The sequence below is a fragment of the Tenacibaculum larymnensis genome, from assembly GCF_028829235.1.
Classification (GTDB): domain Bacteria; phylum Bacteroidota; class Bacteroidia; order Flavobacteriales; family Flavobacteriaceae; genus Polaribacter; species Polaribacter larymnensis.
In genome coordinates this window covers 519,045-625,012 of record NZ_JAIWJY010000001.1, presented here as the reverse complement: position 1 = coordinate 625,012, position 105,968 = coordinate 519,045, and the positions used below count along the sequence as shown (strand labels likewise).

The window sequence follows — 105,968 nt, the reverse complement described above, 5'->3', positions numbered from 1 at the left end:
CATTCTTCTAGCATGATATCGTCTTGGTCGGCAATTACTGGGGCTTCATCATCTGCTGTAACTGTAAATGTTCTTTCACAAGAAACTACTTGTTCACATTCATCAGAGACTTCATATCTTAAAACAACACTTCCTCCACAAGCATCTGGCGCTTCAAGAGTATTTACATCAACTTCATTTTCTCCTATATAATATTTCTCTACTACTGTTCCATTTCCTCCTGAAGTTGAAAATCCAGATAACCAAGTAGTAAAAGCACTATTAATATCTTCTTGTGAAGTACATTCTAGTATTGTTTGGTTTTCTGGACAAACTTGATTCAAAGGAATTAAAGGCTCTCCATTCACCTCAAAATCATCTTCTGCCGTACAACCAAAAACTCCTGGAGCAAACTCTAAGGTTGCTGCTACACTATACGTCCCTGCTTCAGTTACTTCTAAAGTGTTTCCTGTTTCTCCTTCTAATTCTTCTCCGTTTTTATACCACACATACGTAAAGGTATTTCCTTCTGGAGTTGCAGTTGCTGTTAATGTAATACTGTCTTCTGTACATCCTAAATCTTCACCTTCAATTTCTACTGTTACTTCAGGTGTGTCTGCTAAACTAAATGGCCCCGCTAAATCTTTTAACTCTGCGGTAAATGAATCTGAAGACCTTGTTTTTACAATTACACTTCCTAACGGACTTATACAATCTATTCCAGGAGTACTACTTGAATCAAAACCTAATGCTGATGCATTAATTGCTATTTCTGCAAAAGTAGTTTGAGAGTAGTCAGACACTATATTTCCTCCTTTATTAATTGTTCCCCAAGGCCCTGCTGGCACAGGACCAGCGTCATTTACCTGAGAGAATACTGCATCTGGTGCTCCTTGTCTTAATTGTATTTCTGCATACCCATAATTTCCTGCTCCATCACCACCATCATATTGCACATACCCATTATTATCTTGCTTAAACTCAAATGGTCTAAAGGGTAACGTGTTATGTGTATCAAAATAAGAATCTGGAACCCCTACTAATTCAACCCAAACAAATAGTTTGATTATTGCATTAGCTCCTCCATTAGCATAATTAACAGAAAGGATGATATCTCCATGTTGTAGTACTGAACCATCTGGGTTAAATACATATGGGGTTCTTCCTCCTGTAGCTGATAAGTCCACCTCTGATTGAATAGTTCCACCTACTAAGTTTACTTTTTCTCTAAAATATTCGAAGTCTAAATAGCTATCTCCACTATCATTTCTTGTTGAAGCTCCTAAAAAAGCCCATTCATCTGTTCCCACAGTAGCTCCTTCTCTTCTTAAGTGTCCAAAAACATCTATAATATCATTTTTTTGAGGTACTGAGGCATCAGTAATTGTCCAAGTATTTGGATTATCATTGTTTTTATCTGACCCTCCTGTAAATACATTTGAATCTGTATTATTACCCTGAGCATTCTGATCCCTGATAAATACAGCATCTATCCACAATCTTCCATCTACAACTGTGTAAATAGGAACACTCATTCTTATTTCAGCAGAAGCATTATCGTCTACTAATAGATTTGCTGTAACTGCTGTTGGCGTTTCGTCTATCACCCCTTTTCCTGAGTCTCCTAAAAACCAATCGTCTGTTCCAAATGGGAAGACTGCTCCATTTGGAAAGGATACTATTCCTGAATACACATCAGCATCAACACCAAAGTTGGCCTGAACCGTTGTTTCTGTATTTACTAATTGTGCATTCACTGCATTTGTTGAAAACAAAAAAAGCACGACAAGAAAACCCGTCATACTATATAGGCACCTTTTAAAACCTTCATCAATGCAGTTTTTTAACGTTTTTAACCCTCTCCTTTTACAGGCAGGTTCTGTATCATTAAGCAACATATTGTAATATTTTACATGGTATTATTCTTTAATTTTATGTTATTAAAGGGGTTACACATCTAGCTGACATAAGAAGTAAATCAGCTGTAAAACATCTATTAAAAAGGTTGTTAAATAACTAAAAGTATTAATCTTTCGTTTTAAGAGAGGTTACAATATAAAGAGGTTAAAAGGGATTTTTTGTTGAGAGGTTACAAAAACTCATGTAAGAAATATGAGTTAGGAGAGCAAAGTTAATCAATTAACACTTATTTAACAACCTAACTTACAGACACTAAAAAGAAAAAGGGGTTTTCCCCCTATATCTAAAAGCACTCCTTTAAAGTCATTTAATAACTACGGAGCTATTGTTTATTGAATTAAAAAGTTTGATCTTTTTTCAGGTAAAATACTTAATTGCTAAGGTTTTTTATTGATTTCTTTGTACACTTCAACCAAACCTTCAGCTTCTTTTCGAGCACTCCAATTTTCTTCAATTTCTTTTCTAGCACTACTTCCTAAACTAGGAAGCTTATCATTTATTAGGTTTGTAATTATTTCTTGAAGTTCTGCTGTATTTCCTGAAGTAAACAAGTATCCTGACTTTAAATTTGCTATTAGTTCAGAATGTACTCCAACATTTTTTGTTGCTACTACTGTATTTCCGCATGCCATTGCTTCAGCACAAACTAAAGAAAACCCTTCTGTAAAAGATGGTACTACCGAAATTTTAGCTGCTTGATAATAAGAAACAATATCTAGAGTTTCATCAATAAAATAAACCTGATTTTCTACTTTATTTTTTTTTGCTATAGCTTTTAATTCTTCTAAAAATGGTGGTTTATCTACTTTCCCTACAACAACCAATGCCCAGTCTTTATTTTTTTGTAATTCAGGTGCTACGGCTTCTAATAATACTATTTGTCCTTTCGCTTTTCTTACTCTTCCTGCACAAAGGATAATATTCTTTTGAGCAATGTTACTTAACTTTTTTTCTGGATTAGGAATAAAAAGGTTTGTATCTACACCATGCGGTACCTTTACGTTAGATATCCCTAAACTCTTATGCATTGAATTTGTTAACGTAACAACCTCATCTGATTTCTTCAATAAAAACTTAGTAAAACCAGACGGTTCTGTTTCAGCATGTCTTGTAGCTACTAGTTTGAATTTTGCTCCTAAAGTTCTATACCGTAGCATTTTTAAAATTTCATTGTTACGATGACAATGAACGACTATATTTTCTTTGGAAAACAGTAACTTTTTTAACTGAGAAACTGTAATTTTTTCTCCTTCTATGCCATACCCATACAAATAAGTCGTACACAACCTCTTTAATTCAGGAAGTATGTTTTCAATACTTCTTGTAACACCTGTTCTTCGTTTATGAAAGTGAGTATGTATAACTATAAGATTAGAATTCATCTAAGCAAACCTTCTTTCAATGATTTCCAACAACCTATTTTCATATTCTTCTTTTTCCGACCAGTCATAATCTGGTTTTATCATTTTATTGATAAACTTTTTCGCTTCTTTTTCTGTTTTAATAGTATTTAGTTGAGATACTACTCTGTTAAAATCGTTTTGATCTCCATTAAACAAATGTTTAACAAAAGCAATCCTGTCATTCAAATCAATTTGAATTGTAGTTTGAAAGTGGTCATTTAATGATTTCTTAGGTGTTGCTTTAGTGAATAAGTCTGTCATAACATCAACCGAAATGGTATCTTGTAACTCATCTTCTAAAGTTGGAGTTTTTCTTTCTCCAACATCTTTTACATCATTTTTTACATCGTCAGCATCTCCATGTAATAGTTCTTCTAACTCATCAAAAGGCTGCTCAATAATTTCATTAGTAATTATTTCTTCACTAATTCCTTCTATTACTTTTTCAGCTATTTCATCTGCTTCTTGCTCAAACTTTTCTTTTAAGTCTTCTTCTAAGTGATGTACTTTTCTATCTTCTAAAGGTTCTTCCTTTTGTACCTTTTCTTCTACAGACTTTTCTACTTTTTCTTCTTCTTGAATTGATTGAATTGGTTGTTCCGTCTTTTCTATATCAGCACCTAAATCACCTATAACCTCTTCCTCTACACTTACCTCTTCTACTTTAGACAAAATTTCTTCCATCGTTTCTGCCTGCTTTTTTTCTTCAGCAAGTAAAACTTCTTTTAACAGCTCTTCTTTGGTTTTTGTTGGATTTGGAGTGTTATTTATATATTCTTCTACATACGCTAAAACCGAAAGTTTTTCGTAAACCTCATATGCTTTTTGTTTTAACTCAAACACATCTTCTCTATTTTTCATCTGTAAGATACTGTGTGCTAAACTGGTTAAATCCGATGCTAGTTTTTTGTGCATAAGTTGTTGTTTGAATTTAATTTTTGCTGTTAAATTTTAATAAATTTGTTCCTCATTCGAAAGTAATACAAAAATCAATAATTAGAGCTTAAAATTACAAAATGTTTCTTGAAAATACAGTAAATCATACAGAACAATTTGGTTGGATTGAGGTAATTTGTGGCTCAATGTTTTCGGGGAAAACCGAAGAATTAATTCGTAGACTTAAACGTGCGCAGTTTGCTAAACAACGTGTTGAGATTTTTAAACCTTCTGTTGACACAAGGTACGATGATGAGGAAGTAGTATCTCATAATGAAAATAGAATTCGTTCTACACCAGTTCCTGCATCTTCAAATATTAGACTATTAGCTAATGATGTTGATGTTATTGGAATAGACGAAGCACAGTTTTTTGACGACGAAATCGTAGCTGTCTGTAACGATTTAGCCAATAGAGGAATTCGTGTTATAGTAGCTGGTTTAGATATGGATTTTAAAGGAAAGCCATTTGGACCTATGCCTGCATTAATGGCTACCGCAGAATATGTTACTAAAGTTCATGCTGTATGTACACGTACAGGAAATTTAGCCCACTATAGTTATAGAAAAGCTCAAAGTGATGACTTAGTCCTTTTAGGCGAAACTCAAGAATACGAACCACTAAGTAGAGCTGCTTATTATAAGGCTATGAAGGAACACGAAATGCATAATAAAAAAGAACGTAATAATGAACAGTAATCACGTAACCGTATTAGAAATTGATGCTAAAGCTGTACTACACAACTTAGCCTATTTTAAACAGAAACTACAGCCTACAACAAAAATATTAGTTGTTGTTAAAGCTTTTGGTTACGGAAGTGAGTCTACAGAGATTGCCAAAATCGTACAAGACCATGTTGATTATTTTGCTGTTGCTTATTCAAGTGAAGGAATAGCTTTGCGCGAAGCTGGAATTTCAACTCCTATTTTAGTTCTAAATCCACAAATTCAAAACTTAAAAGATATTGTAAAATATCGACTTGAACCTAGTTTGTATAGTTTCAAAATATTTGATGCTTTTTTAAAACTTGCTGATGAAGAACCTTTAATGAACTACCCTATACATTTAAAATTTAATACAGGGTTAAATCGATTAGGGTTTTGGCACACTGATGTTCCCACCATTGTAGCAGAGCTAAAAAAATCAAATAACGTAAAAGTTGAGTCTATATTTTCTCATTTAGCTGCTAGTGAAGACCCTCGTGAGCAAGAATTTACTATTGGACAAATTAACAACTTTGCTTATATAATAAAACAAGTTTATGAGCACTTAGGATATCAACCCATGATACATATCTTGAATACATCAGGAATTATCAATTACCCACAAGCTCAATTTGATATGGTACGCCTAGGAATAGGTTTATATGGTTTTGGAAATAATGAACAAGAAACCGCTCAACTTAAAAACACACACTCGCTTAAGTCTATAATTTCTCAAATCAATATAGTTCAACCAGGTGAAACAGTTGGATACAATAGAGCTTTTGTAGCTAGTCAACCTACACGAAGTGCAACCATTCCTATAGGACATGCTGATGGCATTTCAAGAAAGCTAGGAAATAAAAATGGATTCGTTTTCATTAACAATCAACCAGTACCTATCATTGGAAATGTGTGTATGGATATGATTATGGTAGATGTTACTAAGATTGATTGTAAAGAAGGTGACGAAGTTATTATTTTCAATCATCAACAACATGTAGAATATATGGCTCATAAATGTGAAACTATTTCATACGAAATACTTACTGCCTTATCTCAACGTATAAAAAGATTGGTGAAAAGTTAATTTTTTTATACTTTTCAATTCAATTAACTATTTAAAATTCAAAAATATGGGAATGCTCAAAGAGTTTAAAGACTTTGCAATGAAAGGAAATTTAGTAGACATTGCAGTAGGTTTTGTAATGGGTGCTGCTTTTAAACAAGTAGTAACTTCTTTTACTGGAGGAATTGTTTCTCCTTTAATTGGACTTATTTTCAAGGCTGATTTTAAAGACGTAAAATACATTCTTAAAGAAGGTGTAGCTGATGAGGCTGGTAAAATAACAGGAGAAGTTGCTATAATGTATGGTGAGTTTTTAACCAATGTTATCGACTTTATTATTGTAGCTTTTGTAATGTTTATGGTTGTAAAAGCTGTAAATGCTATGAAGAAAAAAGAAGAACCTGCACCAGAAGCTCCAAAGGGACCTAGCCAAGAAGAGTTATTGGCAGAAATTAGAGATTTATTAAAAAAATAATCAATTAAATACTTAATAAAAAAGCTCGCAATTGCGAGCTTTTTTATTTTTGATAATTTCATTTATACATGCTTTCCTTTATTCCAACCATGTTTTCCTAAATATTGTTCTCCACTTTCCACTGCACCATCTTCTATACTTGTTCCCATAGAATCATTCCATCTATTTAAATATCCAAAGAGAGAAATTACTCCTAACATTTCAACAATTTCACCTTCTTCCCAGAATTTATATAATTCTTCTTTAATTTTTTCATCCACCATATTCGGAACCATAGAAGCTGCTAATGAAAAATCTAATGCTGCACGTTCCGCATCAGAAAAGGCTGGATGTGTTTTATATTCCCAAATATTATCTAGTTGTTCTTGTTCTGCACCATAACGTTCTGCGGCACGAATTGCATGAGCTTGACAATAACGACAACCCGTAGCATTACTACTTACCCAAGCAATCATTCTTTTTAATGCTGAAGTTACACGGCCATGGTTTGCCATAACTGCTTTATTTAAATTGATAAAAGCTTTGGAAATTTCTGGTCTACGTTGCATAGTTAACACTGAATTAGGGCAAAAGCCTAATGTTTCATTATAAAAATCGGATAGTTGTTTGGTTTCAACATCGTGGTTTGGATCTAAAGGAGTTACTAAAGGCATAGATTTATTTTTTAAGTTTTTAATACTAACTTTTTACTGTAAGTTTGTGTTACTATTTAAATGTATTAAGTCGAAATGTACATTGACTTACTTACGCAATAAACAAAAAATTATCAAGATATGGCAACAAACACAGTTACAACCGTTTGGAAAGAAAACATGCAATTTGAAAGTGATAATCCTAGTGGACATCCAATAGTTATTGATACTTCTGAAGAGCATGGAGGAAATAATACTGGTTTACGACCTAAAGCTATGATGCTTTCTTCTTTAGCTGGTTGTTCAGGTTTAGACATTGTTCCTATGTTAGAAAAAATGCGTGTTAAAATTGATGATTTTAAAATTGTTGTTACTGGTGAATTAACCGAAGAACACCCAAAATATTATCATAAAGTATTAGTAGATTATCATTTTTACGGAAGTGATTTAGATGAGAAAAAAATTAATAAAGCAGTAGATTTATCTATAGAGAAATATTGTGGTGTTATGGAAATGTTTAGAAAATTTGCTGATGTAACTACAGCTATTCATTTACATAACAACTAATTTATTTTTGATAAAATTGCTATGCGCTGGACATTAAAACCGCAACCAGACACCATTAAAGTAAAACAATTAGCTAAAGAATTATCTATCGATACAACCTTGGCTAAAATTTTGGTACAACGTGGTATTGAAACATTTGATGAAGCTAAACATTTCTTTCGCCCTTCGTTGAGTGATTTACACAATCCTTTTTTAATGAAGGATATGGAAATTGCAGTACAACGCATTGAAACAGCTATTGCAAACAACGAAAACATTTTAGTTTTTGGTGATTACGATGTTGACGGAACTACAGCTGTTTCTTTGATGTCATCATACCTAAAAACAATTCATCCTAATATTGCAACCTATATTCCTGATCGTTATGAAGAAGGATATGGTGTTTCTTTTCAAGGAATTGATTTTGCTGAAGACAATGGGTTTTCTCTCATCATAGCTTTAGACTGCGGTATTAAAGCCATTGATAAAATTGCCTACGCTACTGAAAAAAAAATCGATTTTATTATTTGTGACCATCACAAACCTGGAAGTGAAGTTCCAAAAGCGATAGCTGTTTTAAACCCTAAGCAAACAGATTGTAACTATCCGTATGATGAATTGTGTGGTTGTGGAGTTGGCTTCAAGTTAATTCAAGCTTTAGCTTCAAAAAGAAATCAAACGATTGAAGATTTAATTCCATATTTAGACTTAGTAGCTACTGCAATTGCCGCAGATATTGTTCCAATGACTGGTGAAAATAGAACATTGGCTTACTACGGATTGCAAGTTATCAATTCTCAACCTCGAAATGGTATCAAAGCCATTATTCATCAATTACAAAAAAAAGAACTCACCATTACCGATGTAGTTTTTATAATCGCTCCGCGGATAAATGCTGCTGGACGTATGAAACATGGAAATTATGCTGTTGAATTGCTAACCGAAATGGATTTTGACTCGGCAATTGAATTTGCTTCAGCAATAGAAAAATTTAATTCAGATAGAAAAGAATTGGATAGAGCTATCACCCAAGAAGCTTTACTTCAAATTGAAAACAACAACGAACAAGAGAAATACACTACAGTAGTTTTTGATGAAAACTGGCACAAAGGTGTTATTGGTATTGTAGCCTCTCGTTTAACAGAAACCTACTACAGACCTACTTTGGTCTTTACTAAAAGCGGTGATAAATTAGCTGCTTCTGCTCGTTCAGTAAAAGGATTTGATGTATATAATGCTTTAGAAGCATGTTCTGAGTTTATAGAACAATATGGAGGACATAAATATGCTGCAGGTTTAACGCTCTTACCCGAACAATATGAAAATTTTAAAAATAAGTTCGAAGAAGTTGTTTCCGCTACTATCGAAAAAAGCTTATTAACACCTGAAATTACTATTGATGCTGAGATAGACCTGTCAGAAATTACCCCAAAATTCTTCCGTATTATTCAACAAATGGCTCCATTTGGTCCACTAAATATGAAGCCTGTTTTTACCACTACAGCTGTGAGAGACAATGGTTACGGAAAACAAGTTGGTACTGATTCTAGTCATTTAAAGTTAAATCTTATCTATGGTTCAGATCAAAAAACATACAATGCTATTGGATTTGGTTTGGGTGATAAAATAACTTCAACACAGAATGATTTTGATATTGCCTACACGTTAGATGAAAACACATGGAATGGTTATACTTCAATTCAACTAATGTTAAAAGATTTAAAGTAGCAAAAGCCTCTGTTTTTTTATTTAGAATAATTCCAAATAAACTCATATATTTGTTATCGAAATAAATATAGTTATGGACGGAATTACTAAAATATACGACAACAACATAGGTATTTCTTTTCATTGGAAAGAAAACGATTCAAACTTAGTTCAATTAATATTTAGAGACACAGGCTTTCATTTAACTGAGCAAGAAATAGAGTTATTTTTAGACAAAGTAACTGATTCTAAGCTTCAAAAAAATTGCGCTACCTGTAGTAAAGGTAAAGATTGTAGATCCATCCTACTTCAAACCCCCTCAAATAAAGTTAGCATGGCAGTATCATCAGTTGAATTGTGGCAAATAGACGACCTTTTAAAAGGGACTTTGTTTCAACTAAGAATGAATAATTATTTAAATGATATATGTAAAAATTAAAGAGGCTTGCAAAATTTGCAAGCCTCTTTAATTTTTTATTTATCTTCTTTAATTAAGTACATATATACTGGGTAATGATCGCTATATCCTCCTGTATATCTCCCATAAGAAAAACTTCTGAAAGGATACCCTTTATAACGTCCACTCTTTTGAGTTAAAAAGCGCTTATTAAAGATTCCTGACTTAAACATTTTGTATGTTGAAAAGTCTTTTTTTCCATTGTCTAATAAAGGAGAGGTGAACATAATTTGATCGAACAGGTTGATATTATCTCTGTATCCAAGTGTATTAAATCCACGACGAAACATATCTTCATACGGATTATAAATATCACCTTCTTTTACATTCTTCTTCTTACTTTTAGTTTGCAAAACAGTTTTAAAGCTAGAGTTGATAGGATCATCGTTAAAGTCACCCATAATTAACACTTTCGGATTCGGATCGTTCAGCTTAATTTTTTCTATAATTTGCTTCACTTTATAAGCTGCTTTTTCACGCAATGGTCTACTTTTTGCTTCCCCCCCTCTTCGAGATGGCCAGTGATTTACAATAACATGTATCAATTCATCATCTAAATAACCTGAGACTAATAAAATATCACGTGTATAAACTTTTCTGTTTTCATCATAAATATTAGGGTTGAACGCCTCAAAATGAATTGGTTTGAAATAACGTGGTTGGTACAGCAACCCTACATCAATTCCTCTTTTATCTGGAGAATCAAAATGGATAATACTATATCGCTTCTTTTTTAACCTTTCTGACGCTACTAAATCTTCTAAAACTTTTTTATTCTCAACTTCTGCTACACCTAAAATTGCAGGACTGGTCTTAGCCTTTTCTGCTCCTAATTGTAGGATAACCTCTCCCAGTTTATCAATTTTATCTATATAAACCTCTTCTTTATCTCCTTTCATCTCCATAATTGGACTTGCTTCATCATTCTTTTCAGGATCATTCTTAGTATCAAAAAGGTTTTCTAAATTATAAAAACCAACAGTTCTTATTTTATATTTTTTTGCTCCTTGTTGTGCATATGAAGAAAAAACAACAAGAGTTAAGACTAAAAATAAAGCTATATTTCTCATTTAATAAATTTTACGCGACAAAAGTAAAAACAATTTTCAAGCCAAAACCTATAATTTACACAAAACTAGCTTTCATAACTTTAACTTAATATTAACATAACCATAATTTTCGTAATTTTGCCTCCCTTTTGCTGAATTTTACGGCTCTGGGAATTAATATATTCAAATATTTTATAAACAATCATTTATGAGAAATTTTACGATAACAATGTTATTGCTTTTTTCAGGTTTATTTGGCTTGAATGCGCAAAATGTTGTGAAGGGGATCGTAATAAACGGCGATTCTGAAAATCCTATGCAAGGTGTTTCTGTAAGTGTAAAAGAAGCTAACATCTCTAGTACTACAGATGCTAGTGGGGCTTTTGCACTAAATGGTTTACCAAACGGAAGACAAATTGTAACGGTATCATTAAGTGGGTATGAAACCCAAAACTTTCCAGTTGAACTATCTGGAAAAACAGTAGATTTAGGTACAATCTTTATGTATGAAGATTTATCTGAAGATCAAGATTTAAGCACCATCACTATTACAGATGATGAGTTAAATGATGATACAAGTGCTGCTGATAACATTTCTGGTTTACTACAAGCTTCCAGAGATGTGTATTTACGTACTGCTGCTTTTGAGTGGAGTGGTTCATTCTACAGAGTACGTGGTTTAGATTCTGAAAACGGTAAAGTTTTAATTAATGGAATTGAAATGAACAAACTATACAACGGTAGACCTCAATGGAGTAACTGGGGAGGTTTAAACGATGTATTACGTAATCAAGAATTTAGTAATGGACTAACTCCTTCAAACTATGCTTTTGGTGGTGTTTTAGGTTCTACAAATATTAACACAAGAGCTTCTGAATATAGTGAAGGAGGGCGTATTTCTTACGCTTCTTCTAACAGAAGTTACAACCACCGTCTAATGGCAACATATTCTTCAGGTTTATTAGCTAATGGATGGGCTATAACTGTTTCTGGTAGTAGAAGAGCTGGTAATGAAGGGTATGTTGATGGTACTTTTTACGATGCTAACTCTATCTTTTTGTCACTTGAAAAACAAATTAACGATGCTCACAGCTTAAACTTAACAGTGATTGCTGCAGAAAACGAAAGAGGTAAGTCTTCACCAAATACTCAAGAGGTTTTTGATATTAAAGGAATTCGTTATAACTCTTACTGGGGAAATCAAAAAGGAAAAATGAGAAACTCAAGAGTTAAGAGGTTATACGAACCAATTGTTATGTTGAACCACTATTGGAACCTTTCTGAAAACACTACATTAAATACCAATATTGGCTTTCAGTTTGGAGAAATAGGTAACAGTCGTTTAGATTATAATGGAGCCAACAATCCTGATCCAACATACTATAGGAAATTACCTAGCTGGTATTTATCAGATCCTAATGGACCAGATTATGAAAGTGCATACAAATCATTAACTGGTTTCCAAAATGACGGACAAATTGATTGGGATGAATTATATATTGGAAACGAAGGAAACCCAGAAAATGCTCGTGTAATTTTATATGAAGATAGAAATGATGATCAGCAATTAACAGCTAATATGATTTTATCATCAGAGTTAAATGAAAATATTACACTAACTGCTAGTGGTGAATATAGAAAGTTAAAATCTGAGAACTTTGCTTCTCCAATAGATATGCTTGGAGCTACAGGTTATTTGGATGTGAATACTTTTGGTGATACTTTTTACCAACAACAAAGTAATCTTTTAACTCCTAATAGAACAATTGGATTAGGAGATCGCTTTAAGTATAACTACATATTTAATTCTGAAGTATATGGTGGTTTTGCTCAATTACAATTCAAATACAACAAAGTTGATTTTTATATAGCAGGACAAGCAAATAATACAACACACCAAAGAGAAGGTTTATTCCAAAACGGATACTTTCCAACTAACTCTTATGGCAAATCAGATAAGTTAGATTTCTTTAACTACGGAGCTAAAGGAGGGTTAACCTATAAAATTTCTGGTCGTCACTTAATTGATATAAACGGAGGTTATATTACAAAAGCCCCATCTTTACGTAACTCTTTTGCTAATGCTCGAATTAACAACAATACCATTGCAGATATTTCTGTTCTAGATAATGAGAAAGTTTTATCTGGTGATGTTAGTTATATTTTTAGAAATCCAATAATTACTTCAAAAATTACAGGGTACTATACAGATATTAAAGACGCAACGGAAATTTCATTTTATTATGCAGAAGGTCTAGGTAAAAATGACAACAGTTTCGTTCAAGAAATCTTAGCTGGTGTTGATAAAAGACATTTTGGAATTGAGTTGGGTATTGAAGCACAAGTTACCTCAACTATAAAGTTAAAAGGAGCAGCAAATATTGGTCAGTACACATATACCAACAATCCGTTTATTACACTAACTTCTGATAATTTAGCTGCAAAACAAAATGACAATGGTGTAATATACTCAGGTGTATCATCATTAAAGAACTACAAATTAGCTGCGGGTCCTCATAAAGCATACTCAGCAGGTTTTGAGTATAGAGATCCTGATTATTGGTTTGTTAGTGTTACAGCAAACTATTTAGACGAGGCTTATGTAGATGTAGCCCCAATTACAAGATCTTCTAACTTTATTGAAGATGTAGATGGTGCTGCCTTTGCCGACTACGACCCTGTAGTAGCAAGACAATTATTACAACAAGAGCAATTTGATGATTATATCGTTGTAAATGCAATCGGTGGAAAATCTTGGAAAGTAGGTGATGGTAAATATATTGGCTTATTTGCCAGTGTAAATAACTTATTCAATCAAGAATATAAAACAGGAGGTTTCGAACAAGCAAGAAATGCTAATTTCAGACAATTAAGAGATGATAAAGCTCTTGAAAAACCACTTTTTGGAAATAAATATTGGTACGGTAGAGGTACTACTTATTTCTTAAACTTAAATTATAGATTCTAAAAAACACTCAAAATGAAAAAAATAAATTTATACAAGATTTTTGCAATACTTTTTATTGCAATTTCTGCTTCATGTGTTGACAATAACGATTTTGAATTACCAACTATTGGACCAGACAAACAGTACGAGAACTTAAAGTCTTTAGACGAAATTATTGCACAATACAATGGTGATCCTATAGAGTTTGCAGAGGACGTTACTGTATATGGTTATGTAGTTTCTGATGATAGAGAAGGGAACTTTTTTAAATCAATCATTATTCAAGATAAACCAGAAAACCCAACTGTTGGTTTAGAAGTAAGAATAGATGACACTAATTTAGGTGCTCGCTACAATGTAGGTAGAAAAGTATATATCAAACTAAAAGGGCTTGCTTTAAGTAAATACTTTGCTTCTTTCCAAATAGGTGTTTTAAACGGAAATAGTACGGATAGAATTGACGCAAACGATTATATCGACTTTATTGATAGATCTTCTGAAATTGCTGAAATAGTACCAACCAACTTAACAATTGGAGAGTTAACTGATGCTCACATCAATACATTAGTTAAAATTGAAGGGTTACAATCTGAAGAAAAAGGTTTAACCTATGCTGACCCAGATCCTGATAATACTTTTTCAGTAAACAGGTACTTTACAAGTTGTGAAACTTTTGAATCTATTATCATGAGAACAAGTGGTTTTTCAACTTTTAAATCTTATCCTATTCCTGACAAAAAAGGAAGTGTTACTGCTATTTTAGGAAAGTTTAGTAGCGACTATCAATTATACATTAGAGATACAAATGACGTTAACTTTACTGAAGAGTATGGTTGCAATAACAATCCTACTGATGCTTCTTTAGCTGAAGTAAAGGCATTATATACTGGTAGTGAAACTACTGTTACTCAAAACTTAAAGTTAAAGCTTGTAATTACTTCAGATCTTTCTACAGATAATATTTCAAATCAAAATGCATTTGCTCAAGATGCAACAGCTGGTATTGCTTTACGTTTTAGTGATGCTTACGATTTAAAATTAGGAGACGAAATAGAAATTACAGTTGGCGGAGCTAAATTAAGTGAGTATAATGGCTTATTACAATTAAATGTTTCTCCATCTAATATTCTTAGTACAACAGCTGGAACATTACCTACTCCTGAAGTAATTACTATAGCACAGGCTTTAACTGGTGATTACCAAGGAAAGTTAGTACAAATTGAAGGTGTGCAGTTCAAAGACAACACTAAAAATTATGACGGTAGTAATCTGCTAATTTCTGAATGTGACGGAGATGAATTAACAACTTTTGTTAGAGGTCAAGCTACTTTTGCTAACAACCCTGTGAGTGACAAAAGAGGAACTATTACAGGAGTAATGTCTGATTTTAATGGAGTTCAAATCTATTTAAGAAATGAAAGTGATGTAAACTTTACAGAAGACTATACTACTTGTGGTGGAGGTGGTAGTAGTACTACCAATACTGTTTTCTTTTCAGAATTAGCAGATCCTAACAATAATGCTAATGCTAGATTTATAGAATTATATAATTCTGGAACTGATGCCATAGATTTAACAGGATGGGTAATTAGAAGATACACTAATGGTAATCCTGAATCTACTTCATCAATAGATTTAACCGGTAGTACAATTAACGCTGGACAAGCATTTGTTATTGCTGCACAAAAAACTGCGTTTGAAACTGCGTTTGGTTTTGCTCCTGATTTAGCTGCTGACACTGGTGGTCCTGCTGATTCAAATGGTGACGACAACATAGAACTAGTTGACCCAAGCGGTAATGTAGTAGATGTTTTTGGTGTACCTGGTGAAGATGGTTCAGATACAAATCACGAATTTGAAGATGGTAGAGCTAATCGTAAAGCTTCAGTAACACAAGGAAACCCAACATATACATTCTCAGAATGGGATATATGGAATGACACTGGTGCAGCTGGTACAACTAACGCTCCTCAAGACGCTCCTGGTAATTTTACACCTGGAGTAAGATAATCTCTTTATCATAAAAAACAAAAAGCCCAAGTTTTAAAAACTTGGGCTTTTTTATTCTATGTTTAAAATTACTTTTTAACTAATTGTTTAGTATACGTTTTTCCTGTATTATCTAAAGACACAAAATAGATTCCTGCTGATAATTTTGAAACATCTACATTATTACTTCTAGAGCTCATTTTTATTTTTTTCAACAACCTTCCATTTACATTATAAATAGCAACTTCTTTATTTTTCCACAACTCATTATTCACTTGTAAAACTATAGCACTTCCTTCTATAGGGTTCGGAGAAAAAACAATTACATCTTTATCATTTACTAAAACTTGCCTTACATTTAAATTATCGGTTTTAGCACCACCACAGTTTCCAATATTATTCCATCCACTTGAAGTTCTCTCATACAAAACATTAAAATAAACAACTCTATCACCAACCTGATAGTTTTGAGAAGAATCATATTGAGGTACACCATCACAAATATCTGTGCTAGTTCCTCCATCTCCTTCAATAATATTTAGAGTATAATCTTCAACCTCTCCATAATCAAATGAACCACAAGAAGAAGGAGTATTATTGTATCTCATAGACACTCTCATTCTTGTTACTCCTAATTTTGCAGTATTAGGTACAGTAAAGCTACCATTAACTGAATTATCAGTAGATGCACTTTTAACCCACACTTGCTCTCCGTTATCTTCAAAATCAGAATCCTGATTATAATCTATCCAAACAGCATATCCTTCTTTATAAACCGTTCCTGTCCATTTAGGTGTAACAGTTATTGTATTGGAACTTCCTTGCTCTATATCAGTTGAAATATTAGTAAAATCTTCATATCCATTTGTCGCTCCTGAATTATTATTAATTGACCCAAGTGTTACATTCTGAATATATTCATCATTTACATTATTTCCTTTTGAATCGCAATAAGTTGGTACACTTACACTTCCTTTACTTTTAGCTACCTCAATTAAATACTCTAAACCAAGTTTAGCAAATTTTGCCGCATGCGTAGCATTAGCAGTCGGAAATCTGTCAGATGTATCATTTACAGTATGAATATAAGGGCTTGAACCATTAAATGATGCTTCAAAAGGGAAAGCTGCATCATATCCTTGTTGTGCCCAACTATAATGATCAGAACAACCGTAGTTACATCGTGTATAATCGTAAGTAAATTGATGACTTCCTGAAGTATTATAATAATCCATAAGACTAGCTAAAAAAGCATTAAGGGTACTACTGTTATAACTATCATCAGAAATGTAGACATCTTTAGGTGATCCTTTATAATTTGTCATATCAAATTGTACGTACGATAACACATTAACATTTCTATTTTTATAATCCTGTGCAATCTCTTTTGAACCTCTTAAACCAACTTCTTCAGCAGCAAATGCCATAAACTCAATAGTTCGTTTTGGCTGAAAGTCCATTTGGAAGAGCACTCTAGCCATCTCTGTAATTGTAGCAATACCAGAAGCATTGTCATCAGCACCAGGTGCATTTGTTTCTCTTTCTGGACTAACAGAATCGATATGACCACCTATTATTACGTATTCATTTGGAAGATCACTTCCTTGAATTGTCATAACTACAGAAGGCATTGTAGTACTACTATGGTTAACTATTCTAACACTAACGTCAGACCTACCACTAGCCATTGTTTCCCATTTTTGTTTTAAATCTTGAACAGCTTGTGTAGCTTTTTGGGTTGTGTGATATCTAGTTCCATAATTTTCAAGTTCTACTATATGATTAGCAATATTTGTATTATTCACCAAACCTATGCTTTGATTTACAAGTTGATCTTCACTAATAGTATACGATGCTCTCTGCTGATGAGTTTTTTTACTTTGAAGTTTCTGAATGGTTTGTAAAGCTTCTTTTTCAGAAGATTCATAAATAAACCCGGGACCATGAGTTAAAATCATATGATGTAATTTTTCAGCTGCATGATGACTTAACTTTACAGCACTAAAACCATTTGTGGAGGAAAGAATCTTAATATCGGTAGGAGCAACTTTTTGTAGTTTTAAGGCATCTTTGGTTTCAATAGTACCATAAAACATTTTTTCTTGGCCGTGAACAATAGAAAAACTAAGGCACAGCAATAGTAACGAAAGTAGTAAATACTTTTTTTTCATTTTTGAAGGGTATTAATGTTAATTATAAATTTTCTTGTAAGTTATTAAAAATTAACATTATAGAACTAAAATATTTTTCACCTTCTTATTTAATCATAAACTTAACTTAATAGCTTACCTATTTTAACACTCAATAAATTTTGTTGTATATTTCATTTTTTTGCACCTTTATATGCGCATAAACTTCTACTACCAATGTCTTCAAATCATAGAATAAACAGAGCTTTTAAAAGAGCAAAGGAGCTACCTTTAAATGAGAGTTCTAAATATATTTTATTTTCTGATTGCCATAGAGGTGACAACAGTTTTGCTGATGACTTTGCTCGTAATAGAAAAATATATCATTATGCTTTATCTCAATATTTACAAAAAGAATTCACTTATATAGAGTTGGGGGATGGTGATGAACTTTGGGAAAATAAATTTGTAAATATTTTCAATGCCAATAAATACATCTACCTATTACTCCAAAAGTTTCACCAACAAAACAGGTTATATTTTATCTGGGGAAACCATGATATGAATTATCGAAAGCCTAAAAATGTTGCTAAAAACTTTAATTCTTATTACGACACTATTGACGGAAAGAAAAAAGAGTTAATGCCAAATGCTTCTTTTTCTGAAGCAATTAAACTGGTACAAGAAGATGGTAAATCTATCTTCTTACTCCACGGTCATCAAGCAGATTGGTTTAATTATACTTTTTGGAAATTCAGCAGGTTTTTGGTTCGTGTTTTATGGCGACCTTTACAAATACATGGAATTAAAGACCCCACAAGTCCTGCTCAAAACTTTAAAGGATTAATAAAGGTAGAACGCCGTTTAGAAGAATGGATTAAGAGTAATAATAATCAAATGATTATTACAGGACATACACATCGCCCCAGATTTCCATCAAAAAACAAACTTCCACATTTTAATGATGGTAGCTGTGTACACCCTAGATGCATAACTGGTTTAGAAATTGAGAATAATGAAATAACTCTTATTAAGTGGCATGTAGTAACTAAAGAAGATGGTACTATGCAAATTACAAGATCTGTTCTTGAGGGGCCTAAAAAAATAACCGACTACATTTAACTTCGTAACTTTTTATTAACTTAAACCCTCACATCACATAACAGTTTATTAAATTGTACTTAATATTTATATTAAAAAAAGAGAATACTTTTGATTCACCTCTAAAAGAGGAGTAGTCATTATAAATTTATTAGTTTTTGTCGACTATTTATTTGACTCACTATATACTGCCTTGAAAACAAGGCAGTTTTTTAATATTAGATTAACACTAAGTTAACATAAGGGTTAGTTATTTGCCGCGACAAAAACTAATAAACAACATCTAATGAACTATAAAACAGTACTTACGTCTGTAAGTATGTTTGTGTTACTCTACACACATGCACAACAAACAAACGCACCAAAATTTGGAAAGGGTATATTTAATCTAGTAGGAAAAGACAGTACTTGGTCTATGAATATGGGTGCTAGAATGCAATTTTTAGCAACAGCAGAATGGGATTCCAACAAAGATGGTTTATATAACCCAACATCTTCAATGTTAGTAAGAAGAGCTCGATTAAAATTTAAAGGATTTGCTTTTTCTCCTAAATTAAAATATAAAATGGAACTTGGATTATCTAATAGAGATATTAGTGGCGCTTCAGAACATACAGGAAACGCCCCAAGATACATTTTAGATGCAGTTCTAAAGTGGAACTTCCATCAAAATTTTGAATTATGGTTTGGACAAACCAAACTACCTGGAAACCGTGAACGTGTTATTTCTTCTGCTAATATGCAATTAGTAGATCGTTCTTTATTAAACAAACGTTTTAATATTGATAGAGATATGGGAATACAGTTAAGACATCATTTTAATTTATCTGATAAGTTTATTGTTAGAGAAGCTTTAGCTTTTTCTCAAGGTGAAGGAAGAAATGTTACTGTAGGAAACCTAGGCGGACATCAATATACTGCTCATCTAGAATTTTTACCTTTTGGAAAGTTTGAAGGCAAAGGAGATTATATAGGTGGAGACTTAAAAAGAGAGCAAGCACCTAAACTTGCTATTGGTATGAGTTATGACTTTAATAACAATGCCGTAAAAACTAGAAGTAACCAAGGTACATATATGGTTAATGATGAAGGTTACTATCAAACAAACATATCAACCTTTTTTATGGATGCTATGTTTAAATATAAAGGATTCTCTTTTATGGGAGAATATTCATACCGAGACGCCGAAGATCCTTTCGCAAAAAACTCAGATGGAACTCTTACAGGAGAAATTGTACAAGTAGGAAGTGGTTTAAACCTTCAATCAGGGTATTTATTTGCTAAAGACTGGGAAGTATCTGGTCGTTTTACTAACATTTCTTTAGACGAAAACATTACAGGAAAAGGAACTGAAAATCAATACACAATAGGATTATCAAAGTACATTGTTGGTCATAAATTAAAAGTACAAACCGATATTAGTTACTTAGATATAGCAACAGCTACAAATCAATTGATGTATAGATTACAGGTAGACATACACCTTTAAATGATAACATAAACATAACATGAGAGCGTTCTTGTGTAACTAAATTTGCAAAACTTAATTAAAAACTAAAAAATGGGAGATCCATATATTTTGATGCTAGTCGCTTTGGCTGTTTTAGCTATTGTAGACTTGGTTGTGGGAGTTAGTAACGATGCTGTTAACTTTTTAAATTCAGCAATTGGTTCTAAAGCAATTAAAGTAAGAAATATTATGATAATTGCGAGCGTTGGGGTGTTTTTTGGAGCAGTTACCTCAAGCGGTATGATGGAAGTAGCACGTAAGGGTATTTTTAACCCTAGCATGTTTATGTTCCAAGACATCATGTTTATTTTTATGGCTGTTATGATTACTGATATCTTACTATTAGATATCTTTAACTCATTAGGAATGCCTACCTCAACAACAGTTTCTATTGTATTTGAATTATTAGGGGCAGCTGTTTGTGTGTCATTAATTAAAATTGCAGCTAACGAAGCTCAATCAATTTCAGACATTTGGAACTACATTAATCATAAAAAAGCTATTCAGATTATAAATGGTATTCTACTCTCCGTAGTAGTTGCTTTTTCTGTTGGTGCAATTGTACAGTTCTTTTCTCGTTTAATTTATTCGTTTAATTTTGAAAAAAGAGCTAGTTACATCAATGCTTTATTTGGTGGTTTCGCAATTACGGCTATTACATATTTTATCTTTGTTAAAGGAATGAAAGGAACTCCTTTTTATAAAGATATAAAACATTTAGTTGAAGGAAACACACTTGTTATAATTGCTGGAGGCTTTGTTTTTTGGAGTGCTATATCTCAAGTATTAATCCATTTTTTCAAAGTCAATATCTTAAAATTGATTATTGGTGTAGGTACCTTCTCTTTAGCAATGGCCTTTTCTGGTAACGATTTAGTAAACTTTATTGGTGTACCAATTGCTGCTTGGAACTCATACCAAGCTTGGGAAGTATCTGGTGTTGCACCTGATGCATTCTCTATGGGAATTTTAGCTAAGAAAGTACCTTCTAACGTATGGTTATTATTATTAGCAGGAGCAGTAATGGTTGTCACTTTATGGACTTCTAGCAAAGCTAGAAATGTAATTAAAACTGGTATTGATTTATCTCGCCAAGGAGACGGACATGAAAAATTTCAACCGAACCCATTATCTAGAGTTGTAGTTAGAGCAGCTATGGGAGTAAACCTAGGTATTAGTGCTATTATACCTAAAAAGACTTTAAACTTTATCGATTCAAAGTTTCAAAAACCTGTAATTGAATTACCTAAAGACAAAACTTACGAAATGCCTGCTTTCGATTTAGTAAGAGCATCTGTAAACTTAATTGTTGCTGGTATTTTAATTTCTATTGCAACTTCAATGAAATTACCATTATCTACCACTTATGTAACATTTATGGTTGCAATGGGTACCTCTTTAGCTGATAGAGCTTGGGGACGTGAAAGTGCTGTTTATAGAGTTGCTGGTGTAATTAATGTTATTGGTGGATGGTTCTTAACAGCGATTACAGCTTTCTTAACTGCAGCTTTAGTAGCTTACTTAATTAGCTGGGATATGGTAATGATTCCTGTATTGTTATTAGTGGTTGCTCTTTTAATTGCAAGAAACACTTTACAACACAGAAAAAAATCTAAAGAAGAGAAGAAACAAGTACATATGGAGAGAGCAGAATTAATCACCATTAACGGTGTGATTGAAGAAAGCTCAGATCATATTGCTGGTGTTGCTCATCGTATTAATAAATTATACTCAAGCGTTGTAAAAGACCTTGCCACACACGATTTAGTTAAATTACGTAAAACTGATAAACACGTTACAAAACTAAATGATGAAATTGATAACTTAAAAGACGGTGTATTCTACTTTATTAAGTCTTTAGACGATACTTCGGTACAAGCAAGTAGATTCTATATTTTAATTTTAGGGTATTTACAAGACGTTGCTCAGTCTATTAGCTACATCTCTAGAGCTACTTACAAGCACGTTAATAACAACCATAAAAACCTTAAAAAAGGACAAATTAAAGATCTTAAAAGTATTGACAATACACTTTCTAAGCTATTAGCTGATATTGGTGATACTTTTGAAAATAGAAGTTTTGATAATTTAGGACATATTATTAACGAAAAGAAAGAGTTGTTAAAAGATGTATCTAAATCTATAGAAAAACAAGTAGAACGTATTAGAACAGATGAAACAAGTCCAAAGAATACTACATTATACTTTAGTATTTTAATTGAGACACAAGATTTAGTATCTGGATTAATGAGTTTACTAGAAACATATGAAGAGTTTCATATCAGTACAAAAACAGCTGAAATAGAAGCTTAATCAAACAAAAAAAGCCGAGTTAATTAACTCGGCTTTTTTTATTTCTTATCTATATTAACTATTACTTCTTCTTCATAGGACGCATCAAACCTTCTTGCGCAACTGAAGCTATTAATTTACCATCTCTAGTATAAATATTTCCACAAGCAAAACCTCTTGCTCCATTAGTATTAGGACTTTCAACAGAGAACAACATCCAATCATTAAAATCAAAATCACGGTAAAACCACATGGAGTGATCTAAACTTGCCATTTGTGTATTTCCAAAATTGGCTACACTTGCATTTGGATTTAAACAAGCTGTTAAAATATTATAGTCCGATATATAAGTTAATATTTGTTGTTTAATTCCTAGTGGTAAATCAGATGCTTCTCCTTTTAATTTAAACCAAACATCAACTACGGGTGGTAAATCCTTTCGGTCTAACGGATTTACAATTTGTACTGGTTTAAAATTAATAGGACGCTCAATACTTAAAAAGTCTTTCATTTTCTTTGGTAAAAAAGCTCCAAACTGATCCAGCATATCTGTCCAACTTAATAACTCTTCTGGTTGTTTTAAGTCTTTTTTTATTGGCTTTTGATGCTCGTAACCATCTTCTTTTTTATGGAATGAACAAGACAAAATAAAAATTGTTTTATCTTTTTGATGCGCTGTTACTCTACGCGTAGAAAAACTACCTCCATCACGGATAGTTTGTACATTATATGTTATAGGTAACTCTAAATTCCCTGCTTCTAAAAAATATGAATGTAACGAGTGTAAAATACGTTCCTTTGGTGTTGTTCTATAAGCTGCATTTAAAGCTTGTGCTAATACTTGACCACCAAAAACATTTGGGCTTCCTATATCTCTACTTACTCCGTTAAAGTTCCCTTCACCTAAATCGTCAAGGGTAAGTATATTTAATAATTCTTGTGTGTTTTTCATTTGTTAATACAATAAAGAGGATCTAATTCTTTATACTTTTTTTATTTTAAAAGGTTTTATTAACCTAAATTCTGTTGGCTGAATTCTATTCAAAAATAAACTTAAAATACGGTTTGGAATACTTTTTCTATGTCGTAAATAAATTGTTAAGTCTTGAGGCACTGCTCCTACAGAACTTTTTATTTCACTAGCTGTTCTTCCAAAGTTTATGGCTTTTATATTTCTATCAATAGCCAATGAAATATAATCATACAACATTCTTTGATAAATTGCATAGGTTCTATTAACTGTATAATCAATCCCTACAAAATGCGCATCTAACGAGTTTTGATTTATCATTCCTGATAAAAACCCAACTAACTTATCTTCTAACCAATATACTTTAATAACATAATCATCTTTTAAGTTCTTTTTTAAACACATGTACGTTTCAATATTAAAGTACCCTAAATTAAAACTCGCCTTATTTGATACGTTCTTATATAGTAACGCCATTTCGGGCAATAATTGTTTTAAAGATTCAATTGTTATCTCTTCCGTTTGTATACCTGTACTCATTTTCAAAGCCTTTCTAGCTTTTACTCTATACTTTGTTTTTAATGCCGCTAAATAATCTTCAAAAGTATTCCAATTACTTTCTAATGTTAATACCATATTAGGGTCCACATTAAAAGAATTATAACCAACATTATGTAGTGCATCAGTAATAAAAAGAGATTCGTTCACAAAATCTTTCAACATAAAAGCATCTATTGTTTCTTTTGAAATCTCTTTTTCAAAGGCTATAATAGCTTTAGCTAATTGTATTACTACTTCTTTCTTATCTTGATTAGGTTTTATAAAAATTCCATGTTCACCACTTACAAAAGTATTACCACATGTAAGTATTTTAAAGGGTTTTTGAGAAGACAATAAGTGTAATTTCCTCCCCATACAACGCATCCATTCTACAATCGATTGTAAATCGTTTTGAACACTGTCTAAATAAAAATCAACTAACTTAATGGTAGCAAAAGCTATCGCTTCTTGCTTTTCATCAAACAATAAAATATAAGAAAACTGTATTTGTTTATTGTTCTTTTCTAGAGCCTCCAAATATTCTGGCTGGAGGTATAAGCTATTTGTACACTGAAGCTCTTTCCAAACATTTTCAGGTATCTCCCTTACTGAAGAAAAGTAACATGTATTGGATGATTTTTTTTTACAGGATAAAATAATGTCAGCTTTTACGATTTGTATTTGTGTAAATTAGTAAAAGTTTATCAAATACCTATAAATTACTTTAAGCTACTCCATTATTCCAAACAGGTACTTTTAAAAATCTACTTATTTTTACCATATCGCTTAACAAGTATTCTTTATCACCGTGATTTAGTAAGTTATGACGCTCTCCATTTTGAGTAACCAAATTAACTTCATAACAATAATAACCTCCTGACTTATTTCCTTCAACAAATTTTGACAATACTTGTAATGCATACACTTGTTGAAAAGGTATTATTTCACCATCAACTAATACTTTCCTTTTTTGTGAGTATAAAAATGCTTTGGCTCCAAAAGAAAATAATAAGAAAACACCTACTAATAAAAAAGGACCGCCTGAAGTAAAAAACATCTTTCCTCCATGCATAAATGTTAAAGGTTCTTTTGAAAATTCAAAAAATTCTATAAAAGACCAAACCACATAGTTTAACCCCATTAAAAGGAAACTCCAAGCTGCAAATTTCAAATAAGAGCTAGAGGTTATTTTATAACCAAAAGCTGTTTTTTGTAAGCGTTCACTTAAAAAATTACTTCCTGAGCCTTTAACAGCACTCCAAGAAATGTTTTGCCCAATAGCATCGGTTGTAAAGTCACCAAAAGAAAACTCTATTTGTTTATTGGTTGGTGAGTTTTTCTTTCTTTTTGCCCAATAACTAGAACCAAACATACCTATAAGCATAAAAGCTAATACCGCTAACATCCCACCAGTTTTATAGTAAGTATATCGTTGTTTACTTATACTTAACTTATGAACTGGAACAGTAATTTCAAGACGTTTTATATCATTTAAATCTTTTCTTGTGGGGTTTGTAAGCTGTTGTAATGAGTCTAGTTCTCGTACACTTTGCTGTACTTCAATTTCTCTTTTATGAAACGCTTCATACACGTTTTGTAACTGTGGAAATGCTACAAAAATGAAAATACCAATTGGAATTATTGCAAAAATCCATGAATTGTTAAGGGATACTTTTTTCATATTTTATTTTTTTAGAAAGCAAATTTGAGAAAAGTTTTTGACTTTATCACATAAAATAAGAAAGCCTTTACATGCATGTAAAGGCTTTCTTATAAACAATATTTTTAACTATTATTCACAAAAAGGAACTGTAAAAAATCCTTCTATTGAATTATCAGCACTTGAATTTGCTTTTATTTTTATGGTTAGTTCATTATTTGTAAATCTTACTACCTCCGCAACTCCTTGAAAAAAGTTTAAAGGGTTAGATCCTTTCTTACTAAAAACTACATTCACATTATCATAAGTTCCTAACTCTGCTTTCACATAAGTTGAAATCTCTAATTCGTAATCAAAAATATCTGAACTACAATCTGCTTGTATATTGGTAATATGTACTGAAAGTTCATTATTTCCAGACATAAATGCTTTACCACCTTCTGCCGTAAAACTTGTTCCAAATACGTTTCCTGATAATTTTGTGTTTGCAATTCCAGCTGGATCATTATCGCTATCAGAACAGCTACTCATTACTAAAGTTAGGCACATCAAAACCACATAACTAATTTTAAAAATCTTTTTCATTCGTTGAAATTTTAATTTGTTTTTACAAGGCGCGAATTTAGTTTAAAAATAAAAACCCACAAACAAATTAATTGCTTGTGGGCTTTTTATATTAATAAGGTTAGCTTACCCTACAATATTTATAATTTTTCCTGGGACAATAATTACTTTTTTAGGCTCTCTTCCTTGTAATTGTTGTTGCGTTTTTTCATGTGCCATGACCGTTTTTTCAATTTCGTCTTTGCTCATATCTAACGGTAACTCTAAGGTAAAACGCATTTTACCATTGAAAGAAACTGGATAGTTCTTAGAACTTTCAACTAAATGCTTCTCTTCAAATTTTGGAAAAGCTACGGTTGCAATAGACTCATCATGTCCTAACTGACTCCATAATTCTTCTGCAATATGTGGTGCATACGGAGAAATTAATACTAACAATGGTTCTAAAATAGCTCGTTTGTTACATTTTAACGCTGTTAACTCATTTACCGCAATCATGAAAGTAGAAACGGATGTGTTGAACGAGAAGTTCTCAATATCTTCTTCTACTTTTTTAATTGTTTTGTGTAAGGTTTTTAATTCGTCTTTGGTTGGTTCAGCATCAGAAACATTGATTCCGTTTTCATCTGTGAATAATTTCCATAATTTCTTTAGGAAAGAATACACTCCTGAAATCCCTGAAGTTTTCCAAGGTTTTGTTTGTTCTAACGGCCCTAAGAACATTTCGAATAAACGTAAACTGTCTGCTCCGTATTCTTCACAAATTAAATCTGGATTTACAACATTGTATTTCGATTTTGACATTTTTTCAACCTCGCGTCCTACAATGTATTTACCATCTTCTAAAATGAATTCTGCACCTTTAAAATCAACATTTAATGGATGCTTTTTAAACGCTTCAATATCTAACTCATCAGAAGAATTTACTAAAGAAACATCGGCATGAATAGGTTGTACTATTTTGTCTCCTATTAACCCTTTAGAAACAAATGTATTTGTGCCTTCTACTCTATAAACAAAAGCAGAAGTTCCTAAAATCATTCCTTGGTTGATTAGTTTTTTAGCAAACTCATCTACTGGTAACAATCCTCTATCAAATAAGAATTTTTGCCAAAAACGCGCATATAATAAGTGTCCTGTAGCGTGTTCTGAACCTCCAATATATAAATCTATTTGTTTCCAATAGTCAACCGCTTCTTTACTTACAAACTCTCCTTCGTTATTCGAATCCATATAACGGTTAAAATACCAAGAACTTCCTGCCCACCCTGGCATTGTATTTAACTCTAGTGGGAAAACAGTTTCGTTATCAATCTTGCTATTTTCAACAACAGTGTTTGTTGTTGTGTCCCATGCCCAAACCTCAGCATTCCCTAACGGTGGTTTTCCATCTTCAGTTGGTAGGTATTTCTCAACTTCTGGCAATACAATTGGTAAATGCTTCGCATTAATCATTTGTGGCATTCCGTCTTTGTAATATACAGGGAAAGGTTCTCCCCAATAACGTTGACGACTAAATACTGCATCGCGTAAACGATAGTTTATTTTTCCGTAACCAAATCCACGTTTTTCTAATTCGTAGATTACAGTTTTCATTCCTTTTTTATAATTTAAACCATCTAAGAAATCAGAGTTTGCTAATTTAATTCCATCTTTAGCATCGTTTGCTTTTTCAGAAATATCAACATCTGCAAAAATATTTGGAATCTCTAATCCGAAGTGTTTTGCAAAATCATAATCACGTTGGTCACCACATGGTACCGCCATTACCGCTCCTGTACCATAGCTTGCTAATACATAATCACCAATCCAAATAGGTACTTGTTTTCCTGTAAACGGATGCAATGCATACGCACCAGTAAACACACCTGAAATGGTTTTTACATCTGCCATACGATCGCGCTCAGAACGTTTTGCTGTAGCCTCTATGTATTCTTCAACAGCCTTTCTTTGCTCATCAGTCACGATTCGTGACACTAAATCGTGCTCTGGAGCTAAGGTCATAAAAGACACTCCAAAAATAGTATCAGGACGTGTTGTGAATACGTCTATTTTAGCATCGTGTCCATCCACATCAAAAGAAACCATCGCTCCTTGCGAACGACCGATCCAGTTAGTTTGGCTATCTTTTAATGGCTGTGGCCAATCAATATTTTGTAATCCGTCTAATAAACGTTGTGCATACGCAGAAATTCGCATAGACCATTGGGTCATTTTTTTACGAACTACAGGATGCCCTCCACGTTCTGAAACTCCGTTTACAATTTCATCGTTTGCTAATACTGTTCCTAGTGCCGGACACCAGTTTACTTCAGTATCAGATAAAAATGTTAAACGGTATTGTAATAGTATTTCTTGTTGTTCTTTGTCAGAGAAGTTTTTCCATTCTTCGGCAGAAAAAATAGTTATATCTTCATCAGAAACTGCATTTACATTCGTATTTCCTTCTGCTTCAAACTTTGCTACTAAGGTTGCAATATCTTCTGCTTTATCTGTGTCTTTATTGTACCAAGAATTGAACAGTTGAATAAAAATCCACTGTGTCCATTTATAATATTCTGGATTTGAAGTACGTACTTCACGAGACCAATCGAACGAAAACCCAATATTATCTAACTGACGACGGTAAGTTTTAATATTCGTTTCTGTAGTAATTGCTGGATGCTGCCCTGTTTGAATCGCATATTGTTCAGCAGGCAGCCCGAAAGAGTCATATCCTTGTGGATGCAATACATTAAACCCTTTATGACGCTTGTAACGTGCATAAATATCTGAGGCGATATACCCTAATGGATGCCCAACATGTAACCCTGCTCCTGATGGATAAGGAAACATATCTAACACATAATATTTTGGTTTATCAGAATTATTTTCAGCTTTAAATGTACCTTGATCTGCCCAGTACTTTTGCCACTTTTTTTCTATCTCTTGATGATTGTATTGCATTTGTAATCGCTTGTTTTAAAGGATGCAAATTTACAGTTATTGTTGATAAGTAAAAAGTTTAGTTCTTTTAATACTTTATAAAGACTTAAATAAACAAAAAACCTCACAAGCATTTAAGCTTTGTAAGGTTTAAAATTGAAATAAGAGAGTTTTTATATTGTACTAATGTGCTATGTACATCAAAATTACTTTTAACGTTACTACATACACATCATGATTATTAAACGCTATGTGCTTTTACTAATTCTTTTATTTGGTGTTATTCGCAAAATATTAATTGAGTTATTATAAAAACTGAAAAATATCCTTACTGCCTATTTTTGAGTAATAAATGATTTAATTTCAGTCTCTAAAACTGTTAACATAACTTCATTAGCTTCTTTTTTAACTAATTCTATTTTTCTAATTTAGGGAGCTCAACAACTAACCTACTTATGAGCGAAAATATAACGACTTTAGATATTAAAGGAAAAGTATCTACCTTACTTAAAAACTCTATTGAACAATCTGAAATTGAAAATTTAATAAACGAAATACACGCTTACTTTAAAGAATTAACTCAGCTCACTGGATTCGATAATCATATAGAGCACTTAGCCTCCATAACAACTGCAAAAGGAAAAGCTTTAGGATTAAATCATGCTGCACAATGTTTGCTAGATTACAAACGAACTGTAAAGTTTTTAAAAGCTATGGTAATGGCGATTAAAGAAAAGCAACAAAATTACCCTAATGAAACGATCCGTGTTTTTTATGCTGGTTGTGGACCCTATGCTCCGTTTATTACTCTAATTGCTCCACTTTTTAGCCCTGAAGAAATACAATTTTCTTTACTAGAAATTAATGATAAATCTTTAGAGTATGCTAAAAACCTTATAAAAAAACTGGAGCTTACTAATTATGTAACAAACTACTATACTGCTGATGCTGTTACTTTCAAAATACCTGAACCTGAAAAGTATCATATACTCTTTAGTGAAACGTTGGATGCTTTGTTATATAGAGAGTGCTATGTTCCTATTTTATTCAACTTGCTTCCTCAACTACCAAAAGATACTGCTGTAATTCCAGAAAATGTATTGATAAAAATGAGTTTAGCTACCGATCTTATTGCTGACACTAAGCATACACCTGTTGAAGTTGATACCGTTATTGACGTTAGAGAAGCTATTTCATTAAATACAGTAAACACAATAGTTCCTACTCAACTACCTGATAAAAAAGTAGCTGTAAAATCATTAAACATAGAACAGTACAATTACTTACTATTGGACACATTGGTGCATGTTTATGGTAATATTTGGCTGACAAGAAATGAGTCTTCTCTAACAATTCCTCTTGAAATGGGAATTGAGCATCCTTTTCACTTTAATTCAATTATTTACACTTACCAAATGGATCCAGACATTGAGCTAAAGTACTCTTTAGAAAAGTAAAGTACTACTTAATAAAAAACCTCTCAAAAGAGAGGTTTTTATATTGTTAAAACTGATATCCAACAGAAATTTGAAAAGACCCGTTTTTAATATCAGGATTTTCTTGAATTGCTGTTAGTCCTAAATTATATCGTGTTTGCACAAATAAGCCTTGTTTAAATTGGTAACCTAAACCAAGGTTTGCACTCAAATCATAGTTTTCTACATCTGGATCTAAGCTTGTACCATCATTTGTTTTTAAAACATCATCTACTAAAAATGATATTTGAGGACCTAACTCAAGGGAAAAACCATCAACAATATAGTATTTAGCCATGACTGGTAACGAAATGTAATCTATTTTTAATTTATTAACATCGTTTTCTGTCCCCATTTGTGAGTACAAAACTTCTGGTTGAATAGAAAATGAATCTGATAACTTCAATTCTACTAATCCCCCTGCATGAAGCCCCAATCTAGAATCGGTATTTAAGTTATCTCCATGGATTGTAGCAACATTTAACCCTGCTTTAACTCCAAATTTAACTTGTTGAGCTTTAACTCCTGAAAATGCGATTATACATAAAATTACAAGTACTGTTTTTTTCATCATAATAGTTTTTAGTTTATACAGAGAAGTTTTGAAACAATCACCATGCCAATTTTCTTAATATTTTGTTGAAACTTTTGTTATCTTTCTTTGTAAACTTCAATATAACCCACAAAAAAACAGGCATCTAAAATGCCTGTTCTTTTTTATATTTAATTATAATTATCCTTTTATAGGAACAGTAACAATAACGTTATCCCAACCAATGTACATGTTAAATGTATCGTCTTCCCCTTCAAAAACAATAGAAAAAGCTTCGATTGTTTCATCTGACTTAGTAGTAGGTGCAATAATTCTAGCTACATCTTCACTTTCACTATAAAAGTAAGACCCCCAAACATTCTTGGCTGTATTTAAAATAAGAGTCCATTCTTTTTCTCCAGGAATTGTAAATAGTGTATATGTTCCTGCTTTTACTTTTTTATCTCCAAAAGTTACATCTTTATAAAATGTGATTTCTGCAGCTTCGTTTGCTCCTGTTCTCCAAACTTTTCCCATAGGAGCTAGTTTTGCTAAAGATCTTCCTTTTAATTGTGGACGACTATAAACAACTTTTACTTTCTTATCTGAAATTCTGTAACTACTTGGATAAGCAGCTGCATCCATTGGACTTTTATCTAAGCTTGCAAATTTTTGAGCCGCTACATCGTTTGTAAACACAAGTGCTACAGCAAATACGATAATTGATAAAATTGATTTTTTCATGTTCTTCTTTTTAATTGTTAATTGAGGATTTGTCTTCAAAATTAAACATCCTTACACAAAAACTAAAACTTATACTGCAAAAATGCTGTAAAATTTCTTCCTGATTCGTTAATTCTTGTCATTGACAAACCTGCTTGATTTTTATATGAGAAATTTAAATGGTTCGTATAATTCTCATCAAAAACATTTAAACAAGCAAGTCCTAATGTAAACTTTTTAAAAGGTTTAACCCCTAATTTAACATCTAAAGTTTGATACCCTTCTGTCACTGTTTCACCAAAAGAAGGCGCAATTTTTTCTTGCCTCGATACAATATTGTATTGTGCTTTTGCCCAATATTTTTCTTTGTCTAAACCAACAGAAATTTTTGACGTAAAAGGAGGATTTAATGGCAACGATTCATCAAAATCTTCATTTTCTGTCTTTACATAAGCTACTTCCGCTTGAAAATAGTAATCGTTAAACATTTGTAATTTAGTTGCTACTTCAAACCCTATTTTACTAGCATCTTCAATATTGGTAAACACTTTTGTAAATTCTGGTTGTTGATTCGGCATAAATTTCCTTGGAATGGTTGGATCGACTACTGCAGAAATATAATCTTCAAAAATTGAATAAAATGCTGATGTTTGATAATGTAATTGCAAGCTGTTATTCAACCCCAGTTTTCCTTTCAACCCTAACTCAAATTGATTATTTACTTCTGGTCGTAACATAGGGTTCCCCAAATATTCATACGAATCTGATCCTATTGTAAAATGATTAATATAACGCTCAGCCATATTTGCTGTACGCACTCCTCTACCAAAAGCAGCTTCTAAAATTGCTTTTTTAGAAAATGCATGCTTTACAGAAATATTACCACTCACATTGGTTTCATTTGTTTTTACCACAGGATATATTGCGGCAAAATCAGCTTCTAAATCTTTGGCATTTGCATTTACAACATCTATACGAATACCTGTAGTTAGTACGGTTTTAGCCGCTAAATTGAATTTTGCTTCAGAAAACACTCCAAAATCATTTATATAAGCATCTTGCCAAATCTTATCTACTTTAATCATAGGCATTGGCAACATCATACCGTTCATCATTTTTATAGTACGTGTACGATTTCCTTCTCTTTTAATGTGATTGATATCACTTCCTACAAACAAATCAAAGTTTTTATGTAAATCTAACTCAAACTCTACTTTACCTCCTATAGTAATTGACTCCACTGGTGATGAAGCAAAAACCATGTTGAAATTTGGGCGATTTCTATTTGTCATTAAATGATCTACATAACTGTAAAAACCTTTAGTGGTAATTGCTTTTAATGTGTTCCCTAAGTTTATTGCTTTGTAATCTAACGATACAATTGTACTGTTGTCATAATCGGTATCCATTGGTAACGCCGCATGCTTTATATCTCTACCAAAAGATTGACGCCAATGTGCTTGTAAGCGTTGATTTTGGGTAAGGTTGTAACCTAATTTAACCCCGTAATCGGTACTGGTAAATGATGATGGTATCTCTGTACCGTTTCCGTCTTTATAATCACCAAAATTTCGGTACCCTACATTTCCTATTACATCGAACTTGTTTGTAACATGTTGTAACTGTAACATATTTACAAATGAGTTTCCATTTGTTTCATATCCTGATGAGAATTTTCCATGAAACCCACTATCTAATAATCTATGGTTTTCAGTTACCATGTTTACAATACCTCCAAAAGTTGCACCATATCTCACTGTAAAAGGCCCTTTGATAATTTCAATTTTTGAAATTTCTTCTGGAATGATGTGTGTGGTAATCGGATCCATTCTATTCGGACAAGCATTCACAGCTTTTGTACCTCCATCGTACATAACATTTAATTGTTCATAAGCAGCACCTCTAAATGTAGGATCCATGGCATAATTTCCTCTTTTTATTACTGAAAATCCGTTGATTTCAGAAAATAAGTCTGCTACGTTTTTAGGTTGAATTACTTTTTTTTGATAATCATTTTTAACTGTAGCATGAACAGGATTTGTTTTTATTTTTCCGTCTACAATTACTTCGTTTAATTGTATAGTTTCTTGTTTAACCGTGTCTTTTTTTTGTTCTTGAGCAGACACAGCTATTGTGCAGATGCTAAAAAGCATCCATCCTAAATTTTTCATTAAAATTGGATTTAATTTTTTACATAATTGTATAATAGCACCTTCCAATTCAAAACATTTGAATTGTTAATAGCGCAAAAAACTGTATGAAAAAATTAAACTATTGGTGGATGAAACACTTTCTTGTTAAGTAAGTAGTGGTAATTTTTCTTAAATGAAAACAATGCTTTCCTTTCAGTAAATTTCTTTTCTTCTAATTCTATAGCTAAGATATTTACAAACCCTATCGGATATTCTTCCATTGAAATTCGCAACGAATTAAAATCATCATCTTGTTGTTGTTCAAGCTCCATCATTAACTGACATTTACCATTACAGTTTAACTCTGGTTTATCTTTGTTGATACACAAAACTTTTGATATATAATCATAATTTATTGCATACTCAACAAAAGGAGCTATTGGGCGCAACATGGCTATCATGTATAATGCAACAAAAAAATATATGCTTAGTTTCTTCAACAACAAAGAGGGCTTTTACTAGCACAAAGATACTACTATCCCTACTGATAACCAACAATAAAATTTCACGTTTTTTGTTTTATTTTAATTTATTCTAAATAAAAAACTTATATTTGCACGGATTTTACGAAAAGATAATGATTGTTTTTTATACTGAAACCAAGAACGTTAGCTCTAAAACTTCTGTTAAGACATTACAGAAAACTACTACTTGTAGTTCTTCATGTGCAAGTAATTGTATTAAACCTAAAAGTAAATGCTGCAATAAGTATCAAAAGAAAGGAATTAATTGTAAAAGATGTCCTTTAACGTTTGATTTAAAAGCTGTCTCATAATTATAACGATTTCCCCCGTTTGTTTATATATCACAAACAAAAAGCCCTTAAAAGAAATTTCTTTTAAGGGCTTTTAATTTTATATACTATATTCTTTATGCTACTTTTAACAAAAAGTAATTTTTCTTACCTCTTTGTAATAACACATATTTATCAGCAATAAGGTCTTTTGAAGTGATAACAAAGTCTTCACCCACTTTTTCCTTATTTACTGATATTGAGTTCTCTTTTAATGCTCTTCTTGCATCTCCATTTGATTTTAAGAAACCTGTTTTAGCGGCTAAAGCTGCAATCATGTCTAAGCCTTCAGCTATGTCTTCCGACGTTACCTCAGCTTGCGGAACCCCATCAAACACATCTAAAAAAGTTTGCTCATCTAAGTTTTTTAAATCCTCAGCTGTTGACTTTCCAAATAAAATATTTGAGGCAGCTATTGCTTTATCTAACTCTTCTTTTGAATGTACAAAAATTGTTACTTCCTCAGCTAATTTCTTTTGTAAAACTCTTTGATGCGGAGCTTCTTTATGCTCAGCAATTAAAGCATCAATAGTATTTTTATCTAAAAATGTAAATATTTTAATATACTTTTCAGCGTCTTCATCCGAAGTATTTAACCAAAACTGGTAAAATTTGTAAACTGATGTTTTATCTGCATCTAACCAAACATTTCCTCCTTCTGATTTTCCAAATTTTGAACCATCAGCTTTTGTAATTAATGGGCACGTAGCTGCAAATGCTTTTGCATCTTCACCAGGTGTCATTCTACGAACTAGTTCTGTACCTGTGGTAATGTTTCCCCATTGGTCAGAACCTCCCATTTGTAATTTACAGTTTAAGGTCTTATATAAGTGATAGAAGTCATACCCTTGAATTAATTGATACGTAAACTCTGTAAAGCTCATTCCGTTACCTGCTTCTCCTGTAATACGTTTTTTTACAGAATCTTTTGCCATCATGTAGTTTACAGTAATTCTCTTACCAACATCTCGTACAAATTCAATAAATGAAAAATCTTTCATCCAATCGTAATTGTTTACTAATAAAGGAGAGTTTTTAGCTCCGTTATCAAAATCTAAAAAGCGACCTAACGTTCTTTTTAAACCCGCAACATTTTTTGCTAAAGCTTCTTCATTTAATAAATTACGTTCATCTGATTTTCCTGTTGGATCACCGATCATACCAGTTGCACCTCCTACTAAAGCTATTGGTTGATGCCCTGCTTTTTCAATGTGAACTAGTAAAATAATTGGAACTAAACTACCAATGTGTAACGAATCTGCAGTTGGATCAAAACCAATATAAACCGATGTCATTTCTTTTTGAAGTTGTTCTTCGGTTCCTGGCATAATGTCGTGAATCATTCCACGCCATTGTAATTCTTCTACTAAATTCTTGGTCATTTTATTCTATTTTTAAAGAAGCAAAGATAAGTTTATCAACCAAAATAAACTAAATTCGCTTTATGATTTTAGTTACAGGAGGAACAGGTTTAGTAGGCTCACATTTATTATATCATTTAAGCCAAAAAAACGACAAGATTCGAGCTATTTTTAGAACTGAAAAAAAGCGCGAACATGTTAAAAAAATCTTTTCTTTTTATACCGATAATGTACAACAGTATTTTTCAAAAATTGAATGGGTACAAGCTGACATTACCGATACCCCTTCACTAGAACCTGTATTTAATAACGTTACACAAGTTTATCATTGTGCTGCATTAGTTTCTTTTAACCCAAAAGATTATAGAAAAATGCGCCAAGTGAATATTGAAGGAACTGCTAACCTAATTAATTTTGCTATTGATGCGAATGTTGATAAGTTTTGTTTTGTAAGCTCTATCGCTGCGGTTGGTAATGCTATTAATAGTAAACCAATTAATGAAGAAAATGAGTGGGTAGATAGTGATGAAAATCATGGCTATGCAATTACCAAGTATGGTGCTGAAATGGAAGTTTGGAGAGGTAGCCAAGAAAATTTAAATGTAGTAATTGTGAATCCTGGAGTGATTCTGGGTGGTGGCTTTTGGAATGAAGGTTCTGGGAAAATGTTTACCCAAATAAATAATGGCTTAACATTTTACACAGAAGGTGTTACTGGTTTTGTTGGAGTATATGATGTCGTAAAAGCAATGATAAACCTAATGGGTTCTGATATAAAAAATGAACGTTTTATTCTTGTTTCGGAAAACAAATCGTTTAAAGATCTTCTATTAAATATTGCTGATAATCTGAATAAAAAAAGACCTTCAAAGAAAGTTGGAAAGCTAATTACTTCAATATTTTGGAGAGTGGATTGGCTTTTAACAAAACTTACAGGTAAAGAACCTTTGTTAACTAAAAACTCGGCTAAATCCGCTCACAATACATCATTCTATACTTCAAAAAAGATTATAGAGCAACTTAACTTTGAGTTTGAACCTCTTAATGAGGTAATTGCTAGAGTTTCTAAAGAGTTTAAAAAGGAAGTTACTTAATCTTCTTTAAGTCCTTTTTTTCAAACTCTCTATCTTCTCTTTTTATTAACTCTTTAGGAGTATCATCCAATAATATTTCCTTATCTAAAACTATATCTCTTTTTAGTTTACCTCCCTTTTTAATTCCTTTTATAGAGTCTTGAATTTCCTGCTTTTCTCTGTATAAACTGTCTAATAAATCAATATTTTTTTTTACTTTTTTTAAGATTTCTGCATACTCATCAACCTTAGAAGTATAATATGTATTACTAGCATCAAAACGAGTACTATCAATTCTATACTTTTCGTATACCAAAAACATATAGTTCTTTTCTCGTTTTAAAAATTTGTTTTTTTGATTTTTAGCAGAAGAAGCTATATACATATCGGTTAATAACGAAACCATAGAATCTTTCGGAATTAAGTTCTCAGGCTTTTTGTATATCGTATTACTAGTACACGACACCAAAAGCAAACCAATACATATGTAAAAAAAAGACTTCATTTATCTGTTAAATAATAATCGTTTTCCTTTAATTTCTTCATTAAAAACTCCCTCGTTATACATTAAATTTCCGTTTACAAATGTATGTGTTATTTGATTTGAAAACTCAACTCCTTCAAACGGTGACCATCCACATTTATACAGTAAACTTTCTTTATCTACTGTCCATTTTTTATCAGCGTCAACTAAAACTAAATCAGCATAAAAACCTTCTTTTATGAAACCTCTTTTTTCAATTTTGAAGATTTTTGCTGGGTTATGACTCATCTTCTCTACCGCTTTTTCAATTGGCAACACTCCTTCTTTCACCTTTTCTAAAACAGCTGTAACTGCATGTTGTACTAACGGTCCTCCACTAGGTGCTTTTGTATATACGTTATCTTTTTCTTCTAAAGTATGTGGTGCATGGTCGGTTGCAATGATATCAATTCTATCATCTAACAAGGCTTTCCATAAACCATCTTTATCTTTTTGTGTTTTCACGGCAGGATTCCACTTAATGTGTGTTCCTTTTTTATCATAATCAGCATCTGTAAACCATAAATGATGTACACAAACCTCAGCAGTAATTTGCTTTTCTTCTAATGGAATATCATTTCTAAATAAATGCGTTTCTTTTTCTGTAGATAAGTGAAAAATATGTAAACGTGCTCCTGTTTTCTTTGCTAATTCAATTGCTCTTGAAGACGATAAATAACATGCTTCTTCACTACGAATCAATGGATGAAATTTTACAGGAATATCATCACCATATTTTGCTTTGTATTCTTCTGTATTTTTTCTAATGGTTGCTTCATCTTCACAGTGCACAGAGATTAACATCTTAGTTGATGAAAATATTTTTTCTAATACTTCTTCATTATCAACTAACATATTTCCTGTTGAAGAGCCTAAGAATAGTTTAATCCCAGCAACATCTTTAGGGTTTGTTTTTAATAACTCTTCTAAGTTATCATTAGTTCCACCAAACATAAACGAATAGTTTGCGTATGATGTTTTACTTGCAATATCAAACTTATCAGCTAACAATTCTTGAGTTGTTGCTTGAGGTACTGTATTTGGCATTTCTATAAACGACGTAATTCCTCCAGCAATTGCTGCCTTACTTTCTGTAGCAATATTAGCTTTATGTGTTAAACCTGGTTCACGAAAATGTACTTGGTCATCAATCATACCAGGAATTAAGAACTTTCCTTCCGCATCAACCATTAATACATCATCGGTAGGAATTATGTTTTCTCCTATCTCCTTAATAAATTCTCCTTCTATTAAAACATCGCCTTTAAAAACCTTGTTTTCATTAACGATTTGTGCGTTTTTAATTAAATATGATTGCATGTTGTTATTTTGGTAATCCGTTAATTCTCATTTTTATCACACCAAAGACAGCTTCTTTAATGATTCCTTTGCTTAGCTTTGACTTCCCTAAGACTCTATCAGTAAAAATAACTGAAACCTCTTTAATGTTAAATTTATGCTTCCATGCCTTGTATTTCATTTCTATTTGAAATGCATAGCCTACAAACTTAACTTTATCTAACTTGATTGTTTCTAGCACTTTTCTTTTATAGCATACAAACCCTGCAGTAGTATCATGAATAGGCATTCTGGTAATTAGTCGTACATACTTCGATGCAAAATATGATAAAAGGACCCTACTCATTGGCCAGTTAACTACATTAACTCCCACCGAATACCTTGACCCAATAGCTACATCTGCTCCTTCATTAGCGCATTCATTATACAATCGAATTAGATCGTTAGGGTTATGTGAAAAATCGGCATCCATTTCTATGATATAATCATATTTATTAGAAATTGCCCATTTAAATCCATGAATATATGCAGTACCTAAACCGCTTTTTCCTTCTCTTTTTTCAATAAAAAGCTGACTTGGAAATTCTTCTTGTAAGTTTTCTACGATTGTTGCTGTTCCGTCCGGAGAATTATCATCAACGACCAATACATGAAATACCTTTTCTTGACTAAAAGTTGCTCGAATAATAGCTTCGATATTTTCTTTCTCGTTATACGTAGGAATTATGACTAAAGCGTCTGACTTCATGTAATTTTCATATAAATCTGGGCAAAGATACACTTATTTATTACTAATTTTGTGTTAATTAAAAAGTATAAAAGCAATTGCAAGCAATAGAACGAATTACAAACCATGATAGTTGGATTACTTTAGTTATTGTATTGGCTATTGTTTTATTGGCTATGATGAAAGCGTTAAAACCTACTAAGTTATACGGGTATACTATTGCCTTTATAACTCCTGGTTTTTTTCACAAAAGAACCGAAGAAGGAGCTTCTTTTTTCACCCCTTTTAAATTGCTCTTATTTTCTTTTTCATCAATTGTTATTTCTCTGTTTCTATTCTTAATTTTAGTATCAGAGATATACTCTCATAGCTTTTTAGCTTTTTTAGGGTTACTACTATTTGTTATTCTGTATTTTTTACTACGTTTTTTAATAGATTATGCTTTAGCAAACACATTAGGCTTATCATCAATTGTTAGCTATTTTTTACATACAAAATCAGGCTATTTATATGTTCTTAGCATATGGTTACTTCCATTTATTATACTGTACCAATACACTTTTACAAACAAACTTTTTTTAGTTTATTCTTTCGGTATCTTGCTTATTTTTAGGGCTTTTTTAATTTTAACAAATAATAAAAAGCTTGTAATTAGCAAGTTGTTTTATTTTATTTTGTACTTTTGCACCCTTGAAATAGCACCGCTATTAATTCTTTATAAAACAACAACTACGTAATAAAGAGAAAGTTTATGAAAGTTAAAACTATTTTAGTCTCTCAACCTAAACCGAAAACAGAAACATCGCCATATTTTGATTTGGCGGAAAAGCAAAAGGTTAAGGTTGACTTTCGATCGTTTATTCATGTCGAGGGAATTCCTGTTAAAGAGGTTAGAGCTCAAAAGGTTGATTTAAACAATTACACAGCAATCATACTTACAAGTAGAAATGCTGTTGATCATTTTTTTAGAATTGCTGAAGAAATGCGCTTTACAGTTCCTGATGATATGAAGTATTTCTGCCAGTCTGAAGCTGTCGCTTATTATTTGCAGAAATACGTTGTGTACCGTAAACGTAAAATTTATGTTGGTAACAGAACGTTTCCTGAATTAACTAAATTAATTAAGAAACATAAAGATGAAAAGTTTTTACTTCCTTCTTCGGATAAGTTAAAACCTTTAATTCCTGATGAACTAGATAAACTAGGTGTAGATTGGAAGCGAGCAGATTTATATCGTACTGTTGTAAGTGATTTATCTGACTTAGAAGATGTTTTTTATGATATTTTAGTATTCTTTAGCCCGTCTGGAATTGATAGTTTATTTAAAAACTTTCCTGACTTCAAACAAAATAATACTCGAATAGCCGTGTTTGGTAACACTACCATTAAAGCCGTTGAAGATAGAGGGTTACGTGTAGATATTGCTGCACCAACACCTGAAACACCTTCAATGACAATGGCTTTAGAAAAATATATTAAAGAAGCTAACAAGAAGTAATTTATTTGTTTTTAGCAACTTAAACAGCCATCAAAGTATTTTTTGATGGCTGTTTAAGTTTACACATGTAAGTTTAATTTAACTCTACCGTCAAAGGAGTCATACTTAAATTAAACTTATGATTTTTTTACTACTTTTTTTAGCTGCTAGTTTTCTTGCATATAGTAATGGAGCAAATGACAATTTTAAAGGTGTTGCTACGCTATTTGGATCAGGGACAACCAATTACAAGAAAGCTATTAATTGGGCTACCTTAACTACCTTTTCTGGTTCTGTAGCAGCAATTTTTTTGGCAGATGAATTAGTAAAAAACTTCTCAGGAAAGGGTTTAGTTCCAAATGATTTGATTCAAACACCAATATTTGCCATAGCCATCGCTATGGGAGCAGCTATCACCGTGTTTTTAGCGACAAAAATAGGAATGCCTATTTCTACTACACATAGTTTAGTTGGAGCTTTATTTGGCACAGGAATTATAGCTGTAGGTAACATTTTTAATTTTAAATTACTGATTAGTACTTTTCTTTTTCCTTTAATTGTTAGTCCTTTAATTGCTACCTTTTTAAGCCTAATCGTTTATCTTATTTTTAAGTTTATACGAAAACAAATTCCAAGCTTAAATAAAAATAACCCAACTTTATTTAGCTTTTCTTCTGTAAGGATTTTAAATAGTTTACATTATTTGAGTTCGGGTGTTGTTAGTTTTGCTAGAGGATTAAATGATACTCCGAAGATTGTAGGTTTGTTAATTATTGCCAATAGCATTGACTTAAAGTGGAGTATGATATTAATTGCAGTAACTATGGCTTTGGGCGGATTGTTAAACGCAAAAAGTGTGGGTGAAACTATGAGTAAAAAAATTACTAAAATGAATTCTGGCCAAGGGTTTACTGCTAATATTGTTACTGGGCTACTTGTAACTACTGCCAGCGTACATGGCTTACCTGTTTCCACTACACATGTATCCGTTGGCTCTTTATTTGGTATAGGAACTGTTACCAAAAAAGCTAATTATAAAGTGATTACTAACATTTTACTATCGTGGATACTTACTTTACCTATAGCCGCTATTATAAGCGCAGGAATTTTTAAAATCTTAGAAATAATTTAACTAATTTATATTTTGTAATTGCTACTTTTAGGTTCTTTATGGATAAGTACATAGACATTATAAAAAACTCATATGCTGGTTACTGGAATTACATTAAGCAATCAGTACTTATGGAGTTAAACTGGGAGAATTACTTTTATGGTTTAATCATAATTTCTCTTGTTGTTTGGGCATTAGAAATTATATTTCCTTGGCGTAAAAACCAACCTTTATTTCGTAAAGATTTTTGGCTGGATACTTTTTACATGTTTTTCAATTTCTTTTTATTAAATCTTATAGTCCTTATTGCTTTATCAAACACAGCAGAGCAATTATTTAATGATATACTTGGTCTAGTTGGTTTATCAGTTGCTAGTTTTCAATTGTTTGATATTAATACATTTCCCTATTGGGCAAGAATCACCGTGTTTTTTATCATTATTGATTTTGTACAGTGGTTCACACATACTTTACTCCACAGGTATGAATTTTTATGGAACTTTCACAAAGTACATCATTCCGTAAAACAAATGGGGTTTGCTGCACATCTTCGTTATCATTGGATGGAGCCCGTAGTATACAACTCAATGAAATACATTCCGCTAGCTATTATGGGCGGATTCACAGCACAAGATGTAGCTATTGTGCACTTTTTCAATATTACTATTGGACACTTAAATCATGCCAATATTAATTGGGATTATGGTTGGTTAAAGTATATTTTAAATAACCCTAGAATGCATATTTGGCATCATGCTAAAGAGCTTCCACCAGAAAGAAGAATGGGTGTTAACTTTGGTATTACACTAAGTATATGGGACTACATTTTTAAAACCAACTACATTCCTTACAATGGACGTGATATTGAGTTAGGTTTTGACGGGGATGAAAAATTCCCAAAAGACTTCATCCACCAAGAACTCTATCCTATAGGAAAGAAATAATGTTTTAAGTCTTTTTTAACCTATTACTTCACACTTTCAATAAGCTATTTTAGTACCAATTTGTATCTTTAGCTTTTTAAAAATAAACAAATGAAGTACATAAAAATTCTATTCTTATTTATTGTCGTTCAAGTTACTGCTCAACAAGGTGGCATGTGGATTCCTTCGCTTTTAGAAGGAATGAACGAACAAGAAATGACTTCTTTAGGAAGTAAACTTACCGCAAAAGACATTTACGATGTAAACAACTCAAGTTTAAAAGATGCTATTGGGCACTTTAATGGAGGTTGTACTAGTGAAGTAATTTCTCCTGAAGGATTAATTTTAACCAATCACCACTGTGGTTTCGGACAAATTCAATCACACTCATCTTTAGAAAACGATTATTTAAAAGATGGTTTTTGGGCAATGAGTAAAAAAGAAGAATTGCCTAACAAAGGTTTATATGTTGAGTTTATTGTTCGTATTGATGATGTAACTACCAAAGCTTTAAATGGAGTTAACAACGCAATGACTGAACGTGAAAAACAATCCACTATTGATAAAAACATCAACGAAATTACTAAATCAGTAAAAAAAGAGACTTGGCAAAATAGTAAGGTAAAGCCTTTTTACAAAGGAAACCAATATTTCTTATTTGTTACTGAAAAATTTGAAGACGTTCGTTTAGTTGGGGCACCACCAAGCAGTATAGGTAAGTTTGGTAGTGATACCGATAACTGGGTTTTTCCACGTCATACAGGAGATTTTTCATTATTTAGAATTTATGCTGATAAAAACAATCGTCCTGCTAAGTACAGCAAAGACAACGTTCCTTACAAACCAAAGCACTTTTTACCTGTTTCTTTAGACGGAATTGAGGAAGGTGATTTTACTATGGTTTTTGGTTTCCCAGGTCGTACTAATGAGTATTTACCAGCCGTTGCTATTAAACATATTACACAAGAGTTTAACCCAAGTAACATTGCTATTAGAGAAGCTGCATTAAAAGAAATTGATGCACAAATGAAAGCAAGTGACGCTGTTCGTATTAAATATGCTTCAAAACAAGCACGTATTGCAAATGCTTGGAAAAAATGGATTGGTGAAAACTTAGGTATTAAAAAAAGTAATGCTATTGCAGAGCGTCAAGCTTTTGAAGCTACTTTCAAAAAAGCATTAAAAGAAAAAGGGTTAGAAAAAAACTACGGAAATATTCTTCCTGAGTTTGAAAAGTTATATGCCGATTTTGCTGATATCAATATTAAAAGAAGAAATTTTATTGAAGTTTTCTTGGTGACTAACGAGTTAATGCAAATGACTTTTAGAGCGTATCAATTAGAACAGGTAGCCTTAAATAAACCTGAAAAATTTGAAGATGCAAAAACTTCATTAATCAATAGAATTAAAGGAATTCATAAAAACTTTGATGTAAATGTAGACAAAGGTGTGTTTAAAAATGTGATGCCTTTATACAATCCTACTAATGTAGATGCTTCTATTTACGACAAAACAAGTTTTATTGATTTAGACAAAGCTTTACAATTATTAGAAGGTGATGCTAAAAAGGTGGTTAAAAACTTAAACAAGGATGCTGCTTACCAATATGCAAAACCTATGATTGAAGAGTTTTATACTAAAATCAATCCTGAGTTTCAGCAAAAAAATCAGCCAATTACAGCCTTACAAAAAACATACATGAAAGCATTAATGGAAGCATTACCTAATGCACGCTATTTTCCAGATGCTAACAGTACTTTGCGTGTTACCTATGGTCAAGTTCGAGGGTATTCACCAAGAGATGCAGTATATTACAATCCTGTAAGCTATTTAGATGGTGTTATTGAAAAGTATGTTCCTGGTGATTATGAATTTGATGTTCCTCAAAAGTTACGTGATTTATACGACGCTAAAGACTTTGGACAATACTCTGATAAAAACGGGAAAGTGCCTGTTTGCTTCTTAGGAACTAACCATACTACAGGAGGTAACTCAGGAAGTCCTGCTATTGATGCACATGGAAACTTGATTGGCTTAAACTTTGACCGTGTTTGGGAAGGAACCATGAGTGACATGAATTACGATCCAGAAATTTGTAGAAATATTATGGTAGATGTTCGTTATGTATTATTTATTGTTGATAAATATGCAGGAGCAAAGCACTTAATTGAAGAAATGAAATTAGTACACCCTAAGAAAAAATAAACTATTTTTCTACGTAGAAATAACTCAAAAAGCGAGGTTTGTATTTTACAACCTCGTTTTTTTATACAACCTTGGAGATTGGACTCTTGGCTATCGCCCTGCGATTAAAAATATTGACCTATCCCAAATACAAATCCTTTTGATGCATTCTTTGTAAGTCCATGCCCATAATCAATTCTAAAAACCGCATTGAATATTTTTTTATTGATAAAACGCAAACCAATACCAGAATACATTCTAACATTATCACTATCTACAAAATCACTTAATGCTCCTCCAGGCTTTCGCCAAGTTCCAACATCAGTAAAGACATTTCCTTGCAAAACAAACCATTTCTTTTCATACAAGGTATAGCGGTACTCTGTATTTAAAACAATGCTTCCTGTTCCTCTATCAACTAAAATACCAACACCTCTTAAATTCAAATTATTATCCAAAGTAAATGGGGCGAATGGAGTATTATCATTAGATGACAAACCAACTCGTAATCTGTTTGCCCAATTTCCTTTATTACCTAGTCTCTTAAAGTAAAATAAGTCATTCCAAAAAATTAAAAAGTCATTTTGATATTCATTCTCCGATGTCACATATTGTCCATGAAACTCATTTTTAAACCCGTTGATGTATTGATAATTATAATCTAAATTATCAAAAGTATAAATTAGCTTCAACAATTTTTTATCTACGTTTAACTCAGTTGGAACATTAGATGAAGTACTCCCGTTTAAATAATTATACTTTTCTTTAAAAAAGTTAATTCCAAATTGGAATTGATGTTTAAAATCGTGCTGATATAAAGCCAAAGCTTCATAAGAGATATTCTGATATTTATAATTAGCTGATTCACTCTCAAAATACAATGGTTCTTCACTTGTCCAGTTTTGATGATTTAATGCTAACCCCCATTTTGCTGAAAACAATGTGGGAGCTCTAAAGTTAACTCCATAAGAATCAAATCCGTTGTATTGATAAAACCCACCTAAAACAATATTTCTTCCTAAAAAATTATACTCACCAACTCCAATTCTGTAAGCCAGTTTTTGATTAATTGTTTTGTGAAAGTTAATTTCAGGAATTATTGTAAAGTTCTCTTCTACCGTTACAACAACATTACATTTATTATCAGAACATGATGCTTTAAAGTATGCATTAGAAATTGCTGGTAAGCGCTTTAAGCGAGTCATATCATTCTTCAGTACAATTGAATCAAGTACATTATTTTCTTTTGAACTCAATATCCTCCTTAAAACATGTTTTTTAGTTTTTTTAACTCCTGAAAAAGTAATTTTTTCTATTCTTTTTTCTTGTGAATAGCTATTTACAGACAACCAAAGCACTGCAAAAGTTATTGTTTTTAGAATAAATAAGTGTTGCTTATCATACTTCTTACCTACTACTTTCATACATCTTTTTTATAGTCAACTCTGCTGGTTTGTTTTGTGGCGTAAACCGATTGTTCTCTTGACCTCCTACTTCTTTATGATTATGAAACCATTTCCAAACAAAACCTCCAGCAAACCAGTCTTCTTTCCAAAATTGATTATACAAAGCCTGTAATGCTTTTTGTTGATTTTCTAAATTTACATCTCCTTCAATTCTTCCTGAGTTCCATGGTTCTTTCCCTGTAAAATTTACACTTCTATACCCGTACTCAGTGAATAGAACAGGTTTCTTGAACTTACTTTGTACCTGAGTAACTTCATTTTTGTGCGGTTGCCATCCTCTTTCTAAATCTGTTATACTTGGAGATTTCTGATCACTTAACGGAAAATAAGCATCAATTCCTATAAAGTCTAAATCTTTCCAAAAACTTACTCGCTTAAACTCATCCCAGTTTGCAGCATAAGTCAATTTCCCTGAATATACTTTTCTGATTTTTTTTATGAGTTTTTGCCAATACTGAGGTCGGTTTTTCACAAACTGCTCCAATTCTGTACCAATACAAAAAATTTCTGCATTTATTTCTTCTGCTACTTTGGCAAAAGCAAGAATGAAATTCTCATAAGACTCCTCTAACTCCTTCCATTTAGCTTCAGAATTCATTTTTATAGCTCCTGTATAAACACCATTCCAAACCCAAATTTGTGGTTTCAACATAATCTTTATCTTACTTTGTTGAAACTCTTTGGCATATTGTTTTACACCTTCTTTTGTTTCTCCAAACCATTGTTTCTTGGAGTTATAAATCACATTTGGAGATGATAAATTTTTAACAAATCCAAAAGGCATCAGTGTAACATAATTTGCTGATACCTTTTTTACGTCATCAATATGTTGGTTTGTTATTTCTTTTGAAGAAGCAACAAAACTAACACCATTTATCTTTTTTGACTGACTCGTACAAGAGCTACAAAAAAGTATAAAACTTAATAAAAAGAGTTTTAGAGTTTTCATTACTCCTCTAATTTACTACTTTTAAAATAATGCTCGAATTCCTAAATTAAAACTTTGTCCTAAGCCATTGTTTGTTCCTCTAACAAAATTACTATACAATACTTCTAAGTTTAAAGTCTTGGTGATTTGATATTTTCCTCCTAAACCTAAAGCTGTATAATCTTGTGTAAAATCTCCAAACCTTTGTGAATGCTGTGTAAAAGCCAAAACTGTAGACTTTTCATTTGGAAAGTAACTGAAGAAGATTCCTGGAGCTAATAAAAAAGTATTGTTAGCAAAACTATCCTCATCCCCAAAATTATACTCTGTATTTAACTCTGTAAACAACTGCCATTTTCCATTAGAAAAAGTATAATCATAAAAGAATCGATTTTGAAAAGTCCAAGCTGTTTGATCCAAAAACACACCATTTTCTGTTTCATTGCTAACTAAAGGAATATGTACTGCTGATTGAACTGAAAAATTTCCTACATTTTTTAATGGTTGGAACTTAATAGCTGGTGCAAATGATGTAATTCCTTTTCTCTCTGTATTTGGATTGTCTTTTAAACTAAATACTGATAATGCTTGGCGATCACCAATTGTATTAGAACGAAACTCAATAATTGCTCCTATATTAATACGATTGTTTTCCGAAATTCCTGTAAAAGCTTCTAATGTTGAAGTAAAGTAGTTTTCTCTTAGCTTTGATTTATTATTGCCATCTGCATCAGCAAATTTTGTTTCTGTATACAAGTTATTAAACCATTTAATATCCCATTGTCCATTGTTTAAAAGCTTAGATGGTGTATACGTTTGAATGTTTGATTTTTCTACTTTATCTTCTTGAGCATTTGAAATTTGCACTACCAAAAAGAATAAAATTGAAAAGCTTATTAACTGTCGTTTCATATGATGAATTTTATATAAATCATAGGTCGTCCTAAAAAAACTCCACTTACAAAACACTTTTATTTAAAATGATTCTAAATTTAATTCCTTCATTAAGTTCTTAACTTTAGCAACGACCTAAACTGCAAATCAACATTTATGGAGCACGTTGTTATTATTGGTAATGGAATTTCTGGAGTTACAGCCGCAAGGCATATCAGAAAATTATCAGACAAAAAAATTACCATTATTTCTTCTGAGACTGATGAGTTCTTTTCAAGAACCGCTTTAATGTATGTGTACATGGGACACATGAAGTTTGAACATACACAGCCATACGAATCTTGGTTTTGGAAGAAAAACAGAATCAACCTTAAAAATGGTTTTGTTTCAAAAGTATATTCATCAGAAAAAGAGGTAGAGTTTAGTACCGGAGAGAAATTGTCTTATGATAAATTAATTATTGCCACCGGTTCAAAGCCTAACAAATTTGGCTGGCCTGGTCAAGATTTAAAAGGTGTTATGGGAATGTATCATAAACAAGATCTAGAGGCTCTTGAAAAACACGCCCCAAATAATGATGTGTGTAAAAGAGCTGTAATTGTTGGTGGAGGTTTAATTGGTATTGAACTTGCAGAAATGCTTCATAGCAGGAATATTCCTGTTACTTTTTTAGTTCGAGAAGATAGTTTTTGGGACAAAGTGTTACCCAAAGAAGAATCTGCCATGATAAATCGTGAAATTATAGAAAATCATATCGATCTACGTTTAGGTGTAAATCTAAAAGAAATAAAATCAAATAAAAGCGGGCAAGTTACATCTGTAATTATTGAAGAAACTGGTGAAGAAATACCTTGTAATGTTGTTGGTTTGACTGCTGGTGTTTCTCCTAATATTGACTTTTTAAAAGATTCGGAAATTGAACTTGGTAGGGGAGTTAAAGTCAATCGTTTTTTAGAAACCAATATCAAAGATGTGTATGCTATAGGTGATTGTGCAGAACAACATGAAGCAATTGGTTTACGTCGTCCTATTGAAGCTGTTTGGTACACTGGTAGAATGATGGGTGAAACCGTTGCACAAACTATTTGTGGTAACCGAATTCAATATAAACCAGGTCATTGGTTTAACTCTGCAAAATTTATTGATATTGAATACCAAACCTATGGTTGGGTGTGGCCACAACCTAAAGAAAATGAAGCGCATTTTTACTGGGAACACGAGAGTGGTAAAAAATGTATTCGAATTAACTATGATAAAAACACGCAAGAATTCCTTGGTATAAATACATTAGGAATACGAATGCGTCATGAGTTTTTTGACAAAGTTTTGAATGAAAAGCAGTCTGTAACTTATACTTTAGAACATTTAGCAGATGCAAACTTCGACCCAGAATTCTATAAACTTCACGAATCGGAAATTGTAGCAAAATTCAACAAAGAAAACAACACCAATATTCAATTAAAAAAGAAAAGCTGGAAAAGAATTTTCAGTAGAGTTTAAAATGAGAATAATAAAACAAACAGGTTTACTACTATTCTTAATAGGGTTAATCATTTTTTCAGGAGTAATTTTTACAGGCTCTTTTAATTTAAGTCAATCAAAATTAGACTCATTCATTACTGAAAAAGGGTATAAAAGTGAATTTATAAAAGATGAACTTAGTAAAGCCATCGTTACCGATGAAAGCTTAAATATTTTTGAGTTTTCTAGCCGAGTTAGAAATGCTTACGAAGCATCTAACAATCATTACAATACTCTAATTGCTAAATACGATGCTGAAAAGAACTGGGATAAAAAAGGTGAACAATACCAATATTTAATTTATGGTAAACCTCATACGTTGAGTTATGAATTAGCTAAAAAATCAGGTAATGGTTTTGTTAAAAACAACTCTGGCTTGTTATGGTTACTCACTTTTGGTTTAGGTATTTTCGGGGCGTTATTATTTATACTTCCTAATTTCATTTTACTAGGGCCTAAAGGAATAAAAAACAACGGTATTTATTTAGAAGCAAGCACAAACCGTGGTTGGATAGCTTGGTTAGTTTTAATTTATCTGGTAGTATTTTACTTATTACTTTATTTTTTTCCTGACTATGTTGTTAACTGGACTTTTATATTAGATCCTATTAGCAAGTTTTTAAACGGTGGCGAAGCAAGTCAGTGGTTCGTATATGGTTTTTTATACTGTGTAATTATGCTTACAATGGGAGTAAGAATGTATATAAAATACAGACACAATAAATATCAAGTTATTAGAACAACTTCTGTATTATTCTTTCAAATTGTGTTTGCCTTCCTTATTCCAGAAATAATGACAAGTTTAAATATGCCAGGGTATGATTTTAAAAATGCCTTTCCATTAGATTATGACTTCTTTTTTGAATGGAATTTAGATAGCTTAAGAAACAGCGGAGCTATTGGTTTATTTATTTTAGTTTGGGGTATTGTACTTACACTTATCATTGTTCCTGTAATGGTATATTTCTTCGGAAAAAGATGGTATTGCTCTTGGGTTTGCGGTTGTGGTGGTTTAGCTGAAACTTTAGGTGATCCATACCGTCAACATTCTAACAAAAGTATGAATGCATGGAAATTAGAACGTTGGTTAATACATAGTGTTTTGGTATTTTCTTTAGTAATGACCATTGTAACGTTATACTGTTACTTTACTGGAGCGCAATCTTTCCTTGGAATTAATTCTCAATGGATTAAAGACACGTATAGCTTTTTAATAGGTGCTTGGTTTGCAGGAGTTATTGGTACTGGATTTTATCCAATTTTTGGGAATCGTGTTTGGTGTCGTTTTGGTTGTCCGTTGGCCGCTTATTTAGGAATTGTTCAACGTTTTAAATCTCGTTTCAGAATTACTACTAATGGAGGACAATGTATTTCTTGCGGAAATTGTTCTACATATTGTGAGCAAGGTATTGATGTGCGTGCATACGCACAAAAAGGAGAAAATATTGTTCGTGCAAGTTGTGTTGGATGTGGAATTTGTTCGGCAGTATGTCCTCGTGGTGTTTTAAAGCTAGAAAATGGTCCAGAAAAAGGGCGTATTAATCCAACAGAAATTTTATTAGGTAACGATGTAGATTTAATGAAATTAGTGAATGAAAAATAATGTTTTCATAATATGCTTTTTTGTTACTTTCTCTTTAGTAGGACAGAAAATATATCATAAATCATTCTATGAAAACGGAACATTAAAGAAAGAAGGTTGGCTTGAAAATAATCAGAAAACCGATTATTGGATCTTCTATTATAAAAATGGAAACATAAAAAAAGAAGGTAGATTTAAAAGTAATCTTCCTGTAAAATACTGGTACTTTTATCGTGAAAATTCTTCTAGAGAAAAGGAAGGGCACTTTGTTAATGGTATTCAAAGCAAATGGTGGATTTTTTATAGTAAAAAAGAAAACACTTATCAAAAGTGTCAAATCAAAAACAATAAAAAAAACGGATACTGCTTATTATACAAGAAACATAAATTAACAAAAGCTGTAAAGTTTAAAGAAGGAGTAAAGTTAAAAGAATGGAATAATTTGTCTTCTTTTGCAGAAGAAAACAATCTCAACGACTTAAAATAATAAATGAATCCACTTATAAAAGTTATCATCCCCGCATATAACGAACAAGATTCAATTGTACATGTAATTAATGATATTCCCTCTTTGGTAAACGAGGTAATTGTTATTAGTAACAATTCAACAGATAACACTGAAGTTAATGCTAAAAATGCAGGAGCTACTGTACTCACCGAAGATAGAAAAGGCTACGGTTACGCTTGCTTAAAAGGAATGGAGTACATAGCTTCATCTTCTATAAAAAACCCAAACAACAAACCTGATATTATTGTTTTTTTAGATGGTGATTATTCTGATTACCCTGAACAACTCACCGAACTTATAGCTCCAATAATAAATGATGATATTGATTTTGTAATTGGTGCTCGTGTACAACGACTACGAGAAAAGGGTTCTATGACTCCTCAACAAGTTTTTGGTAATTGGCTAGCAACCTTTTTAATGAGATTATTTTTTGGTGCAACTTTTACAGATTTAGGTCCTTTTAGAGCCATTAAGTACGATAAATTACTTGCTTTAAACATGGAAGATAAAACGTATGGTTGGACAGTAGAGATGCAATTAAAGGCTTTAAAACAAAAATTATCTTATACAGAAATTCCAATGAAATATAGAAATAGAATTGGCGTTTCAAAGGTTTCAGGAACTGTAAAAGGTAGTATATTAGCCGGCATAAAAATTTTAGGTTGGATCTTTAAATATAGCTTTAAATAATGGTCTTAGAATACATAATAATTACGCTATACACTATATCACTAGTACTTATACTGCTATACGCTATAGCACAGTTAAATCTACTTATCAATTATTTAAAAGCTCAGAAAAAAAAAGAAAACATCCCTACATTAGATGTATCTGATATTAACAAAGTTCCGTATGTAACAATACAGTTACCTGTTTATAATGAACTTTATGTAATGGAACGTTTATTAAACAACATTGCCAAGTTAGATTATCCACACGAAAGGTTAGAAATTCAAGTATTAGATGATTCTACTGATGAATCAGTTGAGAGTACAGCTGCACAAATTAAAGAGCTTCAAAAAACAGGTTTAGACATTCAACATATTCGACGTGAAAATCGTCAAGGTTTCAAAGCTGGTGCTCTAAAAGAAGGACTTAAAACGGCTAAAGGAGAATTCATTGCTATTTTTGATGCTGACTTTTTACCTAAAGAAAATTGGTTACTGGAAACCGTTCCATATTTTAAAGATCCTGAAATAGGGGTAGTACAAACTCGTTGGGGACACATTAATAGAAACTATTCAACCTTAACAAAAATTCAGGCCTTTGCTTTAGATGCACATTTTACACTGGAGCAAGTAGGTAGAAACAGTCAAGGACATTTTATCAATTTTAATGGTACTGCGGGTATTTGGCGTAAAGAATGTATATATGATGCTGGAAACTGGGAGGGTGATACATTAACTGAGGATTTAGATTTAAGCTACCGAGCTCAATTAAAAAACTGGAAGTTTAAATATTTAGAGAATGTAGTTACTCCTGCTGAATTACCTGTAGTTATTAGTGCTGCTCGCTCTCAGCAGTTTAGATGGAATAAAGGAGGGGCAGAGAATTTTCAGAAAATGTTAAAGAGGATTATTACAAGTTCTAATATTCCTTTTAAAACAAAACTTCATGGAACGCTACACTTACTAAATAGCTCTATGTTTACTTGCATATTTTTAGTTGCTGTTTTAAGTATACCTATGCTATATATTAAAAATGAATACGCTCATTTAAAAATTTACTTTTTAGTAATGAGTTTTTTCATTGTAAGTACCTTTATTTTCTTTATTTGTTACTGGTTTATGTATAAAAGAACTTATGGTGGCGGCTTTTGGAATTTTATCAAATATATTGGTGCCTTTTTTGCTTTTTTCTCTATTGCTATGGGCTTCTCTTTACACAATACGATTGCTGTATTGGAAGGTCATTTGGGTAAAAAAAGTGAATTTGTAAGAACACCTAAATTCAATATTAACTCTTTAAAAGATAGTTGGAAAAACAATAAATACATTCGTAAAAGGCCTTCTTTACATGTAATTATAGAAGGTTTGTTAGCTTTATACTTTGCTTTTGGTATGTATAGTGCTTTTACGGTTGGTGATCAGGGTGGAGATTTTGGTTTGTTCCCTTTTCACCTGATGTTATTTGTTGGCTTTGGATACGTCTTTTTTAAATCCATTTTCTCAAAAGCTTAGATGCCTTTTTTAAAAAAATATAGCTCAATTATGCTAACATTTGTTAGTGTAGTGCTGTATTTTTTATTTGCTTATACAATTGAACGTACTGAGTTTAATAAGTTACTTTTTATATGGGTTGCCTTATTTACTTGTTATTTTGGTCTTTTACAAAATAAGCAGTTATCCTTTGTACATTTAGCTGGTATTGCTGTTTTATTTCGATTGGCTTTCTTTTTTGCTATCCCTAATTTATCACAAGATTTCTATCGCTTTATCTGGGATGGTCGTATGATTTTAGAAGGGTTAAACCCTTATTTATCCTTGCCTCAAACATTTATTGAACAAAACAGCTATCCCATAAACCAAGCTAAGGAGTTATATGGAGGAATGGGGGCTTTGAATGGTAGTCATTATACCAACTACCCTCCAATTAATCAACTTTGTTTTTTAATAGCTGCTCTTTTGGCTAAAAATAGCATTATTGGAAGTGTTGTTGTAATGAGAGTATTGATTATTTTAGCTGATATAGGTATTTTATACTTCGGAAAAAAAATTTTAGAAAGGCTACAGTTACCTGTTAAAAACATTTTTCTATATATTTTAAATCCTTTTGTGATAATTGAACTTACTGGAAACTTACATTTTGAACCTGTAATGTTATTTTTTTTGGTTTGGAGCATTTATCAGTTACAGCAACAAAAATGGTTTTCAGCAGCTATATTACTAGCTTGTTCTATTTCAGTTAAATTAATTCCTTTACTCTTTTTACCCTTATATTTTCAATGGTTTGTAAAGAATGATTTCTCATTCCTTAGAGGTTTCAAAAAATTAGTATCCTTCTACGTAACTGTAATTTTTACAGTCATTTTACTTTTTCTTCCATTTTATTCTTCTGAATTAGTTTCAAACTACATGAACTCTGTTGGCTTATGGTTCAGAAATTTTGAGTTTAATGCTAGTTTTTACTACTTAGCGAGAGAAATTGGTTATTTATTTAGAGGCTATAATGAAATAGCTATTATTGGTAAGATTATACCTATTGTTACTATTTTCTTTTTATTGATTCTTACTTTTTTCAAAAAAAACAAGTCTGTAAAACAGTTAATTGTAAGCATGCTATTTGCTTTATCATTCTATTATTTTTTAACAACAACAATGCATCCTTGGTATATAGCAACGCTTTTAATTATATCGATGTTTACCCAATATCGTTATACTGTTTTGTGGAGTTTAGTAATTATATTAAGTTATCAAGCATACGCTAACTCTCCATGGAAAGAAAATCTTTGGTTAATTACTTTGGAGTATCTAATTCTGTATACTTACTTTATTTGGGAAGTTTTTATAAAAAGAAAACCCACTCAAAATTGAGTGGGAAAAATTGCTATGAAAAAGAAAAAGAAAGTGGTTTTAAAACCACTGTTCAAATATAAATAAGATTTTTCTTTTCACAAATGTTTTTTTTATTTTTTTTACTTTTTTAAAACTTTACCTTAAAGTTTTCTTAACTCATTGTCTTCCAACATGTATTTTTCTCCACTTTCTGGACATATAGCCAAACCATCTTTATCAAAAGTTAAACGATGTCCGTATTCGCTAATCCATCCTATTTGTTTCGATGGATTTCCTACAACTAAAGCGTAGGGTTGCACTTCTTTAGTTACCACAGCTCCTGCCCCTATAAAAGCATACTCTCCAATATTATTACCGCACACAATTGTTGCATTTGCTCCTATACTTGCGCCTTTTTTAACAATTGTTTCTAAATACTGATCTTGTCTTTTTATTGCACTACGTGGATTAATTACATTTGTAAAAACCATAGAGGGCCCTAAAAAAACATCGTCTTCGCATGTTACTCCTGTATATATGGAAACATTATTTTGAACCTTAACATTATTTCCTAAAACAACTTTTGGTGACACCACAACATTTTGTCCAATATTACAGTTGTTTCCAATAATACAATTAGGCATAATATGGCTAAAGTGCCATATTTTTGTTCCATTTCCAATTTTACAACCGTCATCTATAACTGCTGTTTCGTGTGCAAAAAAAGTTTTGTCTGTATCCATATATAACAAAAATAAAAAAAACTCAACCAGTTGGTTGAGTTTTTAATTTTTATTCTACCCTAAAAGTAATAGGCAAAGTATATTTTACTTTTACTTCTTTATTATTCTGTTTACCTGGAATAAATTTTGGTATTTTATTTACAACCCTATCAGTTTCATTTTTTAATTTGTAATGTGGAGCTCTAATTTTAACATCAACTACATCTCCTTTTTTATCAATAATAAATTGAGTTATTATTTTATACTTTCCTGAGTTTAATCCTACTTCTTGTGCTAATTCAGAATTAAAATTACGTTGTATATGCTGTTGTATTTTTCTTTCAAAACATTTTATGTTTTCTTCTTCTGATAGTCCTTCACATCCTTTAAAAACAGGTGTATTTTGAACATTGTTAATTGAAACTGGATCATCGTCTTTATCAACTACCTCTTCTTCTTTTACCTGACTTAGTGTTGCAACATCTATAGAACCATTATCTACAGGTAAATCTATTACAGTGGTGTTTTCCGTATTATTATCTACCACTTCTGGTTTAAATACTTCTTTAATTACGCGCTCTTGCTTTGGCTTTTCTATTTCTTTTACTTCTCTTTTTACAATAACGGGAGTGTCAAAAGTATAAACTTTCTCATAAACTTTTGCATTCGTAGGTTCAACTATTGCTACATCTTTAGGTGTTTCGTGTTCTAAAACAAGAAAAACTACAAACAAAGTTAGCACCAAACCTAACTGTGTAAAAATAGTTGAGAATTTTTCTAATTGCTTTTTAGCATGTTTCTTAGGTGTTTTCATAGTATTAAATTTTTATGTTAATACTATGTTAAAAACAAGAAACATGCCAATAAAAAAGGCAATCCATATGGATTGCCTTTTTTTATATTTTATTAAAGTTATTACTACTCTACATTAAATGTAATTGGTAAAGTATAACCTACTCTTACTGCTCTACCTCTTTGTCTACCAGGTTTCATTTTTGGTATCTTTCTAGCAACTCTTTCTGCTTCCTTCTTTAATCTTGGATGCGGAGCTCTAGCCATTACGTTTGTGATAGAACCATCTTTATCAATCTTAAATTGAACATAGATTCTTTTCTTTCCTGGAGATAAACCTAACTCATTAGCAAGCTCTGCATTAAAGTTACGTTGAATATGCTTTTGTAACTTTTTGTTTAAACATGCTTTCTTTTGAGCCTTTGTTCCACTACAACCTGGAAATACAGGAACTTCCTCAATAATAGCAAATGGTACATCTTCTACTACCTCTTCTACTTCTTCTACTTCTTGAATATCTTCTACCTCTACAGCTTCAGATTCATCAGTTTCAGTTGATTCAATAATAGTTTCTTCAATCTCTTCCTCGTCTTCTACTACTTCAATTTTTTCAGGAGCTGGTGGTGGAGGTGTATTTGGTTTTGGTTTTGGTGGCTCAATTTGAAGCTCGATAGTTTCCTCTTCAATATCAGAAGCCATGTTAGCCATACCTAACTCTCCATACTCTTTATCATATGTCTTATTCTCAATAGCAACATACGTTACAAATAAAGCTAAAACCAAACCTATTTGCATAAATAGTTTACTATAGTTCTCTAAGTTTGATTTTGGATTTTTCTTGATTTCCATCCTAAATGTTTTTAATAGTTCGCTAATTTAATTAATTTATTTCAACTTTTACAAGCTTAATCTTTAAATAGCTTTATTTTTCTTAAAAAAAGAGTTGTAAACTATGAAAGCTATTAAAATACCAGTCGTATTTGCCACTATATCTAAAATCTCTCCTGATCTATATGACGTGGTTGTACCTTGTAAAACCTCAATAATTATGCCGTAAAAAAAACAACAAAAAACAATTATATATTTATTAATTTTTGTTGTTCTTGAAGCTAGCAACCATACTAAACTTAACACAAAATAAGCGAAAGCATGTTCTAACTTATCTATATGGTTAATTTGTATAGGAGCCTTTCCTAGTTTGATTAAACTAATAATAGCAATACTTATGGTTATTAGTATTGCTATTATAATTATTAGTTTATCCTTTAATAAGTTCTTGATATGCTTCAGCACTTAATAAGTCTGCTACTTGTGAATCGTCTGATAATTTTACCTTTATCATCCATCCATTTCCATAAGGATCTGAATTTACTAATTCTGGCTCATCTTCTAACGCTTCATTAAACTCTACTACTTCTCCTGATAAAGGCATAAAAAGGTCTGAAACTGTTTTTACTGCTTCTACAGAACCGAAAACTTCTTCAGCATCTAATTCCTCATCTAATGTATCAACATCAACGTATACGATATCTCCTAACTCTCCTTGTGCAAAATCAGTAATACCAATAGTTGCTACACCGTTTTCTACTTTAACCCATTCGTGGTCTTTGGTGTACTTTAATTCTGATGGAATGTTCATTGTAATGATTTTTTATTGTGTTTGTTTTAATTTCCTAAGTTGTATACTAAATTAATTCCTGCATTAATAGATTGTCTTGGGAAAGTTGTAGAAACTGCGTATTCAAACGTTTGGTGATTATAATAAAAAGATGCTGTTAAATTGCTACTTAAATTATAGTCGGCAATAAATTTTAATCCAAATAATTTCTCGCCTCCAGTAATCTGACTATTCTCTTCATCTACACTTCTTATCAACGTTAAATTGTCTCTTAACGAAATATCAGCTCTTAAATTTATATCTCCTTTTAAGGTTTCTTTCTTTCCTGTAAATCTGGTGACAAATTTAACATCTCTAATCTTATATCCAAATCCTAAAACATATTCTGTTCCTTTAATATCTGTTAAAGTATTGTTGTTAAAATTTAATGTTAAAGATCTGTCTCTTCTTATCTCTCCTTTGAATGAAACTGAATTTTTCATTCTAAAATCAACTTTTATTAATGGTGAAAACTCATCAATTAAAGTTGCCGACGAAATTAAGAGTTCTGATTGATAATTACCAGAAGTATTTGTATTTGTTGGTGTATTTGAATCGTACTGTAAATTATTGGTATAATTACCTATTGTATACGAAGACTTATAGCCATGCGATAAGGTAAACGAAGTAAAGTTTTTCTTAAACCACTTATACTTCATAAATCCATTATAACGTAGTGTCCAGTTAGGAATTGGTATGTTTTTAAAGATTCCTGTACTTACTGAATTTGGACTATTTCCTGAATATGCTGCAATAAATGCTGGTAACATTGCTTGTTGTCCATTTTCCTTAAACCCAGGATTATTATTGTTTCGATCAGAATCGTTTGCTGCTATTCCTCTTTCGGTAGCTATTCTATCTGAAATTGTCCTTCTATAATCTAAGAAATTTTGATACAACGCTTCATTATCGGTAAAAATAGTTCCTAACATAAAATGACTAATACTATAATTACCAGTTTCAAAAGGTTTAATATTTGGGTCTTGTTCAAAACCTCCGCTACCATTTGAAACTACATCTAACTGTTGCGTTAAATTACTAGTCTGAATTCTATTCCCGCGTAAATCAATAGTTAAATCTCTAAATGGTTTTACAGATACATTATAGTCTAGCTTTTTATATCTCGTTTTTGAGTAATTCTTACTATAATATTCATCTCCAGCATTTCTAGTAATCAACCATCCATTCTCTATAGCCGTATTTAAAATATCTGTTTGACTACCAAATACAAATCCTAATGTTGGTGCTAAACCTCCGTCAAAGCCATTTCTTCCTAAGAACCCAACTGAAGGTTTATATCCTTGTAATAACGTTCCGTTGTTTTGAGAATAACTAATCTTTGCTCTTTTTACAGAAGTTAACACATCATATACTCCCTTTCCTAATTTCTGTCCAAAAGTAGCTTTCTTTTTAAGTTTTGCTTTTTGGGCTACTTGACTTCCTCCTAATGTAGCTGTTCCTTTTTGAGTAGGTTGTTTTTTAGTTCCCTTTAACAAAAGTTTATCTACACCTATAATTTTATAAAAACGACCAAAATCTATATTTGTATTTAAGTTGTGTGTGTTGGCATTTTGAATCATGTTTCCAACTTGCTCAATATAACTTTGCGATCCAGCCTTCCAATCAAAATCAGCGGTATAACCATAATCTGCATTGATAAAATTCAAGAACGGGAACTTATCTAATGGTAGCTTATAAGTTGCGTTTAACTTCTGATGATAATTATCGGGTCTTCCTATACTGAAAAATTGATCGTAAACTTCTAATTGTTCATCTTCACCAAAACTATCATATATATAATTGTTTGTTGCATTAAAGTTTAATTGTAGCGATTTGGTTAAATCAAAACCAATTGTATAATCCCAATTAAATAAAAATCTTCGTTGAATTAACTCAGGCTGTGCAGGTAAAGGGTTTACAGGGTCAATAATTAGATTTCTAGATTGCTGACTATTATAGTTTCTGTTAATTCTTGAGTTTAATGCTATTGTTTTTGGTACTGGATTAAAGTTTAGATCTCTTATAAATTGTAAGTATCTACTTTTAAATCCTTCTGATTTTTTAAATGGTTCTATATTAAAAGGAACGAATGTAAAATTATAACTAGCACCAGCCATTACATTTTTATTTACATAACTTTCAATATTATAATCTTTATGAAACTCTTCACTATGTGCATAAGAAGCAGAGAAATTCTCTACATCATAAAACTTAGGTTTCTTCTTACTTTCTGGATTTCTATTCTTTTTTACATTGATAAAACTAATGCTTTTTCTTCTTGTATAATCTTGAGCATTTTTACTATTTGGGTTTTTATCAATTGCGTCTTCTAATTCTACGTCTTGGAATTGTGGATCGTATTTTGGATCTCTAAATTCTTCTCCATAGCTGTAATTCATCGGCACTTGCATGTTCCATTTTTTAGGCATCATTTTACCTAACTGAATATTTGTAGCTACGCTATATTGTTTTATTTCTTCAATACTTCTTTGTTGTACACGGTCTTCTACATTACCAAAACCTATAGTTGACATTCTTCCTGCTAAAGACACATCCATCACATCGGCCATATTAGCATCTGCATTTACCACAGCTGCCCATCCTCCTTTATTATCAAAACCAACAGCACGTAATTCATTAAACCAAACTTCAACAGTTTTGTCATCGGCTACAGTATTTTTCACCCCTAACATTACAGTTCTTACTTGTGCTAATGTTGGATTACCTCTTACAGAAATTTTTAACCCATTAGAACTTGTTGACGAATATACATCAGTAAGATTACTGCCCGTAGGTCTTTCAATTTTTAAGTTAGCTAATTCTTCTAACGGAATATCTAAATTATTTTCTTTAGGCCAAACATCTAAAGATGATGCATTTGATGTAGATATTTTTAATGGCTTTTCTACTTGGTAATAGTTATCGTTTAAATCTGTACCTAAACGTATAATAGCAACCATTTCATCATCATTAGCTCCTGTTGCGCTATTTTGGTTTTCAGCATGTAAAAACATACGTAGTTTTTTATACCTACGCATATCAATACTAATATTTTTATAAATCGTCCTTACTTCATCTGCTTCTAAGTCAGTTACCTTTAAAGTTACTGATTGCTCATTTTGACGTTGAATTCTATTTGTTCCTTGTAAACGTTCTCTTTGAATTCCTGGTGGTAACTTATAACGATCTTGATTTTGCTCAATACTTACTACACCTACCTCAAACTTGTTTAATTCATCTGCGTCTAAATCCTCAGAAGGAATACTTGTATCTGGTAATGTTTTTGTGTAACGTCTCCAGTCTCCTCTTACCAATTCTAATTCTCCAAAACGTAATACTACTGGCATTTTGAATTGTGTTAAAAACATTCGTATAAAACGGATACTATTAAAATCTGTAATTCCATTAATTTTCTGAGCATCAGTAACATTTCTAACTGGTATTCTAAATTGATACCATTTAGTGCTTCTTGTTGCTCCGTTTAAAAGTGTTACATTTTGTGTTTTAACATCAATAATATGATTTTGTCCTAATACTAAATCTGTTTTATTTAAAGAAACCTCATACTCAAAGTAACTATTTACAGGATTCATTGTTTGATCCTTATTAATATCTTCTGTATCTGGGTAAGTGGTAGATGATGTCGGATAAGATTCTCCTGATTGACTTGCTGTGGGTGAGTTACCTTCAGTTCCGTTAAAGTTTTTATATCTAGATAAAACTGATGGGTTGGTACTTTCAATAGCTCCACCTCTGAAAAACTGGAAGTTATCTCCAGCAGGGTCATCTAATCCTGCAAATGCAGGGTACTTTGCTCTTTCCTCCTCATCGTTTAATCCATCTAAACCAATATCTTGATTTGTTCTTGCATCATTACTAGAGTCAAAAGCATACAAAATAGAAGGGTTTATAGGTGTATCTCCCCAAATAGATGTTTGAATGTTACCTCCGTCTGCCTTTTGTCCATCAGCAGGTAGTCCGTTTTCATACTGCTTTCTACCATCTTTTAATATATCTTCAGAAACATTACCTAAATTAATGAATAATTTACCTACTTGGTTTGTTGGATCATTTGGATTAATTCCAGCTGGTAGACCTTCTTCAGTTGTAATTGAGTAATTTTCATACGGATCCATTAACCAAAACTGGATATACTCAACATTTGCTTGTTCAAAATTGTTTGTAGTTAACGATCGCATAATACCTCCCCAACGCTCCTCTGCTGTAACAATATTTGCATTCTCATTATAGTTATACGGACCTCTTTCTGCTGGGTAATAAGCTAAATCTAAGGTTCTAACTAAATTTTGCTGCGTAATATCAAGATCTGTATTCGGAAATAATTCATTATAGCGAATTTGACGTACCTCGTCTCTAGACAGTTCATTTTCATCAATATTATCTGGTCTATTTCCACTACCATAAAATAGTTGATCAATATTATACCAAGCTAATTTTCCTCTTTTATAATTGTACTCTAAACCAAAGGTCCCTCCATCAAACCCTTGTGATTCTGGTGTACTTGCCAAAAACCATTGTTGTGGTGAATTTAAATTGATGGGAATTTGTGAAGCTTCAAAATCATCTAAATACGAAGTTGCAGTACCATCTACATTAATTCCACTAGGAGATCCTGGTAATAAATAAGCCATATCTGCTCTAACCGAAACATTCGACGGAGCTTCAGTTTCAACGAAAGGTAATTTATTTGCTAGTTTTGTTAAATATGGTACTTCAGAAGAGTAATCTAAGTTTAAACCTAACATGATATTATCTATAGGTTCTCCTCCTAAATTAACTTTTGGCGTAATTGGTTTTTCACTAACATTTAAAAAAGTTCCACCTAAAATAAAATCTTCAGAAAAACGGTGTTCAACATCTATTCCTATAAATGTTTTTCTTTGCTGATTAAAAAATGTATTGTTTTCTACAGATGCATTAATTGGTATTCCAGATGCTTCTAAGCCCGGGTCTAAAATTTGTACACGACCTAACTGATAATCTACCACATAATCTATTCCTTCAACCAATTGTCTTCCTCCAGCAGTAACTCTCACCGAACCTCTAGGTACATTAAAAGCTCCAAGAGAAATTCCTCTACTAGTTTCTGACTTAAAATACCCTTTTAAGAAGAATTTATCTAAATTCTGATACTCATTTTTTGCTTGAATTTTTGTAGTTAAATACAACTCTTCAAACACATATTTATCTTGATCTGCTGGATTGGTAAGTTCATCTTTTAAATCATTACCAAATGGCTCTGGCTCTGGAAATAGAATATAACCTCTTTCAGAATTTACTGTAATTCCCTCAACATAATCAAAGAAACCATCTCCATTGGGAACTGCATATTCACTTTGGTCTAATTTATCTAAGTTTAAAATACGTAATAATGGCTTGTCTGTTACCCCCGGCGTTTGTGCTTTTTGCAGAGTATTTTGTAACGTACCAGTTTCGTCATCACGATACAATAACTCAAAACGAAATCCATCGCGCTGTAATGGAAAAGCCCCTAAAGCGTATACGTTTTTCATCATCAGCCTCCAAGTTGGAAAAGCTTCTGTATCATCTCCTGGCCTTGTTGTATTTAATATTTCACTTCTTAATAACTTAACTGCAATATTTGCTGGTGCTACAACTCCATCGTTTGAAAACTCTCCTACTTTAAATACTGTTTCTCCATTAGAAGCTCCAACTACAGTATACTCAAAAGCTACCGCTAAAACTTCTCCATCGTTTAACCTTCTGTTTAAAGAGATAAAACCTAATTGTGAGTGCAATTTAAATTCGTTGGGTTGTAATCTACGAGCATTTTGCAAATATGTGTAGTTAAATCCTTGTTGTGCTGGTACTCCTATACCGTTAATAGCAGCATCAATAGTTGCTACATCTCTAATTCCTCCTGAGTTTGCAGCTAGTAATGAACTTAAGTTATTCACTCCATTATATGGTATAATTTCAGAGTTAACAGATATGGCTCCTGGTGTTGTTGTTATTTCAGCTGGATTTACCTCATTTGCATCTTCTGATTCTCCTAAATCGGCAAGAGCTACAATACTACGATAATCGCTTACATTTTGGTTTCTATTAGTTACCCAAACTTCAACTCTTGTTATATTTATAGGGCTATTAATTAATGGATAATTCTCTAAAGCCTCTTTATAATTTTCTCTAAAGTATTGTGATAAAAAGAAGTGTCGATCATTGTCATAATCTGAAGCTCTTAATTCAAATGGTTCAATTGTTGCCCCCCCTTCTGCTACTACTGTTTTTGATTGTGAATTTTGTTGCGAAAAAGCAGCAGTTACATATGTTTTACCGAACTGTAATTCTGTTTTTACCCCAAATAACGATTGTGCTCCATTAATAAGCGAGTTTTTAATTGGCATACTAATATTACCCGCCTCTATATTTCTAATAATATCATCTTCAGTAGGAGTATATTCTAGCTTTATAATATTTTGAAAATCGAAAGTTGATTGGGTATCATAGTTTGCTGTTACTGTTAATCGTTTACCTACTTTAGCCTGTAAGCTTGCACTAATTTGTTGATCAAAATCAAATGTAAAACTGCTTTGATTCTCTACAGAAATTTGAGGGTTTTCATTATTTTGATATACTCCTCCAAGTTTAATATTAATCTGCCCTGTTGGGTTTACCTCAACAGTGTTACCTCCAAAAACGGATTCAAAAAACTTAGAGTTTACATAGTATTTAGGTAATAAATTTTTACGTGCTGCTTCGTTTCCTTTCTTTTTAGGATTGGTAGCATCTACTTTTTCTTTGAAGTAATCTTTTAAATCATTTTTTAAACGGTACTCATTATACTCTTTAGGAGTCATAAAAATAGGTGTACCTACATAGTAGTCTCCTATTTTTTCAACAATCATAAATTTATTTAACGCCTTGTCATAAGTAACTACTTTTTGAGTAGGGTTATTTAAGTAAAGTGTTCCGTTTTGATTGTATTTAAAATTATATTTAAGGGGAGTTACAGTATCTTTTTTAACAGCGTTAGTGCTATCTTTTTGAGTATTTTGTGAAAACGAAACAACACTTACTAAAACAGTAAGCACCGTAAGTAATCTATTCATAACTGCTTTTTCCAACCTTTTTTATAAGTTTTTTAACGCCTGTTTTATAAGTTTTTCAACACTTGCATCAGGTGTTTCTTTTAATATATTCCCTATTACCTTGTCAGCTTGCTTTCTTGCAAACCCAAGAACCTCTAAAGCAGATAACGCTTCTTCTTTATTTGTATTGTTCTGTACCACAGAAACTTCGTCAACGTCAAAGGTTTTTAATACCTTATCTTTTAAATCAACAATAACTCGTTGTGCAGTTTTAGCTCCAATACCTTTAACTGTTTGAATCAGTTTTACATTTTCAGAAGCTATTGCTTGCGAGACTTCTTGTGAAGTCATTGAAGAAAGCATTGTTCGTGCAGTACTTGGACCTACACCTGAAACCGAAGTTAGTAACCTAAAAACTTCTCGTTCAATTTTTGTTGAAAACCCATATAAAGTATGAGCATCTTCTCTAATAGATAAGTGTGTATACAACAACACATATTCATCGTTTGGTAATGATGAATATGTGTTTAAAGAAATATGCATTAAGTATCCTACTCCATTGCAATCTACAACAGCGTATGTAGGATTTTTTTCCACAAGTTTTCCCCTTATTTGTGTTATCATCCAGCTATTTTTTCTATTTGTCTAAAATAGACAAAATTATCTTTTAAAAAAATTTCTCTTAACCTATTGAGAAACTTTGTTTTTAGCTTTCATTTCCTTGTTTTGAGCATCTACAACTGCTACTGCAGCCATATTTACCATTTCATCTACACTTGCCCCCAATTGCAAGATGTGTACTGGCTTGCTCATTCCTAATAAAATAGGCCCTATAGTTTCTACTTCATCAACAGCTTTCATTAACTTATAAGTTATGTTGGCTGACTCTAAATTAGGGAAAATTAACACATTTGCTCTTTTACCATTTAATTTAGAGAATGGAAATTCTTTTGCTAATAATTCTGGATTCAAAGCAAAATCTGCTTGCAACTCCCCATCTACCACAACATTAGGATAATGGCGGTGAATGTAAGAAACTGCTTCTCTAATCTTAGTTGAACTTTCGGCTTTTGATGATCCAAAATTTGAAAACCCTAACATTGCAACATTTGGTTTCATTCCAAACATTTTAGCTAATACAGATGTTAACTGTGTAATTTTAGCTAAATCTTTTGCCGTTGGATTAATATTAATTGTGGTATCTGCTAAGAACATAGGTCCTTGCTTTGTTAACATCATGTTTGTTGCCGCAACCCTTGTTACTCCTTGATCTTTTTCAATCAATTCTAACATTGGCTTCACTACAGAAGGATATGGTCTTGAATATCCTGTAATTAACGCATCTGCCTCACCAGAATTAACCATCATTGCCGCAAAATAATTACGTTCACGCATCCATTTTTGAGCTTCTAAAAAGGTAACCCCTTTACGCTGCCTTGATTTCCAAAATATTTCAGCATATCGGTTTCTTCTTTCTTCCTCTTCATCAGTTTTAGGATCAATAATCGGTACATCAGCATCAAATCCTAACTCTGTTTTCAACTCTAAAATAATTTCTCTTCTTCCTAATAAAATCGGTTTTCCAATTTTTTCTTCATACACTCTCTGTGCTGCTTTTAATACATCTAAATGATCTGCTTCAGCAAACACTAACCTCTTAGGGTTCTTTTTAGCTCTATTGTGTAGTAATCGTACTTCTTTACTTCCTGTTCCTGAACGATCCATCAACTCTTCACGGTACTTATCCCAGTCATCAATTGGTTCCTGAGCTACACCTGAATCCATCGCTGCTTTTGCAATTGCTGGTGGAATTTCATAGATTAATCTTGGGTCAAACGGTTTTGGAATAATATATTCTTTTCCAAAAGAAAGGCTTACTTCATCGTATACAATATTTACTTGCTCTGGTACAGATTGCTTCGCTAAATCTGCTAATGCATGTACCGCTGCCATTTTCATTTCTTCATTAATCTTCTTAGCACGAACATCTAACGCTCCACGGAAAATAAAAGGAAAACCTAATACATTATTCACTTGGTTAGGATGGTCTGACCTTCCGGTTGCCATTATAATATCGTCTCTTGTCGCAATTGCTAAATCATATTCAATTTCTGGTTCTGGATTAGCCATTGCAAAGACAATAGGGTTTTTCGCCATTGACAACAACATCTCAGGAGATACCACATTTCCTTTTGACAAACCAATAAACACATCGGCATTTAACATTGCTTCTTCTAAAGTATTTACATCTTGATCTGTAGCAAATTCCGCTTTTTGTGATGTTAGGTTATCTCTATCTTTTCTGATAACACCTTTACTATCACACATAATTACGTTTTCTCGACTCGCTCCTAAGGCTAGATATAAACGTGTACATGAAATTGCTGCAGCTCCTGCTCCATTAACAACAATCTTTACATCCTTAATATCCTTTTCATTAATTTCTAATGCATTTTTTAAGGCTGCGGCAGAAATAATTGCTGTACCATGTTGATCATCGTGCATTACAGGAATGTCTAATTCCTCTTTTAATCTCCTCTCTATTTCAAACGCTTCAGGTGCTTTAATATCTTCTAAGTTAATCCCTCCAAAAGTTGGAGCTATAGCCTTAACAGTTTCCACAAATTTATCTACATCTGTAGCATCTACTTCAATATCAAAAACATCAATATCCGCAAAAATTTTAAATAGCAGTCCTTTACCTTCCATTACTGGTTTAGATGCTTCAGGACCAATATCTCCTAGTCCTAAAACCGCTGTTCCATTTGAAATAACAGCTACTAAGTTGCTTTTTGATGTATATTTATAAACGTTGTTTTTGTCTTTAGCTATTTCTAAACAAGGCTCTGCTACTCCTGGTGAATATGCTAACGATAGATCGTGTTGAGTTGCATATTTTTTGGTAGGTACTACTGCTATTTTTCCCGGCTTCGGCTTAGCATGATAAAGTAGTGCTTCATGCCTTTTTCTAGAATCTCTCATAGGTTCGTTCTTGTTTGTTTGAACTTACAAATATACATTTTGTTATGAAGTAAAAAGAATTTGTAACCTGATAAAAGTCATATTTCGTCTTTAAAAATTTCCTGAATTTTGCTCTAACCTTAAACCAAATAAAAAATGGAAACTACACAAAGACACATTATTGACGAAGAAGTACAATGGGACAAAACAAAAACTATTGTAAGTAAAACTGATATTTATGGAACTATTTTATATGCTAACGATGTTTTTTCTAACACCTGTGAGTATAGTACTATTGAGTTAGTTGGTGAGCCTCATAACATTATTCGTCATCCAGACATGCCTAAAATAGCTTTTAAAGTATTGTGGGATGCCCTTAAAAAAGGCGAAAACTTCCATGCTATTGTTAAAAACCTAACAAGAACAGGTAGATATTACTGGGTTATTACCGATTTTACTATTGATAAGGATGAGGATGGTAAAATTGTTGGATATACAGCTAGAAGAAAAGCTGTTCCAGATGGAGTTGTAAAAAAGATTGAGCCTATATATAAAACACTTTTAGATATTGAAAAACTAAAAGGTGAGAAAGCAAGTGAAATGTATTTTGATGCCTACTTAAAAGAAGAAGTTGGTAAAACTTATAATGAATTTGTGGTTGATCTTTTTAACGAAGAACTTTCTAAAGAAGAAGCTGAAAAAGTTAAAAACGAAACAAATCCTTTAAAGAAAGGTTTGAATTGGTTCTTCTTTGGAGAAACAAATCCAACATAAAATTTATTATTTCCCCTAAATAATCCTCTTAAAGAACTTTTAAATAGGGTTGAAACACTTGTTTCAACCCTATTTTATTTTAAAATAAAGGTCTACATGATACTTTCTTTTAAAAAATAACACTATCCTATTATTTTTAAGCAAAAAACAACACAATACAATCACTTAAAAACCAGTATTTTAGATTAAATAAAAATTACTTCTTTTTTACAGTTTTTAACCTAACTAAAACCTAAATCAAAACATCCTCCTGCTCCAAAAACCTTATATTTGCTGATTATTTTTAAGTAAACCACCCCGAATAACTATTAAAACAAAAAAAATGCACACAAACAATGCTCTAAGACCTTCCAAAGTTATAGATGAGGAAGTAAAATGGGACAAGTCTAAAACAATTATTAGTAAAACAGACCCTGCTGGAACTATTTTATACATGAACGATACTTTTGAAGAAGCTTCGGAATACAATAAAATAGAACTTATTGGAGAACCTCACAACGTGATTAGGCATCCTGATATGCCTAAAGTAGTTTTTAAAGTATTATGGGACAACCTTAAACAAGGAAACAACTTCCATGCTATTGTTAAAAACTTAACAAGAACAGGTAGATACTACTGGGTTATTACTGATTTTGATGTAGAAAAAGATGATAACGGAAAAATCACTGGGTATACAGGAAGAAGAAAATCTTTACCTGAAAATGTTGTAAAAAAAATAGAGCCTTTATACAAAACGTTATTAGAAATTGAAAAAATTAAAGGTGAAAAGGCTAGTGAATTATATTTTAATTCATATTTACAAGAAGAAGTTAACTCTTCATATGATGAATTTGTTGTAAACTTATTTGAAGGAGAAAGTGCTGACACAAAAGAGGCTGACAAGAAAGAAACTCCTGCAAAAGAAAGCGGAATGATTAAAAAGGGACTTAATTGGTTCTTCTTCGGAGAAACAAACCCTAAATAATTTTTCAAAAAACATAAATAAAACCGCTTTTAAAAGCGGTTTTATTGTTTTATAAAATCAATATTTCTTAATAATCCTGAAAACTTAGTACGCTTAACTGCCGATTTTTTGAACACTTTACTAAAGGTTTCTTGTGTTAATTCTTGCCAGTCACGTTTATTCATTTGTAACAAGTTTTCTTGAGGTGAAAATAGACTTTCTTCATGTGGTTGTGAAAAACGATTCCACGGACAAACATCTTGACACACATCACAACCAAACATCCAATCTTGCATTTCTCCTTTAAATTCTGACGGAATTGCATCTTTTAACTCAATTGTTAAGTACGAAATACATTTACTACCATCAACCGTATTGTTAGGTAAAATAGCTTGTGTTGGACACGCATCAATACAACGAGTACAGCTACCACAATGGTCTGTCTTAAAAGGTTTATCATATTCTAATTCTAAATCGATAATTAATTCAGCTAAAAAGAAAAACGTCCCTTGTTGTTTTTGAATTAACAACGAATGTTTTCCATTCCAACCCAGTCCTGACTTTTGCGCCCATGCTCGTTCCAAAACAGGTGCTGAGTCTACAAAACAACGACCAGAGACTTCTCCTATTTCATCATTTATTAACTGTAACAATTCACGTAATTTTCCTTTTATAATATGATGATAATCTTGACCGTAAGCATATTTCGAAATCTTATAACTTCCTTCTTGCTGAACTTCCGAAGGAAAATAGTTGTACGACAAAGAAATTACTGATTTTGCTCCATCAACCAATAAACGAGGGTCTAAACGTTTATCAAAATGATTTTCCATATAATGCATTTCACCATGATACCCATTTTGTAACCATTTTTCTAAACGAGGTGCTTCTTCTTCTAAAAAGTCAGCTTTTGCAATACCACAACCTAAAAAACCCAAACGTTTTGCTTGTGTTTTTATAAAATTTGAGTATTGCTGTTTCTTATTCAAAATACGTGTTTTTAACAGCGCAAAATTACCAAAAGAAAAATTATAATTTTATTCACTTTCTATTTACAAATAAATGTTGAAATTTGTTCGTTAGTATTACATGACAAACTTTATTCATAATGAAAAAGATATATAAGATATTATTAGGTATTGTAGTTTTTTTCTTCATCCTTTTGGTTAGTATTCCCCTACTATTTCAAGATAAAGTGATGAACTTGGTAAAAACTACCATTAACAACAACGTAAACGCCAAAGTTGATTTTAGCGATTCTAGCTTAAGCTTACTTAGAAATTTCCCAAATGCATCAGTTCAATTATCTAACCTAACGGTTATTAATAATGCTCCTTTTGAAGGTGATACTTTAGTATATGCCAAAGAGGTAAATTTAGCATTAAAACTTACAGAGCTTTTTAAGGCTTCATCCGAGCAGCTAAACATCAAATCATTTACTATCGATGATGCTTTAGTAAATGTATTAGTTGATAAAAAAGGAAATGCCAATTATGATATTGCTAAACCTTCTGAAACAGAAGACACAAAAGATGAAGAACCATCTACTTTCGGGCTATCTATTAATTCATACGCTATTAACAATGCTACAATAAAATACAATGATGAGCAAGGTAAATTAAACCTTGAACTAACCGAATTAAATCATAGTGGAAGTGGTGATTTCTCTCAGTCTAATACAGAACTAGACACACAAACATCAACTTTAGTTTCTTTTGGAATGGACGGTAATTCTTATGCTAAGAATCAAAAAATAGAGTTAGATGCTATTTTGGGAATGGACTTAACTAACATGAAGTTTTCTTTCTTAAAAAATGAAGCTAAGTTAAATAACCTTCCATTGGTATTTGATGGTTTTGTTCAAATAAACGAAAAAAACCAAGAAGTTGACATTAACTTTAAGACTCCTTCGTCTGACTTTAAAAACTTCTTAGGGTTAATTCCTGAAGCCTACACTAAAAGTATTGCCGGTGTAAGTACCACAGGTAATTTCAGCGTAAACGGAAAAGTAAATGGAATTATTGACGATAATCATATTCCTAAGTTAGATATTTCTATGAAGTCAAATAACGCTTCATTTAAATATCCTGACTTACCTAAAAGTGTTCAAAACATTAATATTGACGCACAAATAAAAAACACTACTGGTAAAACCGAAAATACGTTCGTTACTATTAATGGTCTTTCTTTTAAAGTTGATCAAGATACTTTTTCTGGAAAAGGAAATATTTATAACCTAACTACCAACCCTAAAATAAATGCTAGTTTAAAAGGCGTTTTAAACCTAGCTAACATAAACAAAGCGTATCCTATTGATTTAGAAAATGAGTTAAGTGGGATTTTAAAAGCCGATTTACGCACAGAATTTGACATGAAAGCTATTGAAAACAATACTTTAAGTCGTATAAAAAATAACGGAAAAATGGAGGTAAGTGACTTTGTTTTTTCTTCAGAAGATGTTGTTAATCCACTTCATATTAAAAATACAATTGTCAACTTTACACCAGGTACCGTTAGCTTAACTAAGTTTGATGCTACTACTGGGAAAAGTGATTTAAATGCTACTGGAACACTTAAAAATTTACTAGGGTTTTTACTTTCAGATAAAAAGTTACAAGGGAACTTCAAGTTAAATTCTAACAAGTTTTATGTTAGTGATTTCATGCAAGAAAACCCTGAAGCTATTGAAAATAAAGAAAGTGATTCTAAAAAAGATGCACCAACGGAATCTTTAAAGATTCCTGCATTTTTAGACTGTGCCGTTTCTGCAAACGCTAAAACTGTATATTACGATAATTTAACCCTACAAAATGTAAGAGGTACGCTTCTTTTAAAAGATGAAAAAGCCATATTACAAAATATGAATGCTGGTATTTTTAATGGTCAAATTGCTTTAAACGGAGAGGTTAACACACAACAAAAGAAACCTACTTTCGATATGAAATTAGGTATTAAATCTTTTGATATTGCTCAATCGTTTACTAGTTTAGAGTTATTACAATCAATAAGTCCTATTGCTGGTGCTATGAACGGTAAATTAAATTCTGACATTGACTTAGCGGGGAGTTTAAATGATGATTTTACTCCTAACTTAGCTTCTGTTTCTGGTAAAGCACTTGCTGAATTATTAACAACTAGTATCAATCCACAAAAAACGAAAGCTTTAAGTTTATTAAATGATAAGTTATCTTTTATGGATTTGTCAAAACTAGATTTATCTGATATTAAAACACACCTGTCTTTTAAAGACGGTAAAGTGGTGGTAAAACCATTTGATTTAAAATATAATGATATTGGTATTACTGTTGGTGGTAGCCATGGTTTTGATAAAACAATGAACTATAATGTTACGTTGAATGTTCCTGCAAAATATTTAGGTAATGAAGCACAAGGACTACTTTCTAAATTAAGCGCTAAAGAACAACAAAACATTACTGTTCCTGTTACCGCAAGTATTGCTGGAAACATGACTAATCCTTCTGTAAAAACAGATTTGTCATCATCAGTTACTAAGTTGAGTCAGCAATTAGTTCAGCAACAAAAAGACAAACTGGTTAACAATGCTATAGGTGGATTATTAGGAAATAAGAAGAAAGATAGTACTAGCACAACCAACGAAAAGGAAGAAACCGTTAAAAAAGTAACGGATGTTTTAGGTGGTTTATTCGGAAAAAAGAAGAAAAAACAACAAAAAGACACTGTTAAATAGTCTTTTGTAACATTTTTTATTTTTCGTAGTCTTACATTATATTAAGAGAACTTTGTAAGTTATTTAACACTTCTTAAATACACTTTACAAAGTTCTTCTTTTATGTTTGTTACCAACAACTAACTGACTATGAAAAATATAACTACATTATTATTTTTAATATGCTCTTCAATAACCTTTTCTCAAATTACAGGAAAGGTAACCAATACTAAAAACCAACCTATTTCTTTTGTAAGTGTATATTTAGAAAACACTATTACAGGTACCACAACCAATACAAATGGCGACTATGAGTTAGCCTTTAACTCAATAGGACAGCACACTGTAATATTTCAAATGTTAGGTTATAAAACTATTAAAAAAACGGTTGAAATCAACTCTTTTCCTTTTATACTAAATGTTGTTTTGGCTGAAGAAGAGGTCACCTTAGATGAAGTGGTTGTTTCTTCTGAAGAAAACCCTGCTAACAAAATTATTAGAAACGCTATTGCTAATAAAGCTAAAAACACAGATAAGTTTGCTGAGTATACTGCCGATTTTTACTCTCGTGGTTTATTTAAGGTAAAAGATTTACCGAAGAAGTTTTTAGGACAAGACATTGGTGATATGGGCGGTGGATTGGATTCTACCCGAAGTGGTGTGGTATACCTTTCTGAAACTGTGTCGAAAATCGCTTTCCAAAAAAGACCTAAAAACTTTAAAGAACATATTATAGCTTCAAAAGTTAGCGGACAAGACAACGGTATTAGTTTTAATCAAGCAGAAGAAGTAAACTTTAACTTTTATGAAAATTCTTTTGATTTGGCTGATGTTAAAGTTATTTCTCCTATTGCAAATGGCGCTTTTGGTTATTACAACTATAAACTAACAGGTGTTTTTTATGATAAAAACGGAACACTAATTAACAAAATTCAACTTTTACCAAAACGTAAAAACGATCGGGTTTTTAGTGGATTCATCTATATAGTTGAAGATGATTGGGCTATTTATGGTGCGGATGTTATTGTTACTGGCGCACAAATAAGCTTGCCTATTGTAGATTCTCTACATATCAAACAAAACTATAATTTCTCTGCTAAAAACAAAGCTTGGGTGCCCGTTACACAAACCATAGATTTTAAAGCTGGGTTATTTGGGTTTCATTTTAACGGACGCTTTTCTGCTGCTTATTCTAACTATAATTTTAATCCTAGTTTTACTAAAAACTCTTTTGGTAACGAGGTTCTTTCATTTGCTGAAAATGCTGCTGAAAAGGATTCAGTATATTGGAATGAAATTCGCCCTGTAACTTTAACTTCTGAAGAAATATCGGATTACAAATTAAAAGACAGCATAAAAACTATTCGAAAATCGAAGAAATATTTAGATTCGATTGATATAAAAAACAATAAGTTTAAACCGTTGGATATTCTTTCTGGTTACACTTATCAAGACTCTTATAACAAGTGGTCAATAAGCACTTCTTCTCCTATTGAAAATCTTAACTTTAATACGGTACAAGGATGGAACTCTTCTTTAGGTGTTAATTACCGAAAATCACTTAACAAAAAAGGAAAACGTTTTAGTATTGAGACTGATATTAATTATGGTTTTTCAGAGAAAAAAGTGCGTCCTACAGCCAACTTTAACTATCGTTGGAACAATACTACACGACCTGTTTTAACAATTTCTGGAGGAATTGCCACACCACAATTTAACCCAAAACAGCCTATTTCTAAGTTTTGGAACACAATAAGTTCTATTGGATTTGAAAGAAACTATTTGAAAATATATGAAAAGGCATTTGCCAAAGCATCCTTTTCTCAAGAAGTAACAAATGGAATACGTATGTTTTCTTCTTTGGAGTTTGCAGATAGAAAACCATTATTTAACACGACTAATTATGTAATGTTTCCACAAGATGATATAGATTATACCTCCAACAATCCGCAGAACCCTGCCGATTTTTCAACAGGTTTTACACCTCATCAAATGTGGATTTTTTCTTTAGGAGCGAACATTAATTTTGGACAAAAATATTTATCATATCCTGATGGAAAATACAACATTCCTAGTCGTAAGTACCCATCACTATACATTGGCTATCAAAAAAACTTCGGATCAGGAAATTCTGAGTGGAATTCTGATGTGTTTTTTTCTCAATTGTATCAACAAATAAATTTAGGCAACTGGGGTGAATTTGCATACAAAGCGAAAGGAGGTATGTTTTTAGAGAAAAAAGACATTCCTTTTATAGATTATGCTCATTTTAACGGAAATCGCTTGTTAATAGCTCCAAAAGACAACTATTTGGACAACTTTTACATGCTACCGTATTATAAGTTAAGCTCTAATGATAAATACGCTGAGCTCCATGGAGAATATAACTTTAAAGGAGCATTATTAAGCAAGGTTCCTTTGTTAAACAAACTCAACTTTCATCTAGTTACTGGAGCAAAAGGATTATTTACTGCGGGTAATAAACCTTATTCTGAATTTGCTATTGGTTTAGATAATGTTGGTATTGGAAAATGGCGTTTTTTACGTGTAGATTTTGCTCGCTCTTACTTTAACGGAAAACATGAAAACAGAGTTGTTTTCGGTATAAAATTGTAGATTTGTTATATGAAAATAAGCATTCTATTTTTCGGCATGGCAACAGATTTAGTTGATAGTTCTTCATTAGAAATTGAACTTCCTAACAAAATTACTGTTGCTAGCTTTAAAGAATTTCTTGTAGCAGAATTCCCTGAGCTACAAAAAATGAGTTCGTATGCTGTGGCTATTAACGAAAGTTACGCTACAGACGATATACTCATAAAAGAAAATGATGTAATCGCAATTATTCCTCCAGTTAGCGGAGGATGATATTCAATGTAGCAATTTGAAAATGTCTCAATTTTACATTTATACATTGCTACATGAGAACGTTACCCCATTGTTATACGGTTTCTTGTTTAAGATATTTTCCGACAAAAAATGTTCCGAAAGGTAAGATAGAAAGTAAACAAACAATTCCGAAAGTTTTACCGTTCCAGTTTAGCTCATACTTTAACATGATTGCTAACACTATGTATCCTACAAATAACAATCCGTGAGGCATACCTAGCATTTTTACATACTCTGGATTTCCTTGTAAGTATTTTATTGGCACTGCTATAAAAAGTAATAAAATATAAGATATTCCTTCTAATAAACTTACTAACTTAAAAAAATTAATCATTGATTTTTTACTTAAAAATTGGTTAGCAAAGATACTGAAATATTACGTCCTGCAGCCGAAACTCCAGAAGCAAATTCCTTATAATGTTCATCAAATAAGTTAGACAATTGTGCTTGTAAAGCTATGTTTTTTGTGAACTGGAATTTACCGTATAATCCAACAGTCATCCAACTAGGACTTCCGTAGTATTTATCTATATCTTCAGTAGCATTCGCGTTAACAATTGGTGTTTGTTCATGGTTATCAATACCTTCAGTTATATTATAATCTGAAATATCTTTCTTTGCATTAAAAACTAAGTTAGCTCCACCTTCAAACTTGTTATTTACATAACTTAAATCAAAACGACCAAATAACGGTGGAATAGACGACATTGGTTCGTTAGTATCATAAGTTTTACCATAAGTATAAGTAACAAACCCAGAAGTATTCCAGTTTCTATGTAGTTTACCTTGATAACTTACTGTGGCACCAGTAACATATGCTGTTCCTTTATTTACATTAGCAACAATGGCTCCGTCTTCTCCATCATATTCGATAGTTGAGCTTCCATTCAGCTCAAAACTCTCTCTATAAATGTAGTTATTCAATAAAGTATAATACACATTTGCCCCAACTCTAAATTTTCTATTATTAAAATATTTTTGAGCACCTATTTCAACATTATATGCATGTTCTGGTTTTAAACTAATATTTGGTATAGTTACTTTTCCGTTCTTCTCTCTTATCTTTCCTACATCATCAATGTTTGGTGATCTAAAACCAGAAGATAATACTGTATTTAACTGCCATGTTTTATTAGGCTTGTATACATACCCTATAGTTGCTGTTAATGATTGATTATCTAACTGAATATCATTTTGAGGAATATCAATAAAAGTTTCGTCCAACCACTTTGCTTTCAATACTGTATTTGTTCCTCTAATTCCTGTGTTTAATGTTGATTTGCTATTAATATCTTGACGGTAATCTACATAAAAAGCAGAGCTCAAATAACTACTTCCTCCATCAGGGTAACGCGACTGTACTGTAAAATCTCCATCAAAGCCAATTATGTTATTATCATTAACTCGTAACGTTTTTCCGTAAGAATTAGATTCCACATCATTGTAAGTTACTTCAATTCCATATCCTAAATTTCTATTTTCTGCTAACGGTACTGTAAAATCTCCATTCAAACTAAAAGCATCCACACTTTCTTTTCTGTAAGATCTATCTAGGCTTCCAAACTTTCGTTGAATACGACTTTCTTTTATATTTTGATAAGCTAAAGTGATGGTTCCATTATCCATCCACTTTTTCTTTGGGTTGATAATTAACTGCGGAGAAATCAACAAACGTTCTTGAGGTCCGTAATACCATTCAGCAAATTTTAAACTTCCATTTTTCAATTCATTTAACTTATCAAAACGAGGTATATCAGAAGAAGTTGAATATTGAATATTGAATTTAAAATCTGTATTTTTTGAAAAAGGCACATAAAACTTTTGCAATACATCTGTTTGACTGTAACCTGTATTTCTTTGTAAATTTTGGTCAGAGTTAGCAACTGGCGTATCACTATAAAAAGTGTTTGTGTTATTGGAATAATAAGGAACCTTTCCCCAATTATCAAAGCCATGAGAACGATTTTCTCCCATCTTTAAGTCTCCAAAATTACTATGAGCTATACTTGTAAAAGATGCCCATTTTTTAAATCTTAATTCAGCAGAAACCACATTGGTTACTTCATTATTTGCTGAACTATATCGCAAAAATGTATTTCCTTTTATTTCACTTCCCTTTTCCGATAGTTTTGGGGTTTTAGTATAATAGTGAATAACCCCACCTAATGCATCAGAACCATAAATTACTGACGACGGACCAAAAACAACTTCTGTTCTGTCTAATAAATTTGGAGCTACTGTTATTGAGTTTTGTAAGTGTCCTTTTCTATAAATTGCATTGTTCATACGAACACCGTCAACTACCAAAAGAACTCGGTTACTTTCCATTCCACGTAAAACAGGACTTCCTCCTCCGAACTGTGATTTCTGAACTTTTATCCCCGGAACACTCGCTAATAAATCTGCTGATGTTTGTGGTGATAATTTCTCTATTTCTTTTGAAGACACTACCGCAATTTGTTCTGCAATACGATTAGTTTTTTCTCTGTTTTTAAAAACAGAGACAACTACCTCATCTAATTGTTCTGAGTTTTTTGATAAATAAACATGGTAATTATTCTTTTTTATTACTGATTTTTTTTCTTGATACTGAGCATATGACACATGGGTAAACGTAAGCAACTCATTTTTCTTAAAGTCAGAAATATCAATTTTTCCTAATTCATCACTTACCGCCGATGTTGTTTTATCTTTATTGAAAACAGCAACAGCCTCCACAGGCTTACCTGTTTCGGCATCAATAACAGTAATGGTTTGAGAAAAAATTGTGGTAACAAATAGTAAAAAAAATACAGTAATTCTGTGTTTCATATTAATTAAATACGGTTTCTAAAATATCTAATGATTTAGGTTTTCTAAATCCCTCCAAGTGTAATTCATAATACTGAACTATAATTCGGAGAATAATTTGTCTTTCTTTTTTTGAATAAGAAATTGAGTTAATCACATCAAAATTTATGCCTAACAAGCTTTTAAACAGCATTATTTCTTTTCCTGAAATCGTTAATTTTTCATATTCGGTATCAGTAAAACTTCCTTCTAACAAATTAAATGCGGTTTTATCAATATTAGTTGTATCTGGATAAAAGCCTAAATACCTAGATAAATTTAATAAAAATAGTAAGTGAAAGTTTGCAACCTCATCATGTGTATCTAACCAAATTAAAGATGTTTCAATATAACTGTATAAAGGATTATTTTCTTCCTCTTCTTGTAAAATATATGATAACACTTCTGATAAAAACAGTACAATTGATTGTTTTACTATAGAGGTATAAATGGTTTCATACGGATGAATCACTTGCACTTCTTTAATAGAATGTAACGAGCTTTTATTGCTGTGATTTGCAGTAAGATTTAATTGTGTTAGTGGTTGAAAGTGCGCAGGCTTTAACTTTCCTTTTTTTGATTTTAGCACTCCTTTTATCATATACGACTTTACTCCTTCTTGTAAAGTAAAACATTTTACAACCAAACTAGTATCTCCATATTTAAGAGAGCTTAAAACAATGGCTTTTGTAGTAATTACTGCCATTTAACCAAGTTTAACTATTAAAATCATTAATCAAAGATATACCAATAATATCAACAAAAATAGTACATTCGTGTAAAATTGATTCCTTTAACATGACAACAGAAATAGAGCGAAAATTCTTGGTAAAATCTACTGAATTTAAACAAGAAGCTTTTCAAAAAAACTACATAAAACAAGGTTTTTTAAATTCAAATAAAGAAAGAGTTGTACGAGTTCGTTTAAAAGACGATACTGGTTTTTTAACCATCAAAGGGCCATCAAATGCTAATGGAACTACTCGATTTGAATGGGAAAAAGAAATTGATAAAAAAGAAGCTGAAAGTCTTTTTGACTTATGTGAAAAAGGTAGTATTGAAAAGTATAGATATTTAGTAAAAATTGACAATCATACTTTTGAAGTAGATGAATTTTTAGGAGATAATAATGGCTTACTTATTGCTGAAGTTGAATTAGAAGATGAAAATGAAAGTTTTACAAAACCTGAGTGGTTAGGTGAAGAAGTTACTGGAGTTCCTAAATACTATAACTCAAACCTAAGTAAGTTACCTTATAATAAGTGGTAAAAAAGCTGTTTGAAAATTTTCCAAACAGCTTTTACTCCCCTAATTAAAACTCTTTTCTTATTTTTTTAGAATACTAAGAGTTTTCACTTGTTTTCCTGATTGTATCTTTAACAAATACATACCTTCTTTCTTTAGTATACTTTCATCTATTAATATAAATGTAGAAGGCAATTGAATATCTTTACTATGTACATGTCTTCCCAATAAATCATACACATCTAATCGAATAGCCCCATCTTTTATAATACTAGAAATATCAATTTTTGTTTGTGATACAAATGGATTAGGTATTGCAGAGATAACTCCACTATTATTTGACTTTTCGTCGTTAGGTCCTACAACTCCACTTCTTATTACTGTTGTAATTGGCAAATTTGCCGTTTTATTGTAAGCATAATCTGTCAACGTATAAGATAGCCCATCGTTTGCTACCAAAACATGAAACCATCCATAGTGTGTGTTTCCGTTTATTTTAAAAGTAAACCCAATAAAACCAGTCTTTCCATTCCAAGACGTATAATTGGATGAGCTAATTGTATAAGGGCTAGAGTTTGTTATAAAATTACTTGACGCTCCAACAGAAACCCCTTCTACTAAATAAGACACGTTACTAGTTGTTCCTTCACAAACAATATTTTTATTGTAGGTTTCTAATCGCACAGAATTATTAGTATACCAAGCACCATAATCTGCATCGTCTCCTACTTCAATTCTAAAAAACTTCCAAGGGTCACTTGAGGTTACCGTTAGGTCATCTATATCAACATATACAATGTCATCATTTGTACTACAAGGTTCACAAGAGCCTCCACAGTCAACTCCTGTTTCATCTCCATTCTGAATTCCATCACTACAGTTTCCATCACCAATAACAACCTTATAATCCTCTACCTCTCCATAACTAAACGATTCACAAGACGTAGGTATACTGTTATATTTCATAGACACTCTCATTCTAGTATCTCCTGAAATTGCTGAACTAGGCACAGTAAATTGCCCTGTTACTGAAGTATCTTTTGACGCCGTTTTACTCCAAACCTGTTCACCTGCATCTATAAAATCTCCGTCTTGATTGTAATCAATCCAAACACTATATCCTTCGGAATAAACAGTACTACTCCAGCTTGGTGTTATAGTTATTGTATAATCTCCTCCTTTTGATAAGTTAGTTGATACTGTAGGTGTATAATCTTCATATCCGCCACTTGATCCTGACGAACTATTAATAATGCTATTTAATTCAACTTTACTAATGAATTCATCATTTACACTCTTTCCGTTGGAATCACAATATATCACTGCACAAGGCTCACAAGAACCACCACAGTCTACACCAGTTTCATCTCCATTTTGAATTCCATCGCTACAAGTAGCTCCTGTATTTCCATCCCACACTTTACTTCCAGCTTTGATTGCTCCAAAAGGTTCTGTACTATATGCATAATCTAGTAACGTATATGACGTGCCGTCATTGTTAACACTAACTCTGAACCAACCGTAATTAGTTTTTCCTGTGTATAATTCTAATTGAAAACCTATATAAGCAGTTTTACCATCCCAAGAGGTATAACTTGCATTTCTAATTACATGCAAATCAGGATACGCACCTCCATCAACCCAAGAACTTTGTTCGTCTATTATAGTATTCAGCTCAATTGGTTTTACATTTCTAGTTCCCGATTGACATACCAGTGCTTTTTTATACGTTTCTAATATTAATGAGTTATTCTCATAAAAAGTTCCAAACCAACTACTACTAGCGCCATCTATTGCAAAAAACGTCCATGTGTTTCCTGAATTAGCTATGTAATCTTGGTTATCAAAATATACCACTTTATAAGGATCATAAAAAGAAAAACTAAACGTTACTTTATCAGAGTTTAAAGAGGAACTTCCTCCAGAAATTGCAGCATCTTTAAACGTAACAGAACCTGTAGTATTATTTAATCTAGAATGGCTCGTTGCTTGTCCTGTAAACTTTACACTAAGTGTTTTATTATTAAGTACGGTTATTTGAGCTGACAAACCTTGAGGAAGGTTGGCATCAAAATGAGTCCCAGAAATTAAATTTCCTGAAGAAACTGAGAAAGTCGTTCCTTCTATAGATATATTTTTAGTTTCATCAACTATTGAACCATCATTTGATAATGCTTCTTCTACTATGGTAGAATCCACTATTAGAGATGCCCCATTTAAGTTTATTCCTGTATCTGTTAAATTATCAGGTTGCCACAAAGGCTTACGGGCTGGATGCTGTAATGCTGTAAGCATTCTATCAATTTGTCCTTGTGTAAACATTTTTCCACAACCAGCAGCAGCATCGTACCCCATGTAGTTTTCATAATTAATTAAATTACCACAATCACTTGCTCCAACCGTACATCCATCATCTCCTGAATTAGAATCTTCTTTTGGAGTATCATCTACATAATCTCCATTTGGATCATTACATCCACCTTCAAACGTGTGTATAAGATTTAACCAATGACCAAATTCATGCGTTAATACCGAAGCAAACTCTTTATCCGTATTCCCATGAATGTAACGTCCATTATAAACTACTCTAGCAGTATTATTATCAGACATTGCAGTATTTGGATACCATGCAACGCCAGAGTTTGTTGCACTTCCATCTGCATATAAATCCCCCATAATGTATACATTCATATACTTATAGTTATCCCATGCGTCTGCTGCAATTTGATCGTCATAACCACCTCCGTTTCCATATCCTGATTTTTCTGGATAAAAAACCACGCCATTAGTACTACCTCCATTAGGATCTATCTTTGCTAAAGCAAATCTAATACTAAGAGTACCTCTTCTTCCTGAAAAAACAGGGTCAACTGTATTAAAGTCATCGTTAAGTCCGTTAAAATCCTCATTCAATTTATCTAACGCAACTTTTATTTTATCATATGTTACAGTTTGTCCGTGCTGAACTGAACCATAAACATGTACAACCACTGGAATGGTATAAGTCTCTCCAACTTTATTAAAAATTGAAGTTTGTTTTTTTCTAACTACATTTTTTGTGTAGCTGTTAAATTTGTCAAATTCTTTTTTTGATTCGGGGTATTTTAAAAATACCTTTTGATTTTCACTTGTAACCTTACAGTCTTGAGCTGGCGCAGTCTCAACACAGAAAAACAACAAAAAGAAGAAGGGTAACAAAATGTTCTTTTGTCTCATAATTGATTGATTTTAAATTACTTAAAACAAACCTACAGTTATAAATCAAATCAATTTGATACAATACTAACCAATACAAACAATAAATTACCTATAACAAGTTTTTTAACTTTAATTTTACAGATATTTTATTTTTTTACCGTAAAAAGTTAGTCAATAAAGAAAATAGCTAAAAAATGACTCAAACTACCCAACAATACAAAAACATGGAAGGTTGCATGACTATACTTTATTTTTTTTAAGGAATAGAAAATAGCTCCTACAGTATAAAAAACTCCACCAAGAAAAAGATACGACAACCCTTCATTTGATAAGTTTTCCATTAAAGGTTTTATTACAAAAACAACTTGCCACCCCATTAATAAGTACAACGCAGTTGATAGTTTATCAAACCGTCCTGTAAAAAATAACTTTAATACAACTCCGGTAATGGCAAATAGCCAAACAAAAATAAACATATACCAACCTAGTTTTGGTGGTAATACAACCAAACAAAACGGAGTATACGTTCCGGCTATTAATACATAAATGGCTGCATGATCAAAAATATTAAGTCTTCGTCTAAGCTTAGGTTTTTTAGCTGCGTGATAAAAAGTAGATGCTGCATATAAAATTACTAAACTCAATCCGTAAATACAGAAACTAGCAGCTTTCCAAAAGCTATGATAACTTAGTGATTTTTGGATAAGAAAGGGAAGAGCTACTATACTAAGTAGCAAACCAAATCCGTGAGTAAGGATGTTTAACCTTTCTTCTTTTTCGTTATAATGGTGATTTAAATTCTCGCTCATTGTTAGGTCGATTAGTATCTTTCATATACAACTCATCATTTATTAATTCATTGTATATCACACTATATGTTTCTTCTTTAAGTTTTTTCTTATCCTTAGCTTCTAAGTTACCTGTTTCAATAAATGCGCATTGTTTTACTCTAAGTGTTCCTGGAGAACCTTTAAAAAAATCCCAAGAAAATAAACGTTTTCCGTCATAATACACTTGAGGAACAATTGGTATTTGATGCTCAACAGCTAAACTAAATGCTCCGTTTTTAAACGGTGCTAAAACAATGTTTTCAGCAGGTACTAATCCTTCAGGAAAAATAGCAACACTTGTTCCATTCTTTAACCTACTATGAGCTTCTTCGTATACTCTTTTTCGGCTTTCTAAATCACTTCTATCAACTACAATAACCACTTTTTTGTAAAAGAAACCAAAAATTGGAAATTTTGCTAATTCTTTCTTCCCAACGAAAACTATTGGGTTTTTACTCATAGCTATTAGAATCCATGGATCTATAAATGACGCATGGTTAGCACAAAACATATAACTTTTATTTCGATCAATTTCTTGCTCTTTTTCAACTTTTAATCGGAATCCCATTCCGTAGATTAAAAAGTAAGCCCATGCTCTTACCACCTTCCAAAAAACTGGGTAATATTTTTCATCTGAAGTTAAAACCAACATAAAAGGCGCCATTATTAATATTGATACTACGATTAGTGTGTAGAACCAAACACGCCAAATAAAACGAATAGGAAAAAATATATACTTCAATTCTTCTAAATTATAATCAACTAACTAACCTTGTACTTCTTCTATCAAAAAAATTTAGTATCAAGGTTCCCCTAATATGCGAATGTAGTAATTTCTTTTGTTTGATAAATTTTAAGCTTATTTTTGCTCACTTAAGCAAGCACTTATTTAAAAACATTTCAAAACAGACTTATGTCAAGAATTTTAACAGGAGTACAAAGTACAGGAACCCCACATTTAGGGAATTTATTAGGAGCAATTTTACCTGCAATTGAAATGGCAAATGATTCTAAAAACGAATCGTTTATTTTTATTGCCGACATGCATTCTTTAACACAGATTAAAGACGGAAACGAATTGCGAGAAAACACCTATAGTGTTGCGGCTACTTGGCTTGCCTGTGGTATTGACATTAATAAAACAGTATTTTATCGCCAAAGTGATATTCCTGAAGTTACTGAATTAACTTGGTATTTAAGCTGTTTTTTTCCATACCAACGTTTAACATTAGCACATGGTTTTAAAGATAAAGCTGATCGTTTAGCTGATGTAAATGCTGGGTTATTTACCTACCCTATGTTAATGGCAGCTGACATTTTATTGTATGATGCTGAAGTTGTTCCTGTAGGAAAAGATCAATTGCAGCATTTAGAAATGACACGCGACGTTGCTAACAGGTTTAATAATATTGTGGGTGAAACTTTAGTTCCACCTCAAGCAAAGATAAATGAAAACACAAAATTAGTTCCTGGAACTGATGGTGAAAAAATGAGTAAATCTCGAAATAATTTCATCAACATTTTCTTACCAGACAAGAAGTTACGTAAGCAAGTTATGGGGATTCAAACAGACAGTAAAGCTCTAGAAGATCCAAAAGATCCAGATACTGATAATGTTTTCGCTTTGTATAAATTATTAGCTTCTGAAGAGCAAATAGCCGAAATGCGTACTAATTATGAAAATGGTGGTTATGGCTACGGACATGCAAAACAAGCTTTATATGAATTGATTATCGATAAGTTTGCTGATGTACGCGCTAAGTATAATCACTACATGGAAAACCGTCATGAAATTGATGAAGCTTTAGCTGTAGGTGCAGAAAAAGCTCGTTTAATTGCCAAAGATGTGCTACAGAGAGTTAGAGAAAAGATAGGATACTAATTATATATCATCTAGTAAATAAGTCATTTTATCCTTAAAAAATCAGGAGTATATCCCTATGAAAAACAGGGAATAGGTAACCTTTGTTAGTTGTGTTTTTTGATAGTTTTACACTACTATTAACCTCAAACTAACATATTATGCCACATTATGCACAAGGAACAACAGGATGGACAAAATTGAAAGGTTATCAAGCTTTATGGGATCCTAAAATTGATTTGGGTAAGTTTTACTTTACAACATTTCAGGGGAAAAGACAAGAGACTCCATATATGACAGCAGATAATTTTGCTAGAGTAATTGACATTCTAAGAAATGAAACTCCAGTATATGGAAACGCAACTACTGGCTCTGTAACCACGCAAGGAGAACTTGTTGGTGAAGAGGAGAGCTAGGAGGTTTAAATATCATAATTAACTAAACCCAGAATAAATTTATTCTGGGTTTTTTATGCTTATTTTTATAAATTCACAACATGAAAAAATTATTAATTTTAGTATTCTTAGGAATCGTTGCCTGTAGTACTCCAAAAGAAAAAACACAAATAGTAGAAGCTTCATGTGGCCAATGTAAGTTTGGTTTAGATAGCCAACATGGCTGTGATTTAGCTGTAAAAGTAGATGGACATGCTTATTTTATTGATGGTGCACACATTGATGATTATGGTGATGCCCATGATAAAAACATCGGTTTTTGCAATGTTGTTAGAAAAGCAGAAGTTACTGGAAAAGTTGAAAACGGAAGGTTCAAAGCTACCTCTTTTAAAATAATTGAAGAATAGTTTTAAACAAAAAAGGCAAAAAAAACCGAAGTAATAATTACTTCGGTTTTTTATTACTTCAAAAATATTTTCATTTTTATAATAACCTACCCTTTCTACCTTATCAAAACAACACCCCAATAGAATTAAATTACTGATTTTGTGAGTATTTACAATAAAAATAGTATTTTTAAACTCATTAAAATTCTTTCGCGAGAAAAAATAGACATAAACCTTGAGTGTCTATAAAATGTTCAGGGATTTAATCAAATTAATTAAATCGTTATTATTATGAAAAAACAAATTTTAAATCTAGGAAAAAGATTAAACAGAAAAGATCAACAAGAAATTAAAGGAGGAAGACCATTTATGGATTGTGATGACTTTTGTAGTTCTAGTTGGAGAGATAGAAATTATTACATTCAAGATCAAATGGAAAAGTATGGTTTAGATTGGTCTCACTGTGTTTGTTAGTATCGAAATATATTGATATAAAAAACGCCTGAAAATATTTTTCAGGCGTTTTCATTTTTATCTACACTCCAACTATGGCGCTGGATTTGGAATCACTTTATGCACAGTTTCTATCTCTGCTAAAATAGCATCAGACAATTCAATATTAATAGAATTAATATTCTCTTTTAACTGACTCATTTTTGTAGCTCCAATAATATTGCTCGTTACAAATGGCAACTGATTGATATATGCTAATGATAGTTCAGTTAAGGTTAATCCGTGTTTATTCGCTATTTTTTGATACTCTAAAACTGCTTTTTCCGAGCCTTCATTTTTATATCGTGCAATAAAACGTGGAAATAAAGTTCCCCTTGCTCCTTCTGGAGTTTTTCCATCGATATATTTTCCTGTTAATACTCCTTGTGCCAATGGAGAGTACGCTAACAAACCTATATTTTCTCTCATCGAAACCTCGGACATTCCTACTTCATACCCTCTATGAATTAATGAGTATGAGTTTTGAATTGTCACCATTCTTGGTAAACCATGTTGTTCTGCAGTTTGTAAGTATTTCATCGTTCCCCAAGGTGTTTCGTTAGACAAACCAACGTGTTTAATCTTTCCTTGTTTCACAAAGTCATTCAGCGTTTCTAAAATTTCTAAATGCTTTTCAGCTTCTTCTGCAGCCGTTTTATACGGATAATCACGTACTCCAAAACAGTTTACCCCACGATCTGGCCAATGCAGTTGGTATAAGTCGATATAATCGGTTTGTAAGCGTTTTAAGCTACCTTCAATTGCTTCACTTATATTCTTTCTGTTGAAACCACCTGTTCTAATATGAGCTGTGTAATCACCTCCTCCTGCGATTTTAGATGCCAACACTACTTTTTCTCTGTTTCCTGTTTTTTTAAACCAAGAGCCTATGATTTTTTCTGTAGCACCATATGTTTCTGGTGTAGCTGGAACTGAATATAATTCTGCAGTATCAAAAAAATTTACCCCTTGTTCTAAGGCATAATCCATTTGTTCATGACCTTCGGCTTCTGTATTTTGTCGTCCCCATGTCATAGTTCCTAAACAAATTTTTGAAACTTTTACATCGGTATTGGGTAGTGTTGTATATTTCATATTATTCTGTAATTATTAAAGGCTTACTTTACTGCAAACCAATAGTCATTTCGAAAGAGTTTAGATTGAGAAATCTTTAACTTGAAAGTTACTTCCTTAATGAGATTTCTCGCTACCGCTCGAAATGACGAATTATTTTAAAATTGCTTCAATTCCTGGTAAGGTTTGTCCTTCTAACATTTCTAACATCGCTCCTCCACCTGTAGATACATAACTCACTTTATCCGCAAATCCGAATTGTTTTACAGCAGCAACCGAATCTCCTCCTCCTACTAACGAGAAAGCTCCATTTTTAGTAGCTTCCGCAATCGCATTTCCTAAACCAATAGTTCCTTGGGCAAATTTTTCCATTTCAAAAACACCTAAAGGCCCATTCCATAAAATCGTTTTAGACTTTGCGATAACTTCAGCAAACTTTTCAACAGTTTTAGGTCCACAATCTAACCCCATCCATCCATCAGGAATTTCATTCGTGTCTACTACTTGTGTATTGGCATCTTTTGAAAAAGCATCTGCAATAACTGCATCTACTGGCAAGTGAATTTCTGTATTATTTTCTTTCGCTTTGGCTAAAATCTCTAATGCCAAATCTAATTTATCTTCTTCAACTAATGAGTTTCCAATTTTTCCTCCTAAAGCTTCAATAAACGTAAACGTCATTCCACCACCAACAATAATATGATCTACCTTTTCAATAATATTTTCAATCACTCCAATTTTAGACGACACTTTTGCTCCTCCTAAAATCGCAGTTACTGGTTTTTCTGAATTATTTAATACTTTATCAATACTTTCAATCTCTGTTGCTAATAAATTTCCGAAGCATTTATTTTCTGGAAAAAACTGTGCAATAATTGCAGTAGAAGCATGTGCTCTGTGTGCTGTACCAAAAGCGTCATTTACATATACATCTCCCCATTTAGATAATTGTTCAGCGAAAGCAACATCACCTGCTTTTTCTTCTGGGTAAAAACGTAAATTTTCTAATAATAAAACTTCTCCGCTTTTTAAATTTGCTACTGCCTCTTGAACAGTTGCCCCAATACAGTCATCTACAAACTTAACTTGTACACCTAACACTTCAGTTACTTTGTTAACAATATGACGTAACGAAAATTGATCTTCTTTTCCTTTTGGACGCCCTAAGTGAGACATTAAAACACAGCTACCACCATCTTCTAATATTTTTATAATAGTTGGTTTTGCTGCTTGAATTCTTGTATCGTCAGTTACTTCAAAAGTACCGTTTAAAGGCACATTAAAATCTACTCGGATTAATGCTTTTTTATTTTCAAAATTGAAATCGTTCAATGTTTTCATCTTAAGTTGTGTTCTGTTTCAGCTAACAAAAATAATTATTTAAATCTGATTGGTTTCTATTCTTTTTGAGCTTTCAATCTTATATCTTTGTTAAACTTACGTGCTAACAATATGAATACAACTTCTATAAAAATAACTTCGGATAAACTTAACCTACAAGAATGTTATGATTTTGTAGCTGATTCTTCTTGTGGTGGAATTGCTGTTTTTGTGGGTACTGTAAGAAATGCTACTCAAAAAAAAGAGGTTACACAACTTGATTTTTCTACTTACAAGCCTATGGCAATTAAAGAAATGCAAAAAATTGCAGATGCTGCCTTAGAAAAATTTGGAGTCACAAAGATTGCCATTCATCATGCAGAAGGTTTGTTAACTATTGGTGACGTTCCTGTGATTATTACCGTTTCTTCTCCACATAGAAAAGCTGCTTTTGAAGCTTGCCAGTATGCTATTGACACTTTAAAAGAAACGGTTCCTATATGGAAAAAAGAGTTTTTTAAAGATGGTGAGGTTTGGGTCAATGCGCATCCTTAAAAATACTATATTTGGAAGAGGTAGTTTTAAGGGGCATTAGCTCAGTTGGCTAGAGCGTTTGACTGGCAGTCAAAAGGTCATCGGTTCGACTCCGATATGCTCCACTATTTTTTTAATCATGATTGAATTTATTACGGCTACTAACCAAACCGATTTGCTTCAGATATTGGATTTACAGCGACAAAATTTGCCTGAAAAATTATCAGAAACAGATAAAAAAGAACAGGGTTTTGTTACTGTTCGTCATGATTTAGAAATACTTCAAAAAATGAACGATATGCACCCGCATATTATTGCTAGGAATGATGGTAAAGTCATTGGCTATGCTCTTTCAATGTCTAAAAGTTTTAGAAATGACATTCCAACTCTCATTCCTATGTTTGATGAAATAGATACAACTTCAAAAGGAGCCAAACCGTATATTTTAATGGGGCAAGTATGTATAGGCAAAAACTTTCGTGGAAAAGGTATTTTTAGAGGGTTATATACTAAAATGAAAGAGGAATTCACTGGAATATACCATTCTATTATTACTGAAGTAGATGAAGAAAATACGCGTTCAATGAATGCGCACAAAGCCATTGGTTTTAAAACGTTAAAAACCTACAAAAGCAACAATCATAACTGGGAAATTATTTATTTAAATATTTAATACGGTAAATCGGTAGGCTCAATAAAATTGATTGTCGGGTCGTATAATTCCGTTAACAGATTCTTTATTTCAGCCATAAATTCTTCTAATTTTTCTTCTGTAATAGCATTATCAGGCTTTCGGTAATTGGATGAAAAGTTCATTTGTAAAAAACCACTTTTTAAATTTTTAAACGAGATTATTCCTGCTTCTAGTGGCTTTTCAAAATTAAATTGTGTGTGTTGAGTGTATAAAAAAGCATACAACATTACCTGAATCGCTTTATGATACTTTAAATCGCGTATGGCTTCAAAATCGAGTACTTTTAAATTTGTACTATCTACCATTCCTGTTTTATAGTCGATAATTCTAGTAACTCCATTTAGCTCATCAATACGATCTACAATTCCTTTTATTTTTATCGGAAAATTAATTCCTTCAACCATAATTTCTGAAGATAATTCTTGCTCAGTAGCCACTACTTTCAGTTGATTATTTTCGTCTTTTAAGAGTTGTTTTTCTTTAGCTAAAAAGTTCTCTACAAAACGATTCGCAACTTCAAAAATCAATCGATTCTTTCCTGTAGTTAAATCTCCATTTTTAAAATGTTTTGAAAAATAAAAACTTACTAGTTCTTTTGTTTTTTTCTGCATATTCTCAACATCTCCTACTTGCAGAAATTTACCTTCAAAGGGTTTATATAATTCTTCTAAAGTATCATGTACTACCGTTCCCATCGTATTGGCAGCAACTGTTTCTTCAACGTCATCTAGCTCATTAATTTTTAAAATTTTCTGCTTGTAAAAAGCAATAGGATTATACAAATAATTGGTTAATGCTGATGGAGAAATTCCTTTTTGAGCTAATTCTTGTAAGCGTTCTAGTACTTTTTCATCTTTTTGAATTTCTTTTAACCGCACAGGTGATGTTACTACTTTCGGACTTATAATTTTTTCTGTAATATCATCTCTCATCATTTCTAACTGCGTTACAAAACGGCTTTTCTCTCCACTTCCAAACACATCATGCTCTGTATTATACAAAATGTAAATATTTTTTGCACGTTGTAGTAATCTAAAAAAGTGGTACGAGAAAAGTGCATCTTTTTCTCTATAGGTTGGCAATCCAAACTCTATTTTTACATCAAAAGGAATAAAAGTGTTTTGCTGTTGATTGGCTGGTAAAATCCCTTCATTTACTGAAGTTATGATTACATTTTCAAAATCTAACACACGTGTTTCTAACACTCCCATTAACTGTAATCCCTGTAATGGTTCTCCCTGAAAGGATAAACTTTCTGACTGGATTAATTGTCTAAAAAATTGATGCAAAGTTTTTAAGTCTTGTACATAACCAAATTCATTATGTAAGTTTTGCAGCTGAGTAAACGCGGTGTAAAAACGGAATAAATATTCTTTTTCTAGTTCATTCGCATTCTCTTTTAGCAAATTAATCAACTCTATTATTCTGTTTAAAAATTCACTAATTGATGAAAACGGATTAAAAACATTCTTTGTAATTTTCTTTATTTCTTCACTTACAGGGGATAAAAAAGTAACTATTTCTTCTTGACTAACAAATGTGTTATTTTCTTTGGCTACAGCTTCTGAAATTACATCTGCAATATTCTTTTCTTCATTTAACTGAAGTAGTGTATAAATTGTTGCGTCTTTTACTAACCTGACTACATCTTTATGATAAAAAAGGTTTTCTTCCTTCTTTTCTAACTTTTCTTGATTGATAAATAAATGAAAGATTGCAAAAACTAAACTTGTTGTAGGAATATCTTTTAGCGGATATCCCATTGTAATATTTACCGCATTTACGGTTTCTGGTAATGAATTTAAGGTAATCGGCAACAGTGTTTCATCTGCCAACACCAATGCTGTGTTATTATAATTAGGAAGTTTGGTTAAAATTTCACCTGCATATTTTATCTGTGTGATGTTTTTAGAGGCTCCAATTACTTCAATATGTTTCTCTTCTGAGAAATACTCTTTAATAATTTGAATTGGATGTTGTTGATAATATTTCCAACGAGTTTTGTACTTTCTTAAAAAACTTCCTGCTTGGTGTTGACTCTCATAAAACGTTTTATCAATATCCCAATAGGCTTCTGCTTTTCCGTTTAATAAAAATTGTTCAAGCAAGAACTCTTCCGCAGCATTTAAAGCATTAAACCCTATAAAAAAGTACTTTTTTTTATGATTTTCACTAATAAAGTTTGCTACTTTTTTGGTTGCTTCTCTATACAAAACCCCTTGATACCCGATATTATTTTCAAGTAAAAACTGATAAAAAGCATCGTAATATTTGTTCAACTTTTTCATGAAAGCAAAATGATCTTTCATCAATTCAGTTTCTTGAAACTCTCCTTTTACCGACCATTTTCGTAAGCGATGTATATCGCGTAAATACACAAAGATTTCTCGTGTGTTAATTAAATGTTGATCGATTTCATTAAAGTCTTGTAACACCGTAAATGCCCAGGATGAAAACACATCAAATGTATCTGGTTTTTCTTCTTGTTCTTTATAGATTGTATAAAAATAAAAAAGTAACTGAACGGAATCTACCTTTTTCATTTCTGAAATTTCTTCAACGAAATCACCAATATTTATAATTTCTGGTAAGAAGCCTGCTGAAATTTTATTTTTAAACGTTTCTTTTACAAAAACTCCCGCCCTTTGTGAAGGCAGCACAAACACAACATTCTCAAACGATTTGGTGTTTTGTAAAATAGTATCTAACGTTTCTGAAATAAAAGACTGCATTTTTTATAAAATGATTTTTAGCTTGAATCGAAAGTACAATTTTTATCCTATTTTTGAGAGTACAAATAGCCTATATTCATGAACACAACGAATCACTTAAGAGTAGCTTTGATTCAATCGGATTTAATTTGGGAAAACCCAGCAGCAAACAGAAAACAATTTGAGGAGAAAATCAACAGTTTGACTGAAGATATCGACTTAGTTATTTTACCTGAAATGTTTACTACAGGTTTCACTATGAATGCTTCTGTAATTGCTGAGACGATGGAAGGTGAAACAGTACAATGGCTACAAAATTTAGCACAAGAAAAGAGCATTGCTATTACTGGAAGTATCGTTATTAATGAAAATGATCATTTTTACAATCGTTTATTATTTGTGCATCCTTCAGGAAAAATTGATTCGTATGATAAAAAACATACGTTTACGTTAGCGGGTGAACATGAAGTGTTTTCTGCAGGAACTGAAAGAATTGTAGTTGAATATAAAGGCTGGAAGATTTGTCCGTTAATTTGCTATGATTTGCGCTTCCCTGTATGGGCTAGAAATGCTAAAAACTATGACCTCCTCTTTTATGTAGCTAGTTGGCCTAAACCTCGTATTGAAGCATGGGATAGCTTATTAAAAGCACGTGCTATTGAAAACATGAGTTACACCATTGGTATAAATAGAGTAGGAGTAGACGCTAACGGTTATGAATATACTGGTAATACGGTTTGCTATGATACTTTAGGAAACTGTTTAGCAAAAAACAACCAAGGAACTGAGGAAATACTAATTGTTGAATTAGATAAAGAAACACAAATAAAAACTCGTAATAGATTTCGGTTTTTGGATGACAGAGATGAGTTTATATTTCAATAAAAAAGCAACCTTTCGGTTGCTTTTTTATTTTTATGCAGGAATCATCCATTTGAAATTGAATTTTGTATCCGGTACTACGATACGTTCAGTAATTCGATACATCCTGTCTGGTAATTTCATTAAGAAATCTCGTGCTTTTTCTGCTTCTGGAGTTAGATTAGTAATCTTATCTATTTCCCAAGCTTCATTTAGTTTTCTTACGATATCAACATAATCAAAACCAGTGTATACACCTATTCTTTGCGCAACGGTTGAAAAATCATCAAACAGACTTCCTTTCTCTCCAAAAGACTCTCTTAAATGCATTGCAGGCATTACAATTTTATGCTTCATCATGTGTTGAAACGCTAACATCATTTCACTTGGATCAATTTTAAAAATCTCTTTTACAAACTCAGTATATGCTAGGTGGTGACGCATTTCATCTCCTGCAATAATTCGAGACATTTTTGCCAAGGCTTTGTGTCCTTTTTTCTTTGCTATTTTAGCAACATTTAAGTGCGAAACATACGTTGCTAATTCCTGAAAACTTGTATACACAAAGTTTTTGTAAGGATCGGTAGCTGTACCAATATCAAATCCGTCAGCAATTAAGTGTTGTGTTGATACTTCTACCTCACGCATGTTTACTCTTCCAGATAGGTATAAGTACTTATTTAACACATCTCCATGACGGTTTTCTTCAGCGGTCCAAGCACGAATCCATTTTGCCCAACCATTATCTGGTTGTTGTGTTACTCCATCTAAGTCTAATAACCAAGATTCATAAGTTGGTAAAGCTTCTTCGGTAATAGTATCTCCTACTAAAACCACCCAAAAATCATCATCAAGCTCTTTTGATAGTTCTTGAATCTCTTTTACTTCTTCTATAAAAGAATCTTGTTGTGAATTGGGTAAAAAATCGGTTGGTTGCCAAATTTTTTCAATTGGCATTAAGAACCTGTCTACAAAACTGTCTATATTTTTTTCCAGCGTTTGCATTACTTCCTTTCGAATGTTTTGTATTGACATAATTTACTTTAAGGGTTTATATTTATTGTTGTTTGTTTTCGTTTAGTATATCCCAGACTTTACAGCTGTTTCTGTTTTCAAAATTAACTCATCAAACGGTAAACTGCTTACTTTTATTGGTTTGTGGGTTTTTATCTTTATCGGGCTTCCAATTCCTAACGGGAATTTTCCGTACTTAAATACTTTCCATGAGTTATTAATTGATATTGGAACAAGATAGGCTTCTGGATTGTATTTAGCTATCATTTTAAGCCCATTAACAGAAAATGGCTTAGGTTTTCCTGTTCTACTTCTTGTTCCTTCCGGAAAAATAGCCGCAGACCATTTATTCTCGTTTATGCGTTTCGCAAATTTTCCTAATTCTGACAATGCTTGTTTGGCGTCTTTTCTATCAATTAAAGCCGCTCCTCCATGTTTTAAATTGAAGGAAATACTAGGGATTCCTTTTCCTAGCTCTTTTTTTGATACAAATTTTGGGTAGTGTTTCCTAAGATACCAAATAATTGGCGGAATATCAAATGTACTTTGATGATTTGCGACAAAAATTAAGGTTGTATTTTCTGGTAAATCCTGTTTATTTTCAAACTGAACTCTAATTCCTAATATCAATAATGATTTTATGAGGAACCAATTCATAATATTTACTACGTTCTGGTGTCCTTCTTGTCCAAAGAGCTTAAGACCTAACCATTGTAATGGATGAAAAATTAATAATAAAGAAAAAAACACCAATGCAAAGATTGATGAGAGTATATAACTTAAAACCTTCATTCTATTAGTTGTTTTGTTATTTGCTTAGTCTTTTATTTAATAAGTTAATCATACCGATTTCATTATTAAAACATTACTAGTGCGCAAAAATAGAAAATCCAGCGGAAGCGGGACTATAATTTTATCTTAAAACCAATTGTTCCAAGGAATTCTTGCGAGAATTAGGACTAACGCTAGTCCGTAAAAAATTACAAAGGTTTTAAACTTAGCTTCGCTTTTTACTTGTTTTTTATGTTTTGACCAGCCTATTGTGATTAATACAATAGCTATAATCATCATTAATGGATGCTCTACTGCTAATAAGCGTGCCATTGGTTCTTTCATTACTTCTCCTCCATTAGCTTTTAAGGCTTTATACCAAGGAGACATAAAATACCATCCTAAACCTATTAATAGTTGAATATGAGTTGTAATTAAAGTAAACAACCCTAAACGAAACTCTTTATGGGTAAATTCTTTTTTTTGTACTAATCCTATAATAGCATTTACCACAGTAAAAATTAAAACTGCTAATACAATATATGCCCAATAAGAGTGCAAAGTTTTCATCATGATTTTATACATTTTTAGTTAGTGTAAAAATACTGAATTTTCTGCATAAAAAAACCACCTCAATTGAGGTGGTTTTTGAATTTATTTTTTCTTAAAGTTTGACATTAAAAAGTATAAGTCAACCCTAAGTTCCAAGTTCTACCATAACCAAAAAACACTCTGTTAGAAGTATTAATACCATTCCAAGTTGTATCTCCAGGACGAGCAGCATTATTTGTATCTGCTTCTGAAATGTATAACTCATCTGTTAAGTTATTTACGTTAAAACGTAACCCTAAAGAGTTATCATTCTTAAAAGTATACTTGTACGAAATTCCAGCATCAGTTAATGAATAACCAGGCAATTTTAATGATTCAGAATCCTGAGAAGTGAATCCATCTGCATCAATAGATCCATACAAGTTGGCTACATAGAACTGGCTGATATCAAACTTCAACCCTTCAGTGATTTTATAATCAAACCCTAGTCTGAAAGTAGTATGAGGTACATCTCCAACTTTTTTATCTTCCAAGTACAATGTTTTCTCTTGTTCCACTCCTCCTACAATAATTGGGTTATTAGATTCATCAAAATAAGTTGCAACAACATCAGAACCATACTCATAATTACCGATTGATCCCATTAAGTTAACTGTTAAGTTACCAAATTTAGCTGTTGCCTCTAACTCAACTCCCATATGAATTTGCTCAACTCCTTGTAAATTAGCTGTCCCTCTAATATCATCTCTATCATCACTAGGTGTATTATTAATATCAAATTCACCAGATGCTGTCAAAAATCTATCTTTCCAAGATGTTCTATATAAGTTAATGTTTACGTTATAGTTTTCGTGTCTAAAACCATACCCTACTTCAAGGCCTAAAATTTTTTCGTTGGTTAACCCCTCACTTACAGTATTAGAGTTATAATCTGGGAAAACAGCATCAAATAAAGGTTGCTTAGAATAATAACCTGCATTTGCAAACACATTGTGTTGTTCATTTATATTCCAATTAATTCCACCTTTAATATTACCTCCCCAAAGGTTTTGCCAATCCGATGCCTGCTCTGGGTCAGAATCTAAATAGTTAAAGTAATCTATTCTTTGGAATCCTTGACGAGAAACTGCTCCTTGAATAAATGCAGAGATATTATCTTTACTATACTCTAACTGAGTAAAAGCTCCCATCCAATTTACTTTTCCGTCATTATAATAATCTATTTTTTGTTCATCATCTACACTTTTGAAAACATTCCAAATATTTGAAATTTCTGGAGCGTATGTCTCAGTAATTACAGCTCCATCAGGGGTATTTATATTATCATAATCAACATAACTATCAGCTCCCATTAAATCAACTAACCTCCTATAGTGAATTCCTTTGTAAGTTCTTAAATCAACTCCAAAATCCAATGTTAACTCATCAGTTAGTTTAGTATTGAAGTTTGAAATTGCTCCAAACCAGTTATGAGAATTCATCGAAGATCTTTGAGAAATACCGTTATCACTTCCGTATTTACCTTCACCTGTAGGATGACCATCATTACCTGTATTAACATACGCTCCATTGAATTGACTTCTCATAGTAGGGTCGTTATATTGTCCTCCACCAAAATCAACTACCTCTTCTCCTCTGTTCCATCTTATAATATCATCAATGCGAACTAAACCATTTTCATCTTTTAATTTAGATCCAAAAGACTGATTTCCATTAATACGTCCAATAGACCCAACTGATCCTCCTCTCCCTAAAGAGGCATATAATACTGTAGACAATTTAGAATTATCGTTTATTCTCCAATCCCAGTTTAAAGAAGCAACAGGCTTGTGGTAAAAGTTCCCACTAAAAGTTTCTTCTTTACCGTTTCTATACCCCCAATCAGAGTTATACTTCCTGTTAGGGTCAACTCCATCACCATAATTAATATAATCATTTAATGAAGGTGCATAACCTCTACCGTTATGCCTTTGAGGAGCTCCTGTTACCGTGAACTGAAAGTCGTGATTTTCATTAGGTTTGTAACCTAAAGCTAAGTAGAAATTATATCCTTCAAACTCAGTACCATCAACATAACCATCTCCAGCCACTCTACCGAACAAAGCTGAAACAGATAAACCATTTTCTAACAAACCTGTATTGTAAGAAACGGTTGTTTTTAAATAATTATCATTCCCTACACTAGCATAAACTCTACCTCCTTCTTTTTTATCAGCAGAACTAGTTAATACGTTTATAGTACCACCAACAGAAGAAATAGCTAATTTAGAAGACCCTAAACCTCTTTGCACTTGCATAGCAGAAGTTACATCAGATAGACCAGCCCAATTAGACCAATATACCCAACCATTTTCCATATCATTAACAGGCATCCCGTTAATCATAACAGCTGTATTTCTTTGGTCAAAACCACGAATATTAATTCTTGAATCACCAAAACCACCACCTTGCTTTGTTGCATAAACAGAAGGAGTAGTATTTAAAATTTCTGGAAACTCCTTAGATCCAAGTTTTTCTTGAATTTCTTCAGATTTAATAGTAGATACAGCTACTGGAGTTTTTCTATCTTTTGCAATATCAACAACCCCAGTGATAATAACCTCTCCTAATACATTGGAAGGCTCTAAAGCAATAGTTCCTAAATCAGAAGCTCCAGAAAAAGACACTTCTTTGTTAGTATACCCAACAAACGATACTACTACTGCTCCTGTGTTTGAGCTAGCGTTTAGTATAAATTTTCCATCAAAGTCAGTTGCTGAACCGTTTGTAGTCCCTTTTACTACAACGTTAGCTCCTGGTAATGGTTCCCCCATTTCGTCAACTACTGTACCAGTAATTTTTGTTTGACCTAAAACTGTAGCTGTTACAAAGAACAAAGCTACAAGTAATACATTTTTAAATGTTTTCATTTTTTAATCTAATTGTTATTAAATGCAGGTGCAAATATCCTGCTTTTCATTAGTGCTAATATTAACTTAATGTTAAGTTTTAACAATAAATTAAGACCCTACAACATCTAAAAAAAGCTATTTAACACTGAAAAACAACACATTACACCCAACCTTAATTGTTAATAAAACCTATATATAGGTTAAAAAACGTAAAAGAGATACGATTAGGTAGAATTTAATCGTTTATAAGTTTTTTTTGGGCTAGTTCTTTTCCTAATTCAACACCAAATTGATCGTATGAGAATATATTCCATAAAACTCCTTGAGTAAAAATTTTATGTTCGTATATAGCTAAGAGCATTCCTAAAGAATAAGGTGTTAATTTTTTAAAAGTTATTGAATTACTAGGGTGGTTACCATTAAACACTTTATAAGGTAAAAGTGTATTTATTTGGTTTAGTTGATTATTAACCTTTAATTCTAAATGAGCTTCTTCTTTAGTTCTTCCAAAAGCTAAAGCCTCTTGTTGAGCAAAACAATTTGCGAGTAACTTTTCGTGATGTTCTTCTAAACTATGTAAAGACTCTTTAAATCCAATAAAATCAACTGGTATTAATTTTGTTCCATGATGCAATAGCTGCATAAAAGCATGTTGTGAATTCACTCCCGTTCCTCCCCAAACAATAGTTCCTGTTTGGTAATCAACTCTATTTCCATTTCTATCAACATCTTTACCATTGCTTTCCATCACAGCTTGTTGCAAGTAAGCTGGTAACCTCTCTAAGTACTCACTGTAAGGTAATACCATTTCTGTTTCTGAACCAAAGAAATTATTATACCAAACACTTAAAAAAGCTAATATAACTGGTATGTTTTTATCAAAGCTTGTAGTTCTAAAATGCTCATCAATTTTTTCAGCTCCTCTTAACAGTTTTTCAAAATTATCAAAACCTAAGGATAAAGAAATCGATAGACCTACAGTTGACCAAAGTGAAAATCGACCACCAACCCAATCCCACATAGGGAATATGTTCTTTTTGTCAATTCCAAAATTTTCAACAGCTTTAATATTACATGATACAGCTACAAAATGCTTAGAAACATCAAAAACAGTAGCTGATTTTAAAAACCAATCTCTTATTGTATTAGCATTATTAATTGTTTCTTGAGTTGTAAAACTCTTAGAAACTACAATAAAAAGCGTTGTCTCTGGATTTATCTTTTTTAAGACTTCAAAAACATGATCTCCATCAATATTTGACACAAAATGTGTGTTGAGTTTATTTTTGTAGAATTGTAATGCTTCTACAACCATTTTAGGTCCTAAATCTGATCCACCTACACCAATATTAACTACATCTGTGATGGGTTTTCCTGTATACCCTTTCCACTTTCCTGAAATAACTTTATTACTAAAAGCTTTCATCTTTCGTAAAGCTGTTTTAATCTTAGGCTTTACATCTTTACCATCTACAAAAATGGGTGCGTCTGTACTGCTTCTTAAAGCTGTGTGTAATACTGCTCTATTTTCCGTAACATTAATTTTATCTCCTGAAAAATATTTTTCGATAGCATCTTTTAATTCCACTTCTTCAGCTAAAGAAATCAATAAGTCAATTGTTTCTTGGGTTATTCTATTTTTAGAATAATCCACAGACAATTCATCTAAACAAATAGAAAACTCATCTTTTCTATTTTTATTCTTACGAAACAGTTCCTTTAACTCATAACCTTTCGCCTCATTAAAATGTTTTGTTAACCTCTCCCAAGCATTAGTTTCTGTAGGATTTATATTCTGTAATGGCATAATTAATGTGTAGCTAAAATTTCTTTTTCTTTAAATGAAAGTGGTTCTGGTTGTGGTAATTTTATACTATCTAATTGTCTTTTTAATGGTTTTATATATTCTAAATATGTGGGTTTTATTTTAGGATCTAAAGGTTCTGCTGATGGTAATTTTTCACGGAACGGATCTACCTGTCGTCCATTTTTCCAGAAACGATAGCAAACATGTGGACCACTGGTGTTTCCTGTCATACCTACCCAACCAATAATATCTCCTTGTTTTACATATTCACCAACTCTTACTTTTCTTCTTTTCATATGTAAATACTGAGTTGTATAGGTGCTATTATGCTTTACTTTAACATAATTCCCATTACCTCCTCTTCTTGCAGATTCTACAACAGTACCACTAGCTGTAGTCATAATAGGAGTTCCATATCTAGCAGCAAAATCAGTTCCTTTATGGGCTCTCACTCTGTTACCATAAAGTTTTATCCGCCTTCTTAAATTATAACGTGATGATATTCTGTATTGAAATTTAATAGGTGATTTTAAAAATGCTCTTCGTAGCATGTTTCCTTCTTGATCGTAATATTCAGGAATTTTTTTTATTGAATCGGCTACATATCTGTATGCATACAAATCTTCTCCATTATGCTTAAAAATAGCAGCTTTCACTTTACCGTACCCAACAAAGGTTGTATCGTTTATAAACTTTTCTTCAAAAATTAATTTAAATGTGTCTCCTTTTTGTAAACGATAAAAATCTAGTGTCCAAGCATAAATATCTGCTACTGTGTTGGTAAGTGTTGGTTTTAACTGTAAACTATCCATTGTTATGGATAAATTAGAGTAAATCTTACCTGCTATTTCTTTTTCAACAGTCTTAATCTTTTTTCTATGTTTATATGCAGATATTATAGAATCTTTAAAATCGATAATAGTAGCTTCTACTTTGTTGTGTTTATAAATAAAAACCTGTGCTTGATCTAAACTGTCTTTTGAAGCTAAAATTGTGTAAGCTTTTCCTGATCGTATCCTTCTTACATCAAAAGTATCTTTAATTCTGGTTGCTATTTCGTTAATTTTAGGATACATTACATGATGTCTATCCATAATTACTCCAAAACTTTCTCCATTCTTTATAGTATCGTTAATAACCTTATAATTATCTAAATTAAAACCATAAGCTATAATAGACTTTGGTTTTTCTATTTTGATAGGTTCTTGTACGACTACTTTCTTTTCTTTTTTACATGAAAAGAAAAGACATGAAATAATGAATGTAAGAATGAATTTTTTCAAAAAAAAGCTGCTTTAAATTTGAGTTTATGCGCAAAAGTACAAATAAATACTATTTTTCCTCCCACTTTAACAATTCTTAAACAGCTTATATAGTTTTTTTAATCTACAACTATTTCAAAAGGGTTTGCTAATCCTTTATAAGCATCTAATTCTGCACGTAATGATCCAACGGCTAAAGAAGCTTTCATTTTTATTGGTATTTTATTGTCATCTGCTGAAATCCAAATAGTAACACTTTCTTTTGCTTTAAAAACTCTACCGGCTTGAACCAATGGTCTAAATTTTTGTGTTTTAACCTTACCAAACTTTGTTTTTAATGTTTCGTGCCCCAAAAATCGTAATTTAAACGGGTAACTTTTATTATCGAAAAACATATCAAGCTTGATTTCATCTCCTTTTCTTAAGTTTTTGGTATTCTGACTTCTTAAAAAATAGAAAGTAGAAATCATGTCTTGAGGTGATCTAACAGAAATTAATGTATCTTTTTGCTTACGGAAATCTTGAACGTACGCTGTGTTTTTTTTATGATTAAAGGTTATATGACGATTCTTTTTATGACCTCCTTCATCTATTTTTCTTTTGAATAAATAAGGTTGCACTTTGTCAATTCCAAAATAACTTTCATACCTGTCTTCAACCTTAAAAAACCAACTTATAACACCCGTTGTTTTACCTGTTCCTATAGCATGTAGTACTTTTTGGTTATTTAAATTCTTTTCTTTTAACTGTAAAACTGCTGTTCCTGCTTTTAAAAACCCACTATAGCTCATATCAAAACGAAGCCATTCTCCGCTCTTATAGGCTGTTGGTTTACTTTGTGCAAAAAAACTTTGTGCAACTACTAAAAATGTAAAAAACAATATTCTTTTTCTCATAATGTTCAAACTTATGAAAATTGATAGACAATTACCGTTCCAAAAATTAAAAAAAGCTGTTTAACAGAATATTAAACAGCTTTTATCTTATAGTTACTAGAATTTAAAACGTTCCCCAGTTTTCTAATTCTTCTTGGCTCCATAGGTATGGAAAGAAAATTCTTTTTTGATATTTTGGGTGCAAATATTTACGCCAATTACTACCTCCAGTGGCTTCTAAATCTCCATCGCTTCCTCCTAAGTATTTTCCTGCTGCATTGTAATGTGCCATTACCCATTTAACATTTACAGTATAATCGTAATGACGCATTGCTTTTATTAGCTCTTCATTTTCTTGAACTTCTTCTGGTAATTGCTTGAATTTTTTTGAAAGGTTACAGTCATTATAATCTTCCATAAAATCTATAAATTCACCCATATACTTTTTCTCAAACAAATTTAATAAAGTTGTTTTTTGACCTGTGGTATAATTTTTCCCTGCTGCTTGCCAGTATAAGTGATCATAGGCATTTTTAAATGATGAATTTCTATCAATTGTATCTCTATAACGTGCATCTAT

Annotated in this window: 84 protein-coding genes, 1 tRNA gene and 1 pseudogene (1 of these 86 only partly in view); 38 read left to right on the top strand and 48 right to left on the bottom strand. The window is 31.9% G+C overall.

Annotated features, from left to right (window positions below):
• The 3 genes and pseudogenes from LCI24_RS02770 to LCI24_RS02760 all read right to left on the bottom strand — a co-directional run.
• A pseudogene (locus LCI24_RS02770) lies at positions 1 to 1,736 on the bottom strand (hypothetical protein); the annotation flags it as partial.
• 540 nt (positions 1,737 to 2,276) lie between these two features.
• On the bottom strand, positions 2,277 to 3,281 hold the full coding sequence (locus LCI24_RS02765; protein WP_274639057.1) for a glycosyltransferase family 4 protein: 1,005 nt from the start codon (positions 3,279 to 3,281) through the stop codon (positions 2,277 to 2,279).
• Positions 3,282 to 4,217: a hypothetical protein gene (locus LCI24_RS02760; RefSeq protein ID WP_274639056.1), complete on the bottom strand. Its 936-nt coding sequence runs from the start codon at positions 4,215 to 4,217 to the stop codon at positions 3,282 to 3,284.
• Between the two features lie 101 nt (positions 4,218 to 4,318).
• Here LCI24_RS02760 and LCI24_RS02755 point away from each other — a divergent pair, with 101 nt between their 5' ends.
• Genes LCI24_RS02755 through mscL form a run of 3 tightly spaced genes read left to right on the top strand, consistent with a single transcriptional unit; the run spans position 4,319 to position 6,483 of the window.
• Positions 4,319 to 4,936, top strand: a complete 618-nt coding sequence (locus LCI24_RS02755) for a thymidine kinase (RefSeq protein WP_274639055.1) — start codon at positions 4,319 to 4,321, stop codon at positions 4,934 to 4,936.
• A complete protein-coding gene (gene alr, locus LCI24_RS02750; RefSeq protein ID WP_274639054.1) occupies positions 4,926 to 6,029 on the top strand; it encodes an alanine racemase in 1,104 nt (367 codons plus the stop codon). The genes LCI24_RS02755 and alr overlap by 11 nt, the downstream gene beginning before the upstream one ends.
• A 52-nt stretch (positions 6,030 to 6,081) precedes the next feature.
• A complete protein-coding gene (gene mscL, locus LCI24_RS02745; protein ID WP_274639067.1) occupies positions 6,082 to 6,483 on the top strand; it encodes a large-conductance mechanosensitive channel protein MscL in 402 nt (133 codons plus the stop codon).
• A gap of 62 nt (positions 6,484 to 6,545) precedes the next feature.
• On the opposite strand, the gene LCI24_RS02740 is transcribed toward mscL, so the two are convergent.
• Complete coding sequence (locus tag LCI24_RS02740; RefSeq protein ID WP_274639053.1) at positions 6,546 to 7,136, bottom strand: carboxymuconolactone decarboxylase family protein; 591 nt, start codon at positions 7,134 to 7,136, stop codon at positions 6,546 to 6,548.
• Between the two features lie 120 nt (positions 7,137 to 7,256).
• Between LCI24_RS02740 and LCI24_RS02735 the strand changes: the two genes are divergently transcribed.
• The 3 genes from LCI24_RS02735 to LCI24_RS02725 all read left to right on the top strand — a co-directional run bounded on the left by LCI24_RS02735 (position 7,257) and on the right by LCI24_RS02725 (position 9,807).
• Positions 7,257 to 7,682 carry an OsmC family protein gene (locus tag LCI24_RS02735; protein ID WP_028891787.1) on the top strand — a complete coding sequence of 142 codons (426 nt, stop codon included), beginning with the start codon at positions 7,257 to 7,259 and terminating at the stop codon, positions 7,680 to 7,682.
• A 21-nt stretch (positions 7,683 to 7,703) separates the two neighbouring features.
• Positions 7,704 to 9,389, top strand: coding sequence for a single-stranded-DNA-specific exonuclease RecJ (gene recJ, locus LCI24_RS02730; protein ID WP_274639052.1), 1,686 nt, complete (start codon positions 7,704 to 7,706; stop codon positions 9,387 to 9,389).
• A gap of 73 nt (positions 9,390 to 9,462) precedes the next feature.
• Entirely contained in the window at positions 9,463 to 9,807 is a 345-nt protein-coding gene (locus LCI24_RS02725; protein WP_274639051.1) for a hypothetical protein, read from the top strand.
• Between the two features lie 35 nt (positions 9,808 to 9,842).
• Here the strand turns inward: LCI24_RS02725 and LCI24_RS02720 are convergent, their stop codons facing one another.
• A complete protein-coding gene (locus tag LCI24_RS02720) occupies positions 9,843 to 10,895 on the bottom strand; it encodes an endonuclease/exonuclease/phosphatase family protein (RefSeq protein WP_274639050.1) in 1,053 nt (350 codons plus the stop codon).
• 187 nt (positions 10,896 to 11,082) lie between these two features.
• Here LCI24_RS02720 and LCI24_RS02715 point away from each other — a divergent pair, with 187 nt between their 5' ends.
• Positions 11,083 to 13,842, top strand: a complete 2,760-nt coding sequence (locus LCI24_RS02715; RefSeq protein ID WP_274639049.1) for a TonB-dependent receptor — start codon at positions 11,083 to 11,085, stop codon at positions 13,840 to 13,842.
• A gap of 12 nt (positions 13,843 to 13,854) precedes the next feature.
• Positions 13,855 to 15,831: a DUF5689 domain-containing protein gene (locus LCI24_RS02710; protein ID WP_274639048.1), complete on the top strand. Its 1,977-nt coding sequence runs from the start codon at positions 13,855 to 13,857 to the stop codon at positions 15,829 to 15,831.
• Between the two features lie 68 nt (positions 15,832 to 15,899).
• On the opposite strand, the gene LCI24_RS02705 is transcribed toward LCI24_RS02710, so the two are convergent.
• Complete coding sequence (locus LCI24_RS02705) at positions 15,900 to 17,981, bottom strand: M20/M25/M40 family metallo-hydrolase (protein WP_274639047.1); 2,082 nt, start codon at positions 17,979 to 17,981, stop codon at positions 15,900 to 15,902.
• Between the two features lie 195 nt (positions 17,982 to 18,176).
• Here LCI24_RS02705 and LCI24_RS02700 point away from each other — a divergent pair, with 195 nt between their 5' ends.
• From LCI24_RS02700 to LCI24_RS02690, 3 genes are all read left to right on the top strand, one after another.
• Entirely contained in the window at positions 18,177 to 19,061 is an 885-nt protein-coding gene (locus tag LCI24_RS02700; protein WP_274639046.1) for a metallophosphoesterase, read from the top strand.
• 265 nt (positions 19,062 to 19,326) lie between these two features.
• Entirely contained in the window at positions 19,327 to 20,529 is a 1,203-nt protein-coding gene (locus tag LCI24_RS02695) for a porin (protein ID WP_274639045.1), read from the top strand.
• Positions 20,530 to 20,601: 72 nt separating this feature from the next.
• Complete coding sequence (locus LCI24_RS02690; RefSeq protein ID WP_274639044.1) at positions 20,602 to 22,863, top strand: inorganic phosphate transporter; 2,262 nt, start codon at positions 20,602 to 20,604, stop codon at positions 22,861 to 22,863.
• A 61-nt stretch (positions 22,864 to 22,924) separates the two neighbouring features.
• Here the strand turns inward: LCI24_RS02690 and LCI24_RS02685 are convergent, their stop codons facing one another.
• The 5 genes from LCI24_RS02685 to leuS all read right to left on the bottom strand — a co-directional run bounded on the left by LCI24_RS02685 (position 22,925) and on the right by leuS (position 29,522).
• Positions 22,925 to 23,794 (bottom strand): acyl-CoA thioesterase, encoded by an 870-nt coding sequence (locus tag LCI24_RS02685; protein ID WP_274639043.1) that lies wholly within the window; start codon positions 23,792 to 23,794, stop codon positions 22,925 to 22,927.
• Positions 23,795 to 23,824: 30 nt separating this feature from the next.
• A complete protein-coding gene (locus tag LCI24_RS02680) occupies positions 23,825 to 24,889 on the bottom strand; it encodes a GNAT family N-acetyltransferase (RefSeq protein WP_274639042.1) in 1,065 nt (354 codons plus the stop codon).
• Positions 24,890 to 25,076: 187 nt separating this feature from the next.
• Positions 25,077 to 26,033: a hypothetical protein gene (locus LCI24_RS02675; protein WP_274639041.1), complete on the bottom strand. Its 957-nt coding sequence runs from the start codon at positions 26,031 to 26,033 to the stop codon at positions 25,077 to 25,079.
• Positions 26,034 to 26,144: 111 nt separating this feature from the next.
• Complete coding sequence (locus tag LCI24_RS02670) at positions 26,145 to 26,597, bottom strand: hypothetical protein (RefSeq protein WP_274639040.1); 453 nt, start codon at positions 26,595 to 26,597, stop codon at positions 26,145 to 26,147.
• 105 nt (positions 26,598 to 26,702) lie between these two features.
• A complete protein-coding gene (leuS, locus tag LCI24_RS02665) occupies positions 26,703 to 29,522 on the bottom strand; it encodes a leucine--tRNA ligase (RefSeq protein ID WP_274639039.1) in 2,820 nt (939 codons plus the stop codon).
• Positions 29,523 to 29,956: 434 nt separating this feature from the next.
• Between leuS and LCI24_RS02660 the strand changes: the two genes are divergently transcribed.
• A complete protein-coding gene (locus tag LCI24_RS02660) occupies positions 29,957 to 30,958 on the top strand; it encodes an SAM-dependent methyltransferase (protein ID WP_274639038.1) in 1,002 nt (333 codons plus the stop codon).
• A gap of 46 nt (positions 30,959 to 31,004) precedes the next feature.
• On the opposite strand, the gene LCI24_RS02655 is transcribed toward LCI24_RS02660, so the two are convergent.
• The 5 genes from LCI24_RS02655 to tyrS form a co-directional block, all read right to left on the bottom strand.
• Positions 31,005 to 31,547 carry a porin family protein gene (locus LCI24_RS02655; RefSeq protein WP_274639037.1) on the bottom strand — a complete coding sequence of 181 codons (543 nt, stop codon included), beginning with the start codon at positions 31,545 to 31,547 and terminating at the stop codon, positions 31,005 to 31,007.
• A 162-nt stretch (positions 31,548 to 31,709) separates the two neighbouring features.
• Positions 31,710 to 32,252: a DUF2911 domain-containing protein gene (locus LCI24_RS02650; protein ID WP_274639036.1), complete on the bottom strand. Its 543-nt coding sequence runs from the start codon at positions 32,250 to 32,252 to the stop codon at positions 31,710 to 31,712.
• A gap of 62 nt (positions 32,253 to 32,314) precedes the next feature.
• A complete protein-coding gene (locus tag LCI24_RS02645; protein WP_274639035.1) occupies positions 32,315 to 34,402 on the bottom strand; it encodes a TonB-dependent receptor domain-containing protein in 2,088 nt (695 codons plus the stop codon).
• A 95-nt stretch (positions 34,403 to 34,497) separates the two neighbouring features.
• Entirely contained in the window at positions 34,498 to 34,863 is a 366-nt protein-coding gene (locus LCI24_RS02640; protein WP_274639034.1) for a hypothetical protein, read from the bottom strand.
• A 430-nt stretch (positions 34,864 to 35,293) separates the two neighbouring features.
• Positions 35,294 to 36,598, bottom strand: coding sequence for a tyrosine--tRNA ligase (tyrS, locus tag LCI24_RS02635; protein WP_274639033.1), 1,305 nt, complete (start codon positions 36,596 to 36,598; stop codon positions 35,294 to 35,296).
• Positions 36,599 to 36,660: 62 nt separating this feature from the next.
• Here tyrS and LCI24_RS02630 point away from each other — a divergent pair, with 62 nt between their 5' ends.
• Positions 36,661 to 37,671 (top strand): SDR family oxidoreductase, encoded by a 1,011-nt coding sequence (locus LCI24_RS02630; RefSeq protein WP_274639032.1) that lies wholly within the window; start codon positions 36,661 to 36,663, stop codon positions 37,669 to 37,671.
• On the opposite strand, the gene LCI24_RS02625 is transcribed toward LCI24_RS02630, so the two are convergent.
• The 3 genes from LCI24_RS02625 to LCI24_RS02615 are packed head-to-tail and all read right to left on the bottom strand — an operon-like array spanning position 37,664 to position 40,220.
• Positions 37,664 to 38,155 carry a DUF4296 domain-containing protein gene (locus LCI24_RS02625; protein ID WP_274639031.1) on the bottom strand — a complete coding sequence of 164 codons (492 nt, stop codon included), beginning with the start codon at positions 38,153 to 38,155 and terminating at the stop codon, positions 37,664 to 37,666. The genes LCI24_RS02630 and LCI24_RS02625 overlap by 8 nt on opposite strands.
• Complete coding sequence (locus LCI24_RS02620; protein ID WP_274639030.1) at positions 38,156 to 39,493, bottom strand: dihydroorotase; 1,338 nt, start codon at positions 39,491 to 39,493, stop codon at positions 38,156 to 38,158.
• Positions 39,494 to 39,497: 4 nt separating this feature from the next.
• Positions 39,498 to 40,220, bottom strand: a complete 723-nt coding sequence (locus LCI24_RS02615) for a polyprenol monophosphomannose synthase (RefSeq protein WP_274639029.1) — start codon at positions 40,218 to 40,220, stop codon at positions 39,498 to 39,500.
• A 77-nt stretch (positions 40,221 to 40,297) separates the two neighbouring features.
• On the opposite strand from LCI24_RS02615, the gene LCI24_RS17030 reads away from it, so the two are divergent.
• From LCI24_RS17030 to LCI24_RS02595, 5 genes are all read left to right on the top strand, one after another.
• Positions 40,298 to 40,936: a DUF4271 domain-containing protein gene (locus LCI24_RS17030; RefSeq protein ID WP_420802974.1), complete on the top strand. Its 639-nt coding sequence runs from the start codon at positions 40,298 to 40,300 to the stop codon at positions 40,934 to 40,936.
• 14 nt (positions 40,937 to 40,950) lie between these two features.
• Positions 40,951 to 41,697, top strand: coding sequence for a uroporphyrinogen-III synthase (locus LCI24_RS02610; RefSeq protein ID WP_274639028.1), 747 nt, complete (start codon positions 40,951 to 40,953; stop codon positions 41,695 to 41,697).
• 118 nt (positions 41,698 to 41,815) lie between these two features.
• Positions 41,816 to 42,808, top strand: coding sequence for an inorganic phosphate transporter (locus LCI24_RS02605; RefSeq protein WP_274639027.1), 993 nt, complete (start codon positions 41,816 to 41,818; stop codon positions 42,806 to 42,808).
• Between the two features lie 38 nt (positions 42,809 to 42,846).
• A complete protein-coding gene (locus LCI24_RS02600; protein ID WP_274639026.1) occupies positions 42,847 to 43,731 on the top strand; it encodes a sterol desaturase family protein in 885 nt (294 codons plus the stop codon).
• Positions 43,732 to 43,821: 90 nt separating this feature from the next.
• Positions 43,822 to 45,915, top strand: coding sequence for a S46 family peptidase (locus LCI24_RS02595; RefSeq protein WP_274639025.1), 2,094 nt, complete (start codon positions 43,822 to 43,824; stop codon positions 45,913 to 45,915).
• Positions 45,916 to 46,019: 104 nt separating this feature from the next.
• Here the strand turns inward: LCI24_RS02595 and LCI24_RS02590 are convergent, their stop codons facing one another.
• From LCI24_RS02590 to LCI24_RS02580, 3 genes are read right to left on the bottom strand one after another with little or no spacing between them, the layout of a single operon-like run.
• Positions 46,020 to 47,318: a POTRA domain-containing protein gene (locus LCI24_RS02590; protein ID WP_274639024.1), complete on the bottom strand. Its 1,299-nt coding sequence runs from the start codon at positions 47,316 to 47,318 to the stop codon at positions 46,020 to 46,022.
• Entirely contained in the window at positions 47,302 to 48,309 is a 1,008-nt protein-coding gene (locus tag LCI24_RS02585; protein WP_274639023.1) for a glycoside hydrolase family 113, read from the bottom strand. The genes LCI24_RS02590 and LCI24_RS02585 overlap by 17 nt, the downstream gene beginning before the upstream one ends.
• A 21-nt stretch (positions 48,310 to 48,330) precedes the next feature.
• On the bottom strand, positions 48,331 to 49,200 hold the full coding sequence (locus tag LCI24_RS02580; protein WP_274639022.1) for a transporter: 870 nt from the start codon (positions 49,198 to 49,200) through the stop codon (positions 48,331 to 48,333).
• A 138-nt stretch (positions 49,201 to 49,338) separates the two neighbouring features.
• On the opposite strand from LCI24_RS02580, the gene LCI24_RS02575 reads away from it, so the two are divergent.
• From LCI24_RS02575 to LCI24_RS02550, 6 genes are read left to right on the top strand one after another with little or no spacing between them, the layout of a single operon-like run.
• On the top strand, positions 49,339 to 50,682 hold the full coding sequence (locus tag LCI24_RS02575; protein ID WP_274639021.1) for an NAD(P)/FAD-dependent oxidoreductase: 1,344 nt from the start codon (positions 49,339 to 49,341) through the stop codon (positions 50,680 to 50,682).
• 1 nt (position 50,683) lies between these two features.
• Complete coding sequence (locus tag LCI24_RS02570) at positions 50,684 to 52,306, top strand: 4Fe-4S binding protein (RefSeq protein WP_274639020.1); 1,623 nt, start codon at positions 50,684 to 50,686, stop codon at positions 52,304 to 52,306.
• Positions 52,296 to 52,772 carry a toxin-antitoxin system YwqK family antitoxin gene (locus tag LCI24_RS02565; RefSeq protein WP_274639019.1) on the top strand — a complete coding sequence of 159 codons (477 nt, stop codon included), beginning with the start codon at positions 52,296 to 52,298 and terminating at the stop codon, positions 52,770 to 52,772. Before LCI24_RS02570 ends, LCI24_RS02565 begins: the two co-directional genes overlap by 11 nt.
• A 3-nt stretch (positions 52,773 to 52,775) precedes the next feature.
• Entirely contained in the window at positions 52,776 to 53,483 is a 708-nt protein-coding gene (locus LCI24_RS02560) for a glycosyltransferase family 2 protein (protein WP_274639018.1), read from the top strand.
• Positions 53,483 to 54,973: a cellulose synthase family protein gene (locus tag LCI24_RS02555; protein ID WP_274639017.1), complete on the top strand. Its 1,491-nt coding sequence runs from the start codon at positions 53,483 to 53,485 to the stop codon at positions 54,971 to 54,973. The genes LCI24_RS02560 and LCI24_RS02555 overlap by 1 nt, the downstream gene beginning before the upstream one ends.
• Positions 54,974 to 55,003: 30 nt before the next feature.
• On the top strand, positions 55,004 to 56,326 hold the full coding sequence (locus tag LCI24_RS02550; protein WP_420802973.1) for an MptA/MptB family glycosyltransferase: 1,323 nt from the start codon (positions 55,004 to 55,006) through the stop codon (positions 56,324 to 56,326).
• Between the two features lie 122 nt (positions 56,327 to 56,448).
• Here the strand turns inward: LCI24_RS02550 and LCI24_RS02545 are convergent, their stop codons facing one another.
• The 8 genes from LCI24_RS02545 to LCI24_RS02510 form a co-directional block, all read right to left on the bottom strand.
• The gene (locus tag LCI24_RS02545) at positions 56,449 to 57,030 is read right to left on the bottom strand and encodes an acyltransferase (RefSeq protein ID WP_274639015.1); all 582 of its coding nucleotides are present in this window, start codon (positions 57,028 to 57,030) and stop codon (positions 56,449 to 56,451) included.
• Between the two features lie 49 nt (positions 57,031 to 57,079).
• On the bottom strand, positions 57,080 to 57,823 hold the full coding sequence (locus LCI24_RS02540) for an energy transducer TonB (protein ID WP_274639014.1): 744 nt from the start codon (positions 57,821 to 57,823) through the stop codon (positions 57,080 to 57,082).
• A gap of 104 nt (positions 57,824 to 57,927) precedes the next feature.
• A complete protein-coding gene (locus LCI24_RS02535) occupies positions 57,928 to 58,650 on the bottom strand; it encodes an energy transducer TonB (protein WP_274639013.1) in 723 nt (240 codons plus the stop codon).
• 63 nt (positions 58,651 to 58,713) lie between these two features.
• On the bottom strand, positions 58,714 to 59,094 hold the full coding sequence (locus tag LCI24_RS02530; RefSeq protein ID WP_274639012.1) for a VanZ family protein: 381 nt from the start codon (positions 59,092 to 59,094) through the stop codon (positions 58,714 to 58,716).
• Entirely contained in the window at positions 59,060 to 59,440 is a 381-nt protein-coding gene (gene gcvH, locus LCI24_RS02525) for a glycine cleavage system protein GcvH (protein WP_047787900.1), read from the bottom strand. The genes LCI24_RS02530 and gcvH overlap by 35 nt, the downstream gene beginning before the upstream one ends.
• A 26-nt stretch (positions 59,441 to 59,466) precedes the next feature.
• Positions 59,467 to 66,552 carry a T9SS outer membrane translocon Sov/SprA gene (gene sov / locus LCI24_RS02520; RefSeq protein WP_274639011.1) on the bottom strand — a complete coding sequence of 2,362 codons (7,086 nt, stop codon included), beginning with the start codon at positions 66,550 to 66,552 and terminating at the stop codon, positions 59,467 to 59,469.
• A 21-nt stretch (positions 66,553 to 66,573) separates the two neighbouring features.
• Positions 66,574 to 67,155, bottom strand: coding sequence for a Holliday junction branch migration protein RuvA (gene ruvA, locus LCI24_RS02515; protein WP_274639010.1), 582 nt, complete (start codon positions 67,153 to 67,155; stop codon positions 66,574 to 66,576).
• A gap of 63 nt (positions 67,156 to 67,218) precedes the next feature.
• Entirely contained in the window at positions 67,219 to 69,513 is a 2,295-nt protein-coding gene (locus tag LCI24_RS02510; protein ID WP_274639009.1) for an NADP-dependent malic enzyme, read from the bottom strand.
• 135 nt (positions 69,514 to 69,648) lie between these two features.
• Between LCI24_RS02510 and LCI24_RS02505 the strand changes: the two genes are divergently transcribed.
• Both LCI24_RS02505 and LCI24_RS02500 read left to right on the top strand, forming a co-directional pair.
• Entirely contained in the window at positions 69,649 to 70,266 is a 618-nt protein-coding gene (locus LCI24_RS02505) for a PAS domain-containing protein (protein WP_274639008.1), read from the top strand.
• 322 nt (positions 70,267 to 70,588) lie between these two features.
• The gene (locus LCI24_RS02500; protein WP_274639007.1) at positions 70,589 to 71,230 is read left to right on the top strand and encodes a PAS domain-containing protein; all 642 of its coding nucleotides are present in this window, start codon (positions 70,589 to 70,591) and stop codon (positions 71,228 to 71,230) included.
• 41 nt (positions 71,231 to 71,271) lie between these two features.
• Here LCI24_RS02500 and queG read toward each other — a convergent pair whose 3' ends face one another.
• Positions 71,272 to 72,198, bottom strand: a complete 927-nt coding sequence (queG, locus tag LCI24_RS02495) for a tRNA epoxyqueuosine(34) reductase QueG (protein WP_274639006.1) — start codon at positions 72,196 to 72,198, stop codon at positions 71,272 to 71,274.
• A gap of 119 nt (positions 72,199 to 72,317) precedes the next feature.
• Here queG and LCI24_RS02490 point away from each other — a divergent pair, with 119 nt between their 5' ends.
• From LCI24_RS02490 to moaD, 3 genes are all read left to right on the top strand, one after another.
• Positions 72,318 to 74,918 carry an AsmA family protein gene (locus tag LCI24_RS02490; RefSeq protein ID WP_274639005.1) on the top strand — a complete coding sequence of 867 codons (2,601 nt, stop codon included), beginning with the start codon at positions 72,318 to 72,320 and terminating at the stop codon, positions 74,916 to 74,918.
• A gap of 129 nt (positions 74,919 to 75,047) precedes the next feature.
• Entirely contained in the window at positions 75,048 to 77,513 is a 2,466-nt protein-coding gene (locus LCI24_RS02485; RefSeq protein WP_274639004.1) for a DUF5686 family protein, read from the top strand.
• Between the two features lie 9 nt (positions 77,514 to 77,522).
• Positions 77,523 to 77,765: a molybdopterin converting factor subunit 1 gene (moaD, locus tag LCI24_RS02480; protein WP_274639003.1), complete on the top strand. Its 243-nt coding sequence runs from the start codon at positions 77,523 to 77,525 to the stop codon at positions 77,763 to 77,765.
• 73 nt (positions 77,766 to 77,838) lie between these two features.
• On the opposite strand, the gene LCI24_RS02475 is transcribed toward moaD, so the two are convergent.
• From LCI24_RS02475 to recO, 3 genes are read right to left on the bottom strand one after another with little or no spacing between them, the layout of a single operon-like run.
• Positions 77,839 to 78,120 (bottom strand): DUF3817 domain-containing protein, encoded by a 282-nt coding sequence (locus LCI24_RS02475; RefSeq protein WP_274639002.1) that lies wholly within the window; start codon positions 78,118 to 78,120, stop codon positions 77,839 to 77,841.
• An 11-nt stretch (positions 78,121 to 78,131) separates the two neighbouring features.
• A complete protein-coding gene (locus LCI24_RS02470; protein WP_274639001.1) occupies positions 78,132 to 80,597 on the bottom strand; it encodes a TonB-dependent receptor in 2,466 nt (821 codons plus the stop codon).
• Position 80,598: 1 nt separating this feature from the next.
• Positions 80,599 to 81,321, bottom strand: a complete 723-nt coding sequence (recO, locus tag LCI24_RS02465) for a DNA repair protein RecO (RefSeq protein WP_274639000.1) — start codon at positions 81,319 to 81,321, stop codon at positions 80,599 to 80,601.
• A 92-nt stretch (positions 81,322 to 81,413) separates the two neighbouring features.
• Between recO and LCI24_RS02460 the strand changes: the two genes are divergently transcribed.
• A complete protein-coding gene (locus LCI24_RS02460) occupies positions 81,414 to 81,884 on the top strand; it encodes a CYTH domain-containing protein (RefSeq protein ID WP_274638999.1) in 471 nt (156 codons plus the stop codon).
• A gap of 57 nt (positions 81,885 to 81,941) precedes the next feature.
• Here LCI24_RS02460 and LCI24_RS02455 read toward each other — a convergent pair whose 3' ends face one another.
• From LCI24_RS02455 to LCI24_RS02445, 3 genes are all read right to left on the bottom strand, one after another.
• Positions 81,942 to 85,076, bottom strand: a complete 3,135-nt coding sequence (locus LCI24_RS02455; protein ID WP_274638998.1) for a M43 family zinc metalloprotease — start codon at positions 85,074 to 85,076, stop codon at positions 81,942 to 81,944.
• 149 nt (positions 85,077 to 85,225) lie between these two features.
• Complete coding sequence (gene trhA / locus LCI24_RS02450; RefSeq protein ID WP_274638997.1) at positions 85,226 to 85,867, bottom strand: PAQR family membrane homeostasis protein TrhA; 642 nt, start codon at positions 85,865 to 85,867, stop codon at positions 85,226 to 85,228.
• Positions 85,839 to 86,552 carry a lysophospholipid acyltransferase family protein gene (locus LCI24_RS02445; RefSeq protein ID WP_274639066.1) on the bottom strand — a complete coding sequence of 238 codons (714 nt, stop codon included), beginning with the start codon at positions 86,550 to 86,552 and terminating at the stop codon, positions 85,839 to 85,841. Before LCI24_RS02445 ends, trhA begins: the two co-directional genes overlap by 29 nt.
• A gap of 249 nt (positions 86,553 to 86,801) precedes the next feature.
• On the opposite strand from LCI24_RS02445, the gene trpS reads away from it, so the two are divergent.
• The 4 genes from trpS to LCI24_RS02425 all read left to right on the top strand — a co-directional run bounded on the left by trpS (position 86,802) and on the right by LCI24_RS02425 (position 89,004).
• Positions 86,802 to 87,770, top strand: a complete 969-nt coding sequence (gene trpS / locus LCI24_RS02440) for a tryptophan--tRNA ligase (protein WP_274638996.1) — start codon at positions 86,802 to 86,804, stop codon at positions 87,768 to 87,770.
• A 140-nt stretch (positions 87,771 to 87,910) separates the two neighbouring features.
• Positions 87,911 to 88,165 (top strand): hypothetical protein, encoded by a 255-nt coding sequence (locus tag LCI24_RS02435; RefSeq protein WP_115899774.1) that lies wholly within the window; start codon positions 87,911 to 87,913, stop codon positions 88,163 to 88,165.
• A gap of 80 nt (positions 88,166 to 88,245) precedes the next feature.
• Positions 88,246 to 88,551 carry a DUF6370 family protein gene (locus LCI24_RS02430; RefSeq protein WP_274638995.1) on the top strand — a complete coding sequence of 102 codons (306 nt, stop codon included), beginning with the start codon at positions 88,246 to 88,248 and terminating at the stop codon, positions 88,549 to 88,551.
• Positions 88,552 to 88,821: 270 nt separating this feature from the next.
• The gene (locus tag LCI24_RS02425; RefSeq protein ID WP_099214795.1) at positions 88,822 to 89,004 is read left to right on the top strand and encodes a hypothetical protein; all 183 of its coding nucleotides are present in this window, start codon (positions 88,822 to 88,824) and stop codon (positions 89,002 to 89,004) included.
• A gap of 72 nt (positions 89,005 to 89,076) precedes the next feature.
• Here LCI24_RS02425 and LCI24_RS02420 read toward each other — a convergent pair whose 3' ends face one another.
• Together LCI24_RS02420 and LCI24_RS02415 are read right to left on the bottom strand one after the other, a co-directional pair.
• Entirely contained in the window at positions 89,077 to 90,117 is a 1,041-nt protein-coding gene (locus LCI24_RS02420) for an NADP(H)-dependent aldo-keto reductase (protein WP_274638994.1), read from the bottom strand.
• 132 nt (positions 90,118 to 90,249) lie between these two features.
• Entirely contained in the window at positions 90,250 to 91,437 is a 1,188-nt protein-coding gene (locus LCI24_RS02415) for a phosphoglycerate kinase (protein ID WP_274638993.1), read from the bottom strand.
• Between the two features lie 111 nt (positions 91,438 to 91,548).
• On the opposite strand from LCI24_RS02415, the gene LCI24_RS02410 reads away from it, so the two are divergent.
• From LCI24_RS02410 to LCI24_RS02400, 3 genes are all read left to right on the top strand, one after another.
• Positions 91,549 to 91,971, top strand: a complete 423-nt coding sequence (locus LCI24_RS02410) for a molybdenum cofactor biosynthesis protein MoaE (protein ID WP_274638992.1) — start codon at positions 91,549 to 91,551, stop codon at positions 91,969 to 91,971.
• A 30-nt stretch (positions 91,972 to 92,001) separates the two neighbouring features.
• Positions 92,002 to 92,075: transfer RNA gene (locus LCI24_RS02405), tRNA-Ala, on the top strand.
• Positions 92,076 to 92,089: 14 nt separating this feature from the next.
• The gene (locus LCI24_RS02400) at positions 92,090 to 92,623 is read left to right on the top strand and encodes a GNAT family N-acetyltransferase (protein ID WP_274638991.1); all 534 of its coding nucleotides are present in this window, start codon (positions 92,090 to 92,092) and stop codon (positions 92,621 to 92,623) included.
• On the opposite strand, the gene LCI24_RS02395 is transcribed toward LCI24_RS02400, so the two are convergent.
• A complete protein-coding gene (locus LCI24_RS02395) occupies positions 92,620 to 95,376 on the bottom strand; it encodes a PD-(D/E)XK nuclease family protein (RefSeq protein WP_274638990.1) in 2,757 nt (918 codons plus the stop codon). The genes LCI24_RS02400 and LCI24_RS02395 overlap by 4 nt on opposite strands.
• 78 nt (positions 95,377 to 95,454) lie before the next feature.
• On the opposite strand from LCI24_RS02395, the gene LCI24_RS02390 reads away from it, so the two are divergent.
• Positions 95,455 to 96,240 (top strand): amidohydrolase, encoded by a 786-nt coding sequence (locus LCI24_RS02390; protein ID WP_274638989.1) that lies wholly within the window; start codon positions 95,455 to 95,457, stop codon positions 96,238 to 96,240.
• A gap of 30 nt (positions 96,241 to 96,270) precedes the next feature.
• Here the strand turns inward: LCI24_RS02390 and LCI24_RS02385 are convergent, their stop codons facing one another.
• From LCI24_RS02385 to LCI24_RS02350, 8 genes are all read right to left on the bottom strand, one after another.
• Positions 96,271 to 97,251, bottom strand: coding sequence for an acyl-ACP desaturase (locus LCI24_RS02385; protein WP_274638988.1), 981 nt, complete (start codon positions 97,249 to 97,251; stop codon positions 96,271 to 96,273).
• Between the two features lie 42 nt (positions 97,252 to 97,293).
• On the bottom strand, positions 97,294 to 98,022 hold the full coding sequence (locus tag LCI24_RS02380) for a lysophospholipid acyltransferase family protein (protein WP_274638987.1): 729 nt from the start codon (positions 98,020 to 98,022) through the stop codon (positions 97,294 to 97,296).
• Between the two features lie 126 nt (positions 98,023 to 98,148).
• On the bottom strand, positions 98,149 to 98,571 hold the full coding sequence (locus tag LCI24_RS02375; RefSeq protein ID WP_274639065.1) for a hypothetical protein: 423 nt from the start codon (positions 98,569 to 98,571) through the stop codon (positions 98,149 to 98,151).
• Positions 98,572 to 98,678: 107 nt separating this feature from the next.
• The gene (locus LCI24_RS02370; RefSeq protein ID WP_274638986.1) at positions 98,679 to 101,462 is read right to left on the bottom strand and encodes a TonB-dependent receptor; all 2,784 of its coding nucleotides are present in this window, start codon (positions 101,460 to 101,462) and stop codon (positions 98,679 to 98,681) included.
• A gap of 217 nt (positions 101,463 to 101,679) precedes the next feature.
• On the bottom strand, positions 101,680 to 103,251 hold the full coding sequence (gene pgi, locus LCI24_RS02365) for a glucose-6-phosphate isomerase (RefSeq protein WP_274638985.1): 1,572 nt from the start codon (positions 103,249 to 103,251) through the stop codon (positions 101,680 to 101,682).
• A gap of 2 nt (positions 103,252 to 103,253) precedes the next feature.
• A complete protein-coding gene (locus LCI24_RS02360; protein WP_274638984.1) occupies positions 103,254 to 104,534 on the bottom strand; it encodes a peptidoglycan DD-metalloendopeptidase family protein in 1,281 nt (426 codons plus the stop codon).
• 98 nt (positions 104,535 to 104,632) lie between these two features.
• Positions 104,633 to 105,409 carry a DUF3108 domain-containing protein gene (locus LCI24_RS02355; RefSeq protein WP_274638983.1) on the bottom strand — a complete coding sequence of 259 codons (777 nt, stop codon included), beginning with the start codon at positions 105,407 to 105,409 and terminating at the stop codon, positions 104,633 to 104,635.
• 103 nt (positions 105,410 to 105,512) lie between these two features.
• A protein-coding gene (locus LCI24_RS02350) for a tryptophan 2,3-dioxygenase family protein (protein ID WP_274638982.1) crosses the window boundary here: on the bottom strand, positions 105,513 to 105,968 show its 3' end. The gene runs 462 nt beyond the window's last position; the window shows 456 of its 918 coding nt (coding positions 463–918); the start codon falls outside the window, past its right edge; it ends in the stop codon at positions 105,513 to 105,515.

What these genes read in the sequence shown, in the direction of transcription:
- LCI24_RS02765 (WP_274639057.1), bottom strand. Translation starts at nt 3,281, where the DNA reads ATGAATTCTAATCTTATAGTTATACATACTCACTTTCATAAACGAAGA.
- LCI24_RS02760 (WP_274639056.1), bottom strand. Translation starts at nt 4,217, where the DNA reads ATGCACAAAAAACTAGCATCGGATTTAACCAGTTTAGCACACAGTATC.
- LCI24_RS02755 (WP_274639055.1), top strand. Translation starts at nt 4,319, where the DNA reads ATGTTTCTTGAAAATACAGTAAATCATACAGAACAATTTGGTTGGATT.
- alr (WP_274639054.1), top strand. Translation starts at nt 4,926, where the DNA reads ATGAACAGTAATCACGTAACCGTATTAGAAATTGATGCTAAAGCTGTA.
- mscL (WP_274639067.1), top strand. Translation starts at nt 6,082, where the DNA reads ATGCTCAAAGAGTTTAAAGACTTTGCAATGAAAGGAAATTTAGTAGAC.
- LCI24_RS02740 (WP_274639053.1), bottom strand. Translation starts at nt 7,136, where the DNA reads ATGCCTTTAGTAACTCCTTTAGATCCAAACCACGATGTTGAAACCAAA.
- LCI24_RS02735 (WP_028891787.1), top strand. Translation starts at nt 7,257, where the DNA reads ATGGCAACAAACACAGTTACAACCGTTTGGAAAGAAAACATGCAATTT.
- recJ (WP_274639052.1), top strand. Translation starts at nt 7,704, where the DNA reads ATGCGCTGGACATTAAAACCGCAACCAGACACCATTAAAGTAAAACAA.
- LCI24_RS02725 (WP_274639051.1), top strand. Translation starts at nt 9,463, where the DNA reads ATGGACGGAATTACTAAAATATACGACAACAACATAGGTATTTCTTTT.
- LCI24_RS02720 (WP_274639050.1), bottom strand. Translation starts at nt 10,895, where the DNA reads ATGAGAAATATAGCTTTATTTTTAGTCTTAACTCTTGTTGTTTTTTCT.
- LCI24_RS02715 (WP_274639049.1), top strand. Translation starts at nt 11,083, where the DNA reads ATGAGAAATTTTACGATAACAATGTTATTGCTTTTTTCAGGTTTATTT.
- LCI24_RS02710 (WP_274639048.1), top strand. Translation starts at nt 13,855, where the DNA reads ATGAAAAAAATAAATTTATACAAGATTTTTGCAATACTTTTTATTGCA.
- LCI24_RS02705 (WP_274639047.1), bottom strand. Translation starts at nt 17,981, where the DNA reads ATGAAAAAAAAGTATTTACTACTTTCGTTACTATTGCTGTGCCTTAGT.
- LCI24_RS02700 (WP_274639046.1), top strand. Translation starts at nt 18,177, where the DNA reads ATGTCTTCAAATCATAGAATAAACAGAGCTTTTAAAAGAGCAAAGGAG.
- LCI24_RS02695 (WP_274639045.1), top strand. Translation starts at nt 19,327, where the DNA reads ATGAACTATAAAACAGTACTTACGTCTGTAAGTATGTTTGTGTTACTC.
- LCI24_RS02690 (WP_274639044.1), top strand. Translation starts at nt 20,602, where the DNA reads ATGGGAGATCCATATATTTTGATGCTAGTCGCTTTGGCTGTTTTAGCT.
- LCI24_RS02685 (WP_274639043.1), bottom strand. Translation starts at nt 23,794, where the DNA reads ATGAAAAACACACAAGAATTATTAAATATACTTACCCTTGACGATTTA.
- LCI24_RS02675 (WP_274639041.1), bottom strand. Translation starts at nt 26,033, where the DNA reads ATGAAAAAAGTATCCCTTAACAATTCATGGATTTTTGCAATAATTCCA.
- LCI24_RS02670 (WP_274639040.1), bottom strand. Translation starts at nt 26,597, where the DNA reads ATGAAAAAGATTTTTAAAATTAGTTATGTGGTTTTGATGTGCCTAACT.
- leuS (WP_274639039.1), bottom strand. Translation starts at nt 29,522, where the DNA reads ATGCAATACAATCATCAAGAGATAGAAAAAAAGTGGCAAAAGTACTGG.
- LCI24_RS02660 (WP_274639038.1), top strand. Translation starts at nt 29,957, where the DNA reads ATGAGCGAAAATATAACGACTTTAGATATTAAAGGAAAAGTATCTACC.
- LCI24_RS02655 (WP_274639037.1), bottom strand. Translation starts at nt 31,547, where the DNA reads ATGAAAAAAACAGTACTTGTAATTTTATGTATAATCGCATTTTCAGGA.
- LCI24_RS02650 (WP_274639036.1), bottom strand. Translation starts at nt 32,252, where the DNA reads ATGAAAAAATCAATTTTATCAATTATCGTATTTGCTGTAGCACTTGTG.
- LCI24_RS02645 (WP_274639035.1), bottom strand. Translation starts at nt 34,402, where the DNA reads ATGAAAAATTTAGGATGGATGCTTTTTAGCATCTGCACAATAGCTGTG.
- tyrS (WP_274639033.1), bottom strand. Translation starts at nt 36,598, where the DNA reads ATGACCAAGAATTTAGTAGAAGAATTACAATGGCGTGGAATGATTCAC.
- LCI24_RS02630 (WP_274639032.1), top strand. Translation starts at nt 36,661, where the DNA reads ATGATTTTAGTTACAGGAGGAACAGGTTTAGTAGGCTCACATTTATTA.
- LCI24_RS02625 (WP_274639031.1), bottom strand. Translation starts at nt 38,155, where the DNA reads ATGAAGTCTTTTTTTTACATATGTATTGGTTTGCTTTTGGTGTCGTGT.
- LCI24_RS02620 (WP_274639030.1), bottom strand. Translation starts at nt 39,493, where the DNA reads ATGCAATCATATTTAATTAAAAACGCACAAATCGTTAATGAAAACAAG.
- LCI24_RS02615 (WP_274639029.1), bottom strand. Translation starts at nt 40,220, where the DNA reads ATGAAGTCAGACGCTTTAGTCATAATTCCTACGTATAACGAGAAAGAA.
- LCI24_RS02610 (WP_274639028.1), top strand. Translation starts at nt 40,951, where the DNA reads ATGAAAGTTAAAACTATTTTAGTCTCTCAACCTAAACCGAAAACAGAA.
- LCI24_RS02605 (WP_274639027.1), top strand. Translation starts at nt 41,816, where the DNA reads ATGATTTTTTTACTACTTTTTTTAGCTGCTAGTTTTCTTGCATATAGT.
- LCI24_RS02600 (WP_274639026.1), top strand. Translation starts at nt 42,847, where the DNA reads ATGGATAAGTACATAGACATTATAAAAAACTCATATGCTGGTTACTGG.
- LCI24_RS02595 (WP_274639025.1), top strand. Translation starts at nt 43,822, where the DNA reads ATGAAGTACATAAAAATTCTATTCTTATTTATTGTCGTTCAAGTTACT.
- LCI24_RS02590 (WP_274639024.1), bottom strand. Translation starts at nt 47,318, where the DNA reads ATGAAAGTAGTAGGTAAGAAGTATGATAAGCAACACTTATTTATTCTA.
- LCI24_RS02585 (WP_274639023.1), bottom strand. Translation starts at nt 48,309, where the DNA reads ATGAAAACTCTAAAACTCTTTTTATTAAGTTTTATACTTTTTTGTAGC.
- LCI24_RS02580 (WP_274639022.1), bottom strand. Translation starts at nt 49,200, where the DNA reads ATGAAACGACAGTTAATAAGCTTTTCAATTTTATTCTTTTTGGTAGTG.
- LCI24_RS02575 (WP_274639021.1), top strand. Translation starts at nt 49,339, where the DNA reads ATGGAGCACGTTGTTATTATTGGTAATGGAATTTCTGGAGTTACAGCC.
- LCI24_RS02570 (WP_274639020.1), top strand. Translation starts at nt 50,684, where the DNA reads ATGAGAATAATAAAACAAACAGGTTTACTACTATTCTTAATAGGGTTA.
- LCI24_RS02565 (WP_274639019.1), top strand. Translation starts at nt 52,296, where the DNA reads ATGAAAAATAATGTTTTCATAATATGCTTTTTTGTTACTTTCTCTTTA.
- LCI24_RS02560 (WP_274639018.1), top strand. Translation starts at nt 52,776, where the DNA reads ATGAATCCACTTATAAAAGTTATCATCCCCGCATATAACGAACAAGAT.
- LCI24_RS02555 (WP_274639017.1), top strand. Translation starts at nt 53,483, where the DNA reads ATGGTCTTAGAATACATAATAATTACGCTATACACTATATCACTAGTA.
- LCI24_RS02550 (WP_420802973.1), top strand. Translation starts at nt 55,004, where the DNA reads ATGCTAACATTTGTTAGTGTAGTGCTGTATTTTTTATTTGCTTATACA.
- LCI24_RS02545 (WP_274639015.1), bottom strand. Translation starts at nt 57,030, where the DNA reads ATGGATACAGACAAAACTTTTTTTGCACACGAAACAGCAGTTATAGAT.
- LCI24_RS02540 (WP_274639014.1), bottom strand. Translation starts at nt 57,823, where the DNA reads ATGAAAACACCTAAGAAACATGCTAAAAAGCAATTAGAAAAATTCTCA.
- LCI24_RS02535 (WP_274639013.1), bottom strand. Translation starts at nt 58,650, where the DNA reads ATGGAAATCAAGAAAAATCCAAAATCAAACTTAGAGAACTATAGTAAA.
- gcvH (WP_047787900.1), bottom strand. Translation starts at nt 59,440, where the DNA reads ATGAACATTCCATCAGAATTAAAGTACACCAAAGACCACGAATGGGTT.
- sov (WP_274639011.1), bottom strand. Translation starts at nt 66,552, where the DNA reads ATGAATAGATTACTTACGGTGCTTACTGTTTTAGTAAGTGTTGTTTCG.
- ruvA (WP_274639010.1), bottom strand. Translation starts at nt 67,155, where the DNA reads ATGATAACACAAATAAGGGGAAAACTTGTGGAAAAAAATCCTACATAC.
- LCI24_RS02510 (WP_274639009.1), bottom strand. Translation starts at nt 69,513, where the DNA reads ATGAGAGATTCTAGAAAAAGGCATGAAGCACTACTTTATCATGCTAAG.
- LCI24_RS02505 (WP_274639008.1), top strand. Translation starts at nt 69,649, where the DNA reads ATGGAAACTACACAAAGACACATTATTGACGAAGAAGTACAATGGGAC.
- LCI24_RS02500 (WP_274639007.1), top strand. Translation starts at nt 70,589, where the DNA reads ATGCACACAAACAATGCTCTAAGACCTTCCAAAGTTATAGATGAGGAA.
- LCI24_RS02490 (WP_274639005.1), top strand. Translation starts at nt 72,318, where the DNA reads ATGAAAAAGATATATAAGATATTATTAGGTATTGTAGTTTTTTTCTTC.
- LCI24_RS02485 (WP_274639004.1), top strand. Translation starts at nt 75,048, where the DNA reads ATGAAAAATATAACTACATTATTATTTTTAATATGCTCTTCAATAACC.
- moaD (WP_274639003.1), top strand. Translation starts at nt 77,523, where the DNA reads ATGAAAATAAGCATTCTATTTTTCGGCATGGCAACAGATTTAGTTGAT.
- LCI24_RS02475 (WP_274639002.1), bottom strand. Translation starts at nt 78,120, where the DNA reads ATGATTAATTTTTTTAAGTTAGTAAGTTTATTAGAAGGAATATCTTAT.
- LCI24_RS02470 (WP_274639001.1), bottom strand. Translation starts at nt 80,597, where the DNA reads ATGAAACACAGAATTACTGTATTTTTTTTACTATTTGTTACCACAATT.
- recO (WP_274639000.1), bottom strand. Translation starts at nt 81,321, where the DNA reads ATGGCAGTAATTACTACAAAAGCCATTGTTTTAAGCTCTCTTAAATAT.
- LCI24_RS02460 (WP_274638999.1), top strand. Translation starts at nt 81,414, where the DNA reads ATGACAACAGAAATAGAGCGAAAATTCTTGGTAAAATCTACTGAATTT.
- LCI24_RS02455 (WP_274638998.1), bottom strand. Translation starts at nt 85,076, where the DNA reads ATGAGACAAAAGAACATTTTGTTACCCTTCTTCTTTTTGTTGTTTTTC.
- trhA (WP_274638997.1), bottom strand. Translation starts at nt 85,867, where the DNA reads ATGAGCGAGAATTTAAATCACCATTATAACGAAAAAGAAGAAAGGTTA.
- LCI24_RS02445 (WP_274639066.1), bottom strand. Translation starts at nt 86,552, where the DNA reads ATGGCGCCTTTTATGTTGGTTTTAACTTCAGATGAAAAATATTACCCA.
- trpS (WP_274638996.1), top strand. Translation starts at nt 86,802, where the DNA reads ATGTCAAGAATTTTAACAGGAGTACAAAGTACAGGAACCCCACATTTA.
- LCI24_RS02435 (WP_115899774.1), top strand. Translation starts at nt 87,911, where the DNA reads ATGCCACATTATGCACAAGGAACAACAGGATGGACAAAATTGAAAGGT.
- LCI24_RS02430 (WP_274638995.1), top strand. Translation starts at nt 88,246, where the DNA reads ATGAAAAAATTATTAATTTTAGTATTCTTAGGAATCGTTGCCTGTAGT.
- LCI24_RS02425 (WP_099214795.1), top strand. Translation starts at nt 88,822, where the DNA reads ATGAAAAAACAAATTTTAAATCTAGGAAAAAGATTAAACAGAAAAGAT.
- LCI24_RS02420 (WP_274638994.1), bottom strand. Translation starts at nt 90,117, where the DNA reads ATGAAATATACAACACTACCCAATACCGATGTAAAAGTTTCAAAAATT.
- LCI24_RS02415 (WP_274638993.1), bottom strand. Translation starts at nt 91,437, where the DNA reads ATGAAAACATTGAACGATTTCAATTTTGAAAATAAAAAAGCATTAATC.
- LCI24_RS02410 (WP_274638992.1), top strand. Translation starts at nt 91,549, where the DNA reads ATGAATACAACTTCTATAAAAATAACTTCGGATAAACTTAACCTACAA.
- LCI24_RS02400 (WP_274638991.1), top strand. Translation starts at nt 92,090, where the DNA reads ATGATTGAATTTATTACGGCTACTAACCAAACCGATTTGCTTCAGATA.
- LCI24_RS02395 (WP_274638990.1), bottom strand. Translation starts at nt 95,376, where the DNA reads ATGCAGTCTTTTATTTCAGAAACGTTAGATACTATTTTACAAAACACC.
- LCI24_RS02390 (WP_274638989.1), top strand. Translation starts at nt 95,455, where the DNA reads ATGAACACAACGAATCACTTAAGAGTAGCTTTGATTCAATCGGATTTA.
- LCI24_RS02385 (WP_274638988.1), bottom strand. Translation starts at nt 97,251, where the DNA reads ATGTCAATACAAAACATTCGAAAGGAAGTAATGCAAACGCTGGAAAAA.
- LCI24_RS02380 (WP_274638987.1), bottom strand. Translation starts at nt 98,022, where the DNA reads ATGAAGGTTTTAAGTTATATACTCTCATCAATCTTTGCATTGGTGTTT.
- LCI24_RS02375 (WP_274639065.1), bottom strand. Translation starts at nt 98,571, where the DNA reads ATGAAAACTTTGCACTCTTATTGGGCATATATTGTATTAGCAGTTTTA.
- LCI24_RS02370 (WP_274638986.1), bottom strand. Translation starts at nt 101,462, where the DNA reads ATGAAAACATTTAAAAATGTATTACTTGTAGCTTTGTTCTTTGTAACA.
- pgi (WP_274638985.1), bottom strand. Translation starts at nt 103,251, where the DNA reads ATGCCATTACAGAATATAAATCCTACAGAAACTAATGCTTGGGAGAGG.
- LCI24_RS02355 (WP_274638983.1), bottom strand. Translation starts at nt 105,409, where the DNA reads ATGAGAAAAAGAATATTGTTTTTTACATTTTTAGTAGTTGCACAAAGT.